Origin of the sequence: Pseudoduganella dura, assembly GCF_009727155.1 — a bacterium.
GTDB lineage: Bacteria > Pseudomonadota > Gammaproteobacteria > Burkholderiales > Burkholderiaceae_D > Rugamonas > Rugamonas dura.
Map to the genome: position 1 here is coordinate 5,166,945 of NZ_WNWM01000002.1, position 114,378 is coordinate 5,281,322.

Annotated in this window: 96 protein-coding genes and 14 tRNA genes (2 of these 110 running past the window's edge); 75 read left to right on the plus strand and 35 right to left on the minus strand. The window is 66.8% G+C overall.

The genetic code is table 11. From position 1 onward, the window contains the following. A protein-coding gene (locus tag GJV26_RS22660) for a segregation and condensation protein A (RefSeq protein WP_155710962.1) crosses the window boundary here: on the minus strand, positions 1-664 show its 5' portion. It extends 227 nt beyond the left edge of the window; the window shows 664 of its 891 coding nt (coding positions 1-664); its start codon is at positions 662-664; its stop codon lies beyond the left edge, outside the window. Between the two features lie 18 nt (positions 665-682). Then, entirely contained in the window at positions 683-868 is a 186-nt protein-coding gene (locus GJV26_RS22665) for a DUF3460 family protein (RefSeq protein ID WP_229419393.1), read from the minus strand. 158 nt (positions 869-1,026) lie between these two features. Between GJV26_RS22665 and GJV26_RS22670 the strand changes: the two genes are divergently transcribed. Beyond that, the gene (locus tag GJV26_RS22670; RefSeq protein ID WP_155710965.1) at positions 1,027-1,932 is read left to right on the plus strand and encodes a DMT family transporter; all 906 of its coding nucleotides are present in this window, start codon (positions 1,027-1,029) and stop codon (positions 1,930-1,932) included. 426 nt (positions 1,933-2,358) lie between these two features. On the opposite strand, the gene GJV26_RS22675 is transcribed toward GJV26_RS22670, so the two are convergent. After that, a complete protein-coding gene (locus tag GJV26_RS22675; protein ID WP_155710967.1) occupies positions 2,359-2,835 on the minus strand; it encodes a GNAT family N-acetyltransferase in 477 nt (158 codons plus the stop codon). Between the two features lie 18 nt (positions 2,836-2,853). Continuing rightward, positions 2,854-5,010: a methionine--tRNA ligase gene (gene metG, locus GJV26_RS22680; protein WP_155710968.1), complete on the minus strand. Its 2,157-nt coding sequence runs from the start codon at positions 5,008-5,010 to the stop codon at positions 2,854-2,856. 142 nt (positions 5,011-5,152) lie between these two features. On the opposite strand from metG, the gene apbC reads away from it, so the two are divergent. Both apbC and GJV26_RS22690 read left to right on the plus strand, forming a co-directional pair. Then, on the plus strand, positions 5,153-6,235 hold the full coding sequence (gene apbC / locus GJV26_RS22685) for an iron-sulfur cluster carrier protein ApbC (RefSeq protein ID WP_155710970.1): 1,083 nt from the start codon (positions 5,153-5,155) through the stop codon (positions 6,233-6,235). Continuing rightward, positions 6,235-7,287 (plus strand): WD40/YVTN/BNR-like repeat-containing protein, encoded by a 1,053-nt coding sequence (locus GJV26_RS22690; RefSeq protein ID WP_155710971.1) that lies wholly within the window; start codon positions 6,235-6,237, stop codon positions 7,285-7,287. Before apbC ends, GJV26_RS22690 begins: the two co-directional genes overlap by 1 nt. A 193-nt stretch (positions 7,288-7,480) precedes the next feature. Here the strand turns inward: GJV26_RS22690 and GJV26_RS22695 are convergent, their stop codons facing one another. Both GJV26_RS22695 and GJV26_RS22700 read right to left on the minus strand, forming a co-directional pair. Further along, complete coding sequence (locus tag GJV26_RS22695) at positions 7,481-8,932, minus strand: serine hydrolase domain-containing protein (protein WP_155710972.1); 1,452 nt, start codon at positions 8,930-8,932, stop codon at positions 7,481-7,483. A gap of 69 nt (positions 8,933-9,001) precedes the next feature. Further along, positions 9,002-9,460 (minus strand): O-methyltransferase, encoded by a 459-nt coding sequence (locus GJV26_RS22700; protein ID WP_229419394.1) that lies wholly within the window; start codon positions 9,458-9,460, stop codon positions 9,002-9,004. On the opposite strand from GJV26_RS22700, the gene GJV26_RS30310 reads away from it, so the two are divergent. From GJV26_RS30310 to GJV26_RS22790, 18 genes are all read left to right on the plus strand, one after another. Further along, positions 9,420-9,800 (plus strand): helix-turn-helix domain-containing protein, encoded by a 381-nt coding sequence (locus tag GJV26_RS30310; RefSeq protein WP_229419395.1) that lies wholly within the window; start codon positions 9,420-9,422, stop codon positions 9,798-9,800. The genes GJV26_RS22700 and GJV26_RS30310 overlap by 41 nt on opposite strands. A gap of 36 nt (positions 9,801-9,836) precedes the next feature. Then, positions 9,837-11,255 carry a glutamate--tRNA ligase gene (gene gltX, locus GJV26_RS22710; protein ID WP_155710976.1) on the plus strand — a complete coding sequence of 473 codons (1,419 nt, stop codon included), beginning with the start codon at positions 9,837-9,839 and terminating at the stop codon, positions 11,253-11,255. A gap of 76 nt (positions 11,256-11,331) precedes the next feature. Beyond that, positions 11,332-11,407: transfer RNA gene (locus tag GJV26_RS22715), tRNA-Ala, on the plus strand. Between the two features lie 68 nt (positions 11,408-11,475). Further along, positions 11,476-11,551 (plus strand) — tRNA-Glu (locus GJV26_RS22720). Between the two features lie 106 nt (positions 11,552-11,657). Beyond that, positions 11,658-11,733: transfer RNA gene (locus GJV26_RS22725), tRNA-Ala, on the plus strand. A 44-nt stretch (positions 11,734-11,777) separates the two neighbouring features. After that, a tRNA-Glu gene (locus tag GJV26_RS22730) sits at positions 11,778-11,853 on the plus strand. Positions 11,854-11,905: 52 nt separating this feature from the next. After that, positions 11,906-11,981 (plus strand) — tRNA-Ala (locus GJV26_RS22735). A gap of 39 nt (positions 11,982-12,020) precedes the next feature. Further along, positions 12,021-12,096, plus strand: a tRNA-Glu gene (locus GJV26_RS22740). A gap of 194 nt (positions 12,097-12,290) precedes the next feature. Next, on the plus strand, positions 12,291-12,863 hold the full coding sequence (locus GJV26_RS22745) for a hypothetical protein (protein ID WP_229419397.1): 573 nt from the start codon (positions 12,291-12,293) through the stop codon (positions 12,861-12,863). A 13-nt stretch (positions 12,864-12,876) separates the two neighbouring features. Next, positions 12,877-13,995: a cytochrome c oxidase subunit II gene (locus GJV26_RS22750; protein WP_189442083.1), complete on the plus strand. Its 1,119-nt coding sequence runs from the start codon at positions 12,877-12,879 to the stop codon at positions 13,993-13,995. Positions 13,996-14,176: 181 nt separating this feature from the next. Continuing rightward, positions 14,177-16,030 (plus strand): cytochrome c oxidase subunit I, encoded by a 1,854-nt coding sequence (gene ctaD / locus GJV26_RS22755; RefSeq protein ID WP_229419398.1) that lies wholly within the window; start codon positions 14,177-14,179, stop codon positions 16,028-16,030. Next, the gene (locus tag GJV26_RS22760) at positions 16,027-16,692 is read left to right on the plus strand and encodes a cytochrome c oxidase subunit 3 family protein (protein ID WP_229419399.1); all 666 of its coding nucleotides are present in this window, start codon (positions 16,027-16,029) and stop codon (positions 16,690-16,692) included. Before ctaD ends, GJV26_RS22760 begins: the two co-directional genes overlap by 4 nt. Positions 16,693-16,703: 11 nt before the next feature. Further along, positions 16,704-17,405 (plus strand): heme-copper oxidase subunit III family protein, encoded by a 702-nt coding sequence (locus tag GJV26_RS22765; protein ID WP_155710978.1) that lies wholly within the window; start codon positions 16,704-16,706, stop codon positions 17,403-17,405. A gap of 10 nt (positions 17,406-17,415) precedes the next feature. Beyond that, the gene (locus tag GJV26_RS22770; protein ID WP_155712660.1) at positions 17,416-17,721 is read left to right on the plus strand and encodes a cytochrome C oxidase subunit IV family protein; all 306 of its coding nucleotides are present in this window, start codon (positions 17,416-17,418) and stop codon (positions 17,719-17,721) included. 104 nt (positions 17,722-17,825) lie between these two features. After that, positions 17,826-17,901 (plus strand) — tRNA-Glu (locus GJV26_RS22775). Positions 17,902-17,995: 94 nt separating this feature from the next. Next, a tRNA-Glu gene (locus GJV26_RS22780) sits at positions 17,996-18,071 on the plus strand. Between the two features lie 93 nt (positions 18,072-18,164). Beyond that, the gene (gene earP / locus GJV26_RS22785) at positions 18,165-19,325 is read left to right on the plus strand and encodes an elongation factor P maturation arginine rhamnosyltransferase EarP (RefSeq protein ID WP_155710979.1); all 1,161 of its coding nucleotides are present in this window, start codon (positions 18,165-18,167) and stop codon (positions 19,323-19,325) included. A gap of 67 nt (positions 19,326-19,392) precedes the next feature. Further along, positions 19,393-19,968 (plus strand): elongation factor P, encoded by a 576-nt coding sequence (locus tag GJV26_RS22790; RefSeq protein WP_155710980.1) that lies wholly within the window; start codon positions 19,393-19,395, stop codon positions 19,966-19,968. Positions 19,969-20,211: 243 nt separating this feature from the next. On the opposite strand, the gene GJV26_RS22795 is transcribed toward GJV26_RS22790, so the two are convergent. Next, the gene (locus GJV26_RS22795; protein ID WP_189442077.1) at positions 20,212-21,006 is read right to left on the minus strand and encodes an AraC family transcriptional regulator; all 795 of its coding nucleotides are present in this window, start codon (positions 21,004-21,006) and stop codon (positions 20,212-20,214) included. A 147-nt stretch (positions 21,007-21,153) separates the two neighbouring features. On the opposite strand from GJV26_RS22795, the gene GJV26_RS22800 reads away from it, so the two are divergent. Then, complete coding sequence (locus GJV26_RS22800; protein ID WP_276529384.1) at positions 21,154-22,299, plus strand: MFS transporter; 1,146 nt, start codon at positions 21,154-21,156, stop codon at positions 22,297-22,299. Positions 22,300-22,361: 62 nt separating this feature from the next. On the opposite strand, the gene dbpA is transcribed toward GJV26_RS22800, so the two are convergent. The 11 genes from dbpA to GJV26_RS22855 form a co-directional block, all read right to left on the minus strand. Beyond that, positions 22,362-23,765 carry an ATP-dependent RNA helicase DbpA gene (dbpA, locus tag GJV26_RS22805; RefSeq protein ID WP_155710982.1) on the minus strand — a complete coding sequence of 468 codons (1,404 nt, stop codon included), beginning with the start codon at positions 23,763-23,765 and terminating at the stop codon, positions 22,362-22,364. Positions 23,766-23,948: 183 nt separating this feature from the next. Continuing rightward, on the minus strand, positions 23,949-24,185 hold the full coding sequence (locus GJV26_RS22810; RefSeq protein ID WP_155710983.1) for a hypothetical protein: 237 nt from the start codon (positions 24,183-24,185) through the stop codon (positions 23,949-23,951). A 155-nt stretch (positions 24,186-24,340) separates the two neighbouring features. After that, positions 24,341-26,065: an acid phosphatase gene (locus tag GJV26_RS22815; RefSeq protein ID WP_155710984.1), complete on the minus strand. Its 1,725-nt coding sequence runs from the start codon at positions 26,063-26,065 to the stop codon at positions 24,341-24,343. A gap of 154 nt (positions 26,066-26,219) precedes the next feature. After that, positions 26,220-26,296, minus strand: a tRNA-Met gene (locus tag GJV26_RS22820). 58 nt (positions 26,297-26,354) lie between these two features. Continuing rightward, positions 26,355-27,503 carry a methyltransferase gene (locus GJV26_RS22825; protein WP_155710985.1) on the minus strand — a complete coding sequence of 383 codons (1,149 nt, stop codon included), beginning with the start codon at positions 27,501-27,503 and terminating at the stop codon, positions 26,355-26,357. A 130-nt stretch (positions 27,504-27,633) separates the two neighbouring features. Further along, complete coding sequence (locus GJV26_RS22830) at positions 27,634-28,539, minus strand: hypothetical protein (protein WP_155710986.1); 906 nt, start codon at positions 28,537-28,539, stop codon at positions 27,634-27,636. 60 nt (positions 28,540-28,599) lie between these two features. Beyond that, positions 28,600-28,809: a hypothetical protein gene (locus GJV26_RS22835; protein ID WP_155710987.1), complete on the minus strand. Its 210-nt coding sequence runs from the start codon at positions 28,807-28,809 to the stop codon at positions 28,600-28,602. A gap of 45 nt (positions 28,810-28,854) precedes the next feature. Further along, positions 28,855-32,655, minus strand: coding sequence for an AAA family ATPase (locus tag GJV26_RS22840; RefSeq protein WP_155710988.1), 3,801 nt, complete (start codon positions 32,653-32,655; stop codon positions 28,855-28,857). Further along, positions 32,652-33,884, minus strand: coding sequence for an exonuclease SbcCD subunit D C-terminal domain-containing protein (locus tag GJV26_RS22845; RefSeq protein WP_155710989.1), 1,233 nt, complete (start codon positions 33,882-33,884; stop codon positions 32,652-32,654). Before GJV26_RS22845 ends, GJV26_RS22840 begins: the two co-directional genes overlap by 4 nt. A gap of 105 nt (positions 33,885-33,989) precedes the next feature. Further along, entirely contained in the window at positions 33,990-34,745 is a 756-nt protein-coding gene (locus GJV26_RS30315) for a PEP-CTERM sorting domain-containing protein (RefSeq protein WP_229419401.1), read from the minus strand. Between the two features lie 92 nt (positions 34,746-34,837). Continuing rightward, positions 34,838-37,138, minus strand: coding sequence for a sensor domain-containing diguanylate cyclase (locus GJV26_RS22855; protein ID WP_229428012.1), 2,301 nt, complete (start codon positions 37,136-37,138; stop codon positions 34,838-34,840). Between the two features lie 212 nt (positions 37,139-37,350). Between GJV26_RS22855 and GJV26_RS22860 the strand changes: the two genes are divergently transcribed. The 6 genes from GJV26_RS22860 to clpB all read left to right on the plus strand — a co-directional run bounded on the left by GJV26_RS22860 (position 37,351) and on the right by clpB (position 47,627). Then, positions 37,351-38,343 carry a DUF2804 domain-containing protein gene (locus GJV26_RS22860; RefSeq protein WP_229428011.1) on the plus strand — a complete coding sequence of 331 codons (993 nt, stop codon included), beginning with the start codon at positions 37,351-37,353 and terminating at the stop codon, positions 38,341-38,343. Positions 38,344-38,347: 4 nt separating this feature from the next. Then, the gene (locus GJV26_RS22865; RefSeq protein WP_155710991.1) at positions 38,348-40,795 is read left to right on the plus strand and encodes a bifunctional acetate--CoA ligase family protein/GNAT family N-acetyltransferase; all 2,448 of its coding nucleotides are present in this window, start codon (positions 38,348-38,350) and stop codon (positions 40,793-40,795) included. A gap of 181 nt (positions 40,796-40,976) precedes the next feature. Next, positions 40,977-41,606 (plus strand): hypothetical protein, encoded by a 630-nt coding sequence (locus tag GJV26_RS22870; protein WP_155710992.1) that lies wholly within the window; start codon positions 40,977-40,979, stop codon positions 41,604-41,606. Between the two features lie 155 nt (positions 41,607-41,761). Further along, a complete protein-coding gene (locus GJV26_RS22875; RefSeq protein ID WP_155710993.1) occupies positions 41,762-44,401 on the plus strand; it encodes a DUF349 domain-containing protein in 2,640 nt (879 codons plus the stop codon). Beyond that, positions 44,398-44,874 (plus strand): molybdopterin synthase catalytic subunit MoaE, encoded by a 477-nt coding sequence (gene moaE, locus GJV26_RS22880; RefSeq protein ID WP_155710994.1) that lies wholly within the window; start codon positions 44,398-44,400, stop codon positions 44,872-44,874. The genes GJV26_RS22875 and moaE overlap by 4 nt, the downstream gene beginning before the upstream one ends. Before the next feature lie 143 nt (positions 44,875-45,017). Further along, complete coding sequence (clpB, locus tag GJV26_RS22885) at positions 45,018-47,627, plus strand: ATP-dependent chaperone ClpB (RefSeq protein WP_155710995.1); 2,610 nt, start codon at positions 45,018-45,020, stop codon at positions 47,625-47,627. 10 nt (positions 47,628-47,637) lie between these two features. On the opposite strand, the gene GJV26_RS22890 is transcribed toward clpB, so the two are convergent. From GJV26_RS22890 to GJV26_RS22900, 3 genes are all read right to left on the minus strand, one after another. Continuing rightward, on the minus strand, positions 47,638-50,436 hold the full coding sequence (locus tag GJV26_RS22890; protein WP_155710996.1) for an ATP-binding protein: 2,799 nt from the start codon (positions 50,434-50,436) through the stop codon (positions 47,638-47,640). A gap of 301 nt (positions 50,437-50,737) precedes the next feature. Further along, positions 50,738-51,097, minus strand: coding sequence for a hypothetical protein (locus GJV26_RS22895; RefSeq protein WP_155710997.1), 360 nt, complete (start codon positions 51,095-51,097; stop codon positions 50,738-50,740). A gap of 27 nt (positions 51,098-51,124) precedes the next feature. Continuing rightward, complete coding sequence (locus tag GJV26_RS22900; protein WP_155710998.1) at positions 51,125-52,288, minus strand: aldehyde dehydrogenase family protein; 1,164 nt, start codon at positions 52,286-52,288, stop codon at positions 51,125-51,127. Positions 52,289-52,422: 134 nt separating this feature from the next. Here GJV26_RS22900 and GJV26_RS22905 point away from each other — a divergent pair, with 134 nt between their 5' ends. Continuing rightward, a complete protein-coding gene (locus tag GJV26_RS22905; RefSeq protein WP_155710999.1) occupies positions 52,423-55,242 on the plus strand; it encodes an ATP-binding protein in 2,820 nt (939 codons plus the stop codon). On the opposite strand, the gene GJV26_RS22910 is transcribed toward GJV26_RS22905, so the two are convergent. Continuing rightward, the gene (locus GJV26_RS22910) at positions 55,205-56,809 is read right to left on the minus strand and encodes a GH39 family glycosyl hydrolase (protein ID WP_229419402.1); all 1,605 of its coding nucleotides are present in this window, start codon (positions 56,807-56,809) and stop codon (positions 55,205-55,207) included. The two genes, GJV26_RS22905 and GJV26_RS22910, sit on opposite strands and share 38 nt — an antisense overlap. Positions 56,810-56,981: 172 nt before the next feature. Further along, entirely contained in the window at positions 56,982-58,154 is a 1,173-nt protein-coding gene (locus GJV26_RS22915) for a helix-turn-helix domain-containing protein (RefSeq protein ID WP_155711000.1), read from the minus strand. Between the two features lie 254 nt (positions 58,155-58,408). Here GJV26_RS22915 and GJV26_RS22920 point away from each other — a divergent pair, with 254 nt between their 5' ends. Next, the gene (locus GJV26_RS22920; protein WP_155711001.1) at positions 58,409-60,355 is read left to right on the plus strand and encodes a methyl-accepting chemotaxis protein; all 1,947 of its coding nucleotides are present in this window, start codon (positions 58,409-58,411) and stop codon (positions 60,353-60,355) included. Here the strand turns inward: GJV26_RS22920 and GJV26_RS22925 are convergent. Beyond that, positions 60,324-61,124: a helix-turn-helix transcriptional regulator gene (locus tag GJV26_RS22925; RefSeq protein WP_155711002.1), complete on the minus strand. Its 801-nt coding sequence runs from the start codon at positions 61,122-61,124 to the stop codon at positions 60,324-60,326. The two genes, GJV26_RS22920 and GJV26_RS22925, sit on opposite strands and share 32 nt — an antisense overlap. 85 nt (positions 61,125-61,209) lie before the next feature. On the opposite strand from GJV26_RS22925, the gene GJV26_RS22930 reads away from it, so the two are divergent. The 4 genes from GJV26_RS22930 (at position 61,210) to GJV26_RS22945 (ending at position 65,398) form a co-directional block, all read left to right on the plus strand. Next, positions 61,210-62,439 carry an MFS transporter gene (locus GJV26_RS22930; RefSeq protein WP_155711003.1) on the plus strand — a complete coding sequence of 410 codons (1,230 nt, stop codon included), beginning with the start codon at positions 61,210-61,212 and terminating at the stop codon, positions 62,437-62,439. Positions 62,440-62,492: 53 nt separating this feature from the next. After that, on the plus strand, positions 62,493-63,050 hold the full coding sequence (gene rraA, locus GJV26_RS22935) for a ribonuclease E activity regulator RraA (protein WP_155711004.1): 558 nt from the start codon (positions 62,493-62,495) through the stop codon (positions 63,048-63,050). Between the two features lie 74 nt (positions 63,051-63,124). Next, positions 63,125-64,057 carry a 23S rRNA (adenine(2030)-N(6))-methyltransferase RlmJ gene (locus GJV26_RS22940; RefSeq protein ID WP_155711005.1) on the plus strand — a complete coding sequence of 311 codons (933 nt, stop codon included), beginning with the start codon at positions 63,125-63,127 and terminating at the stop codon, positions 64,055-64,057. Positions 64,058-64,150: 93 nt separating this feature from the next. Beyond that, the gene (locus GJV26_RS22945) at positions 64,151-65,398 is read left to right on the plus strand and encodes an EAL and HDOD domain-containing protein (protein WP_229419404.1); all 1,248 of its coding nucleotides are present in this window, start codon (positions 64,151-64,153) and stop codon (positions 65,396-65,398) included. An 18-nt stretch (positions 65,399-65,416) separates the two neighbouring features. Here the strand turns inward: GJV26_RS22945 and GJV26_RS22950 are convergent, their stop codons facing one another. Together GJV26_RS22950 and GJV26_RS22955 are read right to left on the minus strand one after the other, a co-directional pair. Beyond that, positions 65,417-66,154 carry an SAM-dependent methyltransferase gene (locus tag GJV26_RS22950; protein ID WP_155711007.1) on the minus strand — a complete coding sequence of 246 codons (738 nt, stop codon included), beginning with the start codon at positions 66,152-66,154 and terminating at the stop codon, positions 65,417-65,419. A 3-nt stretch (positions 66,155-66,157) separates the two neighbouring features. Beyond that, the gene (locus GJV26_RS22955; RefSeq protein ID WP_155711008.1) at positions 66,158-66,778 is read right to left on the minus strand and encodes a Maf-like protein; all 621 of its coding nucleotides are present in this window, start codon (positions 66,776-66,778) and stop codon (positions 66,158-66,160) included. A gap of 228 nt (positions 66,779-67,006) precedes the next feature. Between GJV26_RS22955 and GJV26_RS22960 the strand changes: the two genes are divergently transcribed. The 31 genes from GJV26_RS22960 to GJV26_RS23110 all read left to right on the plus strand — a co-directional run bounded on the left by GJV26_RS22960 (position 67,007) and on the right by GJV26_RS23110 (position 91,217). Beyond that, a complete protein-coding gene (locus GJV26_RS22960) occupies positions 67,007-67,501 on the plus strand; it encodes a YceD family protein (protein ID WP_155711009.1) in 495 nt (164 codons plus the stop codon). 219 nt (positions 67,502-67,720) lie between these two features. Next, complete coding sequence (gene rpmF / locus GJV26_RS22965; RefSeq protein WP_005666806.1) at positions 67,721-67,903, plus strand: 50S ribosomal protein L32; 183 nt, start codon at positions 67,721-67,723, stop codon at positions 67,901-67,903. A 209-nt stretch (positions 67,904-68,112) separates the two neighbouring features. Further along, on the plus strand, positions 68,113-69,156 hold the full coding sequence (plsX, locus tag GJV26_RS22970; protein WP_155711010.1) for a phosphate acyltransferase PlsX: 1,044 nt from the start codon (positions 68,113-68,115) through the stop codon (positions 69,154-69,156). Between the two features lie 6 nt (positions 69,157-69,162). Further along, entirely contained in the window at positions 69,163-70,149 is a 987-nt protein-coding gene (locus GJV26_RS22975) for a beta-ketoacyl-ACP synthase III (RefSeq protein ID WP_155711011.1), read from the plus strand. 198 nt (positions 70,150-70,347) lie between these two features. Continuing rightward, entirely contained in the window at positions 70,348-71,289 is a 942-nt protein-coding gene (gene fabD / locus GJV26_RS22980; protein ID WP_155711012.1) for an ACP S-malonyltransferase, read from the plus strand. Between the two features lie 65 nt (positions 71,290-71,354). Then, positions 71,355-72,101, plus strand: a complete 747-nt coding sequence (gene fabG / locus GJV26_RS22985) for a 3-oxoacyl-ACP reductase FabG (protein ID WP_155711013.1) — start codon at positions 71,355-71,357, stop codon at positions 72,099-72,101. Between the two features lie 146 nt (positions 72,102-72,247). Beyond that, entirely contained in the window at positions 72,248-72,487 is a 240-nt protein-coding gene (acpP, locus tag GJV26_RS22990; RefSeq protein WP_130188465.1) for an acyl carrier protein, read from the plus strand. A 42-nt stretch (positions 72,488-72,529) separates the two neighbouring features. Further along, the gene (gene fabF / locus GJV26_RS22995) at positions 72,530-73,774 is read left to right on the plus strand and encodes a beta-ketoacyl-ACP synthase II (protein WP_155711014.1); all 1,245 of its coding nucleotides are present in this window, start codon (positions 72,530-72,532) and stop codon (positions 73,772-73,774) included. 277 nt (positions 73,775-74,051) lie between these two features. Continuing rightward, on the plus strand, positions 74,052-74,504 hold the full coding sequence (locus GJV26_RS23000) for a protein YgfX (protein WP_155711015.1): 453 nt from the start codon (positions 74,052-74,054) through the stop codon (positions 74,502-74,504). 68 nt (positions 74,505-74,572) lie between these two features. Further along, a complete protein-coding gene (gene rpoE, locus GJV26_RS23005; protein ID WP_189441701.1) occupies positions 74,573-75,175 on the plus strand; it encodes an RNA polymerase sigma factor RpoE in 603 nt (200 codons plus the stop codon). Between the two features lie 119 nt (positions 75,176-75,294). Continuing rightward, on the plus strand, positions 75,295-75,579 hold the full coding sequence (locus GJV26_RS23010) for a sigma-E factor negative regulatory protein (RefSeq protein WP_155711016.1): 285 nt from the start codon (positions 75,295-75,297) through the stop codon (positions 75,577-75,579). Positions 75,580-75,821: 242 nt separating this feature from the next. Continuing rightward, positions 75,822-77,330: a DegQ family serine endoprotease gene (locus tag GJV26_RS23015; protein WP_155711017.1), complete on the plus strand. Its 1,509-nt coding sequence runs from the start codon at positions 75,822-75,824 to the stop codon at positions 77,328-77,330. 47 nt (positions 77,331-77,377) lie between these two features. Further along, positions 77,378-77,632: a glutaredoxin family protein gene (locus tag GJV26_RS23020; protein ID WP_155711018.1), complete on the plus strand. Its 255-nt coding sequence runs from the start codon at positions 77,378-77,380 to the stop codon at positions 77,630-77,632. Positions 77,633-77,869: 237 nt separating this feature from the next. Further along, a complete protein-coding gene (gene lepA, locus GJV26_RS23025; protein ID WP_155711019.1) occupies positions 77,870-79,663 on the plus strand; it encodes a translation elongation factor 4 in 1,794 nt (597 codons plus the stop codon). Further along, positions 79,660-80,580: a signal peptidase I gene (gene lepB / locus GJV26_RS23030; protein WP_155711020.1), complete on the plus strand. Its 921-nt coding sequence runs from the start codon at positions 79,660-79,662 to the stop codon at positions 80,578-80,580. Before lepA ends, lepB begins: the two co-directional genes overlap by 4 nt. Positions 80,581-80,619: 39 nt before the next feature. Continuing rightward, a complete protein-coding gene (locus GJV26_RS23035) occupies positions 80,620-81,042 on the plus strand; it encodes a DUF4845 domain-containing protein (RefSeq protein ID WP_155711021.1) in 423 nt (140 codons plus the stop codon). A gap of 25 nt (positions 81,043-81,067) precedes the next feature. Continuing rightward, on the plus strand, positions 81,068-81,856 hold the full coding sequence (rnc, locus tag GJV26_RS23040) for a ribonuclease III (protein ID WP_155711022.1): 789 nt from the start codon (positions 81,068-81,070) through the stop codon (positions 81,854-81,856). A 12-nt stretch (positions 81,857-81,868) separates the two neighbouring features. Then, positions 81,869-82,771, plus strand: a complete 903-nt coding sequence (gene era, locus GJV26_RS23045; protein ID WP_155711023.1) for a GTPase Era — start codon at positions 81,869-81,871, stop codon at positions 82,769-82,771. A gap of 58 nt (positions 82,772-82,829) precedes the next feature. Then, the gene (recO, locus tag GJV26_RS23050) at positions 82,830-83,723 is read left to right on the plus strand and encodes a DNA repair protein RecO (RefSeq protein WP_229419405.1); all 894 of its coding nucleotides are present in this window, start codon (positions 82,830-82,832) and stop codon (positions 83,721-83,723) included. Positions 83,724-83,736: 13 nt separating this feature from the next. After that, positions 83,737-84,495, plus strand: a complete 759-nt coding sequence (pdxJ, locus tag GJV26_RS23055) for a pyridoxine 5'-phosphate synthase (protein WP_155711024.1) — start codon at positions 83,737-83,739, stop codon at positions 84,493-84,495. Next, a complete protein-coding gene (gene acpS / locus GJV26_RS23060; RefSeq protein ID WP_155711025.1) occupies positions 84,492-84,890 on the plus strand; it encodes a holo-ACP synthase in 399 nt (132 codons plus the stop codon). The genes pdxJ and acpS overlap by 4 nt, the downstream gene beginning before the upstream one ends. Position 84,891: 1 nt before the next feature. Beyond that, entirely contained in the window at positions 84,892-86,796 is a 1,905-nt protein-coding gene (uvrC, locus tag GJV26_RS23065) for an excinuclease ABC subunit UvrC (RefSeq protein ID WP_155712667.1), read from the plus strand. Positions 86,797-87,085: 289 nt separating this feature from the next. Beyond that, the gene (gene pgsA / locus GJV26_RS23070; protein WP_155711026.1) at positions 87,086-87,670 is read left to right on the plus strand and encodes a CDP-diacylglycerol--glycerol-3-phosphate 3-phosphatidyltransferase; all 585 of its coding nucleotides are present in this window, start codon (positions 87,086-87,088) and stop codon (positions 87,668-87,670) included. A 106-nt stretch (positions 87,671-87,776) separates the two neighbouring features. After that, positions 87,777-87,852: transfer RNA gene (locus GJV26_RS23075), tRNA-Gly, on the plus strand. A gap of 72 nt (positions 87,853-87,924) precedes the next feature. After that, a tRNA-Gly gene (locus GJV26_RS23080) sits at positions 87,925-88,000 on the plus strand. Between the two features lie 76 nt (positions 88,001-88,076). After that, positions 88,077-88,152 (plus strand) — tRNA-Gly (locus GJV26_RS23085). A 45-nt stretch (positions 88,153-88,197) separates the two neighbouring features. Continuing rightward, positions 88,198-88,271: transfer RNA gene (locus GJV26_RS23090), tRNA-Cys, on the plus strand. A 23-nt stretch (positions 88,272-88,294) separates the two neighbouring features. Then, positions 88,295-88,370 (plus strand) — tRNA-Gly (locus GJV26_RS23095). 5 nt (positions 88,371-88,375) lie between these two features. Further along, complete coding sequence (locus tag GJV26_RS23100) at positions 88,376-88,663, plus strand: hypothetical protein (RefSeq protein WP_155711027.1); 288 nt, start codon at positions 88,376-88,378, stop codon at positions 88,661-88,663. A gap of 49 nt (positions 88,664-88,712) precedes the next feature. Continuing rightward, the gene (locus tag GJV26_RS23105; protein WP_173346248.1) at positions 88,713-90,662 is read left to right on the plus strand and encodes a TOL_0244 family TonB-dependent receptor; all 1,950 of its coding nucleotides are present in this window, start codon (positions 88,713-88,715) and stop codon (positions 90,660-90,662) included. Then, entirely contained in the window at positions 90,663-91,217 is a 555-nt protein-coding gene (locus tag GJV26_RS23110) for a TOL_0243 family YfiR-like periplasmic protein (protein WP_155711029.1), read from the plus strand. A 17-nt stretch (positions 91,218-91,234) separates the two neighbouring features. Here the strand turns inward: GJV26_RS23110 and GJV26_RS23115 are convergent, their stop codons facing one another. After that, positions 91,235-91,528, minus strand: coding sequence for a hypothetical protein (locus GJV26_RS23115; RefSeq protein ID WP_155711030.1), 294 nt, complete (start codon positions 91,526-91,528; stop codon positions 91,235-91,237). On the opposite strand from GJV26_RS23115, the gene GJV26_RS23120 reads away from it, so the two are divergent. Then, positions 91,527-91,778 (plus strand): hypothetical protein, encoded by a 252-nt coding sequence (locus GJV26_RS23120; RefSeq protein WP_155711031.1) that lies wholly within the window; start codon positions 91,527-91,529, stop codon positions 91,776-91,778. The genes GJV26_RS23115 and GJV26_RS23120 overlap by 2 nt on opposite strands. A gap of 63 nt (positions 91,779-91,841) precedes the next feature. Here GJV26_RS23120 and GJV26_RS23125 read toward each other — a convergent pair whose 3' ends face one another. Next, positions 91,842-92,780: an alpha/beta hydrolase gene (locus tag GJV26_RS23125; RefSeq protein ID WP_155711032.1), complete on the minus strand. Its 939-nt coding sequence runs from the start codon at positions 92,778-92,780 to the stop codon at positions 91,842-91,844. Between the two features lie 261 nt (positions 92,781-93,041). Here GJV26_RS23125 and GJV26_RS23130 point away from each other — a divergent pair, with 261 nt between their 5' ends. From GJV26_RS23130 to GJV26_RS23140, 3 genes are all read left to right on the plus strand, one after another. After that, complete coding sequence (locus GJV26_RS23130) at positions 93,042-94,634, plus strand: diguanylate cyclase domain-containing protein (protein ID WP_173346249.1); 1,593 nt, start codon at positions 93,042-93,044, stop codon at positions 94,632-94,634. Positions 94,635-94,804: 170 nt separating this feature from the next. Beyond that, the gene (locus GJV26_RS23135) at positions 94,805-96,463 is read left to right on the plus strand and encodes a mechanosensitive ion channel family protein (protein WP_155711034.1); all 1,659 of its coding nucleotides are present in this window, start codon (positions 94,805-94,807) and stop codon (positions 96,461-96,463) included. A 267-nt stretch (positions 96,464-96,730) separates the two neighbouring features. Further along, the gene (locus GJV26_RS23140; protein WP_155712668.1) at positions 96,731-97,372 is read left to right on the plus strand and encodes a glutathione S-transferase family protein; all 642 of its coding nucleotides are present in this window, start codon (positions 96,731-96,733) and stop codon (positions 97,370-97,372) included. Between the two features lie 40 nt (positions 97,373-97,412). Here GJV26_RS23140 and lldD read toward each other — a convergent pair whose 3' ends face one another. The 4 genes from lldD to pelA all read right to left on the minus strand — a co-directional run bounded on the left by lldD (position 97,413) and on the right by pelA (position 102,880). After that, on the minus strand, positions 97,413-98,549 hold the full coding sequence (gene lldD / locus GJV26_RS23145) for an FMN-dependent L-lactate dehydrogenase LldD (protein ID WP_155711035.1): 1,137 nt from the start codon (positions 98,547-98,549) through the stop codon (positions 97,413-97,415). A 112-nt stretch (positions 98,550-98,661) separates the two neighbouring features. After that, complete coding sequence (locus tag GJV26_RS23150; RefSeq protein WP_155711036.1) at positions 98,662-100,086, minus strand: oligogalacturonate lyase family protein; 1,425 nt, start codon at positions 100,084-100,086, stop codon at positions 98,662-98,664. Further along, entirely contained in the window at positions 100,083-101,546 is a 1,464-nt protein-coding gene (locus GJV26_RS23155; protein WP_216643151.1) for a glycoside hydrolase family 88/105 protein, read from the minus strand. The genes GJV26_RS23150 and GJV26_RS23155 overlap by 4 nt, the downstream gene beginning before the upstream one ends. Positions 101,547-101,551: 5 nt before the next feature. Continuing rightward, entirely contained in the window at positions 101,552-102,880 is a 1,329-nt protein-coding gene (pelA, locus tag GJV26_RS23160) for a pectate lyase (protein ID WP_216643152.1), read from the minus strand. Between the two features lie 238 nt (positions 102,881-103,118). Between pelA and GJV26_RS23165 the strand changes: the two genes are divergently transcribed. Continuing rightward, positions 103,119-105,419, plus strand: a complete 2,301-nt coding sequence (locus GJV26_RS23165) for a hypothetical protein (RefSeq protein WP_155711038.1) — start codon at positions 103,119-103,121, stop codon at positions 105,417-105,419. Between the two features lie 74 nt (positions 105,420-105,493). Here the strand turns inward: GJV26_RS23165 and GJV26_RS23170 are convergent, their stop codons facing one another. After that, entirely contained in the window at positions 105,494-106,354 is an 861-nt protein-coding gene (locus tag GJV26_RS23170; RefSeq protein ID WP_155711039.1) for an alpha/beta fold hydrolase, read from the minus strand. Positions 106,355-106,472: 118 nt separating this feature from the next. Here GJV26_RS23170 and GJV26_RS23175 point away from each other — a divergent pair, with 118 nt between their 5' ends. Next, entirely contained in the window at positions 106,473-107,324 is an 852-nt protein-coding gene (locus tag GJV26_RS23175) for a LysR substrate-binding domain-containing protein (RefSeq protein ID WP_173346250.1), read from the plus strand. A 240-nt stretch (positions 107,325-107,564) separates the two neighbouring features. Further along, positions 107,565-107,777 carry a hypothetical protein gene (locus GJV26_RS23180; RefSeq protein ID WP_155711040.1) on the plus strand — a complete coding sequence of 71 codons (213 nt, stop codon included), beginning with the start codon at positions 107,565-107,567 and terminating at the stop codon, positions 107,775-107,777. 27 nt (positions 107,778-107,804) lie between these two features. Here GJV26_RS23180 and GJV26_RS23185 read toward each other — a convergent pair whose 3' ends face one another. Then, on the minus strand, positions 107,805-108,191 hold the full coding sequence (locus tag GJV26_RS23185) for a DUF779 domain-containing protein (RefSeq protein ID WP_155711041.1): 387 nt from the start codon (positions 108,189-108,191) through the stop codon (positions 107,805-107,807). A 59-nt stretch (positions 108,192-108,250) separates the two neighbouring features. Beyond that, the gene (gene adh, locus GJV26_RS23190; RefSeq protein WP_155711042.1) at positions 108,251-109,771 is read right to left on the minus strand and encodes an aldehyde dehydrogenase; all 1,521 of its coding nucleotides are present in this window, start codon (positions 109,769-109,771) and stop codon (positions 108,251-108,253) included. Between the two features lie 236 nt (positions 109,772-110,007). Between adh and GJV26_RS23195 the strand changes: the two genes are divergently transcribed. The 3 genes from GJV26_RS23195 to GJV26_RS23205 all read left to right on the plus strand — a co-directional run. Next, positions 110,008-112,926 (plus strand): hybrid sensor histidine kinase/response regulator, encoded by a 2,919-nt coding sequence (locus GJV26_RS23195; RefSeq protein WP_155711043.1) that lies wholly within the window; start codon positions 110,008-110,010, stop codon positions 112,924-112,926. Between the two features lie 85 nt (positions 112,927-113,011). Then, positions 113,012-113,968, plus strand: coding sequence for an alpha/beta hydrolase (locus tag GJV26_RS23200; RefSeq protein WP_216643153.1), 957 nt, complete (start codon positions 113,012-113,014; stop codon positions 113,966-113,968). A 63-nt stretch (positions 113,969-114,031) separates the two neighbouring features. Next, on the plus strand, positions 114,032-114,378 hold the 5' portion of the coding sequence (locus GJV26_RS23205) for a glutathione peroxidase (protein ID WP_155711044.1). 199 nt of this gene lie beyond the right edge of the window; 347 of the gene's 546 nt are visible here — the first part of the coding sequence; it begins with the start codon at positions 114,032-114,034; its stop codon lies off the right edge, out of view.

Here is a 114,378-nt window from a genome sequence, read left to right on the forward strand (position 1 = left end):
AAATCCTGTGATGCTGCTTCAGTGTCGCGCGCTTCATCAGGCCGCGCCAGGCCGCCTGCAGGTCCGCCGGACTGACGTCGGGCCACACCGGCACCAGGCTCTGCTCGATGAAGACCTGCGTGCGCACGAAATCGCGGTCCACCTGCGGCACGGCGTTCAGGTCGTAGGCGGCCAGCTTGATCTGCTCGTATTCCAGCAGCCGCCGCACCAGTTCCGCGCGTGGATCTTCCGCCTCGATCTCGATGTCGTGCGGGCGCTGCGGCAGCAGCATGCGCGACTTGATCTCGATGAGCATGGCCGCCATCAGCAGGTACTCGGCGGCCAATTCCAGGTTCGACAGGCGGATCTGGTCCACGTACTTCAGGTACTGCAGCGTGACCTGGGCCATCGGAATGTCCAGGATGTTGAAATTCTGGCGGCGGATCAGGTACAGCAGCAGGTCCAGCGGGCCTTCGAACGCTTCGAGGAAGATCTCGAGGGCATCGGGCGGGATGTACAGGTCGTTCGGCAGCTTCAGCAGTGGCTCGCCGTACAGGCGTGCGAAAGCGGCGCCGGCAGCGGGTGCGCCAGCGCTATCGCCTGCTGGCGGCGCTCCGGCCGGGCTGTCCGGCGCAGCGGTGGCGCTGCTGCCCTGTGCGTCGCCCGCCGCGTCGTGTGGCAGCATGCGTGCCGTCCCGAAGGATCAGAGCTTGTTCTGGTAAACGTAGGGCTGTTGTGCGATGCGGGAATCGCGCTGGCGGGCCTGCTCGTCCAGCGTGGTCGGCGCCTTGTCCCACAGCAGGGAACGGCCCTGTTGCTGGCCTGCCTCGATGCTCGGGTTCTTGTCCTTCAGAGCCTTGATGAACTGGGTGTGCTCGGACTCGTACATGCGGTGTTGTTTGAACAGGAGTTTCATATCGTGAAAGGTGGTGGAAAGCAGCGGGTATTCTACCGCGCTGCGGCATGCCTCAGGGAATTTCCGTATCGTGCCGCATCCCCGCCTGCCGCGTCTGCAACGGCTTGCCGGATCGGTTATTCTTTCCTGCAATGAATTCACGCCTGACACCCCATACCGCCTTCCTTCTGACCCTGGCACCCCTGCTATGGGCCGGCAATGCGATCGTCGGCCGCCTGGTGCACGAACTGGTGCCGCCGATGACGCTCAACTTCCTGCGCTGGCTGCTGGCGCTGCTGATCCTGCTGCCACTGGCGGGGCCGGTATTCGGGCGCGACAGCAACCTGTGGCGGCACTGGCACCACTATGCCGTGCTGGGTTTGCTGGGCGTGGGCATGTATAACGCGCTGCAATATCTCGCGCTGCAGAGCAGCACGCCGATCAATGTGACGCTGGTGGCCGCCGGCATGCCGGTGTGGATGATGGCGACGGGCTGGCTATTTTTCGGCGCGGCCGTGACACGCCGGCAGATCGTCGGCGCGGTGCTGTCGATCGGCGGCGTGCTGGTGGTACTGGCGCGCGGGGAATGGCACCATTTACTGGAATTGCGCCTTGTCGCCGGCGATTTGTTCATGATCCTGGCAACGATCGCCTGGTCGCTGTACAGCTGGCTGCTGATAAGGACTTCCGAGCCTGCCGCGCTGCGCGGCAATTGGGCTTCATTCCTGATTGCCCAGGTGGGATTCGGTGTTGCATGGTCGGGCGCATTCGCCGCCGGAGAATGGGCAATACTCGATCCGGTCATCCATTGGAACACGACATTGATTGCCGCGCTGGTTTATGTCGCGATCGGCCCGGCCATTATCGCATTCCGCTGCTGGGGTGCTGGCGTGCAACAGGCCGGCCCGGCCATTGCCGCGTTCTTCAGTAATCTCACGCCATTGTTTGCCGCCCTGATGTCGTCCGCATTTCTCGGCGAGGCGCCGCATCTATATCACGGCGTGGCATTCCTGCTGATCGTCGGCGGTATTGTCGTGTCATCGCGCCGCCCGGCATAGGTTCCATAGGTGCGCCAGCCGCGTTTTAAAACTGATATGTTGAAGCGGTTCCCTTGAATGCCGGAGGCCACATGCTGAAAATGCTTGCCGCAATCGTCGCGGCACAGTTGTTATTGGCGGCGTGCGACCAATCCACCCCGCCCAAGCCGCCCAAACCCATCGCTGGACAGCAACAATCCTGATAACAGCACAGCCGGCCCCAAGCGCCGGCTTTTTTTCATCAGATCGTTTTAATTGCGGTTCAGCGTTGGAAAATCGGGCGGTACGACGCTCCGGCTGTCCCCGATTTTTTATGACAGTACAGTTATATAAAGACAAAGAAATCGGCGAATACAGGCCTTTTTATGCTGATAATTGGTCTCATCGAGCCAAATATTGGCATGAAGTGACGGTGTGAAAGCGCCGTCTGAGTGATAGTCTCAACAATCAGCGCAGTGTACGGCGCATTACGAGCGGGGCTGGTTCCAGGGGATTAGCGTGCGAGTACTCGAGCTCTTCGGCCAATTCGAATTCGAAGGCGGCATAGAAATCGACCAGCTTGGGCTGGTCGTTGCGGACAGCGAGGCGCAATTCGCCGATGCCGCTTTCGATGCCATGGTGAATTACCGCTTCCAGTAAATGCTGGGACAGGTTATTGCCGCGATATTCCGGCACCACACCCATCCTGAGAATTTCCCAGCAATCCGGTTCCGTATCGTGCGGCAACCAGCGCACGGAACCGATTGGAAAGTTTTCCTTCAATAAAATAAAACCGCCGCCCTGGCGCAGGTGTTCTGCGACGAGGACGGCGGTTTCACGGTGGCCGCTGGAAGTGACGCTGACTTTACCGGCCCACGCAGTGCGCGTGAGGCCGGCAATTATCGGTGCATCGTCGCTGGCGGCAGTCCGGACGACAAATTTCATCGTTTGCTCGAATCTTTTTCAGCCGATACGCATGCCTGGCTCGGCGCCCGGCCATGGGTTCAGGATATAAATGCCGGGATTGGCTTTCTCGTCCGCGGCGGATGCGGCCAATACCATGCCTTCGGATATGCCGAATTTCATCTTGCGCGGTGCCAGGTTCGCGACCAGTACCGTCAATTTACCGACCAGGTCGGCCGGCTGGTACATCGATTTGATGCCGGAGAAAACATTGCGGTGGCGGCCTTCGCCGGCATCCAGCGTGAGGCGCAGCAGTTTGTCGGAGCCTTCGACGTGCTCGCAATTGACGATCCTGGCGATGCGCAGGTCGATTTTCACGAAATCGTCGATCTTGATCTCGGGCGCCAGCGGCTCGATGCCGGTGCCGGTAGCCGGTGCGGCAACGACGGCCGGGGCGGTCGTGGCGGCGGCCGGCGCGGCAACCGCCGCGGCAGGCTTGGGCGCGTCGAACAGCTCGTCGATCATTTTCGCGTCCACGCGGGTCATCAGGTGGCTGTAGGCACCGATGGTGCGGCCCAGCATCTCGGACGACGCCGCTTCCAGGCCCGTGTCGGCCCAGGTCACGTGCGCGTCGTTCAGGAACGTCCGGACATTCGCCGCCACGCCCGGCAGCACCGGCGACAGCAGGATGGTCAGCTGGCGGAACAGGATCAGCGCCGTCGTGCACACTTCGTGCAGTTCGGACAACTTCGCTTCATCCTTGGCCAGGATCCATGGCTTGTTCTCGTCCACGTACTGGTTCGTCACGTCGGCGATTTCCATGATTTCGCGCAGTGCGCGGCCGAACTCGCGGTTTTCATAGTGCAGGGCGATCGCATCGGCACGAACCAGGCCATCGGCGTTCTTCAGCGCCCGCTTGATCCAGCCGCGCGCTTCGTGGGACAGCTCCGTGGCCAGCTTGCCATCGAATTTCTTGGCGATGAAGCCGGCGCAGCGACTGGCGATGTTGATGTATTTGCCGATCAGATCGGAATTGACGCGCGCGACGAAGTCCTCGCCGGTAAAGTCCAGGTCTTCCACCTTGGAATTGAGCTTGAAGGCGATGTAGTAACGCAGCCATTCCGGGTTCATGCCCAGGTTCAGGTAACGCAGCGGCGAAATGCCGGTGCCGCGCGACTTGGACATCTTTTCATTGTTGACCGTCAGGTGGCCGTGCACGTTCACCTTCAGGTTGTCGATCACCGGATGGCCGGCGAATTTCAGCATCGCCGGCCAGAACAGCAGGTGGAACGAGACGATATCCTTGCCGATGAAGTGGATCTGCTCGGTGGCCGGGTCGCGCAGGAACGTGTCGTAATCGATGCCGTGCTTGCCGAAATAATTCTTCAGCGACGCCAGGTAACCCACCGGCGCATCCAGCCACACATAGAAGAACTTGCCCGGCGCATCCGGGATCGGAATGCCGAAATAGGGGGCGTCGCGGGAAATATCCCAGTCGGCCAGCTTTTCGCCGGCTTCGCCCAGCCATTCCGATACCTTGTTGACCATTTCCGGCTGCAGGCGGCCCGGCGTGTTCAGCCAGTCGCGCAGGAATTCGAAGCAGCGCGGGTCGGAAAGCTTGAAGAAATATTGTTCGGAAGGCTTCAGCACCGGCGTGGCGTTGGTGAACACCGAATACGGGTTGACCAGGTCGGTGGGCTGGTAGGCGGCGCCGCACACTTCGCAATTGTCGCCGTACTGGTCCTTGGCGCCGCATTTCGGGCATTCGCCCTTGATGTTGCGGTCGGCCAGGAACATGCCCTTGACCGGATCGAAGAAGCGGTCGACGGTTTTCGTCTGGATCAGGCCATTGTCGCGCAGCTTGCGGTAGATGCCCTGCGACAGCTCGACGTTCTCCGGCGAATCGGTCGAATACCAGTTGTCGAAACCGATATGGAAACCGTCCAGGTATTGCGCGCGGCCGGCGGCGATCTTGGCCACGAATTCCTGCGGCGTGATGCCTTCCTTTTCGGCGGCGATCATGATCGGCGTGCCGTGCGTGTCGTCGGCGCCGACGAAATGCACTTCGCGCGGCGCGAGCTTGCCGTCCACGTTGTCGCTCTGCATTCGCTGGAAACGGACCCAGATGTCGGCCTGGATGTATTCCATCATGTGGCCGATATGGAAGGCGGCGTTTGCGTAGGGCAGGGCGGTGGTGACGAACAGCTTGCGGGTCATGGTCAGCGCTAGTGAGGTTGTATAAAGGGTGCCATTTTACCAGCCTGTGAAAGGCCATGCGCCAGTTGTGTACGTACTCGCCAGGCTTTGCATGCCGGCGGCCGATTTGCGCTAGACTGCCGCATCAATCACGGAGATTTACATGAGCATCACAGTCGAAGACGTCAAGGCAGCCTTGTCCAAGGTGGTCGATCCGAACACCACGAAGGACTTCATCGCCACCAAATCGGTCCGCAACCTGAAGGTCGAAAACGGTCAGATCAGCCTGGAAATCGAGCTCGGGTACCCGGCCAACAGCCAGATCGAGCCGATCCGCGCCAGCGTGCTGGCCGCGCTCGCGTCTTTCGGCCTGCCGGTCAGCCTGAACGTCTACAGCAAGATCATCGCCCACACGGTGCAGCGCGGCCTGAAGCCGCTGCCCAATGTCAAGAACATCATCGCTGTCGCTTCCGGCAAGGGCGGCGTCGGCAAGTCCACCACCGCCGTGAACCTCGCGCTGGCGCTGGCCGCCGAAGGCGCCACCGTCGGCGTGCTCGACGCGGACATCTACGGCCCGTCGCAGCCGATGATGCTGGGCGTATCCGGCCGCCCGGTCACGAAGGACGGCAAGTCGATGGAACCGATGGAAGGCCACGGCGTGCAGGTCTCGTCGATCGGCTTCCTGATCGATCCGGACGAGCCGATGGTCTGGCGCGGCCCGATGGTCACCCAGGCGTTGCAGCAGCTGCTGGACCAGACCAACTGGCGCGATCTGGATTACCTCGTCATCGACATGCCCCCGGGCACCGGCGACATCCAGCTGACGCTGTCGCAAAAAGTGCCGGTGACCGGCGCCGTGATCGTCACGACGCCGCAGGACATCGCGCTGCTCGATGCACGCAAGGGCCTGAAGATGTTCGAGAAGGTCGGCATCCCGATCCTGGGCGTGGTGGAAAACATGAGCACGCACATCTGCTCGAACTGCGGCCATGTCGAGGATATCTTCGGTGCCGGCGGCGGCGAGAAGATGACGCAGGACTTCAAGGTCGATTTCCTGGGCAAGCTGCCGTTGCAGATGTCGATCCGCGAGCAGACCGATTCCGGCAGGCCCACCGTGGTGGCCGAACCGGACGGCCCGGTGGCGCTGATCTACAAGGAAATTGCCCGCAAGGTGGCCATCCGCGTGGCCGAAAAAGCCAAGGACATGAGCAGCAAGTTCCCCACCATCGTCGTCAAGAACGATTGATGAGGATCGCCATCGCCCTGGCCGCGATGCTCGTTGCCGCACCGGCACTGGCGGCGCAGGATGCGCCTCGGCCCGCGTGGCAGCCGCAGGCCGCCGCCACGCAGGTGGAGCTGCGCGGCCTGTCGGTGGTCAGTTCCACCGTGGCATGGGCCAGCGGTGCGAAGGGCACCGTGCTGCGCACCGTCGACGGCGCCACGTGGACCGTGCTGGCCGTGCCGGGCGCCGACAAGCTCGACTTCCGCGACATCCACGCGGTCGACGCCAGCACGGCGATCGTGATGAGTGCCGGCCCGGGCGACGCGTCGCGCATCTATCGCACGGCCGACGGCGGCGCGACATGGCAGCTGTCGGTCACCAACCCCGACCCGCGCGGCTTCTGGGACGCGATCGCATTCCGGGATGCGCGCCACGGCATCCTGTTCGGCGATCCGGTCGATGGCCGCTTCCAGGTACGCGTCACCAGTGACGGCGGCGAAACATGGCAGCCGGTCAAGGATGACGAAGGCCTGCGCGCGTTGCCGGACGAAGGCGCGTTCGCCGCCAGCGGCACGTGCCTGACGGTGGCCGGCAGCGGCGATGCATGGTTCGCCACCGGCGGCGCGCAGAACCCGCGCGTGTTCCATTCGAAGGACGGCGGCCGCACATGGCAGGCTGCGGCCGTGCCGGTTGCCGCCGGCGCCCCGGCCCGCGGACTGTTCTCCGTGGCGTTCGGCGATCCGCAGGTTGGCATCGCCGCCGGCGGCGACTACAAGGAAGTGAACCTGGCGGGCGTGAACGGCGCCCGCACCGAGGATGGCGGCGCCAGCTGGACGCCGGTGCAGGTGTTGCCGGCCGGCTACATGTCGGTGGTGGTGCCGGTGCGCGGCGCCCCCGGGGCGTTCGTGGCGGCCGGGCTGGCCGGTTCCGGCTATTCCACCGATGCCGGCAAGAGCTGGAAGATCCTCGACCGCACGCCCGTCAACACCGTGGCGTTCGCATCGCCGGCCGCCGGCTGGGCGGTGGGGCCGAAAGGGCTCGTGCTCAGGTACACGGGCGCGCCGCTGAACAAATAATCGGTATCGCCATGTGGCCGCCCTGCGCCAGCCAGGGCGAAGCCTGCGCGAAATCAAACGATGTCCCGGGGCCAGGCACCAGGACAAAACCTGCGCAAGATCAAACGATGTCCCGACGCCAGGCCCCAGGACAAGACCTGCGCGAAATCAGGAAATGAGTGGGGTAGTGACGCCACCTGGCGCCGGAAACGGATTACTTCGCCTTCTCGAACGCGGTATCGAGCCCCGGCGCGGTGATGCGTCCGCGCTCGCCGGTGGCGGCGAAGCGCAGTTCGGCTTCCATCGACGTGACGAACCAGCTGCCGTCCGGCGCCGCATGCAGCGGTTCCGGGGCCCCGGCGCGCAGTGCCACGGTCAACCGGTCGCCGGCGCGGGCGATCGTGAAGTCGCCCAGCCCCTCGATCACGTACTTGCCCGGCAGCGCGGTGAGCGCGGCGGCGGGCGTGGCCACGGCGGCGCGCACCGTGGCGCGCTGCGTCGGCCAGTTGTAGGCCGTGGCCACGGCGCGCACCAGTTCCCCCGCCAGTTCGCCGCCCCGGTCGCCGTTGGTCATCACGGCCACGCCGTCGCCGCGCTCCGTGTAGGCGACCAGCGTGTTCTGGTAGCCCGCGTTGGCACCGCCATGGCTGAACGACCGGGCCTGGCCGGTACCCTCGATGCGCCAGCCCAGGCCGAAGTTTTCCTGCACGGGTGACAGCATCAGTTGCGTCATCGATTGCGACAGCACCTTGTTCGACTGCCCCGCCGCCGATTGCTTGACTTCGATCGCCAGCCGGGCCAGGTCCGAAGGTGTCGTCCACAGGCCGGCCGCCGCCAGTTCCGGATAGGTATGCGGCCCGCCGGCGATCGGCTTGCCGGCGGCATCGTGGGGCAAGGCGGCGCGCGCCAGCAGCGCCGGCGGCAGCGGCTGGGCGAATGTGCTGTCGTGCATGCCGAGCGGTCGCAGCACCGTGTCCTGCACCAGTTGCGCGAAATCCTTCCCGGCCCGCTCGCCGATCACGTATTGCACGACCTCGTAGCCGCCGCCCGAGTAGCGCCACTTCGTGCCGGGTTTCGTCGACACGTGCACGCCGCGCGAATTGGACGGCGCGGCGCCGTTGAGCAGTTGCACGAGGGTCGGCACCTTCGCGCCCGCCGCATAGCCGGCGAAGCCGTGCACCGTGGTGCCGGCCGTGTGCGACAGCAGCTGGCGCAGCGTGACGGGGGTGTCGTCCACGTTGTTCGGCAGCTTCCACCAGTTGAGGTAGCCGTTGACGTTGGTATCGAGCGCCAGCGTGCCGTTTTCCACCAGCTTCAGCGCGGCGACCGCGGTCACCGGCTTGCTGATCGAACCGGCCTGGAACAATGTGGAGGGCGAGACGGCCGCGCCGCCCGGCGTCACCACGCCATAGCCCTTCGCCCATTCGATCTGTCCGGCATGGATGACCGCGATGCTGGCGCCCGGCACGCCCAGGCGGGCCATTTCATCGGCCAGCCGGCGGCTGGCCGGCGCCGCGCCGGCAATCGCGACGGCAGGCTGCAGGCCCGCTTCCACGGCGGCGATGCGGGCCGCGAGCCCGGGATCGTCGGTGGCCGGGGCGGCGGTGCACAGCATGGGGGTGGCCAGCAGGAAAGCGGCGAGATGCGGGGCGGGGCGACGATGCAAGGTGTTCTCCTCCTGTGAAAAGAAGAGCCCAGTATATATTGCAATGTCGAGAGCGCAATGTCGGGTCCGTCAGCGGAGTAGCGTTGCCAGCAACAGCGGGTGATAGTCGTCCAGCGCGCGGATGTACAGCGTCGAGGTGGCATAGCCGTTCGCACTGCCCTGCAGGTATTCCACGAAGTCCGCTGCACCGGCCATCGCCGTGTTGTCGGCCACGATGAGCGCGCCCGGCAGCAGGTCCGGTTCGAGCTGCCGCAGCAACGGCAGGTACTGGCGCTTGGCGCCGTCGAGCAGCACCATGCCCATGCGGCGCGGCGGATCGGCTGCCAGCGTGGCCAGCGCGTCCCCGACCCGGACGTCGACCAGGTCCGCCAGCTGCGCGTCCGCCAGGTGGCACCTGGCCCGGGCCGCCTTGCGGGCCACCAGTTCGGTCGAGATCACGCGGCCTTCGCCACGCCGGCGCACGGCCGCTGCCAGGTGGATGGTCGAGATGCCATATCGCCCGCCGGCAAGCGCGCTGCGCGGCGACATCGCGCACGCCTGGCACGACGCGCAGGGCGGCGGCGTTCCGGCCGGATTGCTGGCGCTGCTGTACGGCGAACCCGGCAGGCCCTTGCACGAGGCGGCGCGGGAGCTGGGCTGCGCGCCCCGCACGGTGCAGCGCGCGCTGGCCGGACTCGGCCTGACGTACGATGTGCTGCGCCAGGCGGTACGGCTCACCATCGCCGGCCGTTTGCTGCGCGACGGTACCGGCATGGTGACCGAGGCCGCGCACGCGGCCGGCTTTTACGACGCGGCGCACCTGAACCGGGCCTGGCGCGCGGCCTGCGACATCATGCCGCTGCGCTACCGGGCACTGACGCGCGTGTAATAAAATAGCTCCTTTATCCATTCGCCGCATACCCACATGACCACTGCCGCCACACAAAATCCGACCCCGGTCCGTACCCGGTTCGCTCCCAGCCCGACCGGCTTCCTCCACCTGGGCGGCGCCCGCACGGCGCTGTATTCGTGGGCCTTCGCACGCCACTTCGGCGGCACGTTCGTGCTGCGCATCGAGGATACCGACGTCGAGCGCTCCACGCCCGAGGCCGTGCAGGCGATCATCGACGGCATGCAGTGGCTGGGCCTGGACCATGACGAAGGACCGTTCTACCAGATGCAGCGGATGGACCGCTACCGCGAGGTGATCGCCCAGATGCTGCAGGCCGGCACCGCGTATCACTGCTACAGCACGCCGGAAGAAGTCGAGGCGATGCGCGAGCGCTTCCGCGCCGCCGGCGAAAAGCCCCGCTACGACGGCACCTGGCGGCCGGAAGAGGGCAAGACGCTGCCGGCCATCCCGGCCGACCGCAAGCCGGTGGTGCGCTTCCGGAACCCGCTGGACGGCGACGTGACGTGGAACGACGTGGTGAAGGGCCCGATCACGATCTCGAACCGCGAGCTGGACGACCTGGTCATCGCCCGCACCGACGGCACGCCCACCTATAACTTCTGCGTGGCGGTGGACGACTGGGACATGCGCATCACCCACGTGCTGCGCGGCGACGACCATGTCAACAACACGCCGCGCCAGATCAACATCCTGCGTGCGATCGGCGCCGAGCTGCCCGAGTACGGCCACCTGCCGATGATCCTCGGTCCGGACGGCCAGAAGCTGTCGAAGCGCCACGGCGCCGTCAGCGTGATGGAATACCCGGCCCAGGGCTTCCTGCCTGAAGCGATGCTGAACTACCTGGCGCGCCTGGGCTGGAGCCACGGCGACGATGAAGTGTTCTCGATGGAACAGTTCTGCGAATGGTTCAACCTGGAGCACCTGACCGCCTCGGCGGCGCAGTTCAACAACGAAAAGCTGGCCTGGCTGAACAATCACTGGATCAAGCAGGCCGACAACGACCGGCTGGCCGGGCTGGCCAAACCCCGCATGCTGGAAGCGGGCGCCGTGTTCGACGGCGCGCCCGGGCTGCCCACCGTGCTGGCGCTGCTGAAGGAGCGTGCCAACACCGTCAACGAACTGGCCGACGCGGCGATGCTGTTCTACCGCGCGCCGCAACCGGATGCGGCGCTGATGGCGCAGCACTTCACCGATGCGGTGAAGCCAGCGCTGGCACTGTTCGCCGAGCGCATCGCCACGGTTGAATGGACCAAGGAAGCGATCGCCGCGATGATCAAGGAAGTGCTGGCCGCCAACGGCCTGAAGATGCCGCAGCTGGCCATGCCGCTGCGCCTGATCGTGACCGGCCAGCTGCAGACGCCGGCGATCGATGCCGTGCTGCAGTTGTTCGGCCGCGACGTGGTACTTGCGCGCCTTGCCAAATTCATCTGAAAAATGCGCCGAAAATCTTTCATTTGGGTATTTGCGTTTTCTTAAACCGCTGCTATACTTCTGTCTCTTCGCAAACGGGGGTATAGCTCAGCTGGGAGAGCGCTTGCATGGCATGCAAGAGGTCAGCGGTTCGATCCCGCTTACCTCCACCAGTTTGGCGAAGAGCAGGTTGTGATGGCAGTGGCAGCAACGCGGTAAATATGCAGTACGGAAGTTCCGGGTCCCCATCGTCTAGAGGCCTAGGACATCACCCTTTCACGGTGAGTACCGGGGTTCGAATCCCCGTGGGGACGCCAAGGTTTGGTAGTCGAAGTTTGTTGTGATTGTCGCGGCATGAAATATGCCAGTCGCGGCAGTGGTAACAAAGGTCGCGGAAGCGGCTTTTATTTTGTCTGTGCCAGCGGGGGTATAGCTCAGCTGGGAGAGCGCTTGCATGGCATGCAAGAGGTCAGCGGTTCGATCCCGCTTACCTCCACCAACCGGCGCGGACAAGGCAGTGAGCAGTTGCAGTGGCAGTCCAGGGTCCCCATCGTCTAGAGGCCTAGGACATCACCCTTTCACGGTGAGTACCGGGGTTCGAATCCCCGTGGGGACGCCAGCGCAGGTTGCTGGCAAATGCAGCAGAAGTGGCAGTACATTGTCTGACCAGAGGGGGTATAGCTCAGCTGGGAGAGCGCTTGCATGGCATGCAAGAGGTCAGCGGTTCGATCCCGCTTACCTCCACCACGGGCAGACAGTCGAAGCAGGCAGTATCGGAAGTCCACGGTCCCCATCGTCTAGAGGCCTAGGACATCACCCTTTCACGGTGAGTACCGGGGTTCGAATCCCCGTGGGGACGCCAGTCTGGCAACGCAGTTCCGCAGTACCGCAGCATCAAATGACCAGGCCGCCATGTGCGGCTTTTTTGTTGTCCGCCGCAGTCGTTTCACCGCCTTCCAGAGTTCCCCTTTCAACAAAAAATTCTCTCCTTGTTCCGGCGCGGTTCCGACCTACACTCAAGGCATTCCTCGTTGTGAATGCATTGGGGAGGCGCACATGGAACATCCGCATTTCAAACATTACCTGAGCAAACATAACCTGGGCTCGCATCTGGAGTCCTATCTGCACCGGATAAATCCGGGATCGCGACTGGCGTCGCACCGCTGGGCGGCACGCGAGCCCGACTGGGTGATCGGCGCGCTGGCCGGCTTCGGCGCCGGCGGTATCGTGATGGTGCTCGAACTGGCTTTCGCGGCCGCCATCGGGGCCGATCCGTGGCGCACGCCAAGGCTGATTTCAGCACTCGTGCTCGGCTCGCCGGCGTTGCAGTTCGCCGGCTACAGTCTCGAGGTGGTGATCGCCGCGCTCGCCGTGCACTACCTGCTCGGCACCTTCTTCGGCCTGGTGCTGGCCGCGATCATCGCGCCGTTCCGTCTCGATTCCAGCACCGTCATGGTGGTCGTGGCCGGCGCCGTGTTCGGCCTGCTGCTGTACCTGTTCAATTTTTACGTGATCACCAGCGTATTGCCGTGGTTCGCCGAGATGCGCGGCTGGACCACCGTGCTGGGCCACGTGGAGTTCGGCGTGATGGCCGGGCTGCTCTACCGGATTCTCGAGCGGCGTCGCTGAGGCGGCCATGGCGATCGCGCTGGCGGTGGTAATGGTGCTGATCGCGGCTGGCGCTGTGGTCTTCCACTTCGTCAGTCCGTGGCAAGTCACCGGGATCGCGTCGAACTGGCACGCGATGGATGATGCGCTGTGGCTGACCTTCGTGATCACCGGCGTCGCGTTCGTCGTGCTGCACCTGTTCGTTGCGTATGTGCTGGTGCGCTACCGGCACCGCGCCGGCCACCGGGCCTCGGCCGCGCACGGCAACCGGAAGCTCGAGTGGTGGCTGATCGGCGTCACCACGGCCGGCATCATCGGGCTGCTGGCGCCGGGCCTTACCGTGTATGCGCGGCTGATCACGCCGCCCGCCAATGCCGCGGTATTCGAGGTAATGGGGCAGCAATGGAACTGGCATTACCGCCTGCCCGGGCGCGATGGCAGGCTCGGCGCGGCGGCGGTGCGCTTCGTGACCGGCGCCAACCCGTTCGGCATCGATCCGCGGGACCCGTCCGGGCAGGACGACGTGCTGGTGCAGGGCCAGGAACTGCACCTGCCGCTGAACCGTCCCGCGCTTGCGCAGTTGCGCGCGCAGGATGTGCTGCATGACTTCTACGTGCCCCAGTTCCGCACGCGGATGAACATGGTGCCGGGGATGGTCACGCATTTCTGGTTCACGCCCGAACGCACCGGGCGCTATGAGGTGCTGTGCGCGCAGCTGTGCGGCGTGGGGCATTCGAACATGCGCAGCTGGGTCGTCGTCGACGAATTGCCAGTGTATGCGACTTGGCTGGCGAAGCAGCCCACGTTCGGCGGCGGCGCCCCTTCGGGTGGCCCGGGCGCCGCCGCGGGCGCCCCGGGCGGTCCGGCCGAGCCCGGCAAGCTGGGCCGGCTGGTGGCGCAGCAGAAGGGCTGCGTCGCCTGCCACAGCGTGGACGGCAGCCGCGGCGTGGGGCCGTCGTGGAAAGGGCTGTACGGCAGCAGCGAGGCGCTGGAAGGCGGCGCCACGGCGAAAGTCGACGAAGCCTACCTGCGGGAGGCGATCAACGCGCCGCAGGCCAGCGTCGTGCGCGGCTATCCGCCGGTAATGCCGCCGGCCGGGTTGTCGGAAGCGGAGCTGGCGGCCGTCGTCGAATACATCAAGACGGTGCATTGATGGCCGGAAGAGCGGTGCGGGGAACGGTGCAAGGCGCGCTGCGGTGCGCAGTGCAGCGGTCTATGCGCCGGGCGGTTCGCGGAGTGGTGACCGGCATTGATGACGGCCATCGATAAAACAGCGTTGATGAACCAGCATTGATCGACCAGCATCGATCAACCACTATTCCAGCGGAGGGCGCATGTCCGACGAGATCAGGAAGAGCCAGGGCGCCATGCACGGGCCGGCCGGCGGTGCCGACGTCGCCGGCACCGCAGACGGCGAGGGCGCCGGCGGGCACGGCCCGACCGGCTTCTGGACCCGCTATGTCTGGAGCCAGGACCACAAAGTGATCGCCATCCAGTACACGCTGGTCGCGCTGGTGGTCGGTGTGATCGGCATCGTGCTGTCCGACCTGATGCGCCTGCAGCTGGGCTTCCCCGGCAAGTTCGAATTCATCGACCCGGCCAGCTATTACCAGTACATCACGATGCACGGCATGATCATGGTGATCTACCTGCTGACGGCGATCTTCCTGGGCGGCTTCGGCAACTACCTGATCCCGCTGATGGTGGGGGCGCGCGACATGGTATTCCCGTACCTGAACATGCTCAGCTTCTGGTTCTACCTGCTGGCCGTGCTGATCCTGATCGGCAGCTTCTTCGTGCCGGGCGGCCCCACCGGCGCCGGCTGGACGCTGTATCCGCCGCAGGCGATCCTGCCCGGCACGCCGGGCATCGAGGCCGGCATCGTCGTCATGCTGGTATCGCTGCTGGTGTTCATCGCCGCCGCCACGATGGGCGGCCTGAACTACGTGACGACGATCCTGCAGGCGCGCACCCGCGGCATGACGCTGATGCGCATGCCGCTCACGGTGTGGGGCATCTTCATCGCCACGATCCTGGCGCTGCTGGCGTTCCCGGCGCTGTTCGTCTCCGGCGTGATGATGCTGCTCGACCGCGTGCTGGGCACGAGCTTCTTCATGCCGGCGATCGTGTCGATGGGGCAGCCGCTGGGCTACAGCGGCGGCAGCCCGCTGCTGTTCCAGCACCTGTTCTGGTTCTTCGGCCACCCCGAGGTGTATATCGTGGCGCTGCCCGCGTTCGGCATCATTTCCGACCTGATCAGCGTGCATGCCCGCAAGTGCATCTTCGGTTACCGGATGATGGTATGGGCCATCGTGATCATCGGGGCGCTGTCGTTCGTCGTGTGGGCGCATCACATGTATGTGTCCGGCATGCATCCGTGGTTCGGCTTCTTTTTCGCGGTCAGCACGCTGGTGATCGCCGTGCCCACGGCGCTGAAGGTGTACAACTGGACGCTGACCCTGTGGCGCGGCGACATCCATCTCACCGCGCCGATGCTGTTCGCGCTCGGCTTCATCAGCACGTTCCTGATCGGCGGGCTGACCGGCCTGTTCCTCGGCAATGTCAGCGTCGACATCCCGCTGTCGAACACCTATTTCGTCGTCGCCCACTTCCACATGGTGATGGGGGTGTCGCCCGTGCTGGCCGTGTTCGGCGGCATCTATCACTGGTACCCGAAGGTGACGGGACGGATGTACCACGAAGGGCTGGCGCAACTGCATTTCTGGATCACGTTCCTGGGCGCCTATGCGATCTTCTTCCCGATGCATTACCTGGGCCTGCTCGGCATGCCGCGCCGCTACTATTCCTACGACAACTACAACTTCATCCCGCCATCGGCGCAATCGCTGAACGCGTTCATCACGGTGGCCGCGCTCGTCGTCGGCATCGCGCAATTGCTGTTCCTCGCGAATCTCGCGTGGAGCGCCCGGCGCGGCTGCCCCGCGGGCGCCAATCCATGGCGCGCGGGCAGCCTGGAATGGCACACGCCGCAAACGCCGCCGGCGCACGGCAACTGGGGCGCGCAGCTGCCGGTCGTCTATCGCGGGCCGTATGGCTATGGCCGCAGCGATCCCGAAGGCGATTACCTGCCGCAGAACGTGGGGCCCGACGTGGGGCCGGATGAGTCCGATGAAGGCAAAGGCCGCACCGGCGCCGCGCGGCCGGCCGCAAAAGGAGGGGAAGCATGAAGCTGCGTACTGGATGGTTGATCGATCCCGCGTGCCGGTTCCAGCCGGACGGCTATTGTCCCGGGTCCGGGCCGGCGCCCTACGGCACCCGCGAAGTGGGCCTGTGGACGTTCATGGGCGTCGTCTGCACGCTGTTCGCGCTGTTCGGCGCGGCCTACCTGATGCGGATCAGCTACGAGGACTGGCGCCTGTTGCCGCCCGTGCCCTGGCAGCTGTGGCTGTCCACCGGCATGCTGGTCGCGAGCGATGCGGCATGGCTGCTGGCGGCGCGCGTTGCGAAGCGGCGGCATGCGCGCCGCGCCGGGCAACTCGGCATGCTCGGCTGGGTGCTCGCGGCGGCGTTCGTGGCCAGCCAGCTGTGGGCGTGGGATGCGATGGCCGCGCAACGGGTCATCGTCACCGCGGGGCCGGCAGCCGGCTTCTTCTACATGCTGACAGGGTTGCACGCCGTCCACGTGATGGGCGGGATGGCGGCGGGCGCGTGGGTGCTGGCCCACCGGCGCCCGGACGGGGGCATCCGCCTCGGCGAGGGCCTGGCACTGTGCGCGCGCTACTGGCACATGCTGCTGGCGCTGTGGTGCGCGGTGTTCGGCCTGCTGTTCTGGATGACGCCGGAGCTGGTGCGCACGATCTGCGCCGGCCTCGGCCTCCCCGTGCGTTGAAGGAGGGGCTCATGTCCGCCGAGTTCACCACTGCCGCCGACATGCCGCCGGCCGAAGCCGCGCCGCCGCGCGCCGGGTGGCCCGGCATGGCGACCGACCTGTCGGGCGACCGCCGGATGTTCCACGTTCCGTGGGGCAAGGCGATGATGTGGATCTTCCTGCTCAGCGACACGTTCATCTTCGGTACCTTCCTGACCGGCTACATGTCGGTGCGCATGGCCACCACGACGCCGTGGCCGAACCCCAGCGAAGTGTTCGCGCTCACGATCGGCGGCGCGCACCTGCCGCTGATCCTGATCGCCATCATGACCTTCGTGCTGATCTCGAGCAGCGGCACGATGGCGATGGCCGTCAATTACGCCTACCGGCGCGACCGCAGGCGCTGCGCCGCGCTGATGGCGGTAACGGCCGCGTTCGGCGCGCTGTTCGTCGGCATGCAGGCGTTCGAGTGGAGCAAGCTGATCGAGGAGGGCGTGCGGCCGTGGGGCAACCCGATGGGCTCGGCGCAGTTCGGCGCCAGCTTCTTCATGATCACCGGCTTCCACGGGCTGCACGTGACGGCCGGGGTGCTGTACCTGTCGATCGTCGCAAGAGGCGTCGCGCGCGGCGCGTACGAGAAGAAGGGCTACGGCATTGTCGAGATCGCCGGGCTGTACTGGCACTTCGTCGACCTGGTGTGGGTGTTCATCTTTGCTTTGTTCTATCTCTGGTGAGGGCGCGATGATGGAAGGTCAGCAGCATCCGGTGGGGCTGTACTTCAAGGTATGGGGGCTGCTGTTCCTGCTCAGCGCCCTGTCTTACATGGTCGACCTGTTTCACCTGGAAGGCTTGCTGCGGTGGACGCTGATCCTGGCCCTGATGATGGCCAAGGCCGGCTTGATCGTGGCCGTGTTCATGCACCTGCGCTGGGAACGGCTGGCGCTGGTGTGTCTGGTCGTGGTGCCGCCCGCGGCACTGCTCGTGCTCGCCGGGATGATGGCGACCGAGTCCGATTACCTGTTCCTGTTGCGCAGCACGCTGTTCCGCTGAAGTGCGCCGACCTTGTTTACGCAATGGGCGTTGCCGGACAGTAGCAGTTTCACCCTTGTAACGGTGTCGCGGCCGGTGCTATAATGCGCGCACGCTTTTACGACGTCCCCATCGTCTAGAGGCCTAGGACATCACCCTTTCACGGTGAGTACCGGGGTTCGAATCCCCGTGGGGACGCCAGGTTTTGCTGGAACTTTTCATCCGGTTTCATGCATACTCTTTAAAGCTGAATTTAAAGCCGGAAGTAAAGCCGGAAGTAAAAAGCCAGTCCAGGGTCCCCATCGTCTAGAGGCCTAGGACATCACCCTTTCACGGTGAGTACCGGGGTTCGAATCCCCGTGGGGACGCCAAGAATTTGGAGCCGCACTTTGAAACGCCACGTTTCAGTGCGGCTTTTTGCATTCCGATACATTGCACCATTCCGCTGCCCGCCGCCATCCACCATGAACCAATCCACCACGCCCGTCACGCTGGCACTGTTCTGCAAGGTCGTCGACAACTACGGCGATATCGGCATCTGCTGGCGCCTCGCGCGGCAACTGGTGCGCGAACATGCCATCGCCGTCACGCTGTGGGTCGATGACCTGAAGAGTTTTGCCCGCATCTGTCCCCAGGTCGACACGCAGGCGACGGTCCAGCACGTCGATGGCGTGGCCGTGTATCACTGGCGCGACCAGGAAGGCACGTATCGCGCCGAAGACGTGGCCGACATCGTCATCGAATTCTTTGCCGTCGATATCCCGCCGGGTTATGTGACGGCGATGGCGCAGCGCGCGGCCAGGCCGGTGTGGCTGAACCTGGAAGGCCTGACCGCCGAGGAATGGGTCGAGGGCTGCCATACGCTGCCGTCGATGCATCCGCGGCTGCCGCTGACCAAGCATTTCTTTTTCCCCGGCTTTACCGGCAAGACGGGCGGCCTGCTGCGCGAGGTGGACTTGCTGGAACGGCGCGACCGCTTCCAGCAGGATGCCGGCGGCATCGCCGCGTTCCTCGGCGGGCTGGGCCTCGCCCCGGCGGAGCAGCGGGCCTGCAAGGTATCGCTGTTCTGCTATCCGCATGCGCCGGTCGCCGGGCTGTTCGACGCGTGGCGGCGGGGCGGCGCGCCGCTGGCGTGCCTGGTGCCGGAAGGCGTGGCGAAGGACGAGGTGCGCGCCTTCCTCGGCGCCGAACCCGTGGCGGGCGCCAGCCGCACGCAAGGCATGCTGACGGTGCGCGTGCTGCCGTTCGTGCCGCAGGCCGACTACGACCCGCTGTTGTGGGCCTGCGATGTCAATATCGTGCGCGGCGAGGATTCGTTCGTGCGGGCGCAGTGGGCGAATCGCCCGTTTGCCTGGCACATTTATCCGCAGGACGACAATCTGCATCATAAAAAACTGCGGGCATTCATTTCCCGTTATTGCCCCGATATCGAGCCGCTCGAGCGGTTCGCGCTGGCATTCAATGGCGTGACCGAACCGGCCGGCGACGATTGGCTGCCGTTATGGCAAGCCTTTTCCGGCGCTTTTGAATCCCTGGCATGCCGCTCCGCCAATTGGCAAAAGGCGGTGTTGGCAAACGGTGACCTGGCATCGAATCTGCTGACATTCGCCGCTTCCGTGCGGTAGGCGCCGTATGAAGAACATGATATGATGAGCGGTTAGTGAAACCCATTTTTAGTAGGTACTCTCTCTTATGAAACCCGCAAAAGAAATTCGTGTTGGCAACATCATCATGGTTGACGCCAAGCCCTTCATCGTGCTGCGCTCCGACGTCAACGGTTCGAGCCGCACGGGCTTCACCTACAAGTGGAAGATGAAAAATCTTCTGACGAACGCTCCGCTGGAAAACGTGTTCCGCGGCGACGACAAGTTCGACGTGGTCGTTCTGGACAAGAAGCCGGTGACGTACTCGTACTACGCCGATCCGCTGTACGTGTTCATGGATGAAGAGTACAACCAGTTCGAAATCGAAGAAGAAAACCTGGGCGATGCGCTGAACTACCTGAAAGACGGCATGGAATGCGAAGCCGTGTTCTATGACGGCAAAGCCATCTCGGTCGAACTGCCAACCACCATCGTGCGCCAGATCGTGTACTCGGAGCCGGCCGTCAAGGGCAATACCTCGGGTAACGTGCTGAAAGAAGCCAAGATCGAAAACGCGATCGAATCGAAGCAGCACACCGTGCAGGTTCCACTGTTCGTGAGCCAGGACGATTCCATCGAAATCGATACCCGCACCAACGAATACAAGCGCGTGATCCGCAACTAAGCTGTTTGCGCCGCTGTTCAAAAAAACGCTGCCTCGTGCAGCGTTTTTTTTTCGCTCCAACTGTTCTGTTCGTGTCCGCCACGGGACGCGCGTGACATCAACACAAGTGTTGCAGAAAAGAGATGGGGACAGTCCCCAAGTTTTTACGACACTCTGTGTTGTAAAAAATCGGGGACTGTCCCCGGTGTTGGTTTGCTGCCAGCTCGGCCGTTGGCTGGGGGACTGGCCGAGGGGCTGCCGGCGTCAGTGCGGGCCGCGCCATTCGGTAAGATAGTGCTGCGGGGTCTTGCCGAGCAGCCGCCGGAACATGCTGGTGAAGGCGCTGGGGCTGGCGTAGCCGAGGCTGGCTGCGATGGTGCCCACGCTTTCGCCGCGGGCAAGCATCGGGAAGGCATGGGCGAGGTGCACCTGCTGCACCCATTGGCGGTAATGGAGCCCGGTCTCCTTCGGGAATAGCCGGATCAGCGTACGGGCACTGGCGCCGGCGTCCAGCGCACGGTCTTCCAGGGCGCGCCGGCTGCCGGGATCGTCCATGATATCGGTGCACAGCGCGCGCAGTCGCCGGTCGCGCGGCCACGGCACGGCGATGGGCACGGTTTCCATCGATGCCAGTTCGGACAGGATCAGCTGGGCCAGCTGTTCGCCGCGCCCGGGCAGCGGGTAGTCCACCGGTCCGGCCGACAGCGCCAGGATCAGCTCGCGCAGCAGCGGGCTCACCTCGAGCACGCGGCAGCCGTCGACCAGCGCGCCGGCGGCGACGGCATCGATGTACAGCGTGCGCATGTTGACCCGCGAAAGCATCGTCAATTCATGCACGATGCCGGGCGCGATCAGCAGCGCGCGCCGCGGCGGAATGATCCACACGCCCAGGTCGGTACGCACCCGTACCACGCCTTCGCTGGCGTACAGCAGCTGCACCCAGGGATGGCTATGCGGCACCACGTGCTCGCCATGCTGCGCTTCGGAAGGCACGGCGGTCACCGTGCGCGGCAAGGCCTGGAACCTGGGACGGTAGAGCGGGGAAGGGGTGAGTGTCACTTTGGCGACGAAAAGTGGAAGAAGCGTTCGGCCCTAACATCATACACTGGCGTGCCCATCACCTACTTCGTTGCCATGACTACCGTCTCCAACGCCCAGGACGTCCCCGGCGCGGCCGCCGCCACGCCGGCGCAGCAGGGCGCCGTGCTGCAGATCCTGTTTTCCGTCGCCTTCGTGCACCTGCTCAACGATTGCGTGCAGGCCGTGCTGCCGTCGATCTACCCGCTGCTGAAAGAACAGTTCGCGCTGAGTTTCACGCAGGTGGGCCTGATCACGCTGACGTTCCAGTGCACCGCCTCGCTGCTGCAGCCGTGGATCGGCCTGTATACGGACAAGCGCCCGCTGCCGTTCCTGCTGCCGATCGGCATGTGCGTGACGCTGGCCGGCGTGGGCCTGCTGGCCACGGCGGACACCTTCGGCATGCTGCTGCTCGCGGCGGGCATGATCGGCGTCGGTTCCTCGACATTCCATCCGGAGGCGTCGCGCGTGGCGCGCCTGGCATCCGGCGGCAGGTTCGGTTTCGCGCAGTCGCTGTTCCAGGTCGGCGGCAATGTCGGCTCGGCCCTGGGCCCGCTGCTGGCAGCCGCCATCATCGTCGGCCATGGCCAGGGCAAGATCGCCTGGTTCACGCTGCTCGTGCTGGTCGCGGTGGTGGTGCTGGTCGGCGTCAGCCGCTGGTATGGCGGCCACCTGAAGAACGCGGTGCGCAAGGCGGGCGTGCAGCATGTGGCGCCGTTGCCGCGCGGCCGCGTGATCGCGGCGATGACGGTGCTGGCGATGCTGGTGTTCTCGAAGTACATCTACATGGCCAGCCTGTCGAGCTACTACACGTTTTACCTGATCGAGAAGTTCCACGTGTCGGTCGACACGGCGCAGATGTACCTGTTCCTGTTCCTTGCCGCCGTGGCGGCGGGCACGTTCGCCGGGGGGCCGATCGGCGACCGCATCGGCCGCAAGCGCGTGATCTGGGTGTCGATCCTCGGCGCCGCACCGTTCACGCTGGCGCTGCCGTACGTGGATCTCGGGTGGACGGCCGTGCTGTCGGTGGTCATCGGCCTGGTGATGTCGTCGGCGTTTTCGGCGATCGTGGTGTTCGCCCAGGAGCTGGTGCCGGGCAAGGTGGGCATGATCGCCGGGATTTTCTTCGGCCTGATGTTCGGCGTCAGCGGCATCGGCGCCGCGGCGATGGGCCACATCGCCGACGTGGCCGGCATCGAGCAGGTCTACCGCATCGCGTCGTTCCTGCCGCTGCTGGGTATTCTGGCGGCATTGCTGCCGAAGATGGAGCGCTAGGAGCCGCCAGCAAAGGCCCCGCGCCTGCGCTGGTGGCCCGGTTTCCGGTCAGATTTCGCGCATTAAATCTCGATGAAGCGCATCTTGAAGTTGCGCCCCTTGAAGCTGCCGAAGTCGCCGTCCAGGTTGCTGGCGGCGCTCAGCCGGTCGAACGCTTCGTAGGCCACGCGCCGGTCGATCGCCACGTAGGTCTGGAACTCGGTCACGTTGATCTTGCCGACGAGTTCCTTGGCCAGCTTGGCATCGCCGGTGAGCGCGCCGAGCACGTCGCCGGCGCGCAGCTTGTCCTTCTTGCCGCCGCTGATGCACAGCGTGAGCATCGGCGCCGGGTCGCCGTGGCCGTCGTCGTTGCCCAGTTCCGCCAGCGTGTGCCACTCGGCCGGCGTGTTCTGGTATTCCTCGATCAGCTTGACCCACTTCTTTTCGTTCGGCGCGCACAAGGTCAGCGACACGCCGCTGCCGCCGGCGCGTCCGGTACGGCCGATCCGGTGCACGTGCACCTCGGCATCCTTCGACACGTCGGCGTTGATCACCGCTTCCAGGTCGGTGATGTCCAGGCCGCGCGCGGCAACGTCGGTGGCGACAAGGATCTGGCAGCTGCGGTTGGAGAACAGCACCAGGATCTCGTCACGCTCGCGCTGTTCCAGTTCGCCGTACAGCGCCAGCGCCGAGAAGCCCTGCGCGCGCAGCGTATCGACCAGCTCGCGACAGTGCACCTTGGTATTGCAGAAGATGATCGCCGAAGCCGGCTGGAAGTGCCGCAGCAGCCGTGCCACCGATTCGTCGCGCGAATCGAAACCGATTTCGTAGAAGCGCTGCTCGATCGTCGAGGTGGTGTGCTGCGCCTCGATCAGCACTTCCACCGGGTCGGCCAGAAAGGCCTCGGTGGCGTGGCGGATATCGTCCGGGTAGGTGGCCGAGAACAGCAGCGTCTGGCGGCGTTTCGGGCACTCCTTCATGATCGCGGCGATGTCGTCATAGAAGCCCATGTCCGTCATCCGGTCGGCTTCGTCCAGCACCAGCGTGCGGATGGACGACAGGTCGAGCGTCTGCCGCGACAGGTGATCCCGGATGCGGCCCGGCGTGCCGACCACGACATGCGCGCCGTGTTCCAGCGATGCGATCTGCGGCCGCATCGGCGAACCGCCCGTCAGCACCAGCACCTTCAGGTTGGCGATGCTGCGGCCGAGCCGGCGCAATTCGTTCGCCACCTGGTCCGCCAGTTCGCGGGTCGGGCACATCACCAGTGCCTGCGTGGCGAACCATGCCGGGTTGATGGTGTACAGCAGTCCGATGCCGAAGGCGGCGGTTTTGCCGCTGCCGGTCTGGGCCTGCGCGATCAGGTCGCGGCCTTCCAGCACGGGCGGCAGGCTTTCGGCCTGGATCGGCGTCATCGTGGTGTAGCCCAGCGTTTCGAGGTTGGCCAGGAAGGCGTCGGGCAGCGGCAGGGAAGAGAAGGAGGTCATGGCGGGGCCGTGGGGCAAAAGGGTTGAATCAGTCTAACAGAGCGCAATGATTGCGCCTCTGCACTGGTGTAATGCGTTATGGCGCCACGAACACAGGTCGCAGGGCAAGGCGCATCGTCGAAGACAGTACTTCAGTACGGCGAGACGAATGCAACGCCGCCATGCGGCCTGAGTTCGTGGCGCCTAGTCTTTGCGCCAGACGGGGAGGCCGGTAACGTCCAGTTCCTCGTCGCGCTGCCAGACGGGCAGGCCGCTGGCATCGGTCGGGGCGAGCAATTCGAGCTGTTCCTGCCTGACGGCGACGCGGCGCGCGCGCGGGCGTGGCAACGGCACGGGCGGCGCCTTCGGCTCCGGCTCCAGCGGCGCGGCGGGGCCGAAGCCGGGCAGGTCGAATGTCGCGTTGTCTTTTTTGTCTCTCATCGTGTGGCGTGCAAAAACAAAAGCCCGGCTTTGGCAGTCGGGCTTTTCATCTGAAGCGGCGCGCAGTGTAACACAGTGCCACCAATTTGTGCGCCGGCGCCCCGGCGCGTGCCGGGCGAGCTTCGGCTGTATTACAGCTGAATCACGGCCGAACTTCAGCGGAACGCCAGCGCGGCGGTCAGGTCGCCAGGTGGCTGCGCGCCCCGCTCGGCAAAGGCCCGGTTGCGTTCGGCCAGGCCGTCGAGCAGCGGCAGCTCGAAGCGCCGCGTGATGAAGCGCAGGATCGACGTGGTGTCGTAGAAGTTGTGATCGACATTGCCCTTTTTGGCGAACGGCGAAACCACGATCGCCGGAATCCGCGAACCCGGGCCCCAGCGGTCGCCCTTCGGCGGCGCCACGTGATCCCACCAGCCGCCGTTCTCGTCGAAGGTGACCACCACCACCATGTTGTCCCACTGCGGCGAAGACCGGAGATGGGTCAGCACGTTGACGATGTGCTGGTCGCCCGACTCGATATCCGAATAGCCGGCATGCAGGTTCAGGTTGCCCTGCGGCTTGTAGAAGCTCACGGCAGGCAGCTTGCCGGCCACCGCATCGGCCAGGAAGCGGTTGGAGATCGGGCTGTCGCCCAGGCCGCCGTCGCGCAGGTGTTCGGCGCGCGCGGCCGTGCCGGGCGCGAAGCTCCTGAAATAATTGAACGGCTGGTGGTGCGACTGGAAATTCGGCTTCGATCCGCCGCCCAGGTCGTCGAGCGCGGCCTGCCATGCGCCGCCATACCATGCCCAGTCGACACCCTTGCGCGACAGCAGGTCGCCGATCGTGTCGTACGTCTGCGGCGGCAGCACGCCGCCGTCGTCCGGGTCCGCGTGCAATGGATCGCCGCCGGGCGCCGGATGCACCCAGCTCGGCTGGTAAGGCGTGGCCATCGTGTTGACGGCATAGCCGTCCGGCGTAATGGCGCCGTCGTTGACGAATATCGCCTTGCCGTCCAGCGCCGATTTCGGGCTGTCCGGGGCCAGCGCCAGGCGCGCGCCGGTGGGGCCGTCGGCCGTCACGCAGATCTTCTTCCTGGCCTTCGTGTCCTTCGCGTTGAAATACTCCGGCGTGCGGCCGGATACCAGGAACTGGTGGTTCAGGTAGGAGCCGCCGAACGCCGCCATGAAGAAGTTGTCGCACAGCGTGAATTCGCGCGCCACCTGCCACAGGCCGAGGTTCTTGCCCGTCTGCCCGTAGCGGCCCATCACCAGGCCACCCGCATCGGTCCACGCGACAAAGCCGTCGTTCCTGCCGCCGTTGATCTGCATCTGGTTCTGGTAGAAGCGGTGCTGCAGGTCGCGCGTGACCAGCGCCTCCGGCAGCGGCTTGCCCTGCGCATCCTTCAGTTCGAACGGCGCGTTCGGCAAGCCTTTCACATCGTCTTCCTTCAGTTCGTAGCGCTTGCCGGCCAGTTCCTGCGGCGCGGCCAGCGTGCCGCCCCACACCTTCGGCAGCTCGGGCAGCACGCTGCCGTCGTAGTCGCGCTGCACGTATTTTTCCGGCGGCACGCCGGCCAGCGGCGAGGCTTCGCCCGGGAAACCGGCGAACAGGTTGTTGAAGCTGCGGTTTTCCAGGTAGATGACGACCACGTTCTTCACGTGCGCCTTCAGTTTCGCGTCGAGCGGGCCCTTGACGGTTTTCGCCTGCCGCGATGCCGGCGCGGCGGCAATGGCGGGCAGGGCGCCCATGGCGCCGGCTGCTGCCGCGGCGCCGAACAGGCGGCGGCGGGAAGGCTTCTCGGGAAGGTCGTTATGGTCCGGCACGCGCGGCTCCTTTATTGAAGGCAACAAAGGGCTGAGTGTAGGTATCTCATCGGCGGGCGTCAAGGCGGCAGCGGTGCGCATGCAACGGCCTGACCAGGAGCGGCGAGAGCATGCGCACATGAAGGCAGCGCGCACAAGGAAAGCGGCGCGTGCAGGAATATCCCGCGTAAAAGAAAAAATCGCGCACAAGAAAAAACCGCCGGTTCCATTGCTGGAACCGGCGGTTTTCTGAATCTGGTTGCGGGGACAGGATTTGAACCTGTGACCTTCGGGTTATGAGCCCGACGAGCTGCCAGACTGCTCCACCCCGCGTCTGAGGCATGAATTATATACGCTCACTCCGTCTTGTGCAAGCGAGCATTTCACCATGCTATGTCCGGGCCGCGCCGAGCCGCCACAGCGACGTGACTTCGGCGGCGCGGGCGGCATGCAGCGGGTCTTCGGCATCGCTTGCCTTCGGGTGCGTCGGCCGCACGTCCTGCCGGCCCAGCACGACCAGGCCGGCCTGCGCGATCCACTCCAGCAGTTGCTCGCGGGGCCGCAGGCCCAGGTGCTCGGCCAGGTCCGACAGGATCAGCCAGCCCTCGCCGTCTTCGGTCAGGTGATCCTTCAAGCCGGCCAGGAAACCTTTCAGCATCCGGCTGTCGAGATCGTACAGCGCGTTTTCGATCGACGAGCTGGGGCGGGCAGGCAGCCATGGCGGGTTACAGACGACCAGCGGCGCGCGGCCCGGCGGGAACAGGTCCGCCTCCAGCAGCTCGACCTGCTCGTCCAGATCCAGCCGGGCGAAGTTGTCGCGCGCGCAGGACAGCGCGCGGCGGTCCGTGTCGGTCGCGACCACGTGCGGTACCCCGCGCTTGGCAAGGACCGCGCTCAGTACGCCGGTGCCGGCGCCGATATCGAACGCCACGGTGGTCTTCTTCGGCAGCGGCGTTTCGGCGACCAGCTGCACGTACTCGCCGCGCACCGGCGAGAACACGCCGTAGTGCGGGTGGATGCGCGCGTCGAGCGCGGGGATCTCGACGCCGGTCCTGCGCCATTCATGCGCGCCGATCACGCCCAGCAGCTCGCGCAGCGAGATCACGAACGCATCCTCGCCGCGGCCGTAGGCTTCGTTGCAGGCCAGCTTCACTTCCGGCGCGCGGCGCAGCGGGATCGTATAGCCGGGCTCGAACGGGATCAGCAGCATCGCCAGCGTGCGCGCGCGCTGCGACTGTGCCTGGCGGTGCAGGTGGAATGCCTCGGTCGGCGTGGCCGGCGCCTTGGCGGCCTTCTTCTTCGGCTTGCCCTGCTTGCCTTCCGCGCGGCGCGCGAGCGCCTGCAGCAACTGCCGGGCGTTCTGGAAGTCGCCGCGCCACAGCAGCGCCGTGCCTTCGCAGGCCAGGCGGTAGGCGGTATCGGCGTTCAGCGTGTCGTCGGCAACGACCACGCGCTTCGGCGGCGGCATGCCCGCCTCCGAATGCCAGCGGGCGGAACGCTCGGTTCCTTGTTCGGTCCAGTGGAGGAGGGATGTTTCCATGTCGGCAATCTTGAAATGTGGGGGGTAGCAAAAACGGCGAAACCGCCTGCGCGGCGGTTTCGATAGGTGGCGGCCATTATAGCCTGCCAAGTCGACTGCCAAGACGCCGGCACGGCGCCGGCGGGGCCGGTCAGGCTTCGTCGGCCGGCGGTGGCGTGGTCGAGATCGTCGGCGCAATGCCGGTCGCCGACGAAGTGGTGGCCACATCCTGCGGTACCTTGATCGGCATCGGCGACTTGTCGGTCTCCAGGTCCGCTTCGGCCGCTGCCTTCGCGTCTTCCGCGGCCGCCGCCGTGGCTTCGGCCACATACGCCTTGACGGGCGAGGGCGGCGCATAGGTATCGAGCGACTGGGTGTTCCTGACGAGCTGCATCAGCCGCACCGACAGGTTGCCCAGTACGTCGCCGCTTTGCCCGTCCTTCACATCGCCGGAGATTCGCTTGTCCATCAGCTTGAACAGGTCGCCGAGGCCGCCCGGCCAGTCGATCTCCGGAAAATCGAACGAAGGCAGCGCCAGGTTCTGTCCGGACGGCTTCTGCTGTCCAGCCTCTTCGGAACCGGCATAACCGGCGAACATCGACGCTTCGTACTGCACTTCCACCTCGAAATCGTATTTCGTGCCGTCGGCCAGCGTGATCGTGCCCTTGCCGAGGAAGTGAGAACTCTCGTTCAGGCTGAATCCCGAGGCACTGCTGACGCCATCGGCGCCTTCGGAGCGCAGCGTGCCGGCGGCCATCGACGACGAGGCTTCCAGCGCCACGGAATCGAAGGCGATGGTCGCGCCCCTGGCGCTGTCGCCGAGCAGGCGCTGGGCAAAACTGCCGAGGAGATTCTGCGCCAGGTCGATCGTGTCGTTGCCGAGCGAATCGACGCGCTGCTGCAGGTCGACCGCCCCGGACGACAGGGCGACATTCGAGCTGGCTTTCGAGGCCGCCGCCTGCTGCGCGGCGTTGCTGCCGCGTGCCGGCTGCTGGGTCGCGCCGGCGAGGGCGGTATTCTGGTACCCGCGGGTGCCGAGTGGAGAGAGCGAAGACATGGCTGGCCTCTTGTAACAATGTCCCTCTACATCGGCATCGCGGCCGAATTCTTGAGGAAATCAGTGGTGATGGGACCACAGGCCGTTCGACGCCAGGTACGCCTGCACGGCGTCCGGCTGCCCGATGGCATGCAGTTTCACTTCGCCGCAGCTGCACACGCCGGAATAGGGCGTGATGTGCGAGCAGGCGGAGACTTTTTGGACGGTCACTTTGACCGCCTTGGCGCATTTGGCGCACTTGAACGTCAGGTTGCGTGGTGCTTTGAACATGATTTCAGGAGATAAACTTCACACGAACTATAAGACTTCATTCTATCAGGCCACGCTCACGTGGCTGCGGCCGCCTGCACCGGGCTGCACCAGGATCCGCGTGGCGATCCGCTCCGTCATTTCCTGCACGTGCGAGATGACGCCCACCTTGCGGCCCATGGCCTGCAGATTGTCCAGCGCATCCATCGCCACGCGCAGCGTCTCGGCATCGAGGCTGCCGAAGCCTTCGTCGATGAACAGCGATTCCACGCGGACGCGGTTCGACGACAGCGAAGCGAGCCCCAGCGCCAGCGCCAGCGACACCAGGAACGACTCGCCGCCGGACAGCGAATGCACCGAACGCAGGTCGTCGCCCATGTGCAGGTCGCGCACGAGCAGGCCCAGCGAAGGTTGCGACGGATTGTCGATGCGCAAGATCTGGTAGCGGGGCGCGAGCTGGCGCAGGTGCGCATTGGCATAGCCGAGCAGCACGTCCAGCGTGAACTGCTGGGCGTAATTGCGGAATTTCTTGCCGTCGGCCGAGCCGATCAGCTCGGCCAGCCGGGCCCAGCGGCGTTCGCTGCTTTCGTGCTTTTCCAGGTCGGCCAGCATCGCGCTGGCACGGCGGCGGCGCTCGTCGTCCTGCGCCAGCCTGACCTTCAGGCCGGAGAAATGTTCCTGGGCGGCGCGCCGCTCGGCCGCCAGCGCATCGAGGGATTCGCGCAACACCTGCGCACCGCCATCGGCGCCGGTCCACGCACCTTCATCCGCCCCGGCCGGCGCGCCTGCACGGTGCTGTGCCAGCTGCGCCTCGCGCTCGCGCAGCACGGCCTGGGCCTGGGCCACGGCGCCTTCCAGCGCCTGCAACGCCTGGCGCTCGGCGCGGATCGCTTCCAGCGGGTGCGCCAGCAGGGCCAGCAGCTCATCCACCGACGCCACGCCCACCGGTGCCGCGAACAGGTCCGGCTCGGCGTGCGCATGATGGAATGCGGCGAGCCATTCGGCCAGTTGCCGGTGGGCGGCCGCGGCCGTTTCTTCGAGTTCGGCGGCGCGGCGGCGGGCGTTCGCCAGCGCTTCATCGCACCGCGCGCGCTGCTGGGCCGCCTGCTGGCCCGCCTCCTGCTGCGCGCGCAACGCCGCGTGGGCCGCTTCGCACGCCGTGCGCAGGCGCGTTTCCACCTCGCCCGCGGGAGCACCGTTCCATAGCGCCTGGCGCTGGGTGCGCGCCGCCTGCAGCGCCTCGTCCGCCACCACGAAGGCGGCGCGCGCGGCCTGTTCGTCGGCGGCCACTTTCGCGTGCGCCGCCTGCAGCACCGCCAGTTCGATGTCCAGCGCGGCGATCTTCGCGGCACGTTCGCCCAGGTCGGCATGCTGCTTCTGCCACTGGCGGCTCTCGGCCTGCCGCAGCGCATGGAAGTGGCCCGGGTCCTGGCGCCAGTGATCCTTCCAGCCTTCGGCGCCGTCCGGGGCGTCGGCAAAGGCGGCATCCAGGTCGTCGAGCAGCGCATCGAGGTGATGGGCGGCGTCGATGTGCTGCGAGTGCAGTGCCTCGGCCTGCGCCTGGGCTTGCGCCAGCGCGGCGTTGCTGGCCGCGAGGCTCGCCTGGCAGCGCGCCTGTTCCGCGGCGGCGCGCTCGCAGGCACCCTGTGCGCGGTCGCGCACGGCGCCGGCACGGCGCAGCGCCTGCTCCTGCCGCGCCACGTCCTGCAGGTCCGCCGCAACCGCGGCGATACGCCCGGCCAGCCAGGCGGCACGCTCACCATCTGCCACGGCGCCATCGTCGCCGAGCGACGCTAGCGCGGCATTCCAGCGCTGGGCCAGCGCCGCCAGGGCCGGCTCGAGTGCTGCGAGTTCGTCGCGCACCTGGGCCAGCCCGCTTGCGCTCGACGCGGCCAGTGCGCGCTGCGTGGCCTCATGCCCGATCAGGCCATCCCGCGCCGCGCGCCAGCGCGCCACGTCGGCGCGAAGTTCGCCGAGCATGCCGCGCAACAGGTCGTTGCCGTGATATGGATGACCGGTCGATCCGCACACGGGGCAGGGCGCGCCGTCTTCCAGCGTGGCGCGCAGCTGCTCGACGCTTTCGCCGCAAGCCGCTTCGGCCAGCGCCAGCGAGCGCTCGGCCTGCGCCAGCGCCGCCTTGCCGGCGGCGAGGTCGATCGTTGCCGCGTCGGCCAGGACCTGGGCGCCGGCGCGCGCCGCTTCCAGCTGCGCGGCCTGCGCCAACAACCCGGCATGGCGCTCCCGCCGGGCCGCCAGGTCCAGCCACAGGCGTTCGCCCTCCTGCAGCGCGGCACGGCGTTCTTCCAGCGCCGTGCGCCGCGTGCCCAGCGCATCGGCATCGAAGGCCGCCAGTGCCTGCAAGGCCGCGGTGCGCTCCGCCTCCGCGGCGCGCAATGTTTCGGCCGCGCCGGCCAGGCCGGCCCGCGCGGCCGCTTCCTCGTCGCGGTGGCGCGCGGCACGGCGCTGCGCGTCGGCCAGCCTGGCGGCCAGCGCCCCTTGCCCGTTGGCGGCGCGGTTCGCCTGCGTGAACAGTTCTTCCCAGCGCGGCCACTGCTGGCCCAGCACGGCCCAGTGGCGGTGCCCCTCCAGCCACGTCTGGCCGTATTCCTGGGCGGCGATCAGGTTGCGCCGTTCGTTGCGCTTGTCCGACAGCACGGCCGCGGCCTGCGTCGCGGCCGCCACCGCGGCGTCGCGCGCCGTGCGCGCCTGGGCGTGCTGCGGCAGCATCGCCTCGATGCGCGCATCGAGCGCCTTGGCGCGGTCCAGTTGCGGGCCGGCGTCCCGGCGCGCCGCTTCGGCCGTTTCGACACCGCTCGCGGCCTGCTGCTGCGCCGCCGCCGCGGCAGCCTGGGCACGTTCCGCCGCCACGGCTTCTTCCTGGCAGCGGGCGATCGCGGCACGCGCCTGGGCCGATTCGGCCTGCACGCGCTGCACCGCGTCGTGCAGCGGACGCGCTTCCTGCACCGCGTCGAGCTTGTCGAGCGCGGCGCGGCGCGGCGCCGCCGCGGCCACCTCGGCGCTGCGGGCCTGGCCCGCCGCCGCGGCCTGGGCAACGCCGTCGGCCAGCCGCGCGGCCTGATCGTGCCAGCGCAGGTCGGTCTCGAGCGCCGCCTTCCGGACATCGATCGCGGCCAGCGCCAGCTCGGCTTCGCCCGCCTCCTGCTCCGTTTGCGCGCGCTCCTCGCCGGACAGCGGCTTCTGGTCGGCCAGCCGGGCGACCATCTGCTGCAGCGCCTGCGCTTCGAGCTTGTGCCGCTCGAACGCGCGGCGCGACAGGTCGCTGTAGACGGTGCTGCCGGTCAGCGTTTCCAGCAGCAGGCCGCGTTCGTCGTCCTGCGCCTTCAGGAAGGTGGCGAATTCGTTCTGCGCCAGCAGCACGGCGCGCGTGAACTGGTCGAAGTTCAGGCCGATGCGCGCCTCGATCTCCGCCTTGACTTCGGTCTTGGTGCCGCCGACCGGGTGCAGTTCGGGCAGCCGGTGCAAGGTCATCGCGGTCGGCTGCAACGCGCCCGTGGCCTTCGTGCGGGAGCGGCGCACGCTCCAGCGTGCGCGGTACGACACGCCGTCGCTGCCCGTGAAATCGACTTCCGCGTAACCTTCCGGCGTGCCGCGGCGCAGCAGCGTGCGCGAGTCGTCCGAGCCGATATGGTCGCCCACGTCCGGTGTCTTGCCGCGCGCATGGACCAGGCGCGGCGTGCGGTCGTACAGCGCCAGGCACAGCGCGTCGAGCAGCGTGCTCTTGCCGGCCCCGGTCGGGCCGCTGATCGCGAACAGGCCGCTCGACGCCAGCGGTTCGCTGCCGAAATCGACGGAAAATTCGTCCGCCAGCGAGGCCAGGTTGCGGCCGCCGATGCGCAGGATCCTCATCGTGCCGGGTCCGCCAGCAGCAGTTCGGCGAAGGCGGTCATCTGTTCGGCCGGGGCATCGTTGCCGAATTTCTGGCGGTACAGGCGGGCGAAAACGTCTTCCGGCTGCAGTTGCGCCAGCTGGTCCAGCGACACCGCGGCGTCTTCCAGCGAGGTGCCGCGGTTGCCGCTGCTGGTCTCGATCTTCGCCAGCCGCACATGCTTGCCTTCCAGCGCGGCCTCGATGCGGGCCCGCAGGCCGGGTTCCGGCGCGTCGAGGCGCACGCGCACTTCGAGGTAAGGCTGGGCATATGCGGGCGCCAGCGGAAAGTCGAGCGCCTCCAGTTCATCGAGCACCTGGGCCAGCGGGGCGGGACGGGTCGGCACGCGCAGCAGGTGCACGGCGCGCGGCACCGGGATCGGCACCGTGTCGCGCAGCGCCTGGCCGTCGAGGTCGATGCGCAGCACCTGGTGCTGGTAATGCACCTCGGAGAACGACAACGGCAGCGGGCTGCCGCAATAGCGGATGTGCGCATGGCGGCCGATCTGCTGCGCCAGGTGCAGGTGGCCGAGGGCCGCGTAGGCGATCGACGGGCCGAAGATCCCGGCCGGCAGCATCTCGGTGCCGCCGATGACGATGCGGCGTTCCGAGTCGGCCGACATCTGGCCGTCGACCATGTGGCAGTGCCCCATCGCGACGATGGCCTGGCCGGGCTGGCGCAGCGACTCGGCGTGCGCCAGCGCCAGCCGGTACAGTTCGGCGATGCCGGCCAGGTACGGATCGGCGCCGTTGTCGAGACGCGGGACGTCCGCCGGGCGCAGGAACGGCACCGCCAGGCACCATGCGGCCACGGCGCCGTCGTGGTTGGTCAGCGGGTGCACCAGGCGCGCCACGTCGATCGTGCCGTCGGCGGCGCGCTCCACGTTGCCGACCACGCGCGTGCCGAGTTCCTCGAGCAGCGGGCCCGGGGCGTCGATGCGGCCGGGCGAATCGTGGTTGCCGGCCACCAGCATGATGTCCAGCCCCGGCGCCGCCTGTTTCGCCTGGCGCAGGAAGCGGTACAGCTGGCGCTGCGAAGCGGCCGAAGGATTGGCGTTGTCGAACACGTCGCCGGCGATCAGCAGCGCGTCGGCCTGTTCGGCGACGATGATTTCCAGCAGCCAGTCGAGAAAGCACTGGTGCTCGTAATGCCGGTCGAAATTGTGGAGCGACTGGCCCAGGTGCCAGTCCGAGGTGTGCAGCAGGCGCATGAAGTTACCGGAGGACGCAGGGGGCTGAATGGAGCGCAACAGTTTAACGCATCCCGGCGCAGGCCGGGCAGCCCCGATGGATCGGTCGCGCCGGGCCGGTCCCGTTCAGCGCCGGGCGCCGTTGCCCCGGTTGGCGCCGCGCCGCCGCGCGGTGAATGCAACCAGGCCCAGCCCGGCGGCGAACATCGCATAGCTGGCCGGCTCCGGCACGGCCAGCGCCAGCTGGTAATCGAAGCTCGCGGCGCGGCCGACGCCGACGCCCAGCTGGCTCAGGCTGCCATCCGGTGCCACGTCCCAGTTGTAGATCGAAAAGCCTTTCGTCAGCGGGTCGGCGTAATACGCAATGGCAGGCGTGAGCACCGAATTGATGGGGAAATGATCGGTGTCAAGGAATGCATATTGCTGGATCGAGGCATAGTCGCCATACGTGGCCGGATCGAAACTCACGTTCTGGTAGAAACGCTTCGTGGTCTGGCCGCTGCCGTCGGTATCGACCAGGATCTGCGAACTGACCAGCCCTGTCGTTTGCATGGTGTAGAGCTGGTTGTCGACCTTCAGCGACACCGTCAGGGCCGCGTCGCTGGCCTGCATCCAGAAGTTGTCCGTGCTGGCGACCACGTTGGCGCTGTCGAACACGCTGGTCACGGTCAGCTCGTACGCACCGGTGCCGCTGAGGTTGCCTTGTGAAAAGAAGCCCGGCAACTGGAAATTGGCGGCAGTGCCCTGGGTGCTGGTGGTGATCGTGTAGGTACCGGCGGCGGCCGTGGCGCAGGCCAGCGCGGCAAGCAGGCCGGCTGCGACCCGCAGCATGGCCACGTCGCGGCGCGGCGGTAGCGAAGAGAAAGCAAGGCGTGTATTCATGGTCGGGTTCCAGAAAGTCGGGCCGCGCGCGGCAGGTGTCCGAAGTGTACGAGGATGACCACCCGGGCGGCGCACTGTAGCGTGCCGTGCCGTCAGGCGGCATCCGGCTGCTGGCCGCCCAGCGTGCCGCCCGTGCGGAACGTGTTGCGCCCGGCCTGCTTGGCTTCGTACAGCAGCGTGTCGGCGCGCGCCAGCAGCTCGGCCGGCGCCAGGTCGCCACTGCGGTAAAAGGCGACACCGATGCTGGTCGAGATGCCGACCCGCACGCCGTCCAGGTCGAACGCCGCGGCCATCGCCGCCACCAGCTTGGCGGCGGCGCGTTCCGCGTCCTCGCAGCGGAGCAGGCGCTCGAGGATGATCGTGAACTCGTCGCCGCCCAGCCGCGCCACCGTATCGCTTTCCCGCAACGCATGCGTCAGGCGGCCGGCGAATGCCTTCAGCAGCGCGTCGCCGACCGCATGGCCATGCGTGTCGTTGACCGGTTTGAAACGGTCGATGTCCATGTACATCACGGCCATCAGCGTGCCGTGCTCGCGGCTGTACTGCATCGCGGCGTCGAGGCGCTTCGTGAAACCGGCCCGGTTCATGAGGCCCGTCAGCGCATCGATCGTGGACAGGCGGAGCAGGTGCTGCTTTTCGCGGCGCTGCGCGGTGACATCGGTGCGTACCACGTGGAAGCCGGTGACGTGTTCGCCGGCTTCGTCGCGCTGCGGGATATAGCGCACCTCGAAGCTGCGCCCGGTGCCCTCCGGCGGCGGCGCCTCGTCTTCCTCGAACGACACCGTTTCGCCGGCGAGCGCGCGGCAGACCCACGGCTGCACCCGCATGTAGCGTTCCTCGCCGATGATCTCGCGTGCCGACCGGCCGATCGCCTGCACGCCCATGCGCGTGAATTCGCGTTCGTACACCAGGTTCTGGAATCGGTAGACCTCGTCGCGGTCCACGTAGGCGATCATCGCCGGCATCATGTCGGCGAGCGTGCGCAGGCGCGCTTCCTTTTCACGCAGTGCCGCCATCGCCTGGCGGCTTGCCAGCTCGGCCTGCTTGCGGGCCGTGATGTCGCGGGTGGTGACCGCCACGCCGTCGTCGATGGCCACGACCTGGTGCTGCAGCCAGCGCGGCGGCCCGGTACGGGTGGCGAATTCCTCTTCCAGCGGCTGGCCGGTCTCGAGCACGCTGCGGTATCTGTCGAGCAGGCCCTCGTCGCGCCACGCGGGCGCCAGCTGGCCGATGCGCCGGCCCAGCAGCCCGGCGCGGGGATGGCCCAGCATCGCGGCACCCGGCTCGTTGATGTCGACCAGGATGAAGTCGCCGCCGCACGCCTCGCGGCAGGCTTTCAGCAGGAACAGCGCGTCCAGGCTGGCGTCGATGGCAGCGTGCAGCTGCCGCTGCGCCGCGCGCGCCGCCCGGGTGCTGTTGCGCAGGCGGCGCGCGTGGCGCTGCAGCAGCCCCACGAAGGCCAGTACCACGATCGAAGCCACGGTCGCCACGCTCACGTACATGGTGCGGCGCCGCTCGAAGCGGGCCAGCGCGTGCGCCTTGCTGTGGCCCACGACGGCCATCAGCGCGAAGCGCGGCATGTCGCGGAAGGCGTAGATGCGCGCGATACCGTCGACCGGACGGCGCGGCAGCGCTTCTTCGGCGCCGGCGGCGGCGCCGGTGCCCGCAGCAGCGCCGCCCTGCACTGCGGCGAACGCCAGCGTGTCGTCGCTGAACACCCGGTCGTCGACGCGGCTGGCGGCCAGGCCCGTGTCGCGGCTCAACAGGCCGACATAGCCCCCCGGGCCCGGCTCCAGCCGGTCGTAGTCGTCGATGAACAGCGCCGGATCGACATGCATCACGATGGCGCCGGCAAAGTGCCCGGCGCCGTCGTCGAGGCGACGGGCGACGCGGATGCGCCATCCCTTCGTTGCCGGGTCCACGAGGGGATTGGAGAAGTGCGCCATGTCGCCGGCCGAACCGGCCAGCGCGCGAAACCAGCCTTCGTCGCCCGCACGCGGCGCGAACGTGCCGTGCAGGCTGTCGGCCAGCCTGCCGTCGGGACCGTACAGCGCGACCGGCAGCGCCAGGCGGACCGGCAGCAGCAAGGTCAACGGACCGTTGCGGCGCGTGAACTCCGGCAGGCGCAGCGCGCCATCCGTTTCCTCGAACTTCAGCTTGAACAGCTGCGTGGCATGGTCGGCCTGGCGCAGCAGGAAGCCGGCATTCTCGGCCAGCGTGCGCGCCTGCGCGTGGCTGCGCAATACCGCTTCATGGCGTGCCGTGGCCCGCTCCTGGCGCACCTGCCAGTACACCGCCGACCACATCGCCGCCAGCAGCACGGCCGCGAAAGCGGGCAGCAGCAGCACCCGGTACAACCTGCGCAGCGCGCTCGTCCTGTCCTTCTCCGTCACTGGCTCCCCGCTGGTGGTCGATGCAGTCCGTATGGAAGTGCGTCCCGGTATTCTGCCCGGAATCGTCCGGGCCGGCAGGAACGGTGCGCTGCGGTGGCGGAGTTATACTTCCACCGGGGGCTCACCCGTTACGATGAAAGCTCAGAATTGACAGAACCGACACCTAGGTTGCTATGCGGAATTTTATTGCCCGCAGTCCCCGAGGTACCCGCGTGAATACAGTCCATGCGCTGTTGCCGCCGGCGCCCGAGCGCATCGTGGGTGCCGATGGAGCACCGGTGCTGGGCCGGCATGCCGGCATCCTGCGCGGCTGCGACTGGGAGCGGCTGGCGCCGCCCCATGCGCGCAATGCGCTGTGGCGCCGGCTGCATCACAAGCGCTGGCATTACGCGGCGCTGTCCGCGGAGCGGATGTTCTGCGCGGTCGCCGTCGTCGACCTGGGCTGGATGACCACCTGTTTCGCCTGGGCGTTCGAGCGCGACGACGGCGACATGCTGGCCAATTTCTCGCAGGACGGCTGGCCCGGGCGGCTGTCGGCCACGCTGGCGCGCGATGCGCGCGGCAACAGCACCTTCTCGCGCCGCGGCGTGTTCATCGACCTGGGGCCGGCCGGGCTGTCGCTGCGCAGCCCGTGGCTGGAAATCGATGCCTGCTTCGGCACCGCGCCGGCACCGTCGCTGGTCGCATGCGGCCTCGTCCAGGGCGGCGCCGTGCACGCTACGCAGAAGACGGGCGGCCTCGCGCTGGAAGGCGAGGTGCGCACGTGGCGCGGCGAATATCCGCTGCACGGCGGCACCGCCAGCATCGACTATTCGAACGGCTTGCTGGCGCGACGCACCGCATGGCGCTGGGCCTCCGGGCATGACGCGGAACTGGGCTTCAACCTGCAGGCCGGCTATTTCGGCGCCAACGAGAACGCGCTCTGGCTCGATGGCGGCCTGTTCCCGCTGGCGCCGGCGCGCTTCATCCACAATGCGGACGATCCGCTCGAGCCATGGCGCGTTTTCACCGAGGACGACTGCCTCGACCTGGTCTTCACGCCGCTCGCGGCGCGCCGGGAAGCGCGCGACCTGCGCATTGCCGCCAGCCGCTACGTGCAGCCGTTCGGCACCTTTTCGGGCTGGGTGCGCAGCACGCCGGATGCGCCGAAGCGGATGGTCACGCGGCTGGCCGGGGTGACCGAACAGCACTTCGCGCGCTGGTGACCGCATGAGCATCCGCCACCTGGACCGCCTGTTCGAACCGCGCTCGGTGGCGATAATAGGAGCTTCGCAGCGGCCGGGGCGGATCGGCACCACGGTGCTCGACAACATGGCCGCCAGCGGTTTCGCCGGCGCGCTGTGGCCCGTCAACCCCAAATACGACACGCTGCTCGGCATCGCCTGCCATGCCAGGGTGGCGGCGCTGCCGGCGGCGCCGGACCTTGCCGTGATCTGCACGCCGCCCGACTCGGTGCCCGGCCTGGTGGCCGAACTGGGCGCGCGCGGCACCCGCGCGGCGATCGTGCTGACGGCGCTGTCTCCCGGCCAGCGCGCCGCGATGCTGAAAGCGGCGCGGCCGCACCTGCTGCGCATCCTCGGGCCCGGCGGCATCGGCCTGATCGGCCCGGCCGCCGGCGTCAACGCCAGCGTCGCGCACGCGGGCGCGCGGCCGGGGCGCACCGCCTTCGTGTCGCAGTCCGGCATGCTGATGACGGCCGTTCTGGACTGGGCGCGGCAGCACCAGATCGGTTTTTCGCGCGTGGTATCGGTGGGCGAGGGCGGCGATGTCGACGTGGCCGATCTGCTCGACTGGCTGGCCGGCGATGCCGATACCCAGGCCATCGTGCTGCACATCGAAAGCGTCGCCGACGCGCGCAAGTTCATGTCGGCGGCGCGCATCGCGGCGCGCGGCAAGCCGGTCGTGGTGCTGAAGTCGGGCCGGGGCGGCGAGCGCGACGACCGCGTGGTGGATGCGGCGATCCGGCGGGCCGGCATGCTGCGTGTGTATTCGTCGGCCGACCTGTTCGACGCGGTGCAGACCGTGGCGCGCGCCCGGCCGCTGCCTGGCGAGCGCCTGGCCGTCGTCAGCAATACCGCCAGCCTGGGATTGCTGGCGACGGACGCGCTGGCGTGGACCGGCGGCCGGCTGGCGCCGCTGTCGCCGGCCACGCTGCGCGCGCTGAAGCCCCTGGCGGCGGAAGGCGTGCCGGCCGCCAACCCGCTCGATATCGGCACCCGGGCCGATACCGCGCGCCACGTGGCCGCGGTGCGTGCGCTGCTCGACGAGCCGCAGGCCGATGCGCTGTTGCTGGTGCACGTGCCCACGCCGGCGGCCGGCAGCACCGAGGTGGCGCGCTCGCTGGTGCCGGCGGTGCGCGGTGCGCGCCAGATCGTGCTGTCGTGCTGGCTGGGCGGCGACGAGGTGGCCGAGGCGCGCGGCGTGTTCGCCGATGCCGGGCTGGCCACCTACGACACGCCGGAAAAGGCGGTGCGCGCGTTCCGCCAGATGGTGCAGTACCGGCGCAACCAGGCATTGCTGATCGAAGTGCCGCCCGGCGTGCCGGCCGTACGCGAACGCGAGCGCGCCACGGCGCGGCGCATCGTGGGCGCCGCGCGGCAGGCGGGCCGCGACACGCTGGACGACGCCGAGTGCCGCACCGTGCTGGCGGCTTATGGATTGCGGTATGACTTGCCGGACGGCGCGGGGGCAGGCGCGCCGGCGTGGATGCAGCCGGCCGCCGGCCGGGACGCGCCGCCGCTGCGCATCGGCATGCATGTCGACCCGGTCTTCGGCCCGGCGCTGGAGTTCGGCATGGGCGGCGCCGCCGGCAGCGTGGCGCGCGACTGTGCCGCCGGGCTGCCGCCGCTGAACATGGTGCTGGCGCGCGACATCGTGGCGCGCACCCGCGCCGGCAACGCGCTGGCCGCGACGGACGGCGCATGCCGTGCGCTGGTGCAGGTGGCGGAACTGGTGACCGACCTGCCGGAGGTGGCGGCGCTTGAGCTCGACCCGATGCAGATGGTGCAGGCCGGGCCGGCGGCGCCGCGCGATGGCGCGGAACCGCTCCCGGACACGCTGGCCGCGCTGCGCGCCCGCATCGTGCTCGGCCCGCCGCGGCCCGAGTCGGCGCTGGCGATCCGCCCGTATCCGCAGGCGCTCGCGGAAATTATCGACTGGCAGGGCGCGCAGCTGACGCTGCGCCCGATCCGGCCTGAGGATGCGCCGGCCCATGTGCGCTTCTTCGCCGCGCTCGACCCGGAAGACGTGCGGCTGCGTTTCTTTTCCGCGCTGCGCGAATTGCCGCCGGCCCAGCTGGCACGGCTCACGCAGATCGACTACGACCGCGCGATGGCCTTCATCGCTACCCGGACCGGGCCGGACGGCACGGCGGAAACGCTGGGCGTGGTGCGGGCCGTGGCCGATCCGGACAATCGCAGCGCCGAATTCGCCGTGGTGGTGCGCTCGGACCTGAAGGGGCTGGGGCTGGGAGCGATCCTGTTCGGCAAGCTGGTCGATTATTTCCGCACCCGGGGCACCGGCTGCCTGACCGGCGATGCGTTTGCGGAAAATGTTGGAGTCCAGAAACTTGTCCGTCGGTTCAACGGCACCGTCCAATCCGGCGACGAGGCGGGCACCGTACGATTGACGGTGCCATTGCATGGGAAATCATCTTAGCGCGATCGGAATGTCGGTAGCCAACCTTGCGCTGTGTCAAAGTGTCCATGTCGCTGTTATTTACACTCTGAATCTCTGTTATGAGCCAGGAGCTAGAATGTTAACGGCCACTTATACTCTGGTTGCGATGTCGGTGGAACAGTCGAGTGTTCGACTGAGCCTGCTTTCATTCCAGAAATATGTGCAATCGACGCTGACCCGTCAGCAGAGTCTGACGCTGTCGCAGCTTGAATACGCGTGCGAAACGCTGGAACACCTGTACCAGGCCTGCAGCTGGCGCAAGGTGGAGCTGTACCTGATCCCGGCCCTGCGCCAGGCCACCCAGCGCGCCGACCAGCTGCTCGAGGAACTGTCGCGCCTGAACGCGCTCGCGCTCGACGTGGTGCGGCGGTTGAAGGAAGGCCGCCGGGCCGGCCTGCGTAGTGAAGCAAATGATAGGGCCAGCGAAAGCGCCGATGAAGGCGCTGCGCATGGCAACGGCCACGTGGCGGCCTTTTGCGACGCGGTCGACAGCTTTTGCGGCGCCTTGCTGCAACGGCTCGAAAAGGAAGAGAAGGAATTGTTCGCGATCGCCCGCAGCGCGATCTGCGGCGATGCGTGGTTTGCCATAGCCAACAAGCTGCTGGCGCACGATGCCCAGGTGGCCGAGGCGCGCCGCAGCGGCGTCGAGGATGCCGCCGTGATCTCGCTCGTGCCCCGGCTGGCGCCGCCGGCCGAACCGGTCGCCGATATCGATATCCACATGCCGGCGGTACGGTCGGCCAGGGCGGCCCGGGCCCGCGCGGCGGCACGCAGCGCATCTGTCGACTGAGCTGCCGACTGAGCGGCCGACCGAGCGGCGGCCGGGTCGCGGCTGCCGGCCCGCCCCGGTGCCGGCCGCTGCGCTCCGGGCCCGCCCGCAGGTTGCAACGCCGCTGAAACCTGTGCTGCGCTATGATGGCGGTTTTGATCCATCCATGGCACATCATGTTTGAATTCCTCTTCAAGCGGCCCGGCGACAAGGGCAACGATCCGCAGGCCGCGCAGGGGCAACACGCGGACGCCGGCCCGGGGCGCAACGGACCCGGTGACGGCCAGGGCGGTCAAAACGGACCCGACGGCAAGGAGGCACGCCGTGCCGAGCAGGCCGAACGCGCCAGGGCGCTGGCCGGCGACGAAGCCGCGGCGGTCGCGCTGATCCTGCAGAGCGAGTTTGCGGACGTGCGCCTGGCCGCGGCCGAGCACGTGGTGTCGCAACCGGCACTGGAACAGGTGCAGGGCGCCGTGCGCAACACCGACCGCCGCGTGGCCAAGCTGATGCAGGGCAGGCTCGATGCGATCCGCCACCGCCAGATGGAGCAGCGGCAGGCCGAGGCCAGTATCTCTCAAGCGCAACGCCTGTTGCAGGATGAAAAGCTGACACCGAACCAGGTGGCCGACCTGGACCGCCTGTGGAAAGTGATCGACGCGCCGCCCGAACTGGCCGCCGAGTTCGACCGGCTGCGCGCCGCGCTGAGCGGCCGGCTGGAAGCCCAGGTGGCCCTGCAGCGCGCCACGATCGATGCGCTGGCCGCGCTGCGCCGGCTGGGCGCGGGCACCGCGGCCGGCAACGAGGATGAGGCGCTGCAGGAACTGGAGCGCCTGGGCGCCGAACATGCCGCCCGGGTGGCGGCGCCCGAGCACGGCACGCTGCCGCGCCACCTGGTGGCCGATGTGGAAGCGGCGCTCGCGTCGGCGCGCGCCGTGCTGGTCCGCCCGGCCGCGCCTCCCGCGATGCCGCCATCCGTGCCCGTGACGGCGGAGCCGGCGCCGGCCGCTGCCGCGGAGGACGTGCCCCTGGCCGTTGACGATGCCGGTTCCGGTGCCGCAGAGGGCGGCGAACGGCAGGCCACCGCGGGCATCGTGCCCGAGGCCGGCCCGCAACCCGGCGAGGATGCGCCGGCTGCCGGCACCGCGCCGGCTCCCGCAGTGGTGCCGCCGCGGCCCCCGAAGGAAAAGAAGATCACCCCCGCCGACCGCGAAGCCAACGAACGCTTCATGGCGCTGGTCGATGCGATGGAAGCGGCGCTGGGCCAGGGCCAGCTGCACACGGCCGCCGAGCATGACAAGACGCTCAAGGACACCAGGACGGGCCGCCTGAGCACCCAGCAATCGGAACGGCTGGCGCACGTGCGCGCCGAGTACAAGCGGCTGGCGGCCTGGGCGCGCTGGGGCGGCAACGTGTCGCGCGAGGAACTGGTGCACGCGGTCGAGGAATTGCCTGCGCAAAACCTGCCGATGAGCGAACTGGCGAAGAAAGTCAGCGCGATGCGCGAGCGCTGGAAATCGCTGGACAGCGTCTCCGGGGCCGCGCCGAAGAGCCTGTGGGAGAAATTCGACGCCGCCTGCACCGCCGCCTATGCGCCGGCCGCCGCGCACTTCCGCCAGCTGGCCGACGAGCGGCATGCCAGCGCGGCCAGGGCCCAGGCGCTGGTCGACGAAGTCACCGCGCTGGTGGCCGATTCGCCGGCCGCGCGCGAGGACTGGCGCAGCCTGGCATCGTCGTCGCAACGCCTGCGGCAGGCATGGAGCCGGCTGGGCACCATCGACCGCAAGGACAAGAAGCGCCTCGACACCGCGTTCGGCAAGGCGATGGACACGCTGATGGCGCCGCTCGAGGAGCAGCGGCGCATCGAGGTGGCGCGCCGCGAGCAGCTGATCGAGGAAGTCTACAAGCTCGATCCGGCCGAGCGGCACACGGTGGACACGCTGCGCGGCCTGCAGGAAGCCTGGCAGGGCCATGCCAAGGCGCTGCCGCTGGAACGCCGCCAGGAGCAGGCGCTGTGGCAGAAATTCCGCGCCGCCTGCGACACGATCTTTGCCCGGCGCAAGGAATCGGCCCACGCGGCCGACCACGAGCGCAAGGCGCACCTGCACGCGCGCGAGGCGATCTGCGCCGGGCTGGAAGGCTTCACGGCGGAAGGCGACGACAAGGCGCGGCAAGCGGCGATCGGCAAGGCGTTGCGCGATGCCGCCGCGGCGTGGCATGCGAGCGGCGTGGTGCCGCGCGCGGCCGAGGCGCGCATCGAGACGCGCTACCGGGCCGCCGTCGCCAGGCTGCAAGGCGAGGCCGATGCGATCCGCAAGCGCGCCGGTGCCGCGCAGGCCAACGCGCTGCGCGACAAGCTGCGCCTGGTGCAGGCGCTGGAGAATGCGCTGGCCGCGCCCGGCCCGGTCGATGCGCAGGACTGGAGCGCCCGCTGGGCGGCGTTGCCGCCGCTCCCGGCGGATTACGAACGCACGCTGCATGCCCGCTTCAATGCCGCGCTGCAGGCCGCCGCCGCGGATGCCGCGCCGCGCGGCGCCTATGCCGGCACGCTGGAAGCGAACCGCTCCCGCCTGCTGGCCGAAGTGCTGCGGCTGGAGATCGTGGCCGGCATCGACAGCGGTGCCGAATTCGCGCGCGACCGCCTGAAGATGCAGGTCGAGGTGCTGCAGGATTCGCTGAAGTCCGGCCACAAGGCCGGCCATGCGGGCGCGCAGGCGGCGCAGTTCGTGGCGCTGTGCGCCATGCCGGCGCTGGTGGACGACCGCACGGCCAGCCGCATCGAAACCCTGTTCCGCCGGGTCGGCGCGGAGGGCCGATGAGCGGCGGCGGGACCAGCCGGGTGCGGGTGCAGCACGAGGATTTCGACCTTTCCGCCGAGGTGGCGCGACTGCGCGCCGGGAACAGCAAGACCGGCGCGGTGGTCACGTTCGTCGGCACCGTGCGCGACCTGAACGACGGCGCGCAGGTGGCGGCGATGGAGCTCGAGCACTACCCGGGGATGACCGAAGGGTCGATCGACCGGATCATCGACCAGGCTGCCGCGCGCTGGCCGGTGCACGACGCGCTGGTGATCCACCGCGTGGGGCCGCTGCTGCCGCGCGACCAGATCGTGCTGGTGGCCGTGACGTCCGCCCATCGCGGCGAGGCGTTTGCCGCCTGCGAGTTCATCATCGACTACCTGAAGACCGAGGCGCCGTTCTGGAAGAAGGAAGAAACGCCGGACGGGGCGCGCTGGGTGGACGCGCGCGTGTCCGACGATGCCGCCCTGGACAAGTGGCAGGATCCGGCCTGAACTGCGGTGCCGTTCCCTGCCGGCGGGCTCTCCCGACGGGCCTCCCTGAAGTGCAGTGCTTGCGGAGGTAATGCTCCCGGGTGCTTGAAATAGTACGTGCGCATCCGCACTTTATCGGAAGATAAAACAAGGAGCCGAGCACCATGCGTCAAGACAAACTCACGACAAAACTTCAGGAAGCGCTCGCCGATGCCCAGAGCCTGGCTGTCGGCGGTGACAACCCCTATATCGAACCCGTGCACCTGCTGACGGCCCTGCTGAACCAGGACGACGGCAGCGCTCGTTCGCTGCTGCAGCGGGCCGGCGTCAACGTGGGCGGCCTCGCCGCCGCCCTGAAAGGCGCCGGCGAGCGGCTGCCGAAGGTATCGGGTACCGGCGGCAACGTGCAGGTCAGCCGCGAATTCGTCAACATGCTGAACCTGGCCGACAAGGAAGCGCAGAAGCGCGGCGACCAGTTCGTGTCCAGCGAGATGGTGCTGCTGGCACTGGCGGACGATAAATCCGATGCCGGGCGGCTGGCCAAGGAAAACGGCCTGTCCCGCAAGTCGCTGGAAGCGGCGATCGATGCCGTGCGCGGCGGCGGCAAGGTCGATTCGCAGGAAGCCGAAGGCCAGCGCGAATCGCTGAAGAAATACACGATGGACCTGACCGAGCGGGCGCGCCAGGGCAAGCTCGACCCCGTGATCGGCCGCGACGACGAGATCCGCCGCGCGATCCAGGTGCTGCAGCGCCGCACCAAGAACAACCCGGTGCTGATCGGCGAGCCCGGCGTGGGCAAGACGGCCATCGTCGAGGGCCTGGCCCAGCGCATCGTCAACAACGAGGTGCCCGATTCGCTGCGCGGCAAGCGGGTGCTGTCGCTGGACATGGCGGCATTGCTGGCCGGCGCCAAGTACCGCGGCGAATTCGAGGAACGGCTGAAATCGGTGCTCAACGAACTGGCCAAGGATGAAGGCCAGACCATCGTGTTCATCGACGAGCTGCACACGATGGTGGGCGCCGGCAAGGCCGAGGGCGCGATGGACGCCGGCAACATGCTGAAACCCGCGCTGGCGCGCGGCGAACTGCACTGCGTGGGCGCCACCACGCTCGACGAATACCGCAAGTACATCGAGAAGGACGCCGCGCTGGAGCGCCGCTTCCAGAAGATCCTTGTCGACGAGCCGAGCGTGGAAGCGACGATCGCGATCCTGCGCGGCCTGCAGGACAAGTACGAGCTGCACCACAAGGTGGAGATCACCGACCCGGCCATCATCGCGGCGGCCGAGCTGTCGCACCGCTACATCACCGACCGCTTCCTGCCCGACAAGGCGATCGACCTGATCGACGAAGCCGCCTCGAAGATCAAGATCGAGATCGACAGCAAGCCCGAGGTGATGGACAAGCTGGAGCGCCGGCTGATCCAGCTGAAGATCGAGAAGGAAGCCGTCAAGCGCGAGAAGGATGAAGGTTCGCGCAAGCGGCTCGACCTGATCGACGAGGAAATCGCCAAGCTGCAGCGCGAATACAACGATTTCGAGGAAGTGCTGAAGGCCGAGAAGGCCAACGTGCAGGGCACCACGCACATCAAGGAAGAGATCGAGCGCATCCGCCAGGAGATGGAGGCGGCCACGCGCGCATCGAACTGGGGCCGCGTGTCCGAGCTGCAGTACGGCCGGCTGCCGGAGCTGGAAGCGCAGCTCAGGCAGGCCGAAAGCAGCGGCGGAGACGAGAACAAGGACAAGCCGAAACTGCTGCGCACGCAGGTGGGCGCCGAGGAAATCGCCGAGGTCGTGTCGCGCGCGACCGGCATTCCCGTGTCGCGCATGATGCAGGGCGAGCGCGACAAGCTGCTGCACATCGAGGAAAAGCTGCACGAGCGCGTGGTGGGTCAGGATGAGGCGATCAACGCCGTGGCCGATGCGATCCGGCGTTCGCGCGCCGGGCTGTCCGACCCGAACCGCCCGTATGGCTCGTTCATGTTCCTCGGGCCGACGGGCGTGGGCAAGACCGAACTGTCGAAGGCGCTGGCCGCGTTCCTGTTCGATACCGAAGACTCGATGATCCGCATCGACATGAGCGAATTCATGGAAAAGCACTCGGTGGCCCGCCTGATCGGCGCGCCGCCCGGCTATGTGGGCTATGACGAGGGTGGCTACCTGACCGAGGCGGTGCGCCGCAAGCCCTACAGCGTGATCCTGCTCGATGAAGTGGAAAAGGCGCACCACGACGTGTTCAACGTGCTGCTGCAGGTGCTGGACGACGGCCGCATGACCGATGGCCAGGGCCGCACCGTGGACTTCAAGAACACGGTGATCATCATGACGTCGAACCTGGGCTCCCACAAGATCCAGTCGATGGAGGATGGCGACCCGGCCGTGACGAAGCTGGCCGTGATGGCCGAGGTGCGCGGCCACTTCCGGCCCGAGTTCATCAACCGGATCGACGAGATCGTGGTATTCCACGGCCTCGACGAAAAGAACATCGGTGCGATCGCGAAGATCCAGTTGCAGATCCTGGAAAAACGCCTGAAGCGGATGGAAATGGACCTGCAGGTCAGCGACGCCGCGCTGCACAAGATCGCCGAAGCGGGCTACGACCCGGTGTACGGTGCGCGGCCGCTGAAGCGGGCGATCCAGCAGGGCATCGAGAATCCGCTGTCGAAGCTGATCCTGGAGGGCCGCTTCGGGCCGAAGGACACGATCCGCATCGACGCGCGGGACGGCGCGCTGGTGTTCGGCGCCGATGGCAAGGTGGATATCGTCAAGGCGTAACGGCCGGCGATCAGGCAAGCAGGCGCACCGGCGCCGCATCATCGGATGCGGCGCCGGTTTTTTTTCGCAGCGTCCATTGCGCCAGCAGCCGGCTGGCGGCCAGCAGGTCGGCTCTCCCGAATCCTTCGGTATGGCGCGCAACGACGAGTTCGAGCAGTGCCTGCGCGCCGGCCTGTGCGCCCTGGCCGTGCCACAGCCGCGCCAGGCTGGTGGCGGCGCGCAATTCCCAGCCCAGTGCTCCCTGGTTGCGCGCCAGTAGCAGCGCGCCGCGGAACAGGTGCTCGGCGCCGGACCGGGCGGCGGGGCCGCCGGCGGCCAGCAGGCGCTCGCCCTGCTGGCGCCGCAGCTCCGCGGCGCACCAGCGCGCGTCGCCATGGCCGGCGCGCAGCAGCAGGCCGCTGTCCGCATAACGCGGGCTCAGCGTGGCCAGCGTTTCGCGGTGCGGGCCGGTGGCCGGCGCTTTCGCCAGCCAGCCGCCCGGCGCGTCCTCGACGATGCCGTGCCGGTACTGGCGCGCCAGCGTTTCCCAGTGCGGCAGGCGGCGCGCGGCGTCTTCCAGTTCCGCCAGCGCCGCCAGCGCGGCGGCCCGGTCGCCGCACCACCACGCCACCGGGAACATCGCAAACGCGAGAACCTGGCACAGCGGGGCATCGGCACCGACCGCGCGGGCGCGCAGCACGCCGTTGCGGGCCAGGCGCAGCGCCTCGTCCGGGTAGCCGAGCAGCCATCGCGCGCGCGCCAGCACGGCACTCGCGGCAACGTTTTCATCGGTGTGCAGGGCGGTGCGGCGCCCGGTGCATACGGCCGGGACCGTGGCATTCTGCACGGCGCGCGCCAGCGGTGCGGCCAGCGCCTGTTCGCCCGACAGGTGCAGGGCCAGGGCGGCGAAGCGGTCGTGCACCAGTTGCGCGGAGCGCGAACCGGCGCCGCGGATGCCGTCCTGGAAACGCTGTACCAGCGCCACCGCGGCGGGGTAGTCGCCCCCCAGCACGTGCTCCAGCACCAGGCCCGAGAAGGCATCGGCCATCCGCCCGGCGTCGCGCAGGTGTTCGGCCAGCGCGAATGCACGCGCATAGGCGGCCCGCCCGGCCCCGGCCCCTTCCAGGTAGACGCAGACCGTGCCCAGCGCGGTACCCAGCAGCGTTTTCAGCCCGCTTTCCAGCGCGTCTTCGGATCCGCCTTCGAGTCCGCTTTCCGGCCCGGCATCCGTGCGGTCCGTGCCGCCGGCACGCAGCGCGGTTTCCAGCCAGCGGCGCAATTCGGCCAGTTCGGCCGCTTCCCACCAAAGCGGCACGGTGGCGGCCAGCAGGGCCGCGGCGGCACCGGCGTCGCCATGCGGGCCGAAGCCCCAGGCCAACGCCGCGCGCACGTCGGGCAGGCGGAGCATGTCGCTGTCCGGACCGTTGGCCAGTTCCGTGCAGTGGGCGGCGAAGCGGGCGAATACCGGGTCGTCCTGCGCCAGCAGCGACAGCGCGTGGCTGCGCGTGTTGTGATACAGCTGGAACTGGTGCGGGTCGCATGCCGGCGCGCCATCGGGCCGGCTGGCGACGAGCAGCGATTTCGCGGCCAGCGTGGCCAGCGCGTCTTCGACGCCGGCGGCCGTCATCGCATCGCCGGCCGCAATCCGCACCGCACGCGCCAGCGTGAACGGGCCGGTGAACACGGCCACGCGGCCCAGCACCACGCGTTCGGCCGGCGACAGCGTGTCGATGCTCCAGTCCAGCGATGCACGCAGCGAACGGTGGCGCGGCGGCGCCGTGCGGCGGCCGCCCTTGAGGATCTGAAGGCGTTCATCGAGGCGGGCCAGCAGGTCGCGGGGGTGGAACAGGTCCAGGCGCCCGGCCGCCAGTTCGATCGCCAGCGGCACGCCGTCCAGGCCGCGGCACAGGTCCGCCACCGCGGGCGCATCGGCATCGGTCAGCGTGAATCCGCCATGCACGGCGGCCGCGCGCGCGGCGAACAGCGCCACCGCCGGGTAGGCCAGTGCCGCCGCGGCGGTCGTGGCGCCTGGCGGCGGGCAGTCCAGCGGTTCGATGCGCTGCACCCGCTCGCCGGCCGCGCGCAGCGCTTCATTGCAGGTCGCCAGGATGCACAGGCCGGGCACGTCGCGCAGCAGCCGTTCGGCGAACGCGGCGGCGAGGGCGACGATGCGGTCGCAATTGTCGAACACCAGCAGCACGGGCCGTTCGCGCAGGTGCGCCACCAGTGCCGAGGCGGGATCGGTGGCGGGCGGCAGGTCCAGCGCCGCGGCCAGTGCCGCCGCCGGGTCCGCGGCCTCGGCCATGTCGACGCACCAGCTGCGGAACTGCGGCTCCAGGCGGCGCGCGACCGCGTGCGCGAGGGTACTCTTGCCGACGCCGCCGGTGCCGGTCAGCGTGACGAGGCTGTGCCGCGGCGGCAGCGCGGCCAGTGCATGCACCAGCTCCGCGCGGTCCGTCGGCTGGCCGTCGGCATGCGTGGCAACGGATGGCGCGTGCCATTGCACGGGGGCAACGAGCGCGTAGCCCTGGCCGGCCACGCTGCCGAGGTAGCGCCGCCCGGGCGTCTCGCGCAACGCCTTGCGCAGCGCCACCATGTGCACGCGCAGGTTCGCTTCCCCGACGACGGTGTCGGGCCAGGCGCGCGCGATGAGGTCGGCTTTCGAGACCGTGGCGCCGGCGCGTTCGGCGAGCGCGGCAAGGATATCGAACGCGCGCGAGCCCAGCTTCAGCGGCCGGCCATCCTCGAGCAGCACGCGCTGCGCCGGATAGAGGCGAAAGGGCCCGAACGACGCATACGCAACCGACGACTCGGGGGCTTGGAGTGTCATGTGGCTTCTCGTTGGGAAGACGGCCCGGTGCCGTCAGGGGCGGATGATAAGTGACTTTCTTTACACACCGCTGACACCCGCCGGAAATGTTGCCAGAAATCGGGGACAGTCCCCGATTTCTGGCAACAATCTTGTGGTATTTACGTCGCCTGCTGATATTTGTCCGATACAGCCAAGGTCAAGAACTTGTGGGCTGTCGGATTACCGTCAAATTTGTGGCCCGCGAGGAATTTGTTGTAAAAATTCGGGACTGTCTCCATGCCGGTTTGTGGTGTTTTTGCCACTGCGGGTGGGCTTTGGCCTACGGCTCGGCGAAGTCTTCGACTTCGTAGTGGTCGAGGAAGCGTTCAAGGCCGGTGCCGGCGTCGAAGTGCAGGCCATCGGTGGCGCGGGTGCCGGTTACCACGCGACGGACGTGGGCGCCCAGCGATTGCCGGGTGGTGCTTTTTTGCCGCATCGGGTAGCTGCCGGACAGCCGGTAGCCGTCCAGGTAGCGGATTTCGAATTCGCACTCGCTGCAGTCGCGCGCCGCGGCCCAGGCCTTGAGCAGCCTGTCGGCGGCGACGAACGAGCCGAGCACCGCGATGCTGTGCTCGGCCTTGCGGATACGGATCTGCGCCACGCCGACCTTTTCGGCATGCGTGAGGGGAAGGGCGTTCATCGTGGGCTTTCGCATCGGCAGGACGGGTCAGGGGGCATGCCGGCCATCGGCATGACGAAATACCGGGCGGCGGAAGCGGCCGATCGCGTCCAGCGCTACCGCGTGCGTGGGTCGCAGCGCGCTGCCGAAGCGGTTGACGTGGATGTGGCGCGCCGCCAGTTCCAGCATCGGCAGCACCTGCGCGGCCAGCGCGGCGTCGCCGGGCGCCGCGTGCAGGCTGGCGCAGGCGAGCGGACCGAGCGCCCACGCCAGCGCCAGCATTTCGCCCGCGTCGGCGCAGCGCACCAGCAGCCCGCCCTGGCGCGTGGCGGCCAGCGCCGGTTCGGCGATCAGCGGCGCGGCCGGCACCTCGGCAAACGGCGCCGTGCCGCCGTGCGGTGTTTCGCTCAGCAGGTGTACGCTGCCGCCCGCGGGCAGGGCCAGGCCGCCGGAGCGGGAAGGGCGGCGCGCCGCGCACGGGTCGTCCGCGCCGGCCAGGGTATCGATGATCGCTTCGCGCAGGTCGATGAAGCCGTCGCCGTCGATGGCGACGACCATCGGGCACACGCCCTGCTGCGCCAGGATTTGCTGGCCCAGGTGCTCGGCGCGGGCGTTCAGCGCGCACGGCAGCACGAAGGCGGTATCGGTGCCGTCCAGTTCGGCCAGCGCGGGCAGCAGAGGCGGCACCGGGCGCGCGCCGGCGCGGCAGATCACGCCCCGCACGGCGCGCTGGGCAAGCAGGATGTCGTCATCCGTCGCCAGTTCGAACAGCGTGTCGGGCAGCCGGGCGGCCGCGGCGGCGATGGCGATCAGCCCCGCCAGCTCCGTGCAGCTGGGGGCCGGCACGGCGCGCGCCATGACCGGGCAGCCGGCCGCCAGCGCGGCCATCGCATGGATGCCGGCCAGGCCGTACGCGCTGCCGTGCGCGCCGACCGCGGCAACGGGGCCGAGCGGCACGGTACGCTGGCCGCCCTCCCGCGCGTCGTCGCGCAGCGCGCCGGCCAGCGTGCGCAGCCAGTCGCGCAGCATGTCGTGCTGGCGCAGCGCGACGGCCGGGTCGATACCGGCGTCGAACGCGGCCTGCCGGGGCAGGCGGTGCCGCACGCCATCGAGCCCGGCGCCGAACCCGTCGAGCAGGCGCGCGCGCTGCCCGGCATCGGCCAGCGCCAGCGGCAGCGCGGCGGCGGCGGCCCGTTGGGAAATGTGCATCATCGGCGATCCCCCATTCAGGTGATGACTGGTTAACGAACAATGGCGAATGCGAATGGCAAATGATTAACGCCGGGTGACCGATACGTTAGAATTTGCCGGGCCGGAAATCAATCCGGCTTTCGAGGTAAGCAAACATGGACCGACAGCAGTGGCGGCCGCCGATCGGCGAGGTGGCATTCGGCGCGTTCCGCCTGGTGCCGCAGGAACGCGCGCTGTACCGGCACGGCATGCCGGTGCGGCTGGCGGGCCGCGCGTTCGACCTGCTGGTCGCGCTCGTCGAGCGCGCCGGCACGGTGGTGGGCAAGGACGAGCTGATCGCCCGTGTCTGGCCGCGCACGGTCGTCGAGGAGGGCAACCTGCGCGTGCACGTCAATGCACTGCGCAAGGTGCTCGGCACCGACCAGGCCTACGTGGAAAACGTGGTCGGCCGCGGCTACAGCTTCGTGGCGCCGCTGCGCCAGGCGCCCGACGACATCGTGCCGGTGGTGCCGGCCGCCGGCCTGCAGCCGCGGCTGGTGGGGCGCGGCCAGGTGCTCGACCAGCTGCTGCGCGAGCTCTTGACCGTGCGCCTGCTGACGATCGCCGGCCCCGGCGGCATGGGCAAGACGTCGGTGGCGCAGGCACTGGCCGCGCGCGCCGCGCCGCGCTTCGGCCGCCACGTGTACTGCGTGGATCTCGCGCCGCTGGCCGATCCGGCGCTGCTGCCGGGCGCGGTGGCGCAGGCATTCGGCCTGGCCGCGCCGCTGTCCGCCGAGGCGCTGGCCGATGCCCTGCCGGCCGCTTTTTCGCACCCTTCGCAGGCCCGGCCCGCGCTGCTCGTGCTCGACGGCTGCGAACACCTGATCGATGCCGCCGCGGCGCTGGCCGGCGCGCTGCTGCGCCGGGCCGGGGCCCTGCACATCGTTGCCACCAGCCGCGAACCGCTGCGCGCCGACGGCGAACGCGTCTTCCGGCTGCCGCCGCTGGCGGTACCGCGCCCGCCCGCGGAAGCGCCGGTACCCGATGCCGTGGCATTGGCCACGTATCCGTCGGTACAACTGTTCGTCGAACGGGCCAGCGCCGATGGCGGCTTCACGCTCGATGCGGACAACGCGGCCGCGGTGGCCGAGATCTGCCGCCGCCTTGACGGCATTCCGCTGGCGATCGAGCTGGCGGCCGGCCGCGCCGCGTTTTTCGGCGTGCAGGAACTGGCGCGGCGCCTGTCCGACTGCTTCACGGTGCTGACACGGGGCCGCCGCACCGCGCTGCCGCGACACCAGACGCTGCGCGCCACGCTCGACTGGAGCCACGATTTGCTGGCCCCGGCCGAGCAGGCGGTGCTGCGGCGCCTTGCCGTGTTCCGCGGCACCTTCCCGCCCGACGGTGCGGCGGCGGTGGCCGGCTGGGGGGGGATCGATGCGCAGGCGGTTCCCGCGCTCGTGGCGCAACTGGTGGCGAAGTCGATGGTGTCGCCCGACGGCATGCGCTGCCGCCTGCTGGACACGAGCCGCGCCTATGCGCTGGAAAAACTGCGCGCCGCCGGCGAGGAGCACGCGGCTGCGCAGCGCCATGCGCGCTACTGCTGCCTGCTGCTGTCCCGCGCCGTGCACGATGCCGCGGCGCTCGACGCGAATCCCCTCCAGGACTGCCGCCTCGACGACGTGCGCGCCGCGCTCGACTGGGCCTTCGGACCGGGGGGCGAGCCGCTGCTGGGCGCGCAGCTGGCGGCGGCGTCGGCGCCGCTGTGGTATCGCCACTCGATGATGGAAGATTACCGCGTGCGGCTGGCCCCGGCGCTGGCCTGCGCCGCAGCAGCCGGTTCGGCCGGCGCACCGCTGTTCGCCGCGCTGCAGCTGGCACTGGGCCACACGCTGCTGCACGCCGGCGAAGACGCCGCGCCGCGCGCCGAGGCATTCGCCCGCGCACTGGCGCTGGCCGAGCGGCTCGGCGACCACGCCACCGCCGTGCGCGCGCTGTGGGGCTGCTACGCGGATGCGCTGCTGCAGGGCGACTATGGCCGCGCGCTCGGCCTGGCGTACCGCTTCGGCCCCCTGGCACGCGCCGCGGGAATGGATGGCGCCGGGCCGGTACAGCAACGGCTGCTGGCCCGGGCGCGGCACTACCTGGGCGACCAGCATGCGGCCGGCGCGCATGCCGATGCCGTCGGGCACCCGGCCCGCCGCATGCCCGGCGCCGCCGGCTTCCAGTTCGACCAGCGCGTATCGTCGCTGGCGGTGCACGGCCGGGTGCTGTGGCTCCAGGGACGGCCCGAGCAGGCACTGCTGGCCGCGCGCGAGGGCATCGACGAAGCGTTGCGGCTCGATCACTCGGTATCGCTGTGCTTTGCGCTGGTGTTCGCCGTGCCGGTGGCGCTGTGGAGCGGCGAGCTGGCAATGGCGCGGCGCTGCGCCGCGATGATGGCCGAACGGGCCGCGCGCGACCGGCTGGCGCACTGGTCGTTCTGGGCGTACGCGTTCGACGCGGCGCTGCGGCGCCACGAACGCGGAGAAAACGGCACGGCGCCCGAACCGGTGGACGCGCTGCTGCGCCACCCGTCCTGCACCGGCCTGCACCTGGACATGCTGCCCACGCTGCATGGCGGCCTGCTGACGCCCGCCTCGCTGGCCCGCGCTACCGATGGCCGCGCCGGCTGGGCCGCGCCCGAGCTGCTGCGCTGCTGGGGCGAACAGCTGGCGCGCGTCGGTGCCGCCAGGCAGGCCGAACGCGTGTTCCGGCAGGCGCTGGCGCTGGCCGGGCGGCAGGGCGCGCTGGCATGGGAACTGCGCGCCGCCACCAGCCTGGCCCGATTGCTGTCGCCGCGCGGCCAAGGGCACATCGATGAACCAACGAGCGGTTCCATGAGCGGGTACGACCCCGCTGCCTTGCTGGCGCCGCTGCTGGCGCGCTACCGCGAAGGCGAAGCCACGCGCGACGTGGTCATGGCGCGGGCCTGCCTGGAGCGCTGCCCAGCTTGAGCAGGTAGACATCGTTCTCGCGCAGCGGCAGCGTGAGGCTGAACCGGCCGTCGCCGCCGACCCGCACGGTGCGGCGCCCGGACGGTTCGCCGCTCGCCTGCGCCTTCAGTTCGGCCACCTGCTTCCTCGTCAGCTGCGCCGGCGATCCCATGCCGATGTACGCCGTGAACGCGTCGTTCTTCCGGTAGCCGACCTGCGAGATCGCCAGCGTATAGTCGCCCGGCTTCACGCCGCGCAGCGTGACCCGCACGTCCCCCTTGGGCCTGGGCGGCAGGTCCCTGATGAAGTATTGCTGGTTGTTGATCCCCTCCGGCAGCGTATGCGTGTAATCCCACAGCAGCACGCTTGCATCGCCGTTGGCGTCGACAGTGGCGATCGATTGCGCATCGGGGTTGCGCAGTTGCTTTGCGCCGAGCCCGTTCAGGAACTGGTAAGCGAAATAGCCGGGCTTCTTGATGCCCTGCGTGTTCATCAGCCCGAAGCCGCCGTGGAAGGCTTCGAAGCGGGGGCCGGGCTCCTCGAAGATGTCGGTGAAGACCCAGTACGACATCGACTGCGCCGCATCGCCCGTCTGTTTCAGCTTTTGCAGGATATAGGCGGCCTGGTGATAGCTGTCGTGCGTGGGATCGGCCGGCGTGTACGACGAACTCCATTCGGTGTAGTGCAGCGGCAGCTTCGGCAGCTTCGAGGCGGCGATTTCGCGGCGGTTCTTCAATACATCGTTGCTGATCGCGCCTTCATCCTTGCTGAGCACCGTGCCGGTGGTGCCGAATTCGTCGAGGTAGCCCTGGTTGACGCCATACGTGTGCGTGCTGACGAAGTCGAGCGGCACCCCGTTGGCGGTCGCATACGCGATCGTCTCGGGTATCCACGCCGCGCCGGCGGTGGCGGGGCCGCCGACCCGGTAGGCCGGATTCACGCTCTTGATGGCGCGGGCGGCGTGGGCATACAGCCTGAAATACTCGTCCTGCGTGCCGGCCCAGAAATCCCTCAGGTTCGGTTCGTTCCACACTTCGAAATACCAGGTCGCCACTTCGGCCTGGCCATAACGTTCGGTCCAGTGTTCGGTCAATCTCTTGACGAGTTCGCCCCATTTTTCATAACTGCGGGGTGGCGTGACATTGCCGCGCCACCAGAATATGGTTTTTTCGCCGCTGGCCATCGCCGACGGCATGAAACCCAGTTCGACGAACGGTTTCATGCCGATGCTCAGCAGGTAATCGTACAGGGCGTCGATATACTGGAAATTATAATGTTCCCTGCCTTGCGCATCGACTTTATAAACGCCCATATCGTCCGACAGCAGGCCGTGCATGCGGATATAACGGAATCCGGCGTCGCGCCTGACCTGCGCCAGTTGCTGTTGCCAGTCCGCCCGCAATCCCTCGTTGGCGCGGCCGGCGCCAATGACTTCATTGAAGGTCTTGTTCAGGTCGCCGGCGATCTGGCCGACGTGCACATCGATATCGCGTTGCTGCGCCCACGTGGATTGCGACAGTAACAGCAGGCCGCCCAGCAGGGCCCCGCTAATGGAATGGCTGATGGTATTGAACCGCATGGTTTGCATTGGTTGTCTCGCTCGCTCTGGATTGCGCTCTGGATTTCGCTCGGATTGATTCGCGGCCGGCCCGTGACCGGCGCGCTGCCATGCAGCCTACCGGGGCGGACGCGGTTTCGTTAGCAGCCATGCCCGAAACGCTGGTGGAATGCGGAAAGTTGAAGAAAATCTGCCGCCAGTGTCAGTCCGCGCAGGCGGTGCGAAAGGCCTTCGGGGTGCAGCCGTATTCTTCCTTGAAGAGCTTGTTGAAATACGAAACATTGGCATAGCCGACCGAATAGGCGATTTCCGCAACGGCCAGCGCATCGTTTTCCGACAGCAGCCGCGCCGCTTCGGTCAGCCGCAATTTATTCAGGTAGGCAGTGAATGTGAAACCCAGCTCCGCTTTCAGGATGTCGTTGAGCTTATTACGGTTGACACCCGTACCGGCCACCGCCTTGTCGACATCCATGCCGGCATCCGAATAATGCGTGGCAATAAATCGCAATACCGCGGCCTTTTCCCTGTCGCGATGCGGTTCGAGCGAAAGCTGCTGGTAGGCGACGAACGGCAGGTCTTTTTGCAGTTTTTCGCGCACCTCCGCGACCAGCGCGGCGGCATGGGCGCGGAAAAACCAGAAACCGAAACCGGCCCATGCCGATGCCAATATCGCGCCCATGCCGTACAGATAACGGACATCGCGGCCGTGCAATATCAGTTCGCTGATTTCGACAGTAAACAAGGTATCGGTCGGGCTCTGGAATGTACTCCCGAACGTCATTTTCGGCACGCGGTCGAGTTTATATCCGTGGTGTGAAAGGTCGAGCTTGAACATGTCGAACCACCATTGCGGAGTTTCTAGCCTCGACAGGTCGATGTCGACACGCGTGCCGTGCGTGCTGCACGCGAAGAAGGCGGAAGGCGTGCGATAGCTCAGCAGGTGATCGGGCGTGGATACCCTGTCGTCGAACGTGGGCACGCTGAGCATCAGCGTGTTGGCTGGCGCGCAGCGGGCCTGGAACGACACCGAATCGTAGCGCGACAGGTCGACGTGCGCCGGCTTGCCGTTGCGGTCCTCGAACAGCAGGTCCGCCGCGGCGAACCGGTATCTGGGGGCTGGCGCCAGGCGGAAGCCGAAGCGCAGCCGTTGCCGGGCTTCGTGGATGGCGACGGAGGTTCCGGCGGCATCGCGCCGTGTCTTGTCCGGCTTCTCGTTGTCCGAACTGGTGCCGATGTGCCATGGCAGCCCACTGCCATGGGCCGGCAGCAATCGGGTGCGCAGGTGACTGCGGTCGACGCACAGCACGCCCAGCAGCAGGCTCCCTGCCAGCAGGCAGACGAACGCGATCAGCGCTTTGCGATAGAAGGCTCCCATTTATGCCGTTTTCGTTCGAGGCTCCGGTGATGTGAGCGCAATCATAGTGGGCGCATGGCAGTGCAGCAAGAGGTTGTGCGGCCCTTTAAGCCGTTCCTGCCGCAGGGGCGCAGGTCTTCTTGGGAAAGAGTCAATAGCCTGTTGCATATAGGGTTCAGCAGCGAATAAACATGTTTCCCATGGGCATATTTCTGTAACTTGCGATCTGCATTTGAGTACACTGGACTGAAGAAATTAACTAACGGAAATATGTGATGCTATTCATAAATCGACTGTCGATTCAAAGAAAGCTGATGCTCAGCATGGGCCTGTGCCTGCTGGTGTTCATGGTCATTTCGTCCGTGCTGAGCGTAACGATGAACAGCGACCGTGCCCGCGAGCGCGCGGTGACCCAGGAGCTGCCGGCGCGGATCGGCGAGATCCGCAACGACGTGCTGCGCCAGATCGGCCAGACGCTGGCGGTATCGGAAACGCTGGCGAACGACACGTACGTGCATGCATGGGAAGATGCCGGCCTGCCCGACGAGGGGGCCACCGCGTGGCAGACCTACGCCAGCCACCTGAAGGCGAAGAACAACGCGGCCACGGTGTTCTGGGTATCGAAAACCACCGGCAAGTACTTCACCGACGCCGGCTACGACCGCACGCTGTCGTCCGACAAGGCCGGCGACGGGTGGTTCTACGACTTCCTGGCCAGCGGGGTGCCGTACCGCCTCGATATCGACAAGAACGCCGGCTCGGCCACCTACATGTTGTTCATCAATACGCGCGTGCAGACCGCGGGCGGCAAGCTCGCGGTGGCCGGCATCGGGCTGGCCGTCAACGACCTGGCAAGCACGATCCGCGATTACCGGGTGGGCGAGACGGGCACCGTGTCGCTGGTGCGGCCGAACGGCGTGCTGCTGATCGACCGCGATCCGCAACTGGCCGACGGCAGGCACGGGTTGCAGGACCAGCCCGGCTTCGATGCCGGCATGGTGAAAACGCTGTTCGCCGGCCAGGCGTTCAGCCATGCCGCGGTCGACACTCCGCAGGGCCGGCTGTTCGTGGCCGCGTCATATATCAAGGAGCTGAACCTCTACGTGCTGGCACGGGTGCCGGAACGCGAAGTGCTGGGCGATATCGCACGGGCCGCCACGATCTCCGCGCTGATCGCGGGCGTGGCGGGCGGCGGCATCGGCCTGTTCGGCATCTGGCTGATCAGCCGCGCGATCGCCGCGCCGGTGATGCGGGCCGCCAGGATGCTGGGCGAGATCGCCGACGGCAATGGCGACCTGAGCCGCCGGATGCGGGTGGAATCGCAGGATGAGGTAGGCGCGCTGGCGGGGGCGTTCAACCGCTTCATTTCGTCGCTGAACGGCACCATCGTGCAGGTGCGCGAGAGCGCGCAGCAGATCGCCGGCGCCACCGGCGAGATCGCCACCGGCAACCTCGATCTGTCGAACCGCACCGAGGCGCAGGCGTCGAACCTGGAAGAGACCGCGGCCGCGATGGAAGAGCTGACGGCGACCGTGCGGCAAAACGCCGACAACGCCGCGCAGGCCAACAAGCTGGTCGCCTCCACCGCTGATTCGGCGCGCAAGGGCGGCGCGGTGGTCTCGCAGGTGGTCGACATGATGGGCGCCATCACAGACAGCTCGCGCCGCATCGCCGACATCATCGGCGTCATCGACGGCATCGCGTTCCAGACCAATATCCTGGCGCTGAACGCCGCGGTGGAGGCGGCGCGGGCCGGCGAGCAGGGCCGCGGCTTCGCCGTGGTGGCCTCCGAGGTGCGTAACCTGGCGCAGCGTTCGGCCACCGCGGCGAAGGAAATCAAGGATCTGATCCTCGCCTCGGTCGACCAGGTCAACACCGGCAGCCGGCTGGCCGACGGCGCCGGACAGGCGATGGGCGAGATCGTGGGGTCGGTACAGCGCGTGGCGGACCTGGTGGCGCAGATCAGCGCGGCCAGCCACGAGCAGAGCCAGGGCATCGGCCAGGTCAACGGTGCCATCATCGAGATGGACAACGCCACGCAGCAAAATGCCGCCCTGGTGGAAGAAGCAGCCGCCGCGGCCGAGTCGCTGCGCATGCAGGCCGCCACGCTGGAGCAGGTGGTGGGCACGTTCAAGCTCGACGCCACGGCTGCGGCGCCCGCATCGCAGGGCGGCATGCCGGCGCAGGCCGTCACTGCCCGGCGAAAAATGCTGAAGGCGTAGTGCCGAAGGTCTTGCGGAACATCTGGGAAAACGCCGACTGGCTGGCATAGCCCAGCTCCTCGGCGACCCGCGCCAGCGGCATGCCGCCGGCGATCATCGGCGCGGCATGCGCCAGCCGCACCTGCTGGCGCCATTGCCCGAAGCCCATGCCGAGCTCCTTCTCGAACAGGCGCGCCAGCGTGCGCTCCGAGGCGCCCACCTGGCCGGCCCAGTCGGCCAGCGTCAGCGGCGCGCCCGGCGCGTCGATCAGGCGCGCGCACAGGCATTGCAGCCGCTTGTCGCGCGGCAGCGGCACCCGGATCGGGCGCGTTTCGCAGCGCGCCAGTTCATCGAGCATCAGCTCCGACAGCAGCGTGGCGCGCGGCGATGACGCCAGCGGCGGCAGCTGTTCCAGCGCCAGGATCAGTTCGCGCAGCAGCGTGGACACTTCCAGCACCCGGCAAGCCTCGTCCGGGAACGGCGCGCGTTCGGCCAGGATCCGCACCGGCCGCAGCCGGGTCGACGCCAGCACCGTGACGGCATGCTCGACGCCGGGCGCGATCCACACCGCCCGCGACGGCGGCACGATCCATGTGCTGCCGGCGGCCGTCACGCGCAGCACACCGTCGATCGAATGCGTCAGCTGGCCCCACGTGTGCCGGTGCGGCAGCAGCGAATCGCTGCGTTCGAGGTCGCGGGAGATCAGCGTGATGGGGCGCTCGGGCGTCGGCTCGAAACCGTCCGGCGCCGGCAGCACCTGCCTGGGGATCGTTGGCCTGAGATTCGACATGGCAGTATTTCGATAAAAATTGACATCCTATCTTAAAACAGTCGAAGCCCTTTTTCTTACACTGTTCCTTTCAGCAGGAGACAGCATGAAGAACAACGACACGAACGACAGCAATACGCTGCGCCAGGATGCCCGCGTGATCGGCCTGGTCGGCCTGGCGCACGGCACTTCCCATTTCTATCACCTGATCCTGGCCGCGCTGTTCCCATGGCTCAAACCGGCATTCGGCCTCAGTTATGCCGAGCTGGGGCTGCTGATGACGGTGTTCTTCGTGGTATCGGGCATTGGCCAGGCGCTGGCCGGCTTCGTGGTCGACCGGGTGGGCGCGCGGCGCGTGCTGTTCTTCGGGGTCGGCATGCTGGGCGTGTCCGCGCTGGTGCTGTCGGTCGCCGGCAGCTATGCGGCGCTGCTGGCGGGCGCGCTGCTGGCCGGCGTGGGCAACAGCATCTTCCACCCGGCGGACTACACGCTGCTGAACCAGCGCGTCTCGCGCGAGCGGCTGGCGCACGGCTTCTCGGTGCATGGCATCAGCGGCAACCTCGGCTGGGCGGCGTCGCCGCTGTTCATGACCACGGTGGCGGCGCTGGCAAGCTGGCGCACCGCGCTGGCGCTGGCCGCGCTGCTGCCGTTCGCGGTGCTGGCGATCCTGGTGCTGAACCGCCATGCGCTGCGGCCGAATCCGCCGCAGAGCGCCGGTAGCGCGCAGCAAGGCGGAGAGGGCACGCTGGCGTTCCTGCGGCTGCGCTCCGTGTGGATGTGCTTCGCGTTCTTCTTCCTCACGGCCGTGTCGCTGGGCGGCATCCAGGCATTCGCATCGATCGGGCTGGAACAGCTGTACGGTATTTCGCGCGAGCTGGCCACCAGTTCCTATACCGCGTACATGCTGGCGTCGGCGGCCGGCATGGTGGTCGGCGGCTTCGTCGGTGCCGGCTCGGGCAACCACGACCGCAACATCGCCGTCGCGTTCGCCGTGGCCGCCGTGCTGGCGCTGGTGTTGGGCATGGCCGTGGTGCCGGGCTGGCTGGCGCTGCCGCTGATGGCGCTGATCGGTTTCTTCTCCGGCGTGGCCGGGCCGTCACGCGACCTGATGATCCGCGCGGCCGCGCCGAAGAATGCCACCGGCCGCGTGTACGGCGTGGTGTATTCGGGGCTGGACACGGGCCTTTCGGTGGGGCCGCTGATGTTCGGCGCCGTGATGGATGCCGGGCACCCGGGCTGGCTGTTCGCCGGCATCGCGCTGTTCCAGGCGCTGGCGATCGGCACGGCCGTCGGCGTGGGCGGCAATACGCGGGCGGTGGCGCTGAAAAGCGCGTAGCGACCCGTGCGCGAGCCACTATAATCGGGGCAGGTCAACCGCCGGGGAATCCGATGAACCGCAGCCCATTTTCCAATACGGCGTCCGGTATCGCGCCTGGCATTGCGCCCGGCCTTGCCGATTTCGCCACCGCCGACCTGTGCGACGACAACGCCATCCTGCTCGAGGATGGCCGGCTGGCGGTGCTGCCGCCCGTGTTCCGCCATTTCGGCCGGCGCGAGCGCTTCGCCGGCCGCGTCGTCACGCTGAAGGTATTCGAGGACAACGCGCTGCTGCGCACGCTGCTGGAAACTCCCGGCGACGGCCAGGTGCTGGCGGTCGATGGCGGCGGCAGCCTGCGCCGCGCGCTGGTCGGCGGCCAGCTGGCGCTGCTGGCGCAGGATAATGGCTGGGCCGGCATCGTCGTCGATGGCTGCGTGCGCGACACGATCGAGATCGACAGCTGCGACATCGGCGTGCGCGCCCTGGCCGCGACACCGCAGCGCAGCGCGAAGAAGGGCGCCGGCGAGCGCAACGTGCGTATCGGGATTGCCGGCGTGCCCGTCAACCCGGGCGACTGGCTGTACGCGGATGCCGACGGCATGCTGGTGGCGCAGCAGCGGCTGGCCTGACTGGTTTCGGCCGCTTTTTGGACCCTGCACGGTTCTCTGGGATAATGGCGCCTCGAATCAATCCATAGAGAATCATGTTCAGTTACCGCCACGCCTTCCATGCCGGCAATCATGCCGACGTCCTGAAGCACTTCGTGCAGCTCCAGCTGCTGCAATACCTGAACCAGAAGGACGTGGCGTACAGCTACATCGATACCCATGCCGGCGCCGGCCTGTATGCGCTGGACGGCGCGCAGGCGACCAAGACCGGCGAATTCGAAACGGGCATCGGGCCGCTGTGGGACCGCACCGACCTGCCGGCGCCGCTGGCCGAATACGTGAACCTCGTGAAAGCGATGAACCCGAGCGGCAAGATGCGCTATTACCCGGGTTCGCCGTACGTGGCCGAACAGGTGGCCCGCGAGATGGACCGCCTGCGCCTGTTCGAACTGCACCCGGCGGACGTGCGGCTGCTGGCCGATAACTTCACCAAGCTCGAACAGCACCAGGCCGCGCAGGGCAGGCGCAGCACCGTGCGCGGCAAGCGCGTCATCATCAACAAGGCCGACGGCTTCCTCGGCGTGAAGGCGCTGCTGCCGCCGCCGTCGCGCCGCGCGCTGGTGCTGTGCGATCCGCCGTACGAGGACAAGCAGGACTACCGCAAGGTCAACGAGATGCTGGGCGATGCGCTGAAGCGCTTCCCCAGCGGTACCTACGCGGTCTGGTACCCGGTGCTGCAGCGCATCGAGGCGCGCAATTTCGCCGAAAAGCTCAAGCGCCTGCCCGCGCAGAACTGGCTCAACGTGACGCTGACGATCTCGTCGCCGGGACCGGACGGCATCGCCCTGCACACAAGCGGCATGTTCATCCTGAACCCGCCGTTCACGCTGCTGGCCACGCTGAAGAGCGTGATGCCCTACCTGGTGCAGGTGCTCGGGCGCGACAAGGGTGCCACTTTCACGCTCGAAAGCGGCGATCCGGTGACGCCGCGTGTCCAGGACAAGGGGAATGTCACGCGGCGGTCATAAACTGATTGCCAATAAGTTAATGCTGGGTTAAGGTGGCGGCATCGTTTTCAAGCAGGTCCCTCCATGACGCTGGCAGTTAGCCCGGATATTCCGATGCCATACGCCAATCATTTTTTCCTGGCGCGGCAACCCATCCTCAATCGTTCCCAGCGGCTCGTGGCTTACGAGCTGCTGTACCGCAATGCCGATACCGGCGACGCGGACTTCACCGACGGCACGGCGGCGACCGCGTCCGTCATCGCCCATGCTTCCGAACTGGGCATGCAGCACGTGGTCGGCGAACAGCTGGCCTATGTGAATGTCGACACGGCCGGCCTGATGAGCGACTTCATCCATTTCCTGCCGATCGACAAGGTCATCCTCGAAGTGCTGGAAACCGTCGAGGCGACGCCGGAAGTGGTGGCGCGCGTCGTCGAGCTGAAGCAGGCCGGCTACCGGTTTGCCCTGGACGACGTGGTCGGTGCCTCGGACAGCCTGACCAAGCTGCAGCCGCTGATGGACGTGATCAAGATCGACATCCGCGGCATGGGCCGCGACGCGCTGGGCGAACTGACGCGGTCGCTGAAAAACCCGCGCCAGAAGCTGCTGGCGGAAAAGGTCGAGACCCACGAGGAATTCCGCCATTGCATGGACCTGGGGTTCGAATATTTCCAGGGTTATTATTTCGCCCGGCCGGTCATCCTTTCAGGCAAGAAGATAGCGCCATCACAGATGGCCATCATGCAGTTGCTCGACTTGCTCGCTTCCGATGCGGACCAGCGCGATATCGAACGCGGCATCAAGCTCGACCCCTTGATCACGCTGAACCTGCTGCGCCTGGTGAACACGCCGGCCGTCGGCGCGCGCTTTCGCATCAATTCCGTCGGCCATGCGCTGGTGGTGCTGGGCCGGCGCCAGCTGCAGCGCTGGCTGCAGATCCTGCTTTACGTCAAAGGGCACCAGTACGATTCGCCGCTGCTGCAACTGGCCACCACGCGCGGCAAGACGATGGAAAACGTGCTCGAGCACCTGCGCCCGGGCGAACGGGTCGGCGCCGACATCGGTTTCACGGTCGGCATCATGTCGCTGATGGATACGCTGTTCTCGGTGGCGATGCCGGAAATCCTCGACAGCGTCAACGTGCTGGACGACGTGCGCGCCGCGCTGTTGCACCGCACCGGCAATTATGGCGATGTGCTGAAGCTGATCGAGCTCGTCGAGCAGGCGCAGGAAGGGCCGGAACTGACGGGCCTGCTGCACAGCCTGGGGCTGACTTCCTCCACGCTGTACGCGAGCCAGGTGGCGGCGTACGAGTGGATCAACGACTATGCCAGCGGCGTGAGCATTACGCCGATCCGCTGACAGCCGGGCTGGCTTCGTCTACTGCGCCAGCAGTAAAAACACCGTCGGTTTCTTGTGGAAGTCCGGGCCGCGTTCGCCGGCCAGCGCGGTTTTCCATTGCGCCGCCGTCTGCGTGCGGATCGTTTCCGACGGCAGGCTGATATCCGTCGCCACGCAGATCAGCGTGCCGGGCTGGCATGCGGCCACCAGCGCTTCGAGCAGGGCGCCGTTGCGGTAGGGCGTTTCGATGAACAGTTGCGTTTGCCTGTCGGTGCGGGAACGCCCCTCGAGCTCCTTCAAGCGCTTCGTGCGCGTGGCGGCGTCGGTGGGCAGATAGCCGTTGAACGCGAAGCTCTGTCCGTTCAGGCCGCTCGCCATGACCGCCAGCAGCAGCGACGACGGGCCCACCAGCGGCCGCACGGCGATGCCTTCCTTGTGTGCCAGGCGTACCAGGTCGGCACCCGGGTCGGCCACCGCCGGCACGCCGGCTTCGGACAGCAGGCCCACGTCGATGCCCTCGCGCAGCGGCGCCAGCAGGCCGGCCAGTGCCTCGGCCCTCGTGTTGACGTTCAGTTCGGTGATCGCGATTTCCTGCAAGGGGCGCGCCAGCGGGTGCACGGCGTGGATCAACTTCAGGTAGGCGCGCGCCGTCTTGGCGTTTTCGGCCACGAAATGCGACAGCTGCGCCGTGAGCGCCTGCACGTGGTCGGGAATCACGTGGTTCAGCGCCGTGGTCTCGCCCAGGGTGTTGGGAATCAGGTAGAGGGTGCCGGGCATGGGTCAGGAATGGGTGCGGAGTTGAAAGAAGGCGACGCCGGCGGCGCGCAGCATGCCGGTCAGCGCGATCAGCGGCAGGCCGGTCAGTGCGGTCGGGTCGGAAGAATCGATGCGTTCCAGGATCGCGATGCCGAGCCCTTCGTTCTTGGCGCTGCCGGCGCAATCGTAGGGCTGCTCGATGCGCAGGTAGGCATCGAGTTCGGTATCGGGCAGGTCGCGGAACTTGACGACGGTGCGGATGTCTTCCACCTGGCAGGTGCCGTCGCGCCCGTCCCACAGGCACAGCGCCGTGTGAAACACCACCTCGCGGCCGCGCATTTTTTGCAGCTGGGCGAGAGCGGCGGCATGGCTGCCGGGCTTGCCGATCTGTTCATCGTCCAGCGTGGCCACCTGGTCGGAGCCGATCACCAGGCTGCCGGGGTGTCGTGCCGCCACGGCGCCGGCCTTGTCGCGGGCCAGCCGCAGCGCGGTGGCCGAGGGCGTTTCGCCGGCCAGCGGCGCTTCGTCGATGGCTGGCACGTCGACCGTGAACGGCAGTTGCAGCCGGCCGAGCAGCTCGCGCCGGTAGGGTGAGCTCGAAGCCAGGATCAGCGCGGCAGCGGGCGAAGGAAAGTTGTGATTCATGGAAAGATTTTATTGTGGCGAGGCGCTTCGAATTGTTATATGCTCTGTGCGCCGTTGAATCGCGCAGCGGAATCGTGCGGCAAAGGCCGGAGATGGGGCCGGCATGCGACAGCTGGTTGAAAAAGGTTGAAAAAAGGTCTCCCGGCGCGCGCAAGTCTTTGACCGCGCGCTGAAAACCCTGTTATTATCGCAGGTTTTCGAGGGAAGTTTTAGCCGATGAGTGCTGCGATGAATGTCCAACTGATCGACGCCTTTGAATTCTGTCGGACGGGCGGCACCCGCGAAGGCGAAACGCCGGTGGCTGACATGACGCGCCTCGTGCGCGATTGCGCATCGTCCGAAGGCGCCGTTGCCTGGAAGGCCGAGGGCGGCACGAGCAAGCATGGATTTCCGCAGATGCGCCTGGCCGTTGCCGGCACCGTGCACCTGACTTGCCAGCGCTGCCTGGCGCCGTTTGCCTACGAGATCGATTCCTCGACCGTGCTGATGCTGGGCGAGGATGATGCCAGGGCCGATGAAATCGAAACGGTGGTCGACGACGAGACGATCGATGTGATCGTCGGCACGCGTTCGATGAACCTGATGGACCTGATTGAAGACGAGGCCCTGCTGGCCTTGCCGCAAGCACCGAAGCACGACACCTGCCCGGACACGGCGCTGCTCGATTCGGTGCGCAGCGAGAAGAAGTCGCCTTTTGAATTGCTCAAGGCGCTGAAAAAATAAAGATCAATGTATTGAGGGGCCGCGAAACGCCGCGCAGCGGATTTCCGGGGTTTCCTGAAGAACATGCCAATCGGGCTGCGAGTATTGGCATTGAGTGGTAACGCAGCAAGGTAGCGTAGCTAGGTCATGCCGATGCGCGATGCCACTGGGATACTCGATTTGCATGTATTTGCCGGTCGATTGTGTTAAAATTTTAGAACTTATGTATTAGGAGTCATCATGGCAGTTCAGCAGAACAAGAAGTCCCCTTCGAAGCGCGGCATGCACCGTTCGCACGATTTCCTGACCGCCCCGAACCTGGCAGTCGAGCCGACCACCGGCGAAACCCACCTGCGTCACCACATCAGCCCGAACGGCTTCTATCGTGGTCGCAAGGTGCTGAAGACCAAAAACGACGAGTAATCGGCGTTTTGGTTTCGGCCAAAGACCAAAAGCGGTGCACGCGAAAGTTTTGTCGTGGCGCCGCTTTTTCTTTTTGCCGACCCCGAGCACCTTCCGGCATGCCGGGCTTTCGTGCCCATTCGCGCATGCTGTTTCCCGGCCTGCCGGGAATGTATGTGTCTTGAAACCGCAGGCTCCGGCATTTTTGCCGGGATCGCATCTTGCCCGCAATGACAATAAAAATTTCTATCGACTGCATGGGCGGTGACCACGGCCCGTCGGTCACCATTCCTGCCGCAATTTCCTTCCTGAATCGCGAACCCAATGCCGAGCTGATCCTGGTGGGCCTGGAGGACGTGCTCCGCGCCGAGCTGAAGAAGCATCGCGCCGGCGAGCATTCCCGTATCACCGTGCTGCATGCATCCGAACAGGTGTTGATGGACGATCCACTCGAAGTGGCGCTGCGCCGCAAGAAGGATTCGTCGATGCGCGTGGCCATCGAACAGGTCAAGGACGGCAAGGCCCAGGCCTGTGTCTCCGCCGGCAATACCGGCGCGCTGATGGCCGTGTCCCGCTATGTGCTGAAAACGATGACCGGCGTGGACCGTCCGGCCATCTGCGGCATCATGCCGAACCAGAAGGACGGCCCGACCTATGTGATGGACCTGGGCGCCAACGTGGATTGCGAACCGCACCACCTGCACCAGTTCGCCATCATGGGATCGGTGCTCGTGCACGCGATGGAGGGCATCGCCCGCCCCACCATCGGCCTGCTGAACGTGGGCACCGAAGATATCAAGGGCAACGAAGTGGTCAAGGCCACGTCGACGCTGCTGCAGGCCGACCACGAGCGCGGCAAGCTCAATTTCCACGGCAACGTGGAGGGCAACGATATCTTCAAGGGCACGACCGACGTGGTCGTGTGCGACGGCTTTGTCGGCAATGTGACGCTGAAAGGCGTTGAAGGCGTGGCACGCTTCTTCAAGATGGTGCTGACGGCCGAATTCAAGCGCAACCCCATCACCATGCTGGGTGCGCTGATCGCCAGCAGTGCCCTCAAGCGCATTACGCGGCGCCTGAATCCTTCCCGCTACAACGGCGCCGGCCTGCTGGGCTTGCGCGGCCTGGTATTCAAGAGCCACGGCGGGGCGGATGTGGAAGCCTACGAGTGGGCGATCCGCCGCGCATACGATGCGGCGAAAAACGACGTGCAGCAACAGCTGGCGGACCTGATCGCCGAACTGATGCCACGCGAAAATACAACCATTGGGTGAGACGGCATGACTCTGTACAGCAAAATCATCGGCACGGGCAGCTACTTGCCCGAACAACGCGTGACGAACGGCGACCTGACCGCGCAACTGGCGGCCAAGGGCATCGAAACGTCCGACGAGTGGATTTCCTCCCGTAGCGGTATCTCGGCGCGCCATTACGCGGCGCCGGAACAGGTATCTTCCGATCTCGCGGTGCACGCTGCCCGGCGCGCGCTGGAGATGGCGCAACTGCAGCCGAACGACATCGACCTGATCCTTGTCGCCAGCTCCACGCCGGATTTCTTCGGCAGCTTCCCCAGCACCGCCTGCATCGTGCAGCGCAAGCTGGGCATGACCAACACGAGCGCCGCCATGGATGTGCAGGCCGTGTGCAGCGGCTTCGTCTACGCGCTGGCCTCGGCGGACAGCTTCATCAAGTCCGGCATGCACAAGAACGTGCTGGTGATCGGCTCGGAAGTGTTTTCGCGCATCCTCAACTTCGAAGACCGCACCACCTGCGTGCTGTTCGGCGACGGTGCCGGCGCCGTGGTGCTGAGCGCTTCCAGCGAGCCGGGCATCCTGGCCTGCAAGCTGCACGCGGATGGCCGCCATTCCGACATTCTTTCCGTGCCCGGCAATGTGGCCGGCGGGGCGGTGGCGGGCAGCGCCTTCCTGTACATGGATGGCCAGGCCGTGTTCAAGCTGGCGGTGACCGTGCTGGAAAAAGTCGCCAACGAAGCGCTCGAGGCGGCCGGCATGACGAGCGACCAGATCGACTGGCTGGTCCCGCACCAGGCCAATATCCGCATCATGAACGGCACTGCGAAAAAGCTGGGCCTGCCGCTGGACAAGATGGTCGTCACCGTCGACCAGCATGGCAACACGTCGGCCGCCTCGATCCCGCTGGCGCTCGATACCGCCGTGCGCGACGGCCGCGTGAAGAAGGGCGATGTCGTGATGATGGAAGGCGTCGGCGGCGGCTTCACGTGGGGCGCCGTCCTGGCGAGGATGTAGGAATAGATGGTTTTACCTCTCGCCGGGACTTGGCGGGGATGCAGGAAATAGTTGGCTTTGCCTTCTCGCGGGAACCTGGCGGAGAGGTAAGCTGTAGGTGGAATACAAACGGCGGTGTACAATGCGCGCCGTTTTAGAATTGTTGCTCTAAACGCGGATGCGCCCCGGCGCGTCCGCTTTTCATAACGAGAACACACCATGACCCAATTCGCATTTGTATTCCCCGGCCAGGGTTCCCAGGCCGTGGCCATGATGGCCGGCTTCAACGGCAATCCGGTCGTCGAGCAGACGATCGCCGAAGCGTCGGACGCGCTGCAGTTCGACCTCGGCAAGCTGATCGCCGAAGGCCCGAAGGAAGAACTCGATCTCACCACCAATACCCAGCCGGTCATGCTGACCGCCGCCGTCGCCGTGTACCGCGCATGGATCGCGGCCGGCGGCGCCGTACCAAAGGTCGTGGCCGGCCACAGCCTGGGCGAATACTCGGCGCTGGTGGCTGCCGGCGTGATTCCGTTCAAGGATGCCGTGCCGCTGGTGCGCTTCCGCGCGCAGGCCATGCAGGAAGCGGTACCGGTGGGGCAGGGCACGATGGCTGTCGTGCTCGGCCTGTCCGACGACGACGTGCGCGCCGCCTGCGCCGAAGCCGTGGCCGCCGATCCCACCCAGGTCGTGGAAGCCGTCAACTACAACGCGCCGGCACAGGTCGTGATCGCCGGCCACACCGCCGGTGTCGAGAAGGCTTGCGAGATCGCCAAGGCCAAGGGTGCGAAACGGGCGATGCGGCTGCCGGTGTCGGCACCATTCCACTCGTCGCTGCTCAAACCGGCGTCGGACCGCTTGCGCGAATACATGGATGGCATTCATTTCAATGCGCCGCAGATCGATTTGATCAATAACGTTGATGTTGCCGTGCTGCATGATCCTGGAAGCATCAAGGACGCGCTGGTGCGCCAGGCCGCGAGCCCGGTGCGCTGGGTCGAGACGATGCAGAAAGTGGCGGCGGGCGGCATCACCCAGGTGATCGAATGCGGTCCGGGCAAGGTGCTGATGGGATTGACGAAACGCATCGACCCCGCCCTGGCCGGCGATGCCATCACCGACCAGGCTTCGCTGGAGCGGCTGCTGGCGGCACTGAAGTAAGCTGCCGCGTCGATGCGGCACGCATTGAGGCCGAACCTCAGGCTGAACAACAACAAAGGATGATTATGATTCTGTCCAACCAAGTCGCGCTCGTCACGGGCGCATCGCGCGGCATCGGCAAGGCGATCGCGCTGGAACTGGCGCGCCAGGGTGCGAAGGTGATCGGCACCGCCACCACCGAAGCCGGCGCCGAGGCGATTTCCGCTTATCTGGCCGAGGCCGGCGCACAGGCGGGCAAGGGCGTCGTCCTGGACGTCACCGATGTGGAACGCTGCGGCGCCGTCATCGACGAAGTGGGCAAGCAGTTCGGTGCGATCGGCATCCTCGTCAACAACGCCGGCATCACCGCCGACCAGCTGGCGATGCGGATGAAGGACGATGAATGGGACAAGGTCATCGCGACCAACCTGTCCGCTGTCGGCCGTCTGGCGCGGGCGGTCCTGCGTGGCATGATGAAAGCCAAGACTGGGCGTATCATCAACATCACGTCGGTGGTGGCGTCTTCCGGCAATCCCGGCCAGATGAACTACGCGGCGGCCAAGGCCGGTGTCGAGGGCATGTCCCGCGCACTGGCACGCGAGATCGGCAGCCGCAACATCACCGTCAATTGCATCGCCCCGGGCTTCATCGACACGGACATGACGAAAGTCCTGGGCGAGGAACAGCATGCGGCCCTGCTCACGCAGATCCCGCTGGGCCGGCTCGGCAAGCCGGAAGACATCGCCGCGGCGGTGGCTTTCCTGGCGTCGCCGAGTGGCGCGTACATCACCGGCACCACGTTGCACGTAAACGGCGGCATGTACATGAATTAACGGCTTCGCGCATGGATTAAAGGCGCGATCCCGTTTTTTAGCAGTGATTTCGGTAAAGCTGAGCACAGAAGCCGAAATTAGTTTTTCAACGCGCAAACCTGATAAAATGCGCGCTTTCCGTAACATACACACAATGGAGCCATAACATGTCCGATATCGAACAACGCGTTAAGAAGATCGTCGCCGAACAGCTGGGCGTCGCCGAAGCCGACATCAAGAACGAATCGTCCTTCGTCGATGACCTGGGCGCCGACTCCCTCGACACCGTTGAACTGGTAATGGCACTGGAAGACGAGTTCGAAATGGAAATCCCTGACGAACAAGCCGAAAAGATCACCACCGTGCAGCAGGCCATCGATTACGCGACGAATCACGTCAAGGCCTAAGTTCGCAGCAATAGCAGCAAAGATCGACTCCAGGAGAATCGCTTGAGTTCCAAAAACCGTCGTGTGGTGGTCACCGGCCTTGGTTGCGTAGCCCCGAACGGCAATACCGTTGCCGAAGCGTGGAGCGCGATTACCGAGGGCAAATCCGGTATCGCCAACATCACCAAGTTTGATGCCAGCGCGTTCTCGACCCGCTTCGCCGGCGAGGTCAAGAACTTCAACGTCGAAGGCTATCTCGACGCCAAGGAAGCCCGCCACATGGATACCTTCATCCATTACGGCATGGCTGCGGGTATCCAGGCGATCCAGGATTCCGGTCTGGTCGTCACCGAAGAGAACGCCGATCGCATCGGCGTGATCATCGGCTCCGGCATCGGCGGCCTGCCGATGATCGAAGAACAGAAGGCCGATTACGACAAGCGCGGTCCGCGCCGTATCTCGCCGTTCTTCGTACCGGCCTCGATCATTAATATGATCTCCGGCAACCTCTCGATCAAATACGGCATGCGCGGTCCCAACCTGGCGATCGTGACAGCCTGCACCACCGGCTTGCACAGCATCGGCGCGGCAGCGCGCCTGATCGAATACGGCGATGCCGACGCGATGGTGGCCGGCGGTGCCGAATCCACCGTGTCGCCGCTGGGCCTGGGTGGCTTTGCCACCGCCCGTGCGCTGTCGAGCCGCAACGACGATCCCGCGACCGCATCGCGTCCGTGGGACAAGGACCGCGACGGCTTCGTGCTCGGCGAAGGCGCCGGCGTGATGGTGCTCGAAGAATACGAGCACGCCAAGGCGCGCGGCGCCAAGATCTACGCGGAACTGCTCGGCTTCGGCATGAGCGCCGATGCGTACCACATGACGTCGCCGCTGGAAGATGGCAGCGGCGGCGCCAAGTCGGCGATCGCGGCCATGAAGAATGCCGGCATCAACCCCGACCAGGTGCAGTACGTGAACGCGCACGGCACGTCGACGCCGCTGGGCGACGTGGCCGAAGTCACCGGCATCAAGTATGCATTCGGCGAACACGCCAGGAGCCTGGTGGTGAGCTCGACGAAGTCGATGACCGGCCACCTGCTGGGCGGCGCCGGCGGCCTCGAGGCCGTGTTCACCGTGCTGGCGATCCACCACCAGGTGGCACCGCCCACGATCAACCTGTTCAACCAGGACCCGGCGTGCGACCTGGACTTCTGCGCCAATGTCGCCCGTCCGATGGCCATCCAGTATGCCGTCAAGAACTCGTTCGGCTTCGGCGGAACGAACGGCAGCCTCGTGTTCGGAAAAGTTTGAACTTTCCCTGCTCACTCCGGTCAAACGGAAGTGAGCGCCAAGGGGCCGTGGAGTATTTCCCACGGCCCGCCGGTGCCGGCGTTCGTCGGCACCCGATTGCCCGGCAAGAGGCCGGCGCTTCCAGTTGCGCTTTCAGTTGCGCTTTCAGTTGCGCTTTCAGTTGATTCTCCAGTAATCGTCGATCCGGTCTGACCAGGCGGCTGAATGCCTTGCCCGGTTTGTTTGTATCCCGCGTTCGTTCCGGCGACTTCGTTCGCCCATCCTATCCGTCGCCACGATGTCGATCGCCGTGTCCGCCGTCATTCGTCCGTCGCCGTCGTTGCGCGTGGCGCAGGCGGCGTTGTGCGCGGCCGTGCTGGCATGCGGGGCGTGGTCCGGGCCGGGCGTGGCCGGTGCGCTGCTGCTCGCGGCAGGCATGGCGGGCGTGTTCTGCCAGCGCCGCCTTGTCAAGCTCGCGCGCATTGATATTTCGGCTGTCGGGCAAATTCGCCTGACGGTATACCAGCAGAGAGAGACACGGCACGCGGGCAGGGGGCAACGCGTGCGGTTGATGCCGGGCTCCACGTTATGGCCGGGCTTGTTGCTGTTGCGCCTGGAGAGCGAAGCGGGCCGGTGCCACTGGCTGGTCGTGCTTCCCGACAGCGCGGCGCCCGAGGTGCGGCGCCGGCTGGCGCTGGCGGCGCGTGCCGGCGGCGGCAATGAACCGAAAATAAATCCCGAAAACCCCTGAACCAAATGCGGCGCGGCGTCTCTATAGCGATATGAGTGCCCGCGCTGCAGGCCACCGAGGGCAGAGGTGTGACGACAGACCGTGAGAGCGATGGGCTGCTGGTCGAGCGAGTCCAGGCAGGTGAGCGGCAAGCATTCGACTTGCTCGTGTCGAAGTATCAGCGCAGGCTGATGCGGCTGGTATCGCGCATCGTGCACGATCCTGCCGAAGCGGAGGACGTGGTGCAGGAAAGCTTTATCAAGGCATACCGGGCGTTGCGTCATTTCCGGGGCGATTCCGCCTTTTACACGTGGTTGTACCGGATCGGTATCAACACCGCCAAGAATTTTCTCGTGACACAGAGCCGCCGGACGCCCACTTCCTCGGATGTCGATGCCGAAGGTGCCGAAGCGTTCGACGAAGGTGATCACCTGCGCGATATCAACACGCCCGAGTCCATGCTTGCCAGCAAGCAGATCGCGGAAACGGTCAATGCCGCGATGGATGCGCTGCCCCTCGACCTGCGCACGGCGATCCTGCTGCGCGAGATCGAGGGGATGAGTTATGAAGAGATTTCGGAAATCATGTCGTGCCCCATCGGAACCGTGCGCAGCCGCATTTTCCGGGCCCGCGAAGTGATTGCCGACAAATTACGGCCACTCCTGGACATGCCTGTTGACAAGCGCTGGTAAGGCTCCGAAACTGACAGTTCAGCCTGTTGCAACTATTGGTCATTCCCGTTGTTGCATTCTCGTTGTTGCTTCTCATAGTTGATTCTCATTGTCGATCACCTTCCCCCATCGGACAAGTCATGGAAACCCCGACCCGCCTCCAGGAGCACATTTCGGCGATGGTGGACAACGAATTGCCGGCGTGCGAACTCGAACTCACGATGGCCGCGCTATCCGAGCCCGAAGGCCTGGCGGCATGGCGCATGTACCATTTCGTCGGCGATGCGCTGCGGGCGCACCAGCCGGCTACCGACCTGTCTCCCGGCTTCGCGGCCCGGCTGGCCGAACGCCTGGCCGCCGAGGAATTGCCGGGCCGTCCCGCCGATGCGGCGCACGGAGGGCAGCCCGCCGAGACCGTTCCCTGACTCTCCCGCAAGCCACAAGCCGTCCTCTGCCTGGTAGACGCTGCGCTGGCCGACCGGCTGGCACTTCCGTGCGCTGTTACAAATCCGTTTCCCTCGTTACAGCACGCTACAAATCTCCCCTTGAAATTTGTTATTGGTCGCAACATCTTGTGCGTGTTGCAACTCAAGGTTTTCGCTGTACCATACAGTGGAGCCTTTGGCTTGTCCCGCGTTCTGACTTACACCGAAAACAGACTATTCCTATGAAAACAAATACTTCTGCTGGTAGTAAAACCTTGTCGGCGCTGCTGGTCAGCGCAGGGATCCTGTTCGCACCCGCCGCCATCAACCTGGCGCCCGTTCACGCCGCAGCGGCCTCGGTCGCCGGCCTGCCGGACTTTGCGGACATGGTGGAAAAGGTTGGTCCGGCCGTCGTCAACATCCGCACCACGGAGCGGCTGCGCCCGCGCGACTCCGGCATGGCGGACGAGGACGAGATGCAGGAATTCTTCCGCCGCTTCTTCGGCGGCCAGATGCCGACCCCGCGCCGCGATGGCCAGCAGCCGCGCGGCAACAATCGCCAGCAGCAGGTGCCCGCGGAACGCGAGGTGCAGCGCGGCGTCGGTTCCGGCTTCATCGTCTCGGCCGACGGCTATGTGCTGACCAATGCCCACGTGGTGGCCGGCGCCGATGAAGTCTACGTCACGCTGACCGACAAGCGCGAATTCAAGGCCAAGGTGCTGGGTGCCGACACCCGCACCGACGTGGCCATGCTGAAGATCGATGCCTCGCGCCTGCCGGCGCTGACGATGGGCGACCCGAACAAGATCCGCGTGGGCGAATGGGTGGTGGCGATCGGTTCGCCGTTCAACCTGGAAAATTCGGTCACGGCCGGCATCATCTCGGCCAAGTCGCGCAACACCGGCGAATACCTGCCGCTGATCCAGAGCGACGTGGCCGTCAACCCCGGCAACTCGGGCGGCCCGCTGATCAACATGCGCGGCGAAGTCATCGGCATCAATTCGCAGATCGCCACCCTGTCCGGCGCGTACAACGGCATTTCGTTCGCCGTGCCGATCGACGAGGCGATGCGCGTCGCCGACCAGCTGAAGGCATCCGGCAAGGTCACGCGCGGCCGCATCGGCGTGTCGATCGGGGAAGTCAGCCGCGACGTGGCCGAATCGCTGGGCCTGAAGGAAGCACGCGGCGCCGAGGTCTCGATGGTGGAAGAGGGTGGCCCGGCCGCCAAGGCCGGCCTGAAGGCGGGCGACATCGTCATCAAGTTCAATGGCACCGAGATCAGCGGCTCGAACGACCTGCCGCGGCTGGTCGGCAACACGAAGCCGAATACCCGCGCCACGATCACCGTGTGGCGCCAGGGCAAGGCGGTCGACCTGCCGGTCACCGTCGCCGAGCTGGAATCGGACCAGCCGGCCAGGGGCGTGCGTGGCGAACGCGGCAAGCCGAATGCCGAAGGCGCGGCGAATGCGCTGGGGCTGAAGGTCGCCGACCTGTCGGCGGCCGAGAAGAAGGACCTCGGCGTGCCCGGTGGCGTGAAGGTGACTTCCGCCGAAGGCGTGGCGGCCGGTTCCGGCATCCAGCCCGACGACGTGCTGCTGCAGCTGAACAATTCGCCGATCACCGATGCCCGCCAGTTCGGCGCGCTGGTATCGAAGCTCGATCCGAAGAAGAACGCGGTGGTGCTGGTGCGCCGCGGCGACGTGGCACGCTTCCTCACGCTGCGGCCGGCCCCGGCTCCGGCACCGAAGTAAGCGGATCAGGGGCGGCGACACCTTCGCCGCCCATCGCCGTTCTTCCCATGCACTTCACCCTGTATTCGCGCGGCTATTGCCACCTGTGCCAGGACATGCTCGATGCCTTGCTGGCATTGCGCGGCCCGGACCGGCCGTTCACCGTCGACGTGATCGACGTGGACGCCTATCCGGCACTGGTGGCCCGCTTCGACGAACTGGTGCCGGTACTGTTTGCCGGCGGCGCGGAGCTGTGCCACTATTTTCTCGACGAGCAGAAGGTATTGGCCGCGCTGCGCAACCGGCCCGGGGAGCTGGCCTGAGATTCAAGCTCGACAAGCGGGCTCGATAGGCTGGCTCGCCAAGCCGGCCCCATAAACGGGCCCGGCGCCCCATCGCGCAGCCGCCACGTCGGATTTCCGGCTTTCCCCTCTGAAATCCGGTAAAATGCTAGGGGTTTTTCCTTGCACGTTTCTAGAAAGCGCTCGGCAGGGCTTCCCGCCCAGAGCGCTTTTTTGTATTTGGCCGCGTATTTGCAGCCTCAACGCCGTTTTAATTCAATGAACAACATTCGCAATTTCTCCATCATCGCCCACATCGACCATGGCAAGTCCACGCTGGCGGACCGCATCATCCAGCTGTGCGGCGGCCTGTCGGACCGCGAGATGGAATCCCAGGTGCTCGATTCGATGGACCTCGAACGCGAGCGCGGCATTACCATCAAGGCCCAGACGGCGGCGCTGAAATACAAGGCGCGCAATGGTGAAATCTACAACCTGAACCTGATCGACACGCCGGGCCACGTCGACTTCTCGTACGAAGTCTCGCGCTCGCTGTCGGCCTGCGAAGGCGCGCTGCTGGTCGTCGACGCCTCGCAGGGCGTCGAGGCGCAGACGGTGGCGAACTGCTACACGGCGCTGGACCTCGGCGTCGAGGTGGTGCCGGTGCTGAACAAGATCGACCTGCCGAACGCCGATCCGCCGTCCGCGATCGCCGAGATCGAGGACGTGATCGGCATCGAGGCCGGCGACGCCGTGCATTGCTCGGCCAAGACCGGCCTGGGCGTCGAGGATGTGCTGGAATCGATCATCGCCAAGGTGCCGCCGCCGAAGGGCGACCCGGATGCGCCGCTGCAGGCGCTCATCATCGACTCGTGGTACGACGCCTACGTGGGCGTCGTCATGCTGGTGCGCGTGGTCAACGGCACCATGAAGCCGAAGGAAAAGATCCGCCTGATGGCCACCGATTCGGTGCAGCTGGTGGAAGACATCGGCATTTTCTCGCCGCGTTCCGTGTCGTTGCCGACGCTGTCGGCCGGCCAGGTGGGCTTCGTGATCGCCGGCATCAAGGAACTGAAGGTCGCCCGCGTGGGCGACACGATCACGCACGCGGCCAAGCCGGCGCCCGAGCCGCTGCCCGGCTTCAAGGAAGTGCAGCCGCAGGTGTTCGCCGGCCTGTTCCCGGTCGAAGCGAACCAGTACGACGCGCTGCGCGACTCGCTGGAAAAGCTCAAGCTGAACGATGCCGCGCTGATGTACGAGCCGGAAGTGTCGCAGGCGCTGGGCTTCGGCTTCCGCTGCGGCTTCCTGGGCCTGCTGCACATGGAAATCGTGCAGGAACGCCTGGAACGCGAGTTCGACATGGACCTGATCACCACGGCGCCCACGGTGGTGTACGAGGTCGAGCAGCGCGACGGTTCCATCCTGAAGGTGGACAATCCATCGCGCATGCCGGACCCGTCGCACATCAACGATGTGCGCGAGCCGATCGTCACCGTCAACCTGTACATGCCGCAGGAGTATGTCGGGTCGGTGATCACGCTGTGCATCGGCAAGCGCGGCGTCCAGCTGGACATGGCCTACCACGGCCGCCAGGTGAAGCTGGTGTACGAGATGCCGATGGCCGAGATCGTGCTGGACTTCTTCGACAAGCTCAAGTCCACCTCGCGCGGCTATGCGTCGATGGATTACGAGTTCAAGGAATACCGCTCGGCCGACGTGGTTAAGGTCGACATGCTGATCAACAGCGAGAAGGTCGATGCGCTGGCCATCATCGTGCACCGCGCCAATGCGCCGTACCGCGGCCGCCAGGTGGCGGCGAAGATGCGCGAACTGATCCCGCGCCAGATGTTCGACGTGGCGATCCAGGCCGCGATCGGCTCCAACATCATCTCGCGTGAAAACGTGAAGGCGTTGCGCAAGAACGTGCTGGCCAAGTGCTACGGCGGCGACATCTCGCGGAAAAAGAAACTGCTCGAAAAGCAGAAGGCCGGCAAGAAACGCATGAAGCAGGTCGGCTCCGTTGAAATCCCGCAGGAAGCATTCCTGGCAATTCTCCAAGTGGACGAAAAATGACATTGCAAAGCATCCTCGGCAATTTTGCGCTGATCCTGTTTGTGCTGATGGTGGTGACCGGGATCATCTGGGTCCTGGACGTGTTCTATCTGGCGAAACAGCGCCGGATCGCCGCCGACCGGGCGCTGGCCGATTACGACTCGCGCACCGCGAAGCTGACCGCCGACGGCATCAAGGTCGACAGCAATACGCAGAGCCGCGCGCAGATCGAGCAGGCGCTGCTCAGGCAGCCGACCTGGATCGAGTATTCCGGCAGCTTCTTCCCGGTGATCGCGCTGGTGTTCGTGCTGCGCTCGTTCCTGTTCGAGCCGTTCAAGATCCCGTCGTCGTCGATGGTGCCGACCCTTCTGGTGGGCGACCTGATCCTGGTGAACAAGTTCACGTACGGCATTCGCCTGCCGATCGTCAACCAGAAGATCATCCAGCTGAACGATCCGCAGCGCGGCGACGTGATGGTGTTCAAGTACCCGAAGGACATGAGCCAGGATTACATCAAGCGCGTCGTTGGCGTGCCGGGTGATAAGATCACTTATGAAAACAAGCGCCTGACCGTGAACGGCAAGCCGATCGCCTACGCGCCGCAGGACGATTACCTGGACGACGAAACCCTGAATTACAAGAAGCAATTCAAGGAAAACCTGTCCGGCGTCGAGCACCGCATCCTGAACGACGACCGCGCGCCGACGCTGAACCTGTCCGACGTGCGCGAATTCCCGGGCAAGGAGGCGTGCACCTATACGTACGACGGCTTTACCTGCACCGTGCCGGCTGGCAACTACTTCATGATGGGCGACAACCGCGACAACAGCGCGGACAGCCGGTACTGGGGCTTCGTGCCGGACAAGAACGTCGTCGGCAAGGCGGTGGCGGTGTGGATGAACCTGTCCAACCCGCGCCGTATCGGCGGCATCCAGTAATACAGTGACCGAGATACAGTGATCGAGCGGGGAGCAGCGATGCGTGGACGGGCCAATTTTGCACTGCGGCAAGGCGCACTGCGTCAAGGCGCACTGCGTCAAGGCGGTATTTCGCTGACGGGCCTGGTCGTCGTGCTGGCGCTGGCCGGCCTGGCTGGCGTGCTGGCGATGAAGATCCTGCCCACGTATTCGGAATACCGGTCGGTCAGCGCGGCGATCGCCAAGGCCAGGGCCGCCGGCGGCACGCCGCAGGAGATCCGGGCCTCGTTCGACCGCAGCGCCGAGGTAAACTACATCAGCTCGATCAGCGGCCGAGACCTCACGATCGAGCGGGTCAACGGTGAAACCGAAGTCTCGTTCGCCTACGACAAGAAAATCCACCTGGCCGGGCCGGCCAGCGTGCTGCTCGAATACAGCGGCTCGACCGCCAAGGGCGGTGCCACCCCCGCCCGTGCCGAGTGACACGAAAGACAGGACAGACAGGAAGATGAATCTACAGTTATTGCAAACGAAGCTGGGCCACACGTTCCGGGACGCTGGGTTACTGCAGCAGGCCCTGACGCATCGCAGCCACAGCAGTTTGCATAACGAACGCCTGGAATTCCTGGGCGATTCGATCCTGAACTGCGCGGTGGCGTCGATCCTGTACGACCGCTACCTGCAGATCGACGAGGGCGACCTGTCGCGGCTGCGCGCCAACCTGGTCAAGCAGCAATCGCTGTTCGAGATCGCCCAGAAGCTGGAACTTTCCCAGTTCCTGCGGCTGGGCGAGGGCGAACTGAAATCGGGCGGGTTCCGCCGGCCGTCGATCCTGGCGGACACGCTCGAAGCGCTGCTGGGCGCGATCTTCCTCGATGCCGGCTTCGATGCCGCGGCAAAGGTGATCCGCGCGTTCTATATCCCGATCCTGGACACCGTCGACCCCCGCACGCTGGGCAAGGACGCCAAGACCCTGCTGCAGGAATTCCTGCAAAGCAAGAAGATATCCCTGCCGCTGTACAACGTGGTCGCCACGCACGGCGCCGCGCACAGCCAGGAATTCGAGATCGAGTGCCTGGTGCCCAAGCTGGGCATCCAGGTCTACGGCCGGGGCGGCAGCCGCCGTGCCGGCGAACAGGCGGCCGCCAAGCTGGCGCTGGAAGTGGCCGAACAGGCCGCGCAGAAAGCGCCCGCCGCCGCGCGCAAGAGCAAACCGCGCGCCGCACAGCTGAAGCTGGCGGGTATCGCCACCGTCCAGGGCGACGAGCCGGCGGAAAAAAAGCTCGTCAACAAATAACCGAGAACCATCATGACTGACGCCACCACGCCCGCAGGATTCCGCTGCGGCTACATCGCCATTGTCGGCCGCCCCAACGTGGGCAAGTCGACGTTGATGAACACGCTGATCGGCGCCAAGGTCAGCATCACGTCGCGCAAGGCGCAGACCACGCGCCACCGCATCACCGGCATCCAGACACTGGCCGATGCGCAGTTCATCTACGTCGACACGCCGGGTTTCCAGACCCGCCACTCGAACGCGCTGAACAAGACGCTGAACAAGACCGTCACAGGCACGCTCGATTCGTCGGACGTGATCCTGTACCTGGTCGAAGCCGGCACCTTCGGCGCCGCCGACCAGCAGGTGATCGACCTGCTGCCGAAGGATATCCCGGTGGTGCTGGTGATTAACAAGTCGGACCGCGTGAAGGACAAGGCCGTGCTGCTGCCGTTCGCGCAGCAGGTGGCAAGCAAGTTCGACTTCGCGGCCGTGGTGCCCGTATCGGCCAAGCTGCGCTTCCAGCTGGACGGCCTGCAGAACGAAATCAAGCGCCTGCTGCCGGAAAACCCCCCGGTGTTCGGCGAAGACGACATCACCGACCGCAGCGAGAAATTCCTCGCCTCGGAAATCGTGCGCGAAAAACTGTTCCGCTTTGTCGGCGACGAACTGCCGTATACGAGCACCGTGCTGATCGAGAAGTTCGAGCAGGAGGGCAACCTGCGGCGCATCTTCGCCGCGATCCTCGTCGAACGCGACGGCCACAAGTCCATGATCATCGGCAACAAGGGCGCCCGGCTGAAGGAAGTCTCCACCCAGGCCCGCCTCGACATGGAAAAGCTGTTCGGCGGCCCGGTCTACCTGGAGATCTGGGTCAAGGTGAAATCCGGCTGGGCCGACAACGAAGCCGGCCTGCGCGCTTACGGCTACGAATAACGCCATGCGTACAGGCGCCCCTACGGCCGGGTCCGAGTCCGATACGGCAGTCGATGCCATGGACACGGACTCGGCCGTAAGCGCTGCCGATACCGCTACCGCCGAGCCGGTGGATGCCACTGCATCGCCGGAAAACCCGGTCGTGGAAGTCCGCGACAACGCGGTCTCCTACCTGCTGCAGACAGCACCGGCCGTACGTCCCCCGCAGCAAACACGCAAGCGCACCGCGCCCCGCACGGTGGGCACGCGCGTGACCGCCCAGCCGGCCTTCGTGCTCCACAGTTACCCGTACAAGGAAACCAGCCTGATCGTCGAGTTGCTGACGCGCGACTTCGGCCGTGTTGCGCTGATCGCGAAAGGGGCCAAGCGCCCGCACTCGCAGCTGCGCGGCGTGCTGCAGACCTTCCAGCCGGTGTCCGCCGGCTGGACCGGCAAGAACGAGCTGCGCACGCTGACCGACGCCGACTGGGTGGGCGGCCTGCTGCCGCTGGAAAAGACGGCGCTGCTGTGCGGCTTCTACCTGAACGAGCTGCTCGTGAAACTGCTGGCGCGCGACGATGCGCACCCGAAGCTGTTCGACCATTACGTGTCCACGCTGAACCAGCTGGCCCACAACGAACCGCCGCCGATCGTCTTGCGAAAATTCGAAACGGCCTTACTTAAGGAGACCGGGGTAGCCTCCGATCTCACCCGCTGCGCCGACACGCGGGGCAAGGTCAAGCCCGGCATCGCGTACGTGGTCGATCCCGACCGGGGCCCGCGCCCCGCCGGCGATGACGATACCGCGCCGCGCGTGGCCGGCAAGACCCTGCTCGACATGGCGCGCGAGGATTACACGGACCCGGCCACGCAGGCGCAGAGCAAGCAGCTGATGCGTTTCCTGCTGGCCCACCAGCTGAACGGGGCGCCGCTGAACACGCGCCAGATTTTGATCGACCTGATGCAACTGTAAAAACAAAGAGACCATGAGCTTCCTGCACCCTTCCGGCACGATGATCGACCTGGGCGTCAACATCGACCACGTGGCCACGCTGCGCAACGCGCGCGGCACCAAGTACCCCGACCCGATCCGCGCGGCGCTGCTGGCCGAACAGGCCGGCGCCGACTGCATCACGCTGCACCTGCGCGAAGACCGCCGCCACATCCGCGACGCGGACGTGATGGCTCTGGCGCCGCAGCTCATCACACGGATGAACCTGGAAGCGGCCGTCACGCCGGAGATGATCGACTTCGCCTGCCGTATCAAGCCGGCCGACGTGTGCCTGGTGCCGGAAAAGCGCACCGAGATCACCACCGAGGGCGGGCTGGACGTGGTGCGCTTCCACAAGGAAGTGGCCGCCGCAGTGAAGCAGCTGCAGGGCGAGAACATCCGCGTGAGCCTGTTCATCGATGCCGACGAGGCGCAGATCCAGGCCGCGGCCGATGTGGGCGCGCCCGTCATCGAGCTGCACACCGGCGCCTATGCCGATGCCGAAGGCGAGGAGCAGCTGAAGGAGCTCGAGCGCGTCAGGGCGGGCGTGCGCTGGGGCGTGCAGCGCGGTCTGAAAGTCAATGCCGGCCACGGCCTGCATTACACGAACGTGCAGGCGATTGCCGCGATCCCGCAGATCGAGGAGCTCAACATCGGCCACGCGATCGTCGCGCACTCGGTGTTCGTCGGCTGGGAAAACGCGGTGCGCGAGATGAAGGCGATCATGGTCTCCACGCGCCTGGGAGCCCGATGATCCACGGGATCGGCACCGACATCTGCAAGGTTCCCCGCATCGGCGAAGCGCTCGCGCGCCAGGGCGAACGCTTTGCGCGCCGCGTGCTCGGTCCCGAGGAGCTGGAGGTGTTCCGCGAACGCAGCGCCCGCAACGCGACACGGGGCGTACGCTACGTGGCGACGCGCTTCGCCGCCAAGGAAGCGTTCTCGAAGGCGCTGGGCCTGGGCCTGCGCCCGCCGATGACGTGGCCCGCGGCGCAGCTGGTGAACGATGCGCTGGGTGCGCCGTGCATCGTCTGCAGCGGCGCCTTGCAGGCCTACATGGAGCAGAACCGGCTGACGGCGAAGGTGTCCGTCAGCGATGAAGAGGAATACGCGGTCGCGTTCGTGATCGTGGAAAAGGCCGATGACTGAGATGAGCGAGGAAACGACGGCAGGTTTGCCGACCCAGCCGACCCAGCCGACCCTGCCGGCACTGTCGGCACTGTCGGCACGCGAACAGGTGCTGGCGACGGTCGCCAAGCTGCCCAACCTGCCGGGTGTCTACCGCTACTTCGACGCGGAGGACAAGGTGCTCTACGTGGGCAAGGCGCGCGACCTGAAGAAGCGCGTGTCGAACTACTTCCAGAAGAACCTGTCCAGCCCGCGCATCGCGATGATGGTCGAGCGCATAGCAAGGCTCGAAACGACCGTCACGCGCAGCGAGGCCGAAGCGCTGATCCTCGAGAACAACCTGATCAAGTCGCTGCAGCCGCGCTTCAACATCCTGTTCCGCGACGACAAGTCGTACCCCTACCTGAAGCTGACCGGCGACGCGGTGCCGCGCATGGTCTACTACCGGGGCGCGGTCGACAAGAAGAACCAGTACTTCGGCCCGTTCCCTTCGGCATGGGCGGTGAAGGAATCGATGCAGATCCTGCAGCGCGTGTTCATGCTGCGCACCTGCGAGGACAGCGTCTACCAGAACCGCACCCGCCCGTGCCTGCTGAACCAGATCGGCCGCTGCAGCGCGCCGTGCGTGGGCGCGATCAGCGCCGAGGACTACCGCGTGGACGTGAACAACGCCGCGCGTTTCCTGCGCGGCCGCACCACCGAGGTGATGGAAGAGCTGGAGCAGAAGATGCACGGTTACGCCGCCAGCCTGAAGTTCGAGCAGGCCGCGGCGGTGCGCAACCAGATCCAGTCGCTGTCGAAGGTGCTGCACCAGCAAAGCATGGAAACGTCCGATTCGGACGTGGACATCATCGCCGTGGTGGTGCAGGGCGGCCGCGCCTGCGTGAACCTGGCGATGGTGCGGGGCGGGCGCCACCTGGGCGACCGCGCGTACTTCCCGTCGCACGTGATCGATGCGGAAGCGATCGCCGAGCAGTCGATGGACGTGGAGGTGCTGTCGGCCTTCCTGGTGCAGCACTACACCGAGAAGACCATTCCGGGCGTGCTGATCCTGAACATCGAATTCGACCAGCCGGAACTGATCCTGGCGCTGCAGGAGCAGTGCGGCCACCGCATCAACCTGCTGTTCCAGCCGCAGGGCCAGCGCCGCCAATGGCTCGAGCTGGCGCAGAAGGGCGCCGAGATCGCGCTGGCCCGGCTGCTGTCCGAACAGGGCTCGCAGCAGTCGCGCACGCGCGCGCTGGTCGAGGCGCTCGGCCTGGAAACCGACGACATCGAAACGCTGCGCGTCGAATGCTTCGACATCAGCCACACGCAGGGCGAGGCGACGCAAGCCTCGTGCGTGGTGTTCCATCACCACCAGATGCAGAACGGCGAGTACCGCCGCTACAACATCAACGACATCACGCCCGGCGACGATTACGCGGCGATGCGCCAGGTGCTGATGCGCCGCTACGAAAAGGTGGCCAATGGCGACGGCGTGATGCCGGACGTGGTGCTGATCGACGGCGGCAAGGGCCAGGTCGAGATGGCGCGCCAGGTGTTCGTCGAACTGGGGCTCGATATCGGCCTGATCGTCGGCGTGGCGAAAGGCGAGGGCAGGCGGGTCGGCCTGGAAACGCTGATGTTCGTCGACGGCCGCCCGCCGCAGGAACTGGGCAAGGAATCGGCGGCGCTGATGCTGGTGGCGATGATCCGCGACGAGGCGCACCGCTTCGCGATCACCGGCATGCGCGCCAAGCGCGCCAAGACGCGACAGACGTCCACGCTGGAGGAAATCGAAGGCATCGGCGCCAAGCGCCGCCAGCGCCTGCTGGCGCGCTTCGGCGGCCTGCGCGGCGTGACCAATGCCAGCGTGGAGGACCTGCGCTCCGTCGAGGGCATATCGGGCAAGCTCGCCGAAGAAATCTACCGCCGCCTGCATTGACGGGGCGATGGCGGCGTTGCGGCGCCTTGCCGTACTAGAAGTACTGGCTGCGGCGCCGCGCCTTGCCCTCGCCCCGTCAATGCAGGCGGACGAGGTGCATCATATGGCAGGCGGCTTGCGTGGCGAAGCACTGGCCCCGTCAATGCAGCCGGAGGAAGTGCATCGGAGGCCCATTGAACTGCGCATCCGTCCTGCTGAGCCGTGCTTGCTGGTATTACCCCGGTCGGCAAGGTAGACTAGCGGCGCGTTATTACCATTCCTGCAATCGCCGTTCTCTACTGCCGCATCTATGCCATTCAACATCCCGATCCTGCTGACCTGGCTGCGCGTCGCGCTGATCCCCCTGGTCGTGGGCGTGTTCTACCTTCCTCCCTCGTGGCTTCCCCTGCAGGACCGCAATCTCGCCGCCACCGTCGTCTTCATCGTGGCCGCCATCACCGACTGGTTCGATGGCTTCCTGGCGCGGCGCTGGAACCAGACGTCGGCGTTCGGCGCCTTCCTCGATCCGGTGGCCGACAAGCTGATGGTGGCCGGCGCCCTGCTCGTGCTGGTGCAGCTCGACCGCTGCAACGCGATCCTCGCCTTCATCATCATCGGCCGCGAGATCACGATCTCCGCGCTGCGCGAATGGATGGCGCAGATCGGCGCATCGAAATCGGTGGCCGTGAACTCCATCGGCAAGATCAAGACGGCCGCGCAGATGACGGCGGTTCCGGCGCTGCTGTACTACGACGTGCTCCTCGGCGCCGTCGACACCCGCTTCTGGGGCGAAAAGCTGTTGTGGGTGGCCAGCGTGCTGACCGTGTGGTCGATGTTCTACTACCTGCAGAAGGCGTGGCCGCTGATCAAGGAGCGTGCCGGGAGCCTGAATTGACGGATCTTCCCCGGCGTTTCCCGCGGAGATTTCTGCCTTGACAGTTTTATTCCATGGTCTATAATGCGTGCCTGTTGTTGATGACGACGCAGTAGCAAGCGACGAAGCGGGAGTAGCTCAGTTGGTAGAGCGCAACCTTGCCAAGGTTGAGGTCGAGAGTTCGAGACTCTTCTCCCGCTCCAAAATCGTCAACGACATCGCTGGAAAAGCAACGATGTTTCTGCGATAATAGTTGATTCGTGCAGTTCAGTAACGCGGGAGTAGCTCAGTTGGTAGAGCGCAACCTTGCCAAGGTTGAGGTCGAGAGTTCGAGACTCTTCTCCCGCTCCAGTTCTTCTGGCGCGTTGCAGCACGAAGCTTGCAGGAACAGTGGTTTTAGAAGTTGTTGTAGTCGGTAACACTCCATGCGGGAGTAGCTCAGTTGGTAGAGCGCAACCTTGCCAAGGTTGAGGTCGAGAGTTCGAGACTCTTCTCCCGCTCCAGGATTCGGAATGTCGCGGCACGCTGCGCGATGTTCACCCCATCAAGGCGGGGTAGCAAAATGGTTATGCAGCGGCCTGCAAAGCCGTGTACGCCGGTTCGATTCCGGCCCTCGCCTCCAGTTTCAGGTAGTACATACTCCAAGCGGGAGTAGCTCAGTTGGTAGAGCGCAACCTTGCCAAGGTTGAGGTCGAGAGTTCGAGACTCTTCTCCCGCTCCAGAAACATGCAAAAGGGCAGCCCGATGTGGCTGCCCTTTTGCATTGTCGACACCGAATCGGTGCTGCGCGAAGAGGCCGGCATGGTTGCTGTTCTCGTCGGCGGGAGCGGCAACGCCCCCTTGTCGCATCATCATCGGCATGGACGTGCAATAAAGGTGTGCTCGCCCTGCAACACGACGACATGTGCTGTGGAAAAATGCAGGTCTGCGGGCAGATTGCCGCCGCCACTGCCGGAAAAGGCCGCCGGGTCTGGTAAGATTTTGCACACTCAGGACATCCATCCGCATTGTTGACTGTGCGGGGTCGCCTCACAAACCCTTTGCCAGCATGCAGTTCGTCCTTATGGTCAAGACCGGTCGTTCGCGTTCCCCACGTATCCTTCAAAAAATTCTGCGCGCGGGCCGGATCTTTCCGGTGCTGGCGGGATTGGCGCTTGCGGCGCCCGCATTTGCCGCCCAGCCCGGGCTGGTCGACCTGGCCGAACTGAGTCTCGAGGACTTGTCGAAGATCCGGGTCACATCGGTATCCAAGCGCGATGAGCCGCTGTCCGATGCCACCGCATCGATCTACGTCATCACGGCCGAAAGCATCCGGCGCTCCGGTGCCGCGAGCTTGCCGGAAGCATTGCGCCTGGCGCCCAACATCCAGGTCGCCCGCATCGATGCGCGCAACTACGCGATCACGGCACGCGGTTTCAGCACTGCGCTGGAAAACAAGCTGCTCGTACTGATCGATGGCCGCAGCGTGTATTCGCCGTTGTTTTCGGGCGTGTTCTGGGATGCCCAGGACGTGGCCATCGACGATATCGATCGCATCGAAGTCATCAGCGGGCCGGGTGCCACCCTGTGGGGCGCCAATGCCGTCAACGGCGTGATCAACATTACGACGAAGGCTGCCGGTGCAACACCGGGCACGCTTGCGAGTATTTCGGCCGATGGCACCAGCCGCGTGGGCACCGTGCGCCATGGTGGCGAACTGGATAACGGCGGCAGTTATCGCATCTACGCCAGAACGATGCTCCAGGAAGACCTCGACAGCGATGCCGGCGCCCGCAGTGCGACAGGCATGAAGCGCACGCAGGCCGGCTTCCGGGCCGACTGGGCCGGGTTGACCGTGCAAGGCGATGCGTACAGCGGCGAACTTCACCAGGCAGGCACCCGGGACATACGGATCGCCGGGGCCAATCTGCTTGGCCGCAAGACTGTACTGCTCGCCAGTGGCACCGAGGTGACCGCACAGGCGTACTGGGACTTTACCCAGCGCGACCAGCCGAATGCCTTCAACGAGCACCTCAATACGATCGACGTGCAGGTGCAGGGCGCCATGTCGTTGGGCAGCCGTAACCGTCTCGTGGCAGGCGCCGGTGTCCGCATGGCTTTCGACAGGATCGCCAATGCCAGCAGTTTCGCGTTCCTGCCCGGCGACCTGGATCTGTACTGGGCCAACGTGTTCATGCAGAATGAAACCCGGGTAAATGACCAGCTGCGCGTGATCGCGGGCGTCAAGCTCGAACAGAACAACTACACCGGGCTCGAGATCCTGCCAACGCTGCGCCTGGCGTGGAAAACGGCGGAAAACAGCATGCTATGGACGTCCGCGTCGCGCACCGTGCGTGCGCCGTCGCGGATCGATCGCGATTTTTATGCTCCGTCGCAGCCCCCGGTGGTGGCCGGCGTACCTCAGTTCGTGATCGGTGGCGGCCCGCAGTTCGCGTCGGAGGTGGCGAATGTGGCCGAGCTGGGCTACCGTATTCAGCCGAGCGCGACTGTCTCCTTCTCGGCCACGGCGTTTGCCACCAGATACGATCGCCTGCGCACGCTCGAACCCAGCCCGAACGGTGTCGGCCAGGTGTTCTCGAACCTGGCCACCGGCCGCACGCATGGATTGGAGTTATGGGGACAATGGCAGGTCATGCCGGACTGGCGGCTGTCGGGCGGCGCCGTCGTGCAGCGGGTGCGCACCGAGCTGGAAAAGGGTAGCCGCGACCTCAGCGCGGCTGCCGGCATCGCCACGAGCGATCCGAGCCACTACTGGAGCCTGCGCTCGTCATGGGACATCGCCGCCGGTCATGGCATCGACCTGATGCTGCGTCGCTACGGTGCGCTCCCCAGCCCCGCGGTTCCCGCGTACAGCACGCTGGATCTCAATTACACATGGCAGGCAACGCCGAACCTGCACTTGTCGCTGTTCGGCAGCAGTCTGCTCGACAGCCGGCATGTGGAGTTCGGCCGGTCCGGTCTGCGCACGGCATACGAGCGACAGGTTGGCGTCAAGCTGACGTGGCGCCGGTAGATGGCCATTGCGTGTCTCCCGTGGGCGGCGCTGCTGGCGTGCGCATGCCTGTGCATGCCACCCGCTGCCCGCGCGCAGGCGCCATCGGAGGATGCCGTCAAGGCGGTCTACCTGTTCAAGATGCGCAACTACGTCGAGTGGCCCGCCACGGCGGCGGGCCCGGCCGGCGGTCGTACGGTCATCGGTGTCGTCGGCGCGGAGAAGGTGGCCGAGCATCTGCTGCAGATACCGGCGGTGCGCGACAGCGCCGGCAGCGGCGTGACCGTGCGCAGGCTGCGTATCGGCGACGGGATTGCCGGCATCGACATCCTGTTCATCGGCCAGGGCGCCTGGAGCCGTGCCGCGCCGCTGGTGGCCCAGGCACACGACCAGTCCACGCTGGTGGTATCCGATTCGGACGACGCGCTCTCCGGCGGCAGTATCATCAATTTCCGCCTGGTGGATGAACGTATCCGCTTCGATATTTCGCTCGAGTCGGCCGAAAGGGCAAACCTGAAACTGAGCTCACAGCTGTTGTCGGTGGCCCTGTCCGTCGCGCGGGCGAAAGAAAAGTGATGGACCGCTCCGGGCAGTCACCGCCCGGGCATCGCCCGTTCATTCACAGGATGGATGACCGCTATCGCCACGATCAATTGGCCATGCTGGCCGGGAAGTGTCATCATGCTCTCCGTCTCCTCCAGTTTCCCCACTGAAATTGGATTCAAGCCGGCCACTGTGCCGGCATTTTTTTGTGCGTGCCTGGCACGACAGGCAATAGCCTCGCGGCCGCAAGCCGCAACAAGGCGGTAACCGTCCGGCATGCCGGGCATCGCCGGTCGGCCGGCGAACGACTTGCAGGCGCCCGACGCTTCAACGAACAACATCATGAACAACGAAGTCAAAACCTTCCGGGAAGCGATCCTGCTTGTCCTGCATACCTGGCGCGCGGCGTCCGCGTTCTTCTTCAGCATCGAGCTGTGGCTGATGGTGGGCGTGGCCGCCGCCACGGTGGGCGGGGTGTGGCTGGCGTTCATGGGCGATGCGTGGAGCCTGCTGGCGTTCGGGTTTTCGATCGGGTATGTCGTCGCGCGGACCGTGCTGCACGTGAAACGCATCCTGAACTGGCCGTTCATCTGAGCCGTTCGCCTGCCACGAATCCATGGCGGCACATGGCCGGCGCGCTGCGGCCGGCAATCGATATCAGTTCATGAAAAACTCGATCCCCCGCGCCATCGCCGGATACGCGGCGGACCCATGGTCCTCATGGGCCAGTTCGTGGAACCGCACCCGCTCCAGCAACGGGCCGCCGGCCTGCAGCCGCGCGGCGAGGTCGCGCGCCGAGTCGACCATGCGCCGCTGCAGCAGCGCCGCATCGTGGCTGCCGGCGCGAGCATCGGCAGGGCGCTTCTGTTCCAGCTCGCCCACGGTCATCAGCAATGACGGCTTGCCCGGCAGCGCCGCGACGCGCTGCGCGAAACCTTCCAGCCCGTCCAGCACCACGCGGTCGCCATACCAGATCGACGGGCTGGCGGCCACGTAGGTCTGGAACATGGCGGGCCGGGTGAATAGCGTGTACAGCGTGCACAGGCCGCCGAACGAATGTCCGTACAGGGCCTGGCGCCGCGGGTCGACCGGCGCCAGCGTGCGCACCAGCGGTTTCAGTTCCTGCTCGATGAAGTCGAGGAAGCGGTCGGCGCCGCCCTCGGCGGCGGGCGCGCCGGCGGCGGGCGGCGTGTAGTCGCGGGTGCGGCTCTTCGAATCATGGTCCTGCGCGGTGGCGTAGCCGATGCCGACGATCACCGGCGCGGCCAGGCCGGTGACCCCGGCGCGGCGCGCGGCGGTGCGGGCCATCAGTGCGAGCACGGGAAACGACGCGTTGCCGTCCAGCGCATACAGTACCGGGTGGCCGGCGGCGGGCGCCGGCGTCTCGGGCACGCTGACGAAAATGCGGTAGCGCTGGCCGGTGATGGCCGACGCCATGTCGCGCTGGCGCGCCTGCGGCAGCATTACGGGCTGCCACGCCTCCGCATCGCCGGCGGCCGCGGCAGCCTCATGGGCAGCCAGCGGCAGCAGCGTCGAACCCAGTACGGCGGTGCCGCCGGCAAGCAGGCGGCGGCGGGAAAAGGGGAAAGCGGTCATCGGGACTCCGTGCAAGCAGAAAACTATGGAGGCCGCGGAGGCGCTCCATTTCAATGAGAATGATTCTCATTATATTATGCGGTGGCATCGCCTGGGTCTTCAAGGCTGGCTCGCCTGTGCCGGGCAGCAAGCGTTCACCGCCGAGCCTGCGAGAGGGTGGCAAGCAAGCCGATAGCCGCCCGTATTGCATGGTAGACTGCCTTGCACCAATAACGAGCAGCCATGCACAGCATTCATCCATTCACGACGTTGAAGGCGCGGATGACAGTCATTGTCGGCGCGCTGGTCTTCCTGTCTGGAATGTTGCTTGCCCTTTATGCGATCAATATCGTCGAGCGGGACATGGCGCAACTGGTGGGCGACCGCGAGTATGCGCTGTTGTCGAGCGCGGCGGCGCAGATGGAGCAGGACCTGAACGCCAAGCGCACGGTGCTGCGCGTGACGGCGGAAGGCATGCAGGCCGCGGGGGCATACGATCCCGCGGCCGTGCGCAACTATCTGCAGCGCGTACCGTCGCTGGGGCAGCAGTTCTTCAACACCGTGGCACTCGATGCCAACGGCGTGCTCCTGACCAGCCTGGCCGGCGGCGCGGCCGCCGGCCAGGCCACGGTGGCGGCGCGCGCCTATTTCCGGGATACGGTGCGCACGCGCAAGGGCGTGCTGTCGCCGCCGCTGCGCAGCGCGCTGTCCGGAAAGCCCATCGTGCTGCTGACCGAACCCGTGTTCGACGCCGCCGGGGTTCTCCAGTTTGTCCTGGCCGCCTCCATCGACCTGTCGCAACCGGATTTTTTCGAACACCTGGACCGGCTCAAGCCGGGGCGGCACGGCTATCTGTTCGTGTTGACGACGGACGGCGTGATCCTGCACCACCCGGAACCGGGCCGGGTGCTGCGCAACGTCGCCGACGAGAAGGGCGGCATCGTGCCGTCGACGCGGCAGGCGCTGGAGGGCAAGGATGGCTGGGTGCTGGCCCCGAACAAGGCGGGCGTGAATTCGCTGATCGGCTACCGGCGCCTGGCCAACGCCGACTGGATCGTGGGCATCGTCTATCCCACGGCGGAGGCGTTCGCGCCGCTGGTGGCGATGCGCCAGCGGGCGCTGCTGCGCACGGGCATCGCCGCCGTCGCCGCCGGCTTGCTGGGGCTGCTGGCGATCGCGATCCTGTTGCGTCCCCTGGAAACGTTGCGTCACCAGGTGGCGCGCATCCGCCGCGGCGATGCCGGCATCGACATCATCGACCTGACCCGGCGCGACGAGATCGGCGCCCTGAGCCGGGCCATCCATGCGCTGACGGAGGAGCGGGCCATCGCCGACGCCGAGTCGGCGCGGCTGGCACGCACCGATTCGCTGACAGGGCTGTGCAACCGGCGCATGATGGAAAGCGAGCTGGACATGGCATTGCTGCGCCAGCGCCGCAGCCATGCCGAACTGGGCGTGGCGTTTCTCGACATCGACCATTTCAAGCACATCAACGACAGCCATGGCCATGCCACCGGCGACGCGGTACTGGTCGAATTCGCCAGGCGGCTCAGGCAGGCCGTGCGCGCCACCGACATCGTGGCCCGCTATGCCGGCGACGAATTCGTCGTGGTGTTCGAGGGGTTGTCCTCCGCAGAGGAACTGGCGGCGCTGGCCACGAAAATCCTGGAGGCGATCCGCGTGCCGTTCCCTGTCATCGCCGAAGGCTTGCAGGTCACCACCAGTATCGGCCTGACGCTGGGCCGCGCCGGCAGCACCCGCGAGAGCCTGCTCAAGTGTGCGGATGAAGCGCTGTATGCCGCCAAGGCCGCCGGCAGGAACGGCTTCGCCATCGACGGAACCGTGGCCGGGGCATGCGGTACCGGCCAGGCGTGACCGCTGAATGCGTCCTTTACCTCACGCAACTGAGCGGAGTGGCGGGCTGCGATCGTGGCCCGCGGGCGCGCAACATTAGCTAGTGCAAACCGGCAACTGTGCGGACCAGCATCCGGCCGGATGTTAAACTTGCCGTCCAGACATGATATGTCCAGGGAGTCTTTCCACGCATGCGCTTTTTCCTCTTTTTCCTCATCTCCCTACAACTTGCCCTGGCGACGCCCGCGGGTTTTGCCGCGCCGGCCGAAAAGAAAGCCGATGCGCCGGCCGCCGCCGTCGTCCAGCCCGATCCGCTGGGACGCGAAACGCCGCGCTCGATGGTCTCGGGCCTGATCGGCGCGCTGGCCGAACTCGATTACGACCGTGCCGCGATGTATTTCGACCTGCCCGCCGCCAGCAGCACCCGGCAGCGCATGGCCGCGATCGGCCAGGCGCGCGCGTTCCACGCGCTGCTCGACGACGGCGGATCGCTCAGGCCGTTCGCCGCCCTGTCCAACGAGGCCACCGGCAAGCTCGACGACGACCTGCCGCTCGACCAGGAGGAAATCGGCGAATTCACCCTGGCCGGCAAGACCCTGCCCGTGCTGCTCACGCGCGGCCAGGAAGGCGGCCAGCCGGTATGGCGGATCTCGAAGGAAACGCTGGCCCGGATCGCGGCGGCGACCCGGCGCGAGCCCGCGGCGCAGCAGCAGCCGGCGGAAGAGGAATTCATGCTCGCCGGCGCGCCGGTGAAGGATTGGGCGATCCTGCTGGGGCTGGGCATCATGGTCTTCGGCGGCCTGTGGATGCTGTCCGCCCTGATCGTCGCGGCACTGCGCCGGCTGGTGGCCGATCCCGCGGCGAACGGCATCTATCGCTTCGCCGAGGCGGCGCTGCCGCCGCTGAGCCTCGTGATCGCCGTGCTGGTGTTCTATAACTGGGCGGACCGGGCGCCCGTCGCCATCGTGGCCCGCCAGACGCTGCTGCGCTACGCCGGCATCGTCACCGTCATCGCGGTGGTCTGGTTCGGCCTGCGGCTGGTCGACGCGATCGCCGAACTTGCCATCACCCGCATGCAGCGCCACGGCCGGCGGCAGATCGTTTCCGTCATCACGCTGCTGCGGCGCACCGTCAAGTTCCTGCTGCTCACGCTGTCCGGCATCGGCATCCTCGACACGTTCGGCATCGATGTCACCACGGGCATCGCGGCGCTGGGCATCGGCGGCATCGCGCTGGCGCTGGGCGCGCAGAAAACGGTGGAAAACCTGGTCGGCAGCGTTACCGTGATCGCCGACCGGCCGCTGCAGGTGGGCGACTTCATCAAGGTGGGCACCGTGGTCGGCACGGTCGAGGACGTGGGCATCCGCTCGACCCGCATCCGCACCGGGGAACGCACCGTGGTGACCATCCCGAACGGCGACCTGTCGGCACGCCAGATCGAGAACTACGCGGACCGCGACCGCTTCCTGTTCAACCCGGTGATCGCCGTGGGTCACGGCACGTCGTCGGCCAAGCTGAAGGAAGCCATCGCGATCGTCCAGGGCGTGCTTGCCGAACAAAGGAACCTTGCCGACGACTGGCGGGCGCGGCTGGGGAGCATCGGCGAACGGTCCTTCAATATCGATGTGCATGCCTATATCGACGTGCGCGAATTCGATACCCAGGTCATCATCCGCGAGGAATTGCTGCTGACGATCTACGAACGCCTCGAGGCGGCAGGCATCGGCCTGGCGTTCCCGAGCCAGACCATCGTGTTTTCGCCGGCGGCGGGCACGGCGGCCAACGAGCTGCAAGCCGCCGATGCCGGCGTGGACGATGCGCCACGCCCCGCACGCGCGGCCGTGCGCTGAGGCGCCGGGGCGCCGCGCGCTGCTATCATATTGCCCATTGCGGGGCCGATCCGGCGCTTGCCGCGGATGGCGCCGGCATGCCGGCGAAGACCGTTGCGCCGAAGTTTGCACCGATGTTTTCGCCGGTATTTACGCCGGTATTTACGCCGGTATTTACGCCGGCAAGTGCCGTGATGCCGATGACAGCCGCCGCGCTGGCCGGAACGGGATCGTTGCAGGTTCCATCCTTCCCGCCGGCCCGCGGTTTCGCCAACGAGGAGCCCCATGATGACCATTACCATCACCGCCTTCGAACATTCGCCGGACGGCGGCAGGGGACTGGCGCGCGATACGCGCGTTCGCTGGGCGCTGGAGGAGGTGGGCCAGCCCTACAAGGTTCGCCTGGTCACCTTCAAGGCGCTGAAAGAACCGGCGCACCGGGCGCTGCATCCGTTCGGCCAGATCCCCACCTATGAGGAAGGCAATCTCGCCCTGTTCGAAACGGGCGGGATCGTGATGCATATCGCCGAACGCCACGCGGGCCTGCTGCCGCACCACGCCAATGCCCGGGCACGCGCGATCACGTGGATGTTCGCCGCGCTCAACACGGTGGAAATGCCGATCGTCGAACTGTCCACCGTCATGCTGCTGGAACGCGACAAGCCGTGGTACCAGGAGCGCCTGCCGCTGGTCGAGGCGCGCGTGCGCGACTGCCTGGGCCAGCTCGCCACGCGCCTGGGCGACGCCGAATGGCTCGACGGCCCGTTCAGCGCGGGGGACCTGATGATGGTCTCGGTGCTGCTCAGGTCGAGGTCGTCGGGCATCCTCGATGAATATCCGAACCTGGCCGCCTATGTCGCCCGTGGCGAGGCGCGACCCGCGTACAAGCGCGCCTTTGCGGCGCAGCTGGCCGTCAACGCCGGCACGTAGGAATCGGGATGCCGGCAGCCGGAACAACTCCGGCCGCGGATCAGAGCCTGGCCAGGCTGGAGGAATCGATGTCGCGGATCGATTTCACGCCGGTCAGCACCATGCTGGTACGGATGTCCTTTTCCAGGATGTTGAACAGGTTGCGCACGCCGGCCGCGCCGCCGACGGCGAGCGCGTACACGAAGGCGCGGCCGATCAGCACCCCGTCGGCGCCCAGCGCGAGCATGCGCACCACGTCCAGGCCCGTGCGGATGCCGCCGTCGGCGAAAATGGTCAGGTCGCCCTTGACCGCCGCGGCGATCGAAGGCAGCGCCCTGGCTGAAGAGACGGCGCCGTCGAGCTGGCGCCCGCCATGGTTGGACACCACGATACCGTCGGCGCCGAAGGCCTTCGCGTCGCGCGCGTCGTCGGCGTCGAGGATGCCCTTGATGACCATCGGGCCCTTCCATTCGTCGCGGATCCACTGCAGGTCGCTCCAGTTGATGCCCGGATCGAAGTTGGCGCCCAGCCAGCCGATGTAGTCCGCCAGGCCGGTCGGGTTGCCGCGATACGCCGAGATATTGCCCAGGTCATGGGGCCGCCCGAGCATGCCCACGTCCAGCGCCCAGCGCGGATGCAGCATTGCCTGCACCACGCGGCGCAGCGGTCCGTTCGGGCCGCTCATGCCGGAATGCGCATCCCGGTAGCGGGCACCGGGCACCGGCATGTCGACCGTGAAGACCAGCGTCTCGATGCCCAGTTCGCGCGCGCGCTGCAGGTAATCGCGCATGAAGCCGCGGTCCTTCAGCACATACAGCTGGCACCACAGCGGGCGCGACGACTTCTGCGCTACCTCCTTCAGCGGGCACACCGACACGGTCGACTGGATGAACGGGATGTCGCGCTCGGCCGCCACCGTGGCCGCCTGCACTTCGCCGCGGCGCGCATACATGCCGGTCAGCCCCACCGGTGCCAGCGCGATGGGCAGGCCCTGCCGGACCCCGAACCACTCGGTGGAAAGGTCCAGCGTTTCCGAACCCCGCAGCACGCGCTGGCGCAGGGCCACGTCCTGCAGGTCGCTCATGTTGGCGCGCATCGTCGATTCGGTACCCGACCCGCCATCGAGATAGTGGAACAGGAACGGTGGCAGCTTGCGGCGCGCGGCTTCGCGGTAGTCGGTGGCGGAAGAAATGATCATTGTCTGCGTCTATGTGGGGTGGGCGGCCGCTCGCCACGCCGGGCGAGTCGTGCCGCATTGTTTTCTGAATGATAAAGGATACGGATGCATGCTTCCCGCGGCCGGCCGGTTTTCATGAGCCGGCCGCGAAAGCCTCGACGGCGTAGACGTGGCTGGCGCCATGCATGTTCGAGGCGAAGACCAGCCACTTGCCGTCCGGCGTGAAGCGCAGGTTGGGCTCCAGGCGGTAGTCGTGCGCGGCCATGTCGACCAGCCGCGTCGACCGGAAGCGTTCGATGGTGACCAGGCTTTCGTCGTAGGAAGCCAGGTCCGCATCCACGATGGCCTGCGCTTCCAGCAGCGAGATCCACTTGCCGTCGGGGGCGTGGGCCACCATGTCGAGGTCGCCGCCGTCGCTGGCGAAGGTTCTGTTGTCCGGTGCGATGTTGAAGTGGACGCCCCAGTCGTTCCGATCCACGCGCTTCCACACGCGCCTGCCGGTGGCCAGTTCCAGGCCGGCGACCCAGAACACCTGGCCGCGCGGAGTCTGCAGGTCGTACCACAGCCACTTGCCGTCGTGGCTGAAGAATTCGTGGCCCCAGATCTCCATGTTCATCGTGCGCGTGTGCGCGCCGCGCAGGCCCGTGCCGTCCGCCCTGATCAGCCTGATACGGTCGACGCGGTGCCACGGCCCTTCCATGCAGAAGCGGATCAGGCCCGGATCGGTGGGCGAGAACTGGGCGTGGCCGATCCATTCCTCCGTCCTGTACAGGACCTTGCGCGCGCCGGTCTTCATGTCGATGGTGAACAGCTCCGCCGGCACGCGCGCGGCCCAGCGTTCGAGCATGCGCACGCCCTTGGCCCTGGCGAAGTTGAGCGGCTTGCCGTCCGGGCCGAGCGCGGCGTATTCGGCCTGCCCGAATCTGTCGATGCCGGCGGGATCCCTGGGCTGAAGCGGCTTGGCCCCGTAGGCGACCTGGCCCAGCAGCAGGGTATCGTCGGCATTGGCGCCACTGATGCCGCCGGCGTCGATGCGCGCCAGCCTGCGCACGGCTTTCGTGTCGACGTGGATGGCGTAGATGGTCTTGGGCCGGTCCGCCGCCTCGCCGTCGCCGGGTGCGGTGACGCTGTAGACCGCCTCGCGCGTCGTTCGCAGCATGAACAGGAGCTCGTTCTGCCGGCCCGCGACCAGCAGGGTGGTTTTCCAGTCCTCCAGCCGCACGGCGGCGATGCCCGACGGCGTCTTGACGACCATCACATCGCCTTCGGGCGTGAAGGCGTTGCGATAGAAGTAGAGCACTCCCGAGCCGTCTTCGTCGGACACGCGCACGATGCGCCGGCCGGTCTTCGGATCGACCCAGCTGCGCGGTACGGGGCCCCGTGGCGCGGCCGGTGCGGGCGTGCCCGCCTGCGATGGCGCCGGCGCTTGTGCCTGCGTCCGTGTCTGCGCTCGTACCTGCGTCTGCGCCCGGCCCTGCGCGGCATGCATCGCCGGCGCCAGCAGGGCGGCCGCGCCGCCCAGGCGCTTCAATGCCGCGCGGCGGCTTGCCTCCGTCATGGCGCCTTCCCGGCAGGGGTCTTCAGCGTCGCCGGGTCGTAGGCGAGGGCGCGGGTCGCGCGCATCTCCTGCTCGCGGCGGGCTTTCTCCGCCTCGCCGACCACGGTCTTCGGCGCGATGGGTTGCGGCGTGGTGGCGAGGATGGTGGCCTCGTCGTCGCGCGGCAGGGGCGGCTGGGGCAGGGCCTGTACCGGGCCGTTCAGGTCCATCACCTCCAGCCCGGCCAGCAGGTAGGACCCGGTGGCGTAGGGGCCGACGTCATCGGCGGCCGTCGGCACGGGGCGGTCGCCGGTCTTCTGCGCGGCGCCGACCAGGCCGTTGGGCAGGATATGCCGGTTGAGCGCCGCCCAGCCCTTCGTCACGGCGGGCAGGTAGACCTGGCGGTCCAGCAGGCCGTGGTTGATGCCCCAGGCCAGCGCGTAGACGAAGAAGGTCGAGCCGGAGGTCTCGGCTTCGGGGAAGCCCTTCGGGTCGTTCAGGTCGCTGCGCCACAGTCCGTCCGCCTGCTGCAGCTCGGCGACGCGGCCGGCCATTTTCCGGAAGATGTCGATGTAGAAGCCGCGGCCCTCGAAACCGGCCGGCATCGCCTCCAGCGTGCGCGCCAGGCCGCCCATCACCCAGCCGTTGCCGCGCGCCCAGTAGATCGGTTTGCCGCCGGCACCCAGGTGGTCCCGGTCCCTGAAACGTTCGTCGCGCAGGAACAGGCGGTCTTCCTCGACCCACAGGCGGGCGGCGGTGCGCCGCCATTCCCGGTCCATCGCGCGCATGTAGCGGGCATCGCCCGTCAGCGCCGCCTGGCGCGCCAGCACGGGCGGGGCCATGTAGAGGGCATCGCACCACCACCAGATCAGTGCTTCGGTTTCCTGCGGGCGGTCGAGGTGCGGCAGCATGAAATCGAGGCGCTGCTGCAGGGGCATCAGCACGCCTCGCTGGCCGCGGCGCGCATACAGTTCCTGGTACAGGTCGCCGATGGCCAGGTCGTCGGCGTTGAGCAGCATGCGGTCGGCCCGCGCGCCGCGGAAGGCATGGTTGTAGTGCTCGGCCGTGGCGGTGAGGAAGCGCAGGATGTTCCGGTTTTCGGCCACGCGCGCCAGCCGGGCCGCGCCGACATAGAACGTGGCGGCCACCCAGTTCGACGAGATTTCGGACAGGTTCGACCCGGTCGACAGCTGGATCGGGCGGCGGCTCATGTCGGCGATCTGTGCGGCGGCGACGTATTCGAGCACCGGCAGCACGGCCGCGCGCGATGGCAGCCGATCCGGCGCGAAGCGGGTATCGGGCCGCGGCGGCAGTACCAGCCAGCTCGCCTCGATGCCGGCCACCTGGGTGTTCAGGCCGCCGGGCGCGTCGGCGCCGAAGGCGGCCGGCGGCGCGGCCAGCAGGCCGGCCAGGGCGCAGTGCAAGGCGGCCTTTTGCAGGGCAGGCAGCAGGCGGGGAACGTCAGGAGAATGCGCGGTCATGGTTTTCACCTCGATGGAAGTTGCATTGTCACGGCAGGCGCCGCGGCCTTGCGCACCACGGCGTCGTAGGCCTCGATCGCATGCCGTGGCGCGGGCGTGAACCAGGCGTAGCCGTTGCGGCGCCCCTTCGAAATATGGTTGACGTCGTCCTGGATCGACTTGTCCCAGTCGCCGAAGATCGGCTTGCCGGTGCGGATGTCGTAGTTGCGCGACCAGATCGGGCCCGCGCCCGGCTGGTCGACGAGCTTGCGGCCTTCCTCGTCGCTTGTTTTCGTGAATGCCTTGTCGTGGATGGCATGCGCTCTGAGCCAGGCAATGCCGGCATCGACGGCCGCCTTCAGCTCGGGCGTGGGCCGCGGCTGGCGCATCAGGAACAGCAGCACCTCGGCGCTTTCGGCGCTGGCCAGCGAGCGCATTTCGTAGTTGCGCGCCGAAATGGGCGCCAGCGTCATCGCATCGACCTGCTGCGGCCAGATGGTGCGCCTGCCGTCCACCACCACCTGGGCGTCCAGTATCGGCTGCACGGCACGGGCGCTGGCGCTGCCGGCTTTCCGGCGCAGGTCTTTGGGCAGGAAGGCGAAGTCGGGGTGGCCCTCGGCGATATCCTCGAGGATCATCGCGGCCTCGGCCACGGCGTTGTCGTTGAAGGTGATGCCGTCGTGGAAGCCGCCTTCCAGCGGATAGACCTGCGGCCAGCCGCCGTTCGGATATTGCGCCATCAGCAGGTATTCGGTGGCGCGGGCGATGCTGGCCCGGCTCGCGTCGCCTTCCTTGCCGGGCAATCGCGCCTGCACCCGGCCCAGGAAGCGCATCTCGGTGGTCGTCGCGCCGTTGTCCAGCGTGCCGACGAAGGTCCAGAAGCGGTCGCGCGGGGCGTCGAAACTGCCGGTGTCCACGGCCATCGTCTCGGCATCGTTGGCGTAGCGCTGCCCCCGCAGCCGCGGCGCTCCGGTGCGGTCCTGGTTCTTGCTCCAGCCGCCCGACGGGGTCTGGAAGCTGATGATCGTGGCGGCGATGGCGCGCGCTTCCGGCGATCCGTACCAGGCGGCGTCGTTCTTGAGGGGCATCCTGCCGCTGCCGGCCACGGGTGGCGGTGGCGGCGCCTCGCCGGGCCGCAGTTCGGCGGCCAGCGTATCGCGGTCGAACCGGTGCTGTTTTTTCGAGCGGGCGATATAGTCGGCCCACGCCGCGCGTTGCGCGAAGGGCAGTTCGCCGAGGCGCTCCACGGCCACTTCCGGCGCCGGCGTGTTGGTGCCGATGACCGCGCCGGAGGCCGGCGAGGCGAGCGCGAGGCACATTGCACCCGCCACGGCGAATTGTCGGGGAAGTTTCATTGCTGTCTCCATTTCTTGACTTGCGTTCCCTCATCAACCGGACATGATGACCTCATCGGCCATCGATGCGGGCGAAAAACATGAAATTCGCAAACGGATGATTAAATCGGCATGCTCCCCAGCTAACCCTTCACTTCGTGCCGGCCTCCATGGTTGAATTGCCGGCCCCGATGCGATGCGTTCCCCGAACGCCCGTACCGGATGCCGCAACCCTCACCGACCTGGAAGGCTTACCGCGATGCGTCCGATTTCACTCTCCCGCCGCCGCCTGCTGCTGGGCGCCGCCGCTTCCGGGGCGGCGCTGGCGCTGCCCGCCGTCACGGCCGCCCCCATCGACCGCACCGGCGGCATCGACCGCAAGGCGCTGGTCACACGCCACAATCCGCGGCTCACCCGCGCCGATCCGTCCGCGCCGCTCATGCTGGGCAACGGGAATATCGGCTTCACGGCCGATATCACCGGCCTGCAGACCTTCACGGAGCCCTACAGCAGGATCGCGCCGCTGCTGACCGAGGCGCAGTGGGCGTGGCACAGCTTTCCGAATCCGCAGGGCCACACGGTCAGGGACACCCAGGTGGAGGTCGAGGTGCGCGGCCACACGCGCCGCTATGGCTACATCAGGGACTGGGCCGACGCGGCGAAGAACCCGGCGGTGGCGTGGATCCGCGAAAACCCGCACCGTTTCTCGCTGGGCCGCCTGGCGCTCGATCTGCGCGCGAAGGACGGCTCGCCGGCGCGCTTCGCGGACATCACCGGAACGCGCCAGGAGCTCGACCTGTGGACCGGCACGCTGACCAGCCGCTTCGCCTACGACGGCGAAACGGTCACCGTCGTCACCCGCGTACTGCCGGACCAGGACACGGTGATGGCCGAAGTGACATCCGCGCTGGTGAAGGCGGGGCGCCTGGGCGTTGCCGTGCGCTTCCCGGGCGTGTCGAAAACGCTCAATCCCGATCCGTCGGACTGGAGCGCATCCGCCGCGCACGCCACGACCGAGCTGTCGCGCAAGGACGGCGAGGTGCGCCTGCAACGGATCATCGACGACACCACGTATCACGCGGCCATCGGCGCACCGGGCGCGACCATCGAAAAAACGGCGGCGCACGCCTGGCGGGTCGGCGCGCCGGCCGCAACGCTGACCGTCATGGTGCAGTTTTCGCCGGAACCCGGGCCGGCCCTGCCGGGGCGAGTGGTGGCGGCGCGGTCGGCGGCGCGGCACTGGCTCGATTACTGGAGCAACGGCGGCATCGTCGATTTTTCGGGATCGACCGACCCGCGCGCCGGGGAGCTGGAGCGCCGCGTCATCCTGTCGCAGTACCTGATGGCGGTGAACGCCGCGGGCCGCTTCGCACCGCAGGAGGAAGGCCTGTTCTCCAACAGCTGGAACGGCAAGTCGCACCTGGAGATGCACCCGTGGCACGCGGCGCACTTCGCCCTGTGGGGCCGGCCGCGATTGCTGGAGAACAGCCTCGGCTGGTATGTGGGTTTCCTGCCGAAGGCCAGGGCGCGCGCGGCGGAGCAGGGCCTGAAGGGCGCGTGGTGGCCGAAGATGATCGGTCCGGATGGCGTCGACAGTCCGTCGAAGGTCTCGCCCTTCATCATGTGGCAGCAGCCGCACCCGATCTACATGAGCGAGCTGCTGCACCGGGCCGGCAGCCAGGGCGGCGACGGCGCCCGCATCCTGGCGACCTACGGGGAGCTGGTCGAGCAAACCGCGGACCTGCTGGCGTCGTTCGCCAGCCCGGACGGGCCGGGCGGCAGGGTGCGCCTCGGTCCGCCCATCATCCCGGTGCAGGAAAATTTCCCCCATGCGGGCACGTTCGATCCGGCCTTCGAGGTGGCCTACTACCGCTGGGGCATCGAGACGGCGCAGGCCTGGCGCGAACGCGCGGGCAAGGGCCGCCGCGCCGACTGGGACGCGCTGCTCGCCAGGTGGCCGGACCTGCCGCGGAAGGACGGCCTGTACCTGCCCGTTCGCTCGGAGCCCGGTTTCTGGGACAAGGCCGCGGGCGCCTGCAAGTCGAACGCGCTGGAGGAAACCTGCCAGAACCGCGACCACATGTCGTTCCTGATGCCGCTGGGCTGGCTGCCGGGCCGCGACGTGGACAAGGCCATCATGCGCCGCACGCTCGACCGCATGAAGCGCGACTGGGACCTGCGCCAGACCTGGGGCTGGGACTATCCGATGATGGCGATGACCGCGACGCGGCTGGGCGCGCCGGAAGAAGCCATCGACTGGCTGTTCTTCGACGCGAAGAACAACGCGTTCGGCACCAGCGGCATGACGCCGCGCGTGCACCTCGACGCCCACGCCGCCGCGTTCGTGCCCACGGCAACCGGGGCGGGCGCCCAGGCGGGGCCCGGGCAGGACGGGCCGGGCTACCAGCGGGCGGCGGAAACCTATTTCCCGTCGAACGGCGGGCTGCTGCTGGCGGTCGCGCTGATGGCGGGCGGCTGGGACGGGCAGGGCGGCGCCGCGCCCGGTTTTCCGAAAAGGGGCTGGAAGGTCAGGGCGGAAGGGCTGCTGCCGTCGCTGTGAACCGGCCGGCGTATGTGGCCGGCTGCTTCACCGGGCATGACGGTCGGACACCACTGCCGGCCCGGTCATTGCGATCACCCCGCGGCGCCGCCGGCGAATTCCAGCACGAGCCGGTTGAACGCCGCCGGGTGCGAGACGTTCATGCCGTGCGATGCGCCGGCGACGGTGCGCTTGTCCGCGTGCGGTATCCACTCCGCGAGCCGGTCGATGTTGTCGCGGTACATGCGCGGGCTTTTCTCGCCGCCGATCAGGAGGGTCGGGCATCGCACCTCGCCCGCCGCGGCGTGCTCGTATGCGGGCAACGGATCGCGGAACTGCTTGGGCAGCGTGCCGGCGTTGGCGACGGCCATCGTCCGGAACGCGGCGGAGCTCCTGCGCCAGATGCCGGGCATGCTGACCGAGTCGACGAACATTTCCAGGCCGGCGTCGATCGCGCCATTTTCGATCAGGTCGGCGACTTCGGCGCGCAGCGCATTGGTGGCCGCGGGCAGTGCGGCCTGCGCGACCCCGTCGATCCGCAACGGCCCGCCCGGATCGGCGAGCGTCAGTGTCTTCACCAGCGCCGGGTACTCGCGCGCCAGGTGGAAGGCCACGCATCCACCCCGCGAGTGGCCCACGAGATGGACCGGCCCGGCGTTCATCGCCGCGATGAACTGCGCCACTTCCGCCACGTGCGCCTTCCAGCTGAATTCTCCCCGCAGGCCGGTATCGTCCGCCGGCCAGTAATGGCTCAGGCTGACCGAAACGCACAGGAAGTGCCTGGACAGCGTGCGCGTCTGGCTGCTCCAGTAGCGCTGGTCGCACAGCGAGCCGTGAACGAACACCAGCGGTTCGCCGGCGCCGCTGGCGATGTACGGCACACGAATGCCCGAAGGGATCGTGGCGAAATACATCTCGGGGACTGCGATGACTGATGGATCGGTACGTGCGTTCATGGTCGGGCTCCTTTCCAATACTATGCACGCTGGAGTTCTCCAAGAAAATCGCATAATATTGAAGTGAACTATCAGATATTCTGATAGCGTTATTTCGAAGTTACTTTTTTGGATGACGATGAAGGCACTCGACCTCGATGTACTGACCATGATCGTGGCCGTTGCCGACACGGGCAATATCAGCCGCGCGGCGGAAGTGGTGCACCGCTCGCAGTCGGCGGTGAGCATGCAGATCAAGACGCTCGAGACCGCGCTCGGCAAGCCGCTGTTCGTGCGCGGATCGCGCAGCGTCACGTTGACGCAGGATGGCGAGGTGCTGCTGATGTTCGCGCGCCGCATGCTCGCGCTGCGCGATGAAGCGTGGGCCGCGGTGGTGCGGCCCGACATCAGCGGCCGCGTCGTCATCGGCGTGCCCGACGATTATGCGTCGTCGCTGCTGCCGTCGATCCTGAAGAAATTTTCCGCCACCTATCCGAAGGTCGAGATCCAGGTAGTCGGGCTGCCCAGCGTGGCGCTGGCGCCGATGGTCAAGGATGGCTCGGTGGACCTGGTCTGCGCCACGCGCGTGAAAGGTCTCTCGGGCGAGTTCATCCGGTTCGAACCGATGGTGTGGGCCGCGTCGCCCGGCGCGCGCGAACTGTGGCGCGAGCGGCCGCTGCCGATTGCCGTTTTCCTGCCGGGCAGCGTGGCGCGCGAGAACGCGATCCGCAGTCTCGAACGGGCCGGGATTTCCTATCGCACGTCGTATGAAAGCCCCAGCCTGATGGGCCTGCTCAGCATGGTCGAGGCCGGGCTGGCGGTGGCGCCGCTGGCGCGCTGCGCGGTGCCCGCGCATCTCACCCTGCTCGGCCAGGCACAGGGCTTGCCGGAAATCGACCCGCTGGAAGTGATCCTCGCGCGCAGCGCCAGGTCGAAGCGCGCGCCGTGCGATTTTCTCGCTGAGAAAATCATGTCGGAATTGCGGCGTTGACGACTCGCTGGCGGATATTCCGGTGCCATCGCCTCGTTGCTTCATGCGTTTTTCATGGCAGGCCGGCTGAAGAGGGTTGATTCAACTTTCCGGACGATTTTCTGCCGATACCGTTTATAAATTCCGGCAGCGATTTAAAAAGGGCGAATCGTCCCAATATGACTGTTGTCATCAATCGCTTCTGGATCAGGGCACTCCCGCACCTCGACCTCATCGGCATTCGTGAGAAAAGGTGACTATATGGAAATTTATCGTGCTGAAGGCGTGGAAATCTACCGCGCCTATGCGAAGGCTGCCGCGGAAGAGCACGCCATAGCGCATGAGCTGGCACAATGCGCAAAAATCGACGTGTATCACTTGCTGGCTTCCGACCTGTTCATTCGTGTTGCGGCAGCCCGGTCGAATACCGTCGCGGCGTTTGCCAGGCTCAAGGAGTTCGAATCCGTGCTGTGAGGCCGAGCCCGGATTGCCGCTGCAGGATCAGGCAGGGTGCCGGGGCGGCTGCCCGCGCAGCGCATCGTACTCCTCGTCCGTGAACAGGCGCGAGCGGGTGAGGAAACGCCGCCCGGTGCCGTTATCGAGCGAGAACATGCCGCCATTGCCGGCCACCACGTCGATGATCAGCTGGGTGTGCTCCCAGTAAGCAAACTGCTCCGAGCCGATGTAGAACGGCGAGCCATCCAGGTCGCCAAGGCAGACGTCGCTGTCGCTCACGTTGAATTCCCCCGCGGCGTAGCACATCGGCGCGCTGCCGTCGCAGCAGCCGCCGGACTGGAAGAACATCAGCGCGCCGTGGCGCTCCCGCAGTTCGCCGAGGAAGGCCAGCGCGGCGGGCGTCGCCGTCACGCGGTGGATTTGCATGGCCATGGCATCCTTGAATGGAAGGTCTCCAGTCCCCGTGCGCGACCGCACGGGGACCGCCTGCGTCAGAAGAAGCCCAATGCCTTCGGGCTGTAGCTCACCAGCAGGTTCTTGGTCTGCTGGTAATGGTCGAGCATCATCTTGTGGTTCTCGCGGCCGATGCCGGACTGCTTGTAGCCGCCGAACGCGGCGTGCGCCGGATACAGGTGGTAGCAGTTGGTCCACACGCGCCCGGCCTGGATCGCCCGGCCCACGCGGAAGGCGCGGCTGCCGTCGCGCGTCCACAGGCCGGCGCCGAGGCCATACAGCGTGTCGTTGGCGATGCGCAGCGCGTCGGCTTCGTCCTTGAACGTGGTCACGGACACCACCGGCCCGAAGATCTCTTCCTGGAAGATGCGCATGCCGTTGTCGCCCTTGAACACCGTAGGCCGCACATAGAAGCCGCCGGACAGGTCGCCCTCGATCGTGGCGCGCTCGCCGCCGGCCAGCACCTGCGCGCCTTCCTGGCGGCCGATATCGAAGTAGGACAGGATCTTTTCCAGCTGCTCCTGCGATGCCTGGGCGCCGATCATCGTGGCGGCGTCGAGCGGATTGCCGGCCTTGATCTTCGCCACCCGCGCCAGCGCCCGTTCGATGAACTTCTCGTAGATCGATTCCTGCACCAGCACGCGCGAAGGGCAGGTGCAGACTTCGCCCTGGTTCAGCGCGAACATCGCGAAGCCTTCCAGGCACTTGTCGAAGAAGTCGTCGTCGGCATCCATCACGTCCGCGAAGAAGATGTTCGGCGACTTGCCGCCCAGTTCCAGCGTGACCGGGATCAGGTTCTGCGCGGCGTACTGCATGATCAGCCGGCCGGTGGCGGTCTCGCCGGTGAACGCGATCTTGGCGATGCGCTTGCTCGACGCCAGCGGCTTGCCCGCTTCCAGGCCGTAGCCGTTGACGATGTTCAGCACGCCCGCCGGCAGCAGGTCGCCGACCAGTTCGACCAGCACCATGATCGATGCCGGCGTCTGCTCGGCGGGCTTGAGCACCACGCAGTTGCCGGCCGCGAGGGCGGGGGCCAGCTTCCACACGGCCATCAGGATCGGGAAATTCCACGGAATGATCTGGCCCACCACGCCCAGCGGTTCGTGGAAGTGGTAGGCATAGGTTTCATCGTCGATCGTCGCGATCGAGCCTTCCTGCGTGCGGATGCAGCTGGCGAAATAGCGGAAGTGGTCGATCGCCAGCGGAATGTCGGCCGCCTTCGTTTCGCGGATCGGCTTGCCGTTGTCGATGGTTTCGGCGGTGGCCAGCAGTTCGAGGTTCTGCTCCATGCGGTCGGCGATGCGGTTCAGGATGTTGGCGCGCTCGGCCGGCGATGTCTTGCCCCAGGCTTCCTTCGCGGCGTGGGCGGCGTCGAGCGCCAGCTCGATGTCTTCCGCCGTCGAACGGGCCACTTCGCAGAACGGCTGGCCGGTGATCGGAGTCACGTTGGCGAAATATTCGCCCCTGGCCGGTGCGACGAAGCGCCCGCCGATGTAGTTGTCGTAGCGTTCCCGGAACGGGTTGGCAACGCCCAGCTTGCTGATGTCGGCGAGATTCATTTGTCTTCCTCCATTTGCTGTTTTGATTGATGGTGTGCTTGTGTGCTGTGCCTGCAGTGCTGCGCTTGAATGCTGTCATCATCGGCTCATATTATGCTCCCGATATTGCCGCATTTTTCCCTCGTACATGAATTTTCAGGCGGTGCCGGAGCCGGCTTTGCAACGCGCCGGGTGTTCGCGGCCTTTGCCGGGAGACGCGAACTCGCACATGGCCGGCACATGTGCAAGAATGCCTGATGACGAAGAAACCGGACTTCTCGGCGCTGTTCACCGCATCGCCGTATCCCTACCTGCTCATCGATACCGGCTTCGTGATCATCGGTGCGAATCCCGCCTACCTGCACGCCACGGGGCGGACCGCGGACGATCTCGTGGGGCGGCATGTCTTCGATGCGTTTCCGGCCAATCCCGCCGACCCGGATTCCACCAACCTGGACGAAGTGCGGCTGTCGATCGAACGCGCCATCGCCACGCAAAAGCCGCACACCAGCGCATTGCTGCGCTACGCCGTGCCCAGTGAAACGGCCGAAGGAGGATTCGAAGACCGCTACTGGAGCGCCATCCACACCCCGGTGTTCGACGCCGCGGGCGCGGTGGTGTTCGTGGCCCAGAACGCGATCGACGTGACGGACCTGTACCGGTTCGACACGGCGACGAAAAAATACTACCTGAAGCAGGATGCCAACGCGGTGCCCGACGTGCCGCACATGAACCGGCCGCAAATGCACGAGGCGATGACGCGCATCCTGAGCGCGGAACGCGGCCAGCTGCAGACATTGTTCGACCAGGCCCCGGGATTCATCGCCGTGCTGACCGGTCCCGAACACGTGTTCGAGATGGCCAACGATGCGTATTACCAGCTGGTCGGATACCGGGACATCCTCGGCAAGCCCGCCCTGCAGGCCTTGCCTGAACTGGCCGCGCAGGGTTTCAACGAACTGTTGCGCAATACCTATCAAACCGGCATCCCGCTCGTGCTGCGCGAGCGCAAGATCGTGCTGCAGCGCCAGCCCGGCGCGCCCCTGGAAGACCGGTACGTGGACCTGCTGTACCAGCCGATCCGGGACCACGACGGCCGGGTGACGGGCATTTTTGCGCAGGGCAACGATGTCACCGTCGCCCACGAGGCCAGCCGCGCGCTGTCCGAAAAGATCGGGCAGCTCGAGGAAGCGCGATCGAGCCAGGCGTTCCAGCTCGAACTGGCCGACCGCATTCGACAGCTGGACACGCCCGACGCCATCACCGCGGCCGCCTGCGAACTGCTGGGCCGCAAGCTCGAGGTGTCGCGCGTGCTGTATGCCGAGGTGGATGACGGGATGGGCACCGTCTACGTCCGCCGCGACTGGACCGCGGAAGGTTTCGCCAGCCTGGTAGGGCAGACCATGACCATGGACGACTTCGGGCCGGAGATGATCGCCGTATTGCGCTCGGGCAAGCCTGTCGTCAACGACGACGTCGGGCTGGATCGCCGCACCGCGCATCACGCCCGCGCCTACGCGGCGATCGGCGTGCGCGCCGACCTGCTCGTGCCGCTCGTCAAGGCGGACAGGCTGCATGCCGTGCTGACGGTCCACAGCGCGATGCCGCGTGTGTGGCAGGACAAGGAACTGCAGCTGGCCCAGGAACTCGCCGAGCGGACCCGCTCGACAGTCGAGGCCGCCCAGGCGCAGGCGGCGCTGCGTGCCGAGCGCGACCAGAGCCAGTACATCTTCGACAGCATGACCGAAGGCTTCGCGGTGCTCGACCGGCACTGGACCATCCTGCGCATGAATGCCGAAGGCCTGCGGCTGACGCATCGTGCTCCGGCCGACGTGATCGGGCGCAACCACTGGGATGTGTTCCCCGACCTGAAGGATACGGAGACGGAGACGATCTATCGCCGTGTGATGGCAACGGGCAGGGCCGAGATCGTCGAGCTGGCCTACGCATTGCCGGACGGGGCCCGGGCGTGGATGGAAATACGTACCTATGGCTCGGCCGATGGCGGCATCGCGTTCTTCTTCCGCGACGTGACCGAACGCCGGCTGGCGCAGGAGCAGCTGACCACGGCCGACCGGCGCAAGGACGAATTCCTGGCCATGCTCGCGCACGAGCTGCGCAACCCGCTGGCACCGATCGGCGCGGCGGCCGAGCTGCTGCAGCTGGCCAAGCTCGACGGTGCCCGCGTGCGCCGCACCAGCCAGATCATCGGCCGGCAGGTCGACCACATGACCCACCTGATCAACGACCTGCTGGACGTGTCGCGCGTGACGCGCGGCCTGGTCACGCTGGACAAGGCGCCGCACGACATCCGCCATGTCGTCGCCGAAGCGGTGGAGCAGGTCACGCCGCTGATGCAGGCGCGGCGCCACCAGCTGGCCTTGCACCTGCCGCCCGAAACGACGATGGTGGACGGCGACCGGAAGCGCCTGGTGCAGGTGATCGCCAACATATTGAACAATGCCGCCAAGTACACGAACGAGGGCGGCCACATCGTGCTCCGGACCGACGTGCGGGGCGCCCACGTGCAGGTGGAAGTGACCGACGACGGTGTCGGCATGTCGCCGGACCTGGTCGGGCATGCGTTCGAGCTGTTCGCGCAGGCCGAGCGCACGCCGGACCGTTCCGCGGGCGGCCTGGGCCTCGGCCTGGCGCTGGTGAGAAGCCTGGTCGAACTGCACGGCGGCACGGTCACCTGCCGCAGCGAAGGCGCGGAATGCGGCAGCACGTTCACCGTCTGCCTGCCGCGGCTGCAGATGCCGGACACCCCCGACGACCTGCCAGGCGGCGAGCCCGTCGGCGAGCCCGCCGCCCGGCCGCTGCGGATCCTGGTGGTGGACGACAACGCCGATGCCGCGATGATGCTGGCCATGGTGCTGGAAACAGCGGGCCACCGGGTGGCGGTCGAGCATTCGGCCCGGCAGGCACTGGTGCGAGCGCGCGCCGAGCGGCCCGAGGTCTGCCTGCTCGATATCGGCTTGCCCGGCATGGACGGCACCGAACTGGCGCGGGCCTTGCGCGCGATGCCCGAAACCGCCGGCGCGCTGCTGGTCGCGGTAACGGGCTATGGCCAGGAAAGCGACCGCCGGCGCACGCTCGCCGCCGGCTTCGATCGCCACTTCGTCAAGCCGCTGGACGTCAAGACCCTGCTTTCGCTGCTCGCGCAACCCCGCTGAGGCGGCGGAATTTCCGCCAGCCGCACACATCAAAAGGCTTACAATCAAGCAGCATGGGGGCCGGGACTATCCAGTGGAGGCAGCGATGAAGCGACGCGACTTCGTACGAAGGGGGGCGGGCCTGTCGATGGGGGCGCTGTGTTCCGGCGCCTTCGCGCTGGACGCGGCCGGCGGCCGGAAGGTCTACCTGCATTATTCCCAGCAAGAGCTGGACGACGCATATTCCGACGCCAGGTGGGCGCCGAACATGCGGCAATTGCTGGACCGGCAGGCCGCCGCGGGCGCCAGGGTGCGCGCGCAGTATCGGCCGAAGACGATCAGCTATGGCAGCGGGCCGGCGGAAACGCTGGACGTGTTTTCCCCCGGGTTTTCGCGGCATCGCGCCGGCGTCGCGCTTCCGGCGATGATCTTCATCCATGGCGGGAACTGGCGGGTCGGCACCAAGGAATCGGTTTCCTTCCTCGCCCCCACTTTCCTGAAGCACGGTGCGCTCTTCATCGCGCCCGAATTCGATCCCCTGCCGGGAAACACGCTGCCGGGCATGGTGGACCAGTGCCGGCGCGCGATCCTGTGGGTCCGGAACAATGCCGCGGCGCTGGGCGCCGATCCGGAGCGACTATATATTGCCGGGCACTCGGCCGGCGGTCATGTCGCCGCCGTATTGCTCGCCACCGACTGGGAACGGCTCGGCGCGCCGCCCGGCCTGCTGAAAGGCGGGCTCGTGCTCAGCGGCCTGTGCGATCTCGAACCGGTGGTGCTGGCCGCCGGCAACCGGCACGTGAAACTGACGCCGGCCGAACTGATCGAACTGAGTCCCGTCCACAGGCTGCGCCTGGTGGACTGCCCGGTGATCGTTGCCTGGGGCAGCGGCGACAGCCCGGAGTTCAGGCGGCAGGGCGAACTAATGGCCCGCCACCTGCGCTCGGCCGGGCGCCTGGCCGGAACGTACGTGCTGGACGACGTGAACCACTTCGAGATCCTGGATGTGCTGGCAACGGACGGAGCGCCGCTGGCGGCGGGAACCCTGGCATTGATCGGGTAGGCGCACAGGTGTGGCCCGGAGCGGAATAGGTACAATGTCCTTTCCACCACCGAAAGGACGCATATGACCCAGCTTCACGACATCCCGTTAAAGCGCATCGACGGTACCAGCGACACGCTGGGCGCGCACAGCGGCAAGGTGCTCCTCGTCGTCAACGTGGCATCGAAATGCGGGCTCACGCCGCAGTACGCCGGCCTCGAGGCGCTGTACCGCGACAAGCGCGCGCAGGGCCTGGAAGTGCTGGGCTTTCCCGCCAACGACTTCATGGGCCAGGAGCCGGGTACCGATGCCGAGATCAGCTCGTTCTGCTCGCTGAACTACGACGTGAAGTTTCCGCTGTACTCGAAAATCTCGGTGCTCGGCGACGGCCGGCACCCGCTGTATGCCGCGCTGGTCGCGGCCCGGCCGGA

Bases quoted from the DNA above. Each gene is read 5' to 3' on its own strand.
- GJV26_RS23175 (WP_173346250.1), top strand. From the start codon at position 106,473: ATGAAGGCACTCGACCTCGATGTACTGACCATGATCGTGGCCGTTGCC.
- GJV26_RS22905 (WP_155710999.1), top strand. From the start codon at position 52,423: ATGGACCGACAGCAGTGGCGGCCGCCGATCGGCGAGGTGGCATTCGGC.
- GJV26_RS22830 (WP_155710986.1), bottom strand. From the start codon at position 28,539: ATGTCTTCGCTCTCTCCACTCGGCACCCGCGGGTACCAGAATACCGCC.
- era (WP_155711023.1), top strand. From the start codon at position 81,869: ATGACTGACGCCACCACGCCCGCAGGATTCCGCTGCGGCTACATCGCC.
- ctaD (WP_229419398.1), top strand. From the start codon at position 14,177: ATGTCCGACGAGATCAGGAAGAGCCAGGGCGCCATGCACGGGCCGGCC.
- GJV26_RS22840 (WP_155710988.1), bottom strand. From the start codon at position 32,655: ATGAGGATCCTGCGCATCGGCGGCCGCAACCTGGCCTCGCTGGCGGAC.
- GJV26_RS23100 (WP_155711027.1), top strand. From the start codon at position 88,376: ATGCAAAAGGGCAGCCCGATGTGGCTGCCCTTTTGCATTGTCGACACC.
- GJV26_RS22975 (WP_155711011.1), top strand. From the start codon at position 69,163: ATGACTCTGTACAGCAAAATCATCGGCACGGGCAGCTACTTGCCCGAA.
- GJV26_RS22945 (WP_229419404.1), top strand. From the start codon at position 64,151: ATGCCATACGCCAATCATTTTTTCCTGGCGCGGCAACCCATCCTCAAT.
- GJV26_RS23180 (WP_155711040.1), top strand. From the start codon at position 107,565: ATGGAAATTTATCGTGCTGAAGGCGTGGAAATCTACCGCGCCTATGCG.
- GJV26_RS23125 (WP_155711032.1), bottom strand. From the start codon at position 92,780: ATGACCGCTTTCCCCTTTTCCCGCCGCCGCCTGCTTGCCGGCGGCACC.
- GJV26_RS23170 (WP_155711039.1), bottom strand. From the start codon at position 106,354: ATGAACGCACGTACCGATCCATCAGTCATCGCAGTCCCCGAGATGTAT.
- GJV26_RS22665 (WP_229419393.1), bottom strand. From the start codon at position 868: ATGTACGAGTCCGAGCACACCCAGTTCATCAAGGCTCTGAAGGACAAG.
- fabG (WP_155711013.1), top strand. From the start codon at position 71,355: ATGATTCTGTCCAACCAAGTCGCGCTCGTCACGGGCGCATCGCGCGGC.
- recO (WP_229419405.1), top strand. From the start codon at position 82,830: ATGGACACGGACTCGGCCGTAAGCGCTGCCGATACCGCTACCGCCGAG.
- GJV26_RS23105 (WP_173346248.1), top strand. From the start codon at position 88,713: ATGGTCAAGACCGGTCGTTCGCGTTCCCCACGTATCCTTCAAAAAATT.
- GJV26_RS23200 (WP_216643153.1), top strand. From the start codon at position 113,012: ATGAAGCGACGCGACTTCGTACGAAGGGGGGCGGGCCTGTCGATGGGG.
- GJV26_RS22900 (WP_155710998.1), bottom strand. From the start codon at position 52,288: ATGATGCACATTTCCCAACGGGCCGCCGCCGCCGCGCTGCCGCTGGCG.
- earP (WP_155710979.1), top strand. From the start codon at position 18,165: ATGAACCAATCCACCACGCCCGTCACGCTGGCACTGTTCTGCAAGGTC.
- GJV26_RS22950 (WP_155711007.1), bottom strand. From the start codon at position 66,154: ATGCCCGGCACCCTCTACCTGATTCCCAACACCCTGGGCGAGACCACG.
- GJV26_RS23185 (WP_155711041.1), bottom strand. From the start codon at position 108,191: ATGGCCATGCAAATCCACCGCGTGACGGCGACGCCCGCCGCGCTGGCC.
- GJV26_RS22940 (WP_155711005.1), top strand. From the start codon at position 63,125: ATGTTCAGTTACCGCCACGCCTTCCATGCCGGCAATCATGCCGACGTC.
- GJV26_RS22815 (WP_155710984.1), bottom strand. From the start codon at position 26,065: ATGCGCACCGCTGCCGCCTTGACGCCCGCCGATGAGATACCTACACTC.
- GJV26_RS22925 (WP_155711002.1), bottom strand. From the start codon at position 61,124: ATGTCGAATCTCAGGCCAACGATCCCCAGGCAGGTGCTGCCGGCGCCG.
- GJV26_RS22920 (WP_155711001.1), top strand. From the start codon at position 58,409: ATGCTATTCATAAATCGACTGTCGATTCAAAGAAAGCTGATGCTCAGC.
- lepB (WP_155711020.1), top strand. From the start codon at position 79,660: ATGACATTGCAAAGCATCCTCGGCAATTTTGCGCTGATCCTGTTTGTG.
- acpP (WP_130188465.1), top strand. From the start codon at position 72,248: ATGTCCGATATCGAACAACGCGTTAAGAAGATCGTCGCCGAACAGCTG.
- GJV26_RS22910 (WP_229419402.1), bottom strand. From the start codon at position 56,809: ATGCAAACCATGCGGTTCAATACCATCAGCCATTCCATTAGCGGGGCC.
- GJV26_RS23035 (WP_155711021.1), top strand. From the start codon at position 80,620: ATGCGTGGACGGGCCAATTTTGCACTGCGGCAAGGCGCACTGCGTCAA.
- GJV26_RS22760 (WP_229419399.1), top strand. From the start codon at position 16,027: ATGAAGCTGCGTACTGGATGGTTGATCGATCCCGCGTGCCGGTTCCAG.
- gltX (WP_155710976.1), top strand. From the start codon at position 9,837: ATGACCACTGCCGCCACACAAAATCCGACCCCGGTCCGTACCCGGTTC.
- rpmF (WP_005666806.1), top strand. From the start codon at position 67,721: ATGGCAGTTCAGCAGAACAAGAAGTCCCCTTCGAAGCGCGGCATGCAC.
- acpS (WP_155711025.1), top strand. From the start codon at position 84,492: ATGATCCACGGGATCGGCACCGACATCTGCAAGGTTCCCCGCATCGGC.
- adh (WP_155711042.1), bottom strand. From the start codon at position 109,771: ATGAATCTCGCCGACATCAGCAAGCTGGGCGTTGCCAACCCGTTCCGG.
- GJV26_RS22875 (WP_155710993.1), top strand. From the start codon at position 41,762: ATGTTTGAATTCCTCTTCAAGCGGCCCGGCGACAAGGGCAACGATCCG.
- GJV26_RS23120 (WP_155711031.1), top strand. From the start codon at position 91,527: ATGAACAACGAAGTCAAAACCTTCCGGGAAGCGATCCTGCTTGTCCTG.
- pgsA (WP_155711026.1), top strand. From the start codon at position 87,086: ATGCCATTCAACATCCCGATCCTGCTGACCTGGCTGCGCGTCGCGCTG.
- GJV26_RS23010 (WP_155711016.1), top strand. From the start codon at position 75,295: ATGGAAACCCCGACCCGCCTCCAGGAGCACATTTCGGCGATGGTGGAC.
- GJV26_RS23000 (WP_155711015.1), top strand. From the start codon at position 74,052: ATGTCGATCGCCGTGTCCGCCGTCATTCGTCCGTCGCCGTCGTTGCGC.
- rraA (WP_155711004.1), top strand. From the start codon at position 62,493: ATGAACCGCAGCCCATTTTCCAATACGGCGTCCGGTATCGCGCCTGGC.
- GJV26_RS22890 (WP_155710996.1), bottom strand. From the start codon at position 50,436: ATGACACTCCAAGCCCCCGAGTCGTCGGTTGCGTATGCGTCGTTCGGG.
- GJV26_RS22810 (WP_155710983.1), bottom strand. From the start codon at position 24,185: ATGAGAGACAAAAAAGACAACGCGACATTCGACCTGCCCGGCTTCGGC.
- GJV26_RS22790 (WP_155710980.1), top strand. From the start codon at position 19,393: ATGAAACCCGCAAAAGAAATTCGTGTTGGCAACATCATCATGGTTGAC.
- GJV26_RS23115 (WP_155711030.1), bottom strand. From the start codon at position 91,528: ATGATGTTGTTCGTTGAAGCGTCGGGCGCCTGCAAGTCGTTCGCCGGC.
- GJV26_RS23130 (WP_173346249.1), top strand. From the start codon at position 93,042: ATGACAGTCATTGTCGGCGCGCTGGTCTTCCTGTCTGGAATGTTGCTT.
- GJV26_RS22700 (WP_229419394.1), bottom strand. From the start codon at position 9,460: ATGTCGCCGCGCAGCGCGCTTGCCGGCGGGCGATATGGCATCTCGACC.
- lldD (WP_155711035.1), bottom strand. From the start codon at position 98,549: ATGATCATTTCTTCCGCCACCGACTACCGCGAAGCCGCGCGCCGCAAG.
- GJV26_RS30315 (WP_229419401.1), bottom strand. From the start codon at position 34,745: ATGAATACACGCCTTGCTTTCTCTTCGCTACCGCCGCGCCGCGACGTG.
- GJV26_RS22845 (WP_155710989.1), bottom strand. From the start codon at position 33,884: ATGCGCCTGCTGCACACCTCGGACTGGCACCTGGGCCAGTCGCTCCAC.
- GJV26_RS22765 (WP_155710978.1), top strand. From the start codon at position 16,704: ATGTCCGCCGAGTTCACCACTGCCGCCGACATGCCGCCGGCCGAAGCC.
- GJV26_RS22770 (WP_155712660.1), top strand. From the start codon at position 17,416: ATGGAAGGTCAGCAGCATCCGGTGGGGCTGTACTTCAAGGTATGGGGG.
- GJV26_RS23110 (WP_155711029.1), top strand. From the start codon at position 90,663: ATGGCCATTGCGTGTCTCCCGTGGGCGGCGCTGCTGGCGTGCGCATGC.
- GJV26_RS22955 (WP_155711008.1), bottom strand. From the start codon at position 66,778: ATGAATCACAACTTTCCTTCGCCCGCTGCCGCGCTGATCCTGGCTTCG.
- apbC (WP_155710970.1), top strand. From the start codon at position 5,153: ATGAGCATCACAGTCGAAGACGTCAAGGCAGCCTTGTCCAAGGTGGTC.
- pdxJ (WP_155711024.1), top strand. From the start codon at position 83,737: ATGAGCTTCCTGCACCCTTCCGGCACGATGATCGACCTGGGCGTCAAC.
- GJV26_RS22675 (WP_155710967.1), bottom strand. From the start codon at position 2,835: ATGAAATTTGTCGTCCGGACTGCCGCCAGCGACGATGCACCGATAATT.
- uvrC (WP_155712667.1), top strand. From the start codon at position 84,892: ATGAGCGAGGAAACGACGGCAGGTTTGCCGACCCAGCCGACCCAGCCG.
- GJV26_RS23155 (WP_216643151.1), bottom strand. From the start codon at position 101,546: ATGACCGCGCATTCTCCTGACGTTCCCCGCCTGCTGCCTGCCCTGCAA.
- lepA (WP_155711019.1), top strand. From the start codon at position 77,870: ATGAACAACATTCGCAATTTCTCCATCATCGCCCACATCGACCATGGC.
- GJV26_RS22745 (WP_229419397.1), top strand. From the start codon at position 12,291: ATGGAACATCCGCATTTCAAACATTACCTGAGCAAACATAACCTGGGC.
- GJV26_RS23135 (WP_155711034.1), top strand. From the start codon at position 94,805: ATGCGCTTTTTCCTCTTTTTCCTCATCTCCCTACAACTTGCCCTGGCG.
- clpB (WP_155710995.1), top strand. From the start codon at position 45,018: ATGCGTCAAGACAAACTCACGACAAAACTTCAGGAAGCGCTCGCCGAT.
- GJV26_RS22690 (WP_155710971.1), top strand. From the start codon at position 6,235: ATGAGGATCGCCATCGCCCTGGCCGCGATGCTCGTTGCCGCACCGGCA.
- GJV26_RS22915 (WP_155711000.1), bottom strand. From the start codon at position 58,154: ATGGGAGCCTTCTATCGCAAAGCGCTGATCGCGTTCGTCTGCCTGCTG.
- GJV26_RS23140 (WP_155712668.1), top strand. From the start codon at position 96,731: ATGACCATTACCATCACCGCCTTCGAACATTCGCCGGACGGCGGCAGG.
- moaE (WP_155710994.1), top strand. From the start codon at position 44,398: ATGAGCGGCGGCGGGACCAGCCGGGTGCGGGTGCAGCACGAGGATTTC.
- dbpA (WP_155710982.1), bottom strand. From the start codon at position 23,765: ATGACCTCCTTCTCTTCCCTGCCGCTGCCCGACGCCTTCCTGGCCAAC.
- pelA (WP_216643152.1), bottom strand. From the start codon at position 102,880: ATGAAACTTCCCCGACAATTCGCCGTGGCGGGTGCAATGTGCCTCGCG.
- metG (WP_155710968.1), bottom strand. From the start codon at position 5,010: ATGACCCGCAAGCTGTTCGTCACCACCGCCCTGCCCTACGCAAACGCC.
- GJV26_RS22835 (WP_155710987.1), bottom strand. From the start codon at position 28,809: ATGTTCAAAGCACCACGCAACCTGACGTTCAAGTGCGCCAAATGCGCC.
- GJV26_RS23165 (WP_155711038.1), top strand. From the start codon at position 103,119: ATGCGTCCGATTTCACTCTCCCGCCGCCGCCTGCTGCTGGGCGCCGCC.
- GJV26_RS23015 (WP_155711017.1), top strand. From the start codon at position 75,822: ATGAAAACAAATACTTCTGCTGGTAGTAAAACCTTGTCGGCGCTGCTG.
- GJV26_RS30310 (WP_229419395.1), top strand. From the start codon at position 9,420: ATGCCATATCGCCCGCCGGCAAGCGCGCTGCGCGGCGACATCGCGCAC.
- plsX (WP_155711010.1), top strand. From the start codon at position 68,113: ATGACAATAAAAATTTCTATCGACTGCATGGGCGGTGACCACGGCCCG.
- GJV26_RS23195 (WP_155711043.1), top strand. From the start codon at position 110,008: ATGACGAAGAAACCGGACTTCTCGGCGCTGTTCACCGCATCGCCGTAT.
- GJV26_RS22895 (WP_155710997.1), bottom strand. From the start codon at position 51,097: ATGAACGCCCTTCCCCTCACGCATGCCGAAAAGGTCGGCGTGGCGCAG.
- GJV26_RS22865 (WP_155710991.1), top strand. From the start codon at position 38,348: ATGAGCATCCGCCACCTGGACCGCCTGTTCGAACCGCGCTCGGTGGCG.
- GJV26_RS23020 (WP_155711018.1), top strand. From the start codon at position 77,378: ATGCACTTCACCCTGTATTCGCGCGGCTATTGCCACCTGTGCCAGGAC.
- GJV26_RS22960 (WP_155711009.1), top strand. From the start codon at position 67,007: ATGAATGTCCAACTGATCGACGCCTTTGAATTCTGTCGGACGGGCGGC.
- GJV26_RS22825 (WP_155710985.1), bottom strand. From the start codon at position 27,503: ATGGAAACATCCCTCCTCCACTGGACCGAACAAGGAACCGAGCGTTCC.
- fabD (WP_155711012.1), top strand. From the start codon at position 70,348: ATGACCCAATTCGCATTTGTATTCCCCGGCCAGGGTTCCCAGGCCGTG.
- GJV26_RS23150 (WP_155711036.1), bottom strand. From the start codon at position 100,086: ATGACGGAGGCAAGCCGCCGCGCGGCATTGAAGCGCCTGGGCGGCGCG.
- GJV26_RS22930 (WP_155711003.1), top strand. From the start codon at position 61,210: ATGAAGAACAACGACACGAACGACAGCAATACGCTGCGCCAGGATGCC.
- rnc (WP_155711022.1), top strand. From the start codon at position 81,068: ATGAATCTACAGTTATTGCAAACGAAGCTGGGCCACACGTTCCGGGAC.
- GJV26_RS22670 (WP_155710965.1), top strand. From the start codon at position 1,027: ATGAATTCACGCCTGACACCCCATACCGCCTTCCTTCTGACCCTGGCA.